Source organism: Bradyrhizobium sp. SZCCHNRI1029 (assembly GCF_032487555.1).
In the GTDB taxonomy this organism is placed as follows: domain Bacteria; phylum Pseudomonadota; class Alphaproteobacteria; order Rhizobiales; family Xanthobacteraceae; genus Bradyrhizobium.
On record NZ_JAUEUK010000003.1, the window covers coordinates 570,272 to 666,903 of the forward strand.

A 96,632-nucleotide genomic window follows, 5' to 3' on the forward strand; every position below is an offset into this window, starting at 1 on the left:
CAGGACGTCGAGGTCAAGCGGCTGCCATTCGCGGAGGCTGCGAGCGGCGCGGTCGGGCTCGAGACCATGCTGCCGGCGGCGTTGCGGCTCGTGCACAATGGCGAGCTGAGCTGGACGACCCTGATCCGCGCCATGTCGACGCGGCCCGCCGAGCTGCTCGGCCTGCCCGGCGGCAGCTTGCGGGCAGGCGCGCCGGCCGACATCATCGTGATCGATCCGGACGTGCCCTGGATCCTCGATCCGGCCGACCTCAAATCGCTGTGCAAGAACACGCCGTTCGACGAAGCCCGCTTCACCGGCCGCGTGGTCCGCACCATCGTCGGCGGCCGCACCGTGTTCGAACATGTCTGACGCAAGGCGAAGCTTGGAAGGAGTGGTGTGATGGGTTCCGAAGCCTTCCTGCCGGTCGCTCTCATCATCGGCTATCTCCTGGGGTCGATCCCGTTCGGCCTGATCCTGACCAAGCTGGCCGGCACGCAGGATCTGCGCAGCATCGGCTCCGGCAATATCGGCGCCACCAACGTGCTGCGCACCGGACGCAAGGGGCTCGCGGCAGCAACCCTGCTCGGCGACGCGCTGAAGGGTACGGCGGCGGTCATCATCTCGGGCTATCTCGGCGGCCCGAATGCCGCGATGATCGCGGGCCTCGGCGCCTTCCTCGGTCACTTGTTCCCGGTGTGGCTGAAGTTCCGCGGCGGCAAAGGTGTCGCCGTTTACATCGGTATTTTGATCGGTCTGTTCTGGCCGGGCGCGATCTTCTTCTGCCTGGTCTGGCTCGCCACCGCATTCGCGCTCCGCTACTCATCACTCGCGGCACTCGTCGCCAGCGTGCTGACACCCATCGTGTTGTGGGCATTCGGCCACACCGCGCTGGCGGCCCTGTTCGCCCTGCTCACACTGTTGCTCATTTACATGCATCGCGAAAACATCAAGCGATTGCAGTTGGGCACCGAGAGCAAGATCGGGGCGAAGAAGTAGTCGCTCCGGACAAATACGGAGCAAATACGGAAAACCTGTGTTGCGCCCTGATTTCACAGCGGCTGCGCAGCAACACCGGCGATTCATCAGCTCATAAGTTAACGCGGGACTCTGGCGTGAATCATGATTGCCTGTCATGATTCCTGCATGTGGTTACGCAAGACCAACTCCAGCGGTTCGTCGGCCACGCACGATGACCGTACTGATCAGGCTCCGGCGCAGCAGAAGGCGGCCCCGGCCCGGTCGAACGCCAGCCTGCTGCTATCGGCCGCTGAGATCTGGTCGACCGGCATCACGGCCGCTGCAGAACCGGCGCAGACGCCCGAGACGCCTGCCGGGCCGGTCATGTCGGACGTCGCGCTCCCCGCCGAAATATCCGAGCCCAGCCCTGCGCCGGAACGAGCCGATGGCGCGCCGGCCGTCGCCGAGATGATCATGGCGGCCACGAGCACGCCCGTGATCAGCGAGACAAAGACCGCAGAGGCGCCCGAGCGAACGCTCGCGGAGACGATCGCAACGGTTAAGCTGCCGCCGCCGCCCCGGACATGGCCGCCGCGCAAGCTGTCGCTGGCCCTGCAGGGCGGCGGAACGTTCTCGGCCTTCACCTGGGGCGTGCTCGATCGCCTGCTCGAGGAACCCGGTTGCGACTTCGACACCATCAGCGGCGCCAGCGCCGGTGCGGTCAACGCCGCGCTGCTCGCGAGCGGGCTCGCCAAGGGCGGCCGCGACGAGGCGCGCAACCGGCTCGCTTTGTTCTGGACCCGGCTGATGGAGGAGGCGTCGTTCCGATCGCTGCTGGTGATCGGCGCGTACTCGCCGGCGAGCAGCTCGGTGTCGTTCGGTGCGGGGCTGCGCGGCGGACGCGCCGACCCGCTCGATCTCGATCCGCTCCGCGACATCCTCCGCGAGACGATCGATTTCGACGCCGTGCAGGGCCCGGCCGCGCCCCGCCTGCTAGTTGCGGCGACCCGGGCCCGTGACGGCCTGCCGCAGATCTTCCGCAATGCCGGCATCACGCCAGATGCACTGCTCGCCTCCACCTGTCCCGCGCAACTGCACGCCGCTGTCGACATCGAGGGCGAAGCGTATTGGGACGGCGGCTACGTCACCAATCCGCCGCTGATCCAGATCGCGCATGAGTCCAGCGCCGCCGACCTGCTGGTCGTTCAGGTCACGCCCGCGCGCGACGGCCATGTCCCGATGACCTCGGCCGCGATCGATCGCCGCCTCGACCAGATCGCCGGCAATGCGGTCCTGAACGCCGAACTCGCGGCGCTCGAATGGGCGCGCAGCGACGGCCTGCATCCGCCGCGCGTCCATCGGCTTGCGGCCGAGGACGAGATCGAAGCCCTGGCTCAGCGCGATGCGACCGATCTCGGCAGCGACTTCGTCGAGCTGCTGTACCAGCGCGGACGCGACGCAGCCGAGCGCTGGCTGCGCGAAGCTCCGGTCGGCACCACGCCAGCCATCCAGGGCGATCAGCCGGTGCTATCGTCTCCGGTGTCCGAGTCCGAGGATGTGCGCGACGTCGCGCCGGCGTAGCGCGCCCTCTTCCCTGCGTCCTCGGGTTGCTCCATTCTAGTCCCCGGTAAAGGGGGCTTTGCGTGGATGCCATCAACACGACGATCGAGCTGAGCGACACCGAGCGGCGCGACCGGCTGCGCCTGATCCGGTCCGACAATGTCGGCCCGCGCACCTTCCGCTCGCTGCTCGACCATTTCGGCACCGCGCGCGTAGCGCTCGACCGGCTGCCCGATCTGGCACGCCGCGGCGGCGCGGCCGGAGCCGGCCGGATCTGCACGGTCGGCGAAGCCGAGGCCGAACTCGAAGCCTGCAAACGGCAAGGCGTCGAACTGCGGGCGCCAGACGAGGACGGCTATCCGCCCCGCCTCGCCACCTGCGAGGATGCGCCTCCGTTGCTCGCGGTGCGTGGCGCCCGCGAGACGTTGATGCGCCCGATGATCGCCATCGTCGGCTCGCGCAACGCCTCCGCCGCCGGGCTGAAATTTGCCGGCCAGATCGCCCACGAGCTCGGCCAGGCCGGCTTCGTCGTCATCTCCGGCCTCGCCCGCGGCATCGATCAGGCTGCGCATCGCGCGAGCCTCGGCAGCGGCACGGTCGCGGTGCTCGCCGGCGGCCATGACCGGATCTATCCTCCGGAGCACGTCGACCTGCTCGGCGCCATCATCAGTGGCAGCGGCGCCGCAATCTCCGAGATGCCGCTCGGACACGAGCCGCGCGCCCGCGACTTTCCCCGCCGCAACCGGCTGATATCAGGCGCCTCGCTCGGCGTCGTCGTCGTCGAGGCCGCGCATCGATCGGGCTCGCTGATCACGGCGCGCATGGCCGGCGAACAGGGCCGCGAGGTCTTCGCCGTCCCGGGCTCGCCGCTCGATCCCCGCTGCGCGGGCACCAACGATCTCATCAAGCAGGGCGCCGCGCTCGTCACCGAAGCCGCAGACATCATTCAGGCCGTCGGCCCGATCATGGAGCGGCCGCTGCCCTTTTCGCTGCGCGAGCCGGAGGAGGAGTTGTTCGCCCCCGATCCCGAAAGCCACGACCGCGCGCAGATCACAGCCCTGCTCGGCCCGACCCCGGTGTCGGTCGACGACCTGATCCGGATCAGCGGCCTGTCACCCGCCGTGCTGCGCATGGTGCTGCTCGAGCTCGAGCTGGCCGGCCGCCTGGAGCGCCACGGCGGCGGGATGGTGTCGCTGACCTGACTCTCAGTCAGCATCCCTGCGCGCGTCGAAGCGCGAGCGCGCCTGCTCGATCAGCTCCTGGTGCTGCATGGCCCACTGTCCGAGCGCCTGCACCGGCTGCGACAGCCCGCGGCCGAGATCGGTCAGCTCATAATCCACCCGCGGCGGGATGGTCGGAAACACCGTCCGCGTCACCAGCCCGTCGCGCTCGAGGCCGCGCAGGGTCAAGGTCAGCATTCGCTGGGAGATGCCGCCGACGAGCCGCTTCAGCTCATTGAAGCGCTTCGGCCCGTCCTGAAGCATCATGATGACGAACACGCTCCATTTGTCGCCGACACGCGCCAGGATCGAGGCCACACCCCGGCAATCATTATGATTTGGCTGCGTCGGGAGGTCGGGATCATCGCTGTCAGCAGGGGTCATGGCTGTGCCCGGGTTTCAAAAATGTGCGTTCTTGTGGGGTTACAGCATAGTCACTCATAGTGCGCCAGTTACAAACCAATACCGAGGTAACTGACCCATGACCCTCCTCCTCCACATCGACTCCAGCGTGCTCGGCCCCAACTCCGTCAGCCGTCAGGTGTCCGCCGCGATCGTCGCACGGTTGCGCCAGATCACGCCGGGGCTGGAGGTGACTTACCGAGATGTCGCAGCCGAGCCGCTGTCGCATCTGTCCGGAACGCATGTCGCCGTCGCATACGGTGCGCCCGTTGAGGATCCCGCAGTGAAAGCTGATGTCGCGGCCGGACAGGCCGTCCTGGAGGAGTTCCTGGCCGCCGATATCGTCGTGATCGGCGCCCCTATGTACAACTTCTCCATCCCGAGCCAGCTCAAGGCCTGGGTCGACCGCATCGCTGTCAAGGGCAAGACTTTCACCTATGGCCCGAACGGCCCGCAAGGCCTGGCCGGTGGCAAGCGTATTATCGTGGCGGTCTCGCGCGGCGGCCATTACGGCGCGGACACGCCGATGGCGGCATTCGAACACCTGGAGACCTATTTGCGCAGTGTCTTCAGCTTCATCGGCGTCACGGATCTCGAATTCGTTGCGGCCGACGGTGTCCAGATCGGCCCGGAGCATCGCGAGCAGGCGCTGGCGAAGGCGATTCAGACGGCCGGCGGTCTCGCCGCTTGAGTCCCTCGGTGGCTGCCGCCGGCAGCCACCGCTTTCAATCCCGGGGGCAGGTCTCAAACCGCCACCGACCCGGCCGGTTAGCCCCGAAAGATCGGCGCTCCGGCCGGCGAGCTCGTGGCACCGCCATCGCCGAAGGGCCGCGGCCTGTTTCCGATCCTGGTCGCACTGCGGCAGTGGAGCGAGGAATTCGACGAGCACCCCGACGAGATCGCCACCGCGCTCGTCGACCGCGCGAACGGCAGGCCGGTTCGCGAGCTGCTGCTGACTGCGGAGGACGGCCGGATGCTGGCGCCGGAGGAAACCGCCCTCCCCCCGCGGTGAGCGCGGGCGGCCGTCAGCAGAGCCTGCGGCGGCTGCGCAGCCTCAGATGCTCCTCGGCCTCAAGGTTCGCCATGCGCAGGAGGTAATCGAGCATGTCGAGACGATGGCGCTGCGCCAGATGCGACAGGCTGGCCGTCACCTCGGCGATCAGCGCCGCCGCGGCGTCGGGATCCTCCACCATCGCCTCGACGTCCGGGTCGCTTTTGTCCGCTGCCTTGGCCAACAACCGTCACCCAGCATAAGGAATTTGACGAAAAACAACCTCAAGAGAGCGCGGTTCTCATCGTGCTCCGTACAACCTGATAGGTACTTCGCCGGTCCAACGCAATCGCCTTTCAACATCCCTCGATTTGACAGGAACCCCCTCACCACCCATGTTCGGGTCAACGCAGCCGGCGCGAATCCCGCGAAGCCAGCTTCAATCCTTCCACTAAGCCATTGGAAATACATGAATATCGTCATCGTGGAGTCGCCTGCCAAGGCCAAGACGATCAACAAGTATCTGGGCTCCTCCTACGAGGTTCTGGCCTCTTTCGGTCATGTCCGCGACCTTCCGGCCAAGAACGGTTCCGTCGATCCGGACGAGAATTTCCGCATGATCTGGGAGGTCGATCCCAAGGCGGCGGGCCGACTCAACGACATCGCCAAATCGCTGAAGGGCGCTGACCGGCTGATTCTCGCCACCGACCCTGATCGCGAGGGCGAAGCGATTTCCTGGCATGTGCTGGAGGTGTTGAAGGAGAAGCGCGCGCTCAAGGATCAGAAGATCGAGCGCGTCGTCTTCAACGCCATCACCAAGCAGGCCGTCTCGGAGGCGATGAAGCATCCGCGGCAGATCGACGGTGCGCTGGTCGACGCCTACATGGCGCGCCGCGCACTCGATTACCTCGTGGGCTTCACTCTCTCTCCCGTGCTGTGGCGCAAGCTGCCGGGCGCCCGCTCGGCCGGACGCGTGCAGTCGGTCGCGCTGCGCCTCGTCTGCGATCGCGAGCTGGAGATCGAGAAGTTCGTGCCGCGCGAATACTGGTCGCTGATCGCAACCTTGGCGACGCCGCGCGGCGACACCTTCGAGGCGCGTCTCGTCGGCGCCGATGGCAAGAAGATCCAGCGGCTCGACATCGGCACCGGCGCGGAGGCCGAGGATTTCAAGACCGCGCTCAACGCGGCGAGCTACACGGTCGCGACCGTCGACGCCAAGCCGGCGCGCCGCAACCCGCAGGCGCCCTTCACGACGTCGACCCTGCAGCAGGAAGCGAGCCGCAAGCTCGGCTTCGCGCCGGCGCACACGATGCGCATCGCGCAGCGTCTCTATGAAGGCATCGACATCGGCGGCGAGACCACCGGTCTCATCACCTATATGCGAACCGACGGCGTGCAGATCGACGGCTCGGCGATCACCCAGGCCCGCAAGGTGATCGGCGAGATCTACGGCAACAAATATGTGCCGGAGAGCCCGCGCCAGTACCAGGCCAAGGCCAAGAACGCCCAGGAAGCGCACGAAGCGATCCGCCCGACCGACCTGTCGCGCAAGCCGGCCGAGCTACGCAAGCGGCTCGATGACGACCAGGCCAAGCTCTACGAGCTGATCTGGACCCGCACCATCGCGAGCCAGATGGAATCCGCCGAGCTGGAGCGCACCACCGTCGACATCATCGCCAAGGCCGGCGCCCGCACCCTGGAGCTGCGCGCCACCGGCCAGGTCATCAAGTTCGACGGCTTCCTCGCGCTGTATCAGGAAGGCCGCGACGACGAGGAGGACGAGGACGGCCGCCGCCTGCCGCAGATGAGCCCGAACGAGCCGCTGAAGCGGCAGAATCTCGCCGTCACCCAGCATTTCACCGAGCCGCCGCCGCGCTTCTCGGAGGCCTCGCTGGTCAAGCGCATGGAGGAGCTCGGCATCGGCCGGCCCTCGACCTATGCCTCGATCCTGCAGGTGCTGAAGGACCGCGGCTATGTGAAGCTCGAAAAGAAGCGGCTGCACGGCGAGGACAAGGGCCGCGTCGTCATCGCCTTCCTGGAGAACTTCTTCCGCCGCTACGTCGAGTACGATTTCACGGCGGATCTCGAGGAGCAGCTCGACCGCATCTCCAACAACGAGATCGCCTGGCAGCAGGTGCTGAAGGATTTCTGGACCGGCTTCATCGGCGCCGTCGACGACATCAAGGATCTGCGCGTGGCGCAGGTGCTCGACGCGCTCGACGAGATGCTGGGGCCGCACATCTACCCGCCGCGCGACGATGGCGGCGATGTCCGGCAGTGCCCGACCTGCGGCACCGGACGGCTCAACCTCAAGGCCGGCAAGTTCGGCGCCTTCGTCGGCTGCTCGAACTATCCGGAATGCCGCTACACCCGCCCGCTCGCCGCCGACAGCGAGGCCGCGGCCGACCGCGTGCTCGGCCAGGATCCGGACACCGGCCTCGACGTCGTCGTCAAGGCCGGCCGCTTCGGCCCCTACATCCAGCTCGGCGAGCAGAAGGATTACGCCGAGGGCGAGAAGCCGAAGCGCGCCGGCATCCCGAAAGGGACGTCGCCCGCGAGCCTCGAGCTCGACTACGCGCTGAAGCTGCTGTCGCTGCCGCGTGAGGTGGGCATCCATCCGGAGACGGGTCTGCCGATCATCGCCAATCTCGGCCGCTTCGGGCCGTTCGTGAAGCACGACAAGACGTATGCGAGCCTGGAGGCCGGCGACGAGGTGTTCGACATCGGCCTCAACCGCGCCGTCACCCTGATCGCCGAGAAGATCGCCAAGGGCCCGAGCAAGCGGTTCGGCGCCGATCCCGGCAAGGCGCTCGGCGACCATCCCTCGCTCGGCCCTGTCGCCGTCAAGGCCGGCCGCTACGGCGCCTATGTCACCGCCGGCGGCGTCAACGCCACCATTCCCGGCGACAAGGAAAAGGATACGATCACGCTCGCCGAGGCGATCGCCCTGCTCGACGAGCGCGCCGCCAAGGGCGGCGGCAAGAAGGCCAAGGGCAAGGCTGCGGCGAAGCCGGCCAAGGCTGCCAGCAAAGCGGCTGCCAGCAAGGCCAAGCCGAAGACCGGCGGCGACGACGACACGCCGAAGCCGGCGAAAAAGGCCGTGGCGAAGAAGGCGGCCGCCAAACCGAAATCAGACTCCACCAGCAAGGCGCGTGCGCCGGTTGCCAAGGCCGCCAAGACCTCGGCCAAGCCTGCGACCAAGGCGACGCCCAAGAAAAGCGCCGGCAAGGCCCGCGGATGAGAAAATGACCCAAAAGCGCGACATCGGCTTCCCTTCGCGGGAGGCCATCGTCGCCTTCATCCGCGCCAATCCGGGCAAGGTTGGCACCAAGGACATCGCCCGCGCGTTCGGCCTGAAGAACGCCGATCGCGTCGCGCTCAAGCAGTTGCTGCGCGAACTTGTCGCCGACGGCACGGTGAAGAAGAGCGGCCGCAAGAAGGTCGTCGAGACCGCGTCCCTGCCGGCCACGCTGGTCGCCGACATCACCGGGCGCGACAGTGACGGCGAATTGATCGCCAAGCCGGCCGAGTGGGACGAGGCCGAGCAGTCCGAGCCGCCGCGCATCCGCATCCACACGCCGCGTCATGCCGGGCCGGGCTCGGTGGCCGGCGTCGGCGACCGCGCGCTGCTGCGGGTCGAGCCGATCAAGGATGATGGCGGCGTGTCCTATCGCGGCCGCGTCCTCAAGGTGCTGGATCAGGCGCGGCCGCGCGTGCTCGGCATTTTCCGCAGCAATCCAGGCGGCGGCGGCCGCCTGATTCCGGTCGACAAGAAGCAGGCCGGACGGGAGCTCTCCATCGCCCCCGCCGACACCAAGGACGCCAAGGACGGCGATCTCATCAGCGTCGACCTGCTGCGCGGCCGCGGCTACGGCCTGCCCTCGGGCCGGGTGAAGGAGCGCTACGGCTCGGTCGCGACCGAGAAGGCGATCAGCCTGATCGCCATCCATGCCCACGAGATCCCGATGGACTTCTCGGCCGCAGCCGTCGCTGAGGCCGAAGCCGCGCAGCCCGCGACCTTGAAGGGCCGCGAGGACTGGCGCGAGCTGCCGCTGGTCACGATCGATCCGCCCGATGCCAAGGACCACGACGACGCGGTTCATGCCGAGCCGGATCCCGATCCGAACAATGTCGGCGGCTTCATTGTCCATGTCGCCATCGCCGACGTCGCCTACTATGTGCGGCCGGGATCGGCGCTCGACCGCGACGCGCTGATCCGCGGCAACTCGGTGTATTTCCCCGACCGCGTCGTGCCGATGCTGCCGGAGCGCATCTCCAACAATCTGTGCTCGCTGGTGCCGGGCGAAGCGCGCGGCGCGCTCGCCGTGCGCATGGTGCTCGGGGCCGACGGCCGCAAGCGCTCGCACTCGTTCCACCGCGTGCTGATGCGCTCGGCCGCCAAACTGTCCTACGCACAGGCGCAGGCCGCCATCGATGGCAAGCCGGACGACGTCACCGGTCCCCTGCTCGAGCCGATCCTGAAGCCGCTCTATGCGGCCTATGAGGTCGCCAAGCGCGGCCGGGACGCGCGCGATCCGCTCGACCTCGACATTCCCGAGCGCAAGATCCTGCTCAAGAAAGACGGCACGGTCGACCGCGTCGTCGTGCCGGAGCGCCTCGACGCCCATAGACTGATCGAGGAGTTCATGATCTCGGCCAACGTCGCCGCGGCCGAACTGCTGGAGAAGAAGGCGCTGCCGCTGATCTACCGCGTGCATGACGAGCCGACGGTGGAGAAGATCCATGCGCTGCAGGAATTCCTGAAGACGCTCGACGTGCCCTTTGCCAAGAGCGGCGCGCTCAGGCCATCGCTGTTCAACCGCGTGCTGACGCTGGTGGCCGGCCAGGACTACGAGCATCTCGTCAACGAGGTCGTGCTGCGCTCGCAGGCGCAGGCGGAATATTCGACCGACAATTACGGACATTTCGGCCTGAACCTCCGCCGCTACGCGCATTTCACCTCGCCGATCCGCCGCTACGCCGACCTCGTCGTGCATCGCGGCCTGCTGCGCGCGCTGGGCCTCGGTGACGGCGCCCTGCCCGACAGCGAGACGCCGGATCATCTCACCGAGGTCGCGGCGCAGATCTCGGTCACCGAGCGGCGGGCGATGAAGGCCGAGCGCGAGACAGCCGACCGCCTGATCGCCCACCACCTCGCCGACCGCATCGGCGCGACGTTCCAGGGCCGCATTTCCGGCGTCACCCGCGCCGGCCTCTTCATCAAGCTCGACGATACCGGCGCCGACGGCCTGGTTCCGATCCGGACCCTCGGCACGGAATATTTCGACTATGATGAGACGCGGCATGCGCTGATCGGCCAGCGCAGCGGTGCCATGCACCGGCTGGGTGACGTCGTCGACGTGCGTCTGGTAGAAGCTCAGCCGGTGGCCGGCGCGCTGCGCTTCGAACTCTTGACGCAGGCCGACGTGCTTGTCTCGCGCCACGGCCGCCGCGAGCGGCCGAAGGGCAAGGCCGGGATCAAGGCAAGGGCCAAGAGCAAGGCAACGAAGCGCGCCAAGGCCGAGGCGCGGCCGAAGCACAAAGAAAAGAACCGCAAGGAAAGTCAAACGGCAGGGGCAAAACGCAAGCCCGGCACATCGAAGAAAGGCAGATCGTGGACGCCATGACCTCAACGCCCAGCACATTGCCCCCGCAGACGTGGACGCGCGACACCGGCCTCGCCGAGAAGCGCGACGTCTGGACAGCGATGAAGCGCGGCCTGCGCGGCCGCTGCCCGCGCTGCGGCGAGGGCAAGCTGTTCCGCGCCTTCCTGAAGGTCGCGGACAACTGCGACCGCTGCGGCCAGGATTTCTCCGGGCATCGCGCCGACGATCTTCCAGCCTATCTCGTGATCGTCATCGTCGGCCACATCATCGTGCCGCTGGTGCTCTCGATCGAGACCAACTACGCGCCGCCGGTGGCGCTGCAGCTCGCGATCTATCTGCCGGTGACCTTGGTCGCCGCGCTCGCCTTGATTCAGCCGGTCAAGGGCGCCGTCGTCGGGCTGCAATGGGCGTTCCGCATGCACGGCTTCGACGACAATCCGGTGGAAGGCATTCCGCCGGTCTGAGCGACCAGACAATCAACGAATAAGAAAAAGCGGGGAGGACATGAGCGAGACGGCACAGGCCACGGGCGCAGCGGCGGGCAAGCCGGCCGAGAAGGAAGCCGACCATCATCCCTACACCAAGCCGAAGGATGCTGCGACGTTGATCCTGGTGGATCGCAGCGGCACGGTGCCGAAGGTGCTGGTCGGCAAGCGCCACGACAAGGTCGTGTTCATGCCCGGCAAGTTCGTCTTCCCGGGCGGCCGCGTCGACAAGTCAGATCATCGCATCCCCGTCGCAGCGCCGATGCCGGCCGAGCTCGAAGCCAATCTGTTCAAGGGCAAGCCGCAGACGACGGCCTCGCGCGCGAAGTCGCTCGCCGTCGCCGCGATCCGCGAGGCCTGTGAGGAAACCGGTCTCTGTCTCGGACGCAAGGTCGGCGGCTCCGCGCCGAAACTGGACGGGCCATGGGCGCCGTTCGCTGACGCCGGCCTGCTGCCCGATCCCTCCGGCCTGTTCCTGATCGCCCGCGCCATCACCCCGCCCGGCCGCATCAAGCGCTTCGACACGCGCTTCTTCACCGCCGATGCCTCCGCCATCACCCATCGCGTCGACGGCGTGATCCACGCCGATGCGGAGCTGGTCGAGCTGGTCTGGGTCGAGCTCGGCTCCAAGCCGCTCGCCGATCTGCACCCGATGACCAAGAACGTGCTCCACGAGCTCGACCGCCGCCTCGCCACCGGCCCGCTGCGCCACGACGCCCCGGTGCCGTTCTTCCACTTCTACGGCGGCAAGATGCAGAAGGACGTGCTGGGCGGGTGATCGCCGCGTATTCGATCATCCATCGTCGATGATAGCGGTCGCCTCGATTTCGAGCAGCGAGCGGACAATGGTGTCGTCCCGGCGAACGCGGGGATGACACAATTGTTTGGATCGCTTGCTCGGCACTTCATGGAATGAGCGTGCTACGTCCGCCAGCAAAAACGAAATCGTGTTCTGCGGCGGGTTGCTGACACGCATGGGCCGCGTTCCTATCTGCTCAAGATAGCAATCATCGCGGACACCCCATGGCCCCACGTCAACTCAAGCTCGGCGCCTTCATGCGTCCGGTCTCCATCCACACCGGCGCGTGGCGCTATCCCGGCGCCTGGCCGGACGCCAATTTCAACTTCGCGCATCTCAAGCGGCTCATCCGGAAATTGGAGGCCGGCAAGTTCGACGCCTTCTTCATGGCCGATCATCTGGCCGTGCTGAACATGCCGATCAATGCGCTCAAGCGCAGCCACACCGTGACGTCGTTCGAACCGTTCACGCTGCTCTCGGCGCTGTCGGCGGTGACCGAGAATATCGGCCTGATCGCGACCGGATCGACCACCTTCGACGAGCCCTATCACCTCGCCCGCCGCTTCGCTTCCCTCGACCACATCTCCGGCGGCCGCGCCGGCTGGAACATCGTCACCACGTCGAATCCAGATGCCGCGCTGAATTTCGGGCTCGACGACCACATGGAGCATGCCGAGCGCTACAAGCGCGCCCGCGAGTTCTACGACGTCGTCACCGGCCTGTGGGATTCGTTTGCCGACGATGCCTTCGTGCGCGACGTCGAGAGCGGGCTGTTCTTCGATCCCGACAAGATGCACGTGCTCGACCACAAGGGCAAATATCTGAAAGTCCGCGGCCCGCTCAACATCGCCCGCCCCGTGCAGGGCTGGCCGGTGATCGTACAGGCCGGCGCCTCGGAGGATGGCAAGCAGCTCGCGGCGGAGACCGCGGAGGCCGTGTTCACAGGCGGCGGCAGCCTCGCCGATGGGCAGAAGCTCTATGCCGACATCAAGGGCCGCATGGACAAGATCGGCCGTGATCCTGAGCATCTGAAGATCCTGCCCGGCGCCTTCGTGGTGGTCGGCGACAGCGTCGACGAGGCGAAGGAGAAGCGCGCGCTGCTCGACAGCATGGTGCATTACGACAGCGCCATCGCCTCGCTCTCGGTCATCCTCGGCACCGACGCTTCCGGCTTCGATCCCGACGGTCCGCTGCCTGATATCCCCGAGACCAACGCCTCCAAGAGCGGCCGCCAGCGCCTGGTCGATGTCGCCGCGCGCGACCAGCTCACGGTGCGGCAACTGGCGCAGCGGGTCGGCGGCTACGGCGGTCTGTCCTTCGTCGGCACAGCCAAGACGATCGCCGACCAGATGCAGGAGTGGCTGGAAAGCCGTGGGTCGGACGGTTTCAACATCATGTTCCCGTTCCTCCCCGCAGGGCTCGACGACGTCGTCGACAAGGTGATTCCCGAGCTGCAGCGCCGCGGGATCTTCCGGACGGAGTATGAGGGGCCGACCCTGCGGGACAATCTCGGCCTGCCCCGACCGAAAAACCGCTTCTTCGCGGCCTAGGGACCCCAGAATCTGGCCCTCAAACCTTGACTTTGGGGGCTGGCTGGGTAGGTTGCCCGCCAACGGCGCCCCCTCTTTGGCCGGTGCCCACCCCCGATCCCGATTCCAGAGGTTCAAGACATGGCCAAAGCGGTCACCATCAAGGTCAAGCTCGTGTCGACCGCCGACACCGGCTTCTATTACGTTGCCAAGAAGAACTCGCGCACCATGACCGACAAGATGGTCAAGAAGAAGTATGACCCGGTCGCGCGCAAGCACGTCGAATTCCGCGAAGCCAAGATCAAGTAAGATCGCGGTCTGCTGCGACTTCAACGGGGCCGTTTCGGCCCCGTTTTTTATTGCGCGCGATGCTCCCACTGCTGCGGCACGGGCCGTCCGCTTCTGATCGGTCCATTGGCTGCGGCTGAATCTGGTTCCCGACTTAAGGAGCCATCAACCAAACCCGTGCGATTTGGGGTAGCGGCGCACCCCCGTAGCGTCTCCCTCCTTATCTTACCGGCAGACCAGCGATGACCGATCCTCAGACTTTGCAGTCCCGTCTCGATTTCATCGGCATCGACAATGCGACCCGAGAGGCGCTGCGGGAGCTCCGGCCGCTGATCGGCAAGGTGCTGCCCGGCCTGCTGGAGCAGTTCTACGCCCATGTCGGCAAGGTCCCGCATCTCGCCAAGATGTTCTCCAGCCAGGCCGCGATGCGGCACGCCTCGAAGGCCCAGCTCGACCATTGGATGTCGCTGGCGACCGCGAAGTTCGACGATGCCTATGTGAAGTCCGTGACGAGGATCGGCCAGGCGCACAACCGGATGGGGCTGGAGCCGCGCTGGTACATCGCCGGCTATTCGCTGATCGTGACCGGGCTGCAGAAGGCGATCGAGACGGAGATCGCGGACGGCTGGTTCGGCGGCCAGGCGGCCCGCGAGAAGAAGGCCGCGCTGCAGGCTGCGATCACCAAGGCGGCAATGATCGACATGGATCTCGCCATCTCGGTCTATCTCGATGCGGCCAAGACCGAGCAGCACGTCGCCATGCAACGCATGGCCGACGAGTTCGAAGCCACCGTCGGCCAGATCATCAACAAGGTCCATGCGGACGCGCGCACGCTCGAGGTCTCGGCCAACACGCTGAGCAAGACCGCCGAGCAGACCCAGCAGCTGTCGGCCAGCGCGGCCTCGGCCTCGGGCCAGGTCTCGACCAACGTGCAGTCGGTCGCCTCGGCCGCCGAGGAGATGACCTCCTCGGTCCATGAGATCGGGCGGCAGGTCAGGGAATCGACCACCATTGCCAAGGAGGCCGTTCGCCAGATCGAGCAGACCGATGTCGGCATCAGCGAGCTGTCGCGCACCGCCGAGCGCATCGGCGACGTGCTCAAGCTGATCACCTCGATCGCCGCCCAGACCAACCTGCTTGCGCTGAACGCGACCATCGAGGCGGCGCGCGCCGGCGATGCCGGCCGCGGTTTCGCGGTGGTGGCCTCCGAGGTCAAGGCGCTGGCGTCGCAGACCGCCAAGGCCACCGAGGAAATCGGCCAGCAGATCGAAGGCATTCAGAGCGCGACGCAAACCTCGGTCGCCTCGATCAAGCAGATCGGCGGCACCATCCAGCAGATCTCGGAGATCGCCGCCGGCATCGCCGCCGCCGTCGAGCAGCAAGGCGCCGCGACGGGGCAGATCTCGCGCAACGTGCAGGAGGTCGCCGGCGGCACCGCGCGCGTCGTCGGCAACATCGGCGACGTCAGCAAGGGCGCCAGCGCCACCGGCACCGCCTTCGCGCAGGTGCTGTCATCCGCGCACTCGCTGTCGCGCGAGAGCGATCACCTCAAGGATGAGCTGGAGAAATTCTTGCGCAGGGTCCGTGCGGCCTGACTACAAAGAAGGGCGGATCGGCGTTGGCCGTCCGCCCTGCGACGTCGCGACGCTGCGCGCCGGCTTACATCCCGTGGCTCAGGAACACCGCCGAGCAGCGCTTGCTCAGCTTGGCCCGGTTCTGCGTCAGACAGTTCTGGACGCCGAAGTCATCGCCGAGCTGAGCGCGGCAGAAGCGCTTGGCGTCGGGCGCGCAAGCCTTCTGCTCCTGCGGCGTCCCCATATGGCCCTGAGCCATGGCAAATGGCGGCAGAACGGACAGCGACACGGCAACCGCAAATATCAGCTTCTTCATTGGGCGCTCCTCCTTGGGCTGAAACAAACGTTTCCCGCCCAAGGGGGTTCCGACGGAACTGTGCGTCCGAAGGCCGGATGGCGAGCGTCGCAGCCAGTGCTGCCTGCACGTCCCACTCTGAACGGCCAGCGCCTTGCCGCAATTCTCAGCCGGCGCAGGACGTGGCCCGCGCCAGCGCAGCACGCGCGAGCAGACGCGTCGAATCCAACGTCGGCAGAGGCGAGTTGGCATCGTCGATGATCAGCGGAATCTCGGTGCAGCCGAGCGCGACGGCATCGCAACCTTCCTCCTTCAGTCGCGCGATGATCGCCTGAAACGCGGCGACGGAGGGCGGCTGAAACCGCCCGTAGACCAGCTCATCCATGATGATGCGGTTGGCTTCGACGCGATCGGCTTCTTCCGGACGCGCGAACGCCAGCCCGCGTGCGGTCAAGCTATCCGGATAGACATTGCTGTCGACCAGCCATTTGGTGCCGGTGATGCCGATACGCCTGTAGCCTCTCCTGACCGCTTCCGTCGCGACCACGTCGGCGATGTGCAACCACGGCAGCGGAGAGCGCGGCAGCACCAGCGGCAGGGCCTGGTGGATGGTGTTGTCCGGGCAGATCAGGAAATCCGCGCCGGCCGCGGCGAGCTTGCGCGCCGAGGTCAGCATCAGCTCGGCGACGCCATCGAGATTGCCGCGATCGAGGCAGGCCACGTAGTCGGCGAGCGACGGCGTGTGCATCGACACCTCGGGATGGGCATGCGGCCCGAGCAGGTCGGCGCCCTCCTTGCAGATCGTGCGATAGCAGAGCGCCGCGCCCTCGGCGGAGCAGCCGACGATGCCGATATGTTTTGCCATTCGTCGTTCCATTTCCATCAACGTTGACGACGATGATAGCGCGAAAAGCGGCCGAGGGTGAACATCAACCCACCACGCACCATCCTCTGCCATTGCGCGCACAGCGAAGCAATCCAGAGTCCTTGCTGAGCCCTGGCTTGCTTCGCTGTGCTCGCAATGACGCGGTTGCAACAGATCGCGCGCACGACATCGCCAGGGCCGATCACACGCTGATCCGCCCTGCCGAGACATTTGTTCGCACTGGCCTGTTCGCAGCTACATCACACCGCGGGACATCATGGCGTTCGCTATGTCGAATCTCAGGCGCTCGAGCGCGCGGTGGGCTGCGATATGGTCGAGATCGCCTTGCGTCAGGCCGATATCCACCAGTTGCGCCTCGCTCAGGTCGCATAGATCGACTCTCATCCGCCTGAGCCGACGGCCTTCCTGAAACACCAGCCAATAGCGCGCGAGCAGGCCGAACAGCCCCGGAGCCGAGATGCCCGGCGGCCCGGCCGCATTCTTTTCCGACAACGCGTCACGCAGCACCGTGACGGATGCGCTGGGTCGCGGCGCGGCTGGCGCCTGGTGCGCCGCGTTCTTCACCAATGAGAGGGGGCGATCGCGCGTGGCGGAATTGCGGGCGATCTCGTCTGTGAGATGGGTCTGAGGTGGCATCGGTCGCTCCTGCTGCGTGATGCCGGCAGGGAGCGTGGCCAAACAAAAGGCCCCGTCCGATGCCGGCGGGGCCTGGTGGAATGATCGTGTCGTCGAAATCCTAGCGCACGACTCCTCCCACGGCCCAGCTGCGGCGGGCCGCATGTTTGCGGTTGGAGTTGCGCACGACGTTGATCATGGTTTGTCGGTACCACGATGATTGCGCCAGATCAAGGCATGTAGTTCCTGCGCTCGCACATGAGCACCTATGCGAGGCTTGTGTTCTGCCGAACTCCGCGCACGCGGCGTCTCCGGCAGGATAGTGTCCATAGATAAGCGCGATCTCACCTCCGTCGTTGCGAGCGCAGCGAAGCAATCCAGAGTCGTGTGCGGGACCCTGGATTGCTTCGCTGACGCTCGCAATGACGTCGCGGCGACCATCTCGCGCTGTTGGTCGGTTATCCCTGCGTCGCCACTTTCAACGACCAACTACATTCCCCGACGCGAGACGCCGCCCGGATATGGATCATCCCTCAATCTGTCGAGCGTCCGCAGCGCGGCGATGTGCTCGATCTCGGCGCGCGTGATGCCGATATCTGTGAGCTCGCGTTCGCTCAGGTCATGCAGGCAGTCCCGCACGCTCTCGCGGCGTTGCCATTCTTGGATCGCGCGCCAGCACCAGCCGATCAAGCGGATGATCGGCCAGGTCGGCGTGGCCGGCGGACCGGCCGCGTCCTTTTCTGGCGACACGTCTCGCAACGCTGCGATCGACGCTTCGGACTGCATCGATGGCTGCACGCTGTCGATCGCGTCGGTGATTGACGCGATCGAGAGATCGACGTTGAGCGCCGACACGTGCGCAGCGTCGATCGTCGCGTTGGTCTGATGGGGTGGCATCCTCTGCTCCTGCTGTTATGCCGGCAGGGAGCGTGGCCAAACAAAAGGCCCCGTCCGATGCCGGCGGGGCCTGGTGAAACGATCGCAACGTCCAATTCCTAGCGCGCGACTCCTTCCACGGCCCAGCCGAAGCGGGTCATGTGATAGAAGTTGACGATGCGGACCGATTTGCTCATGTCACGTAAGGTATCATGGCACGCACGCAACATCAAGGGATATTTGGGCGCCCCACATCCTGGCGGCGAGTTGTTGTAGATCGACCGCGCGAGCACGGCGGGCGGATTGGCGTCAGCTCAATCTGCCGATTTGCGGCGAACGTGAAGCGGCGCGCTGATCCGCCCTACGGAGTGCGGACTACCAGCTGAAATGTCCACATCGGGCACACTCCACAAACATCAGACGCTCTCTCGTCCGAGATACATCGGAATGAGTCGACAACCATCCGGCCTTGCGCGCTGACCAGCGCTACGTACCGCGCCCCGCCATGAACCGATCCAAGATGTCAGCCAGCGAGCCCGAAACGCCTCCCAAGACCATGAAAACCAAAAGGTTGGTCTGCACACCGAGCGCTTCGAGGACCAAGACTCCACACAACATCAGCACGCCGGCCAAAACACCCATGCGAAGCGGCTTCATGCCTTTTCCCTAACCAGAGAGCAACGCCGCAACTAAGCTAACATGAGACGCCTGAAGTTCGTAGGGCCGATCAGCGTCGGCCTGATCATCAGGGGTCCATCCTGAAGCATTGAGATGAGGAAGCGATCTTCCCATCGAGCGCCCCCGAGACGGTCCTGCGCCGAAGACTAACTTTTCGAACGCTTTCAACGAGATCGCTCTCGCCGGCTATCCAGATCGCAATTTTTTTCTTTCGCTTTTCCAGAATTCATGCTATCCCCCTGCACATCCCACCTCGCCAAGAGGGGCGCATCGCGATCGTCACGAGCGTGAGGTGGGCTGCGGTGGGCGTGTCGGGTTGCAGCGTGGCTTGTCCGCGCCGACGAACGATCCGGTGCGCACGGTCAAGCCGTGTGGTCCTGGCCTCCCGATGCTGAGGCCAAGCGGGCGCTGCGACGAAGCGCGCTCGCGACGGGGGCAAGAACGCCGGTCCCCGGGGAGAGCGCGGAGTAAGCCGTAAAGCCATCGCGCAGGGAGGGCCGGATGTCCGGCTCGTACCTGTGGTTCTGCCGCGTGCTTTCTTTCTGCACGCGGACCATGGGTGCGACCTGCACCCGGCCTTCCCTGCGCCCTCTGTTCTCGAAGAGGGTTTTCAATGGCACAGCTCGGGCGCGGAGGCGCGGCGAGGATGGGATCTCATGTGTGCTGAAGCAGGCTGCCCAGAGCTCACCGTCATTCCGGGGCGCCCGGAGGGCGAGCCCGGAATCCATAACCACGATCGGGAGTATGGATTCCGGGCTCGCGCTATGCGCGCCCCGGAATGACGTGGGGAGACGGTTGCGGCTACTCACGACCATCGTAGGCGCAGCAACGATCCGACGGCTCCACCGCCCTGCCCCTCTAGCGGCCGCGGCCGGCGGCTTGCGGCAGGAACGGCGCCGGCTGATGCACGGGGGCGATCGCCACCGCGCGGTTGCGGCCCTCGTTCTTGGCGCGGTAGAGCGCATTGTCGGCGCGCTTCATGACGTCGGCGATCGGCTCACCCTTCTGCTCCAGGGTCGACAGCCCGATCGACGTCGTGACCTCGATGCGCTTCTCGCCCTTGTGCACCGAGAACGGCTCGTTGGCGACCGAGCGCCGCAAGCGCTCGGCGACCATGCCGGCGACGTGCAGGTCGGTTTCGGGCATCACGATGACGAACTCCTCGCCGCCATAGCGGCAGGCGAGATCGATGCCGCGGATCGACTTGCGCACGCGCATGGCGAACTCGCGCAGCACGTCGTCGCCGGCATCATGGCCGTAATTGTCGTTGATCGACTTGAAGTAGTCGATGTCGAGCATCATCAGCGCCAGCGGCTTGCCACGGCTCGCGGCCTGGTCGGCGAGCGTCGAAAGATGCGTCTCCATGTAGCGGCGATTGTGCAGGCCCGTCAGCGCGTCGGTGATCGCCATCTCGATCGAGTTCTGGACGTTGTCGCGCAGATGGTCGGTGTAGCGGCGCTTGCGGATCTGGGTGCGGGCGCGCGCCAGCAGCTCGTTCTTGTCGACGGGACGCAGCAGATAATCGTTGACGCCGATCTCCAGGCCGCGCAGCAGCCGCGAATTGTTCTCGGCTTCCGCAATCGCGAGGATCGGCACCTGCCGGGTGCGTTCCAGCGAGCGCAGCTGGCTGCACAGCCGCAGGCCGTCGTAATCGTTCAGGTCGAGCGAAACGATGACGAGGTCGTAATTGCCTTCGGCGGCGTTGAACACGGCCTCGGCGGGATTGGTCTCGACGTCGATGGCATGCTCGGTCGCCAGCATCGGCCCGAGCCGCTCGTAGGACGACGGCCGGTCGTCGACCAGCAGCACCCGCCCGCCCTTGCCGGCGTCGGCAACCGCGTTGCGCTCGGGCGCCTGCACGCCAATCTCGAGGGAGGTCAGCGCGCGCATGCGCAGCTCGTCCGTCATCATCTTCAGCCGCGTCAGCGAGCGCACGCGCGCGATCAGCACGACGTCGGAGACGGGCTTGGTCAGGAAGTCGTCGGCACCGGCCTCCAGGCCGCGCACGCGGTCGGACGGGCTGTCGAGCGCCGTCACCATGACAACCGGAATGAAATGCGTGGCCGGATTCGACTTCAGCCGGCGGCAGACCTCGAAGCCGTCCATGTCCGGCATCATGACGTCGAGCAGGATGATGTCGCATTCGGCGCGCTGGCAGATCTGCAGCGCCTCGGCGCCGTTCGCGGCGGTCAGCACGTCGAAATATTCGGCCGACAGCCGCGCCTCCAACAGCTTGACGTTGGCCGGGACGTCGTCGACGACGAGGATACGCGCGGACACTGCAGAAACTCCTTAGCCGATAAAGCGGCGTACCGTTTCAATGAATTTTCCGACCGAGATCGGCTTGGAAAGATAGGCTTCGCAGCCACCCTCGCGGATGCGCTCCTCGTCGCCCTTCATGGCAAAGGCCGTCACTGCCACCACCGGGATGGCACGCAAATCCGGATCGTCCTTGATCCATTTCGTCACTTCCAGGCCCGAGACCTGCGGCAGCTGGATGTCCATCAGGATCAGATCGGGGCGGGTCCGGCGCACGATGTCGAGCGCCTCCACGCCGCTGGACGTACCGGACGTCTGGTACCCGTGAGCTTCCAACAGATCGCGGAAGAGCTTCATGTTGAGCTCATTGTCTTCCACGATCAGGACGGTCTTGCCCATCCGCCCCTCCGAATCACTGACACCGGCATGTCCTCTGGCGGACGCCTGTCCACCGCTACTCATCTAATTCAAACTAGCCCCAGATTCGTTCTAAGCCGTTAAGTCGGTATTCGATCTTTCCCCGAGATGGTTTCCACTTGCTTGAACCCATTCCGAAGACTCGGGCATGATGGGCGCAAAGTAGAGCCGACAAGTTAACGGAAAGGCAAATCCGCCGTTGAAAAAGCCCGTTCGAAATCCGCGCGAAGTCGCTGAAATCGTTGCAGTTCAGGCCCTCGGCTTCCTGGCCGGCGAACCGGAGCGGCTGGGCCGCTTCCTGGCCGAGACCGGGATTGGGCCGGAGACGCTGCGATCCTCGGCCGCCGACCCCAATTTCCTGGTCAGCGTGCTCGATTTCGTGCTGCGCGACGACGAGACGGTAAAGGCTTTTGCCGCCCACTCCAAGTTACATCCGACCAATATCATGGCAGCACGGCAGGTATTGGGCGACCGGCAGTGGGAGCGCGACGTGCCGTGACCGAGTCAGCGCCAGCGAGCGGGTCGCGCACGGTCGCCGGGCCGGCCTGCTTCTGCCGCGACTGCCTGACGGACCTCGATGATGGCGCGCGCCGCTGTTCGGTCTGCGGCTCGCCGCGCCTCGTCCGCCATCGCGCCCTGCCCGCGCTGACGCTGGCCCATATCGACTGCGACGCGTTCTATGCGACCGTCGAGAAGCGCGACAATCCCGAGGTCGCCGACCGGCCCGTCATCATCGGCGGCGGCAAGCGCGGCGTGGTGTCGGCCGCCTGCTACATCGCCCGCACCTATGGCGTGCGCTCGGCGATGCCGATGTTCAAGGCACTGGAGCTGTGTCCCGCGGCGGTCGTGATTCCCCCGGACATGGCGAAATATGTCCGCGTCGGCCGCGAGGTCCGGCAGGCCATGCAGGCGCTGACGCCGCTGGTCGAGCCGCTCTCGATCGACGAGGCGTTCCTGGACCTGTCCGGGACCGAGCGCGTCCACGGCATGATCCCGGCAAAGGTGCTGGCGCGCTTCGCCCGCGAGATCGAGCAGCGCATCGGGATCACCGTCTCGGTCGGGCTGTCCTGCAACAAGTTCCTCGCCAAGATCGCCTCCGATCTCGACAAGCCCCGCGGCTTCGCCGCGCTCGGCCAGGACGAGGCGCCGGCGATGCTGGCCGACAAGCCCGTCGGCTTCATCTTCGGCGTCGGCCCCGCCACGCAGCAGCGGCTGGCGAACCAGGGCTTCCGCACCATCGCCGACCTGCAGCGTGCCGACGAGATCGAGCTGATGAAGCAGTTCGGCGGTGACGGCCGCAGGCTGTGGCGGCTGGCGCGCGGCATCGACGACCGCAAGGTCGTGGCCGATCGCGGCGCCAAGACGATCTCCAGCGAGACCACCTTCGACACCGACATCCGCGACTACGCGACCCTGGAAAAGACCCTGTGGCGGCTGTCGGAGAAGGTGTCGGCACGGCTGAAGGCGAGCCAGCTCGCCGGGTCGACCATAACGCTGAAGCTTAAAACCGCGGACTTCCGCCAACGAACGCGCTCGCAATCGATCGCGGCGCCGACGCAGCTCGCCGGCAAGATCTTCGCAATCTGCAAGGAGATGCTGGCGCGCGAGACCGACGGCACGGCGTTCCGGCTGATGGGCGCAGGCGTCAGCGCGCTGCGCCCGGGCTCGGAGGCCTCCGACACCGACATGCTCGACCGCCGCTCGGCCTCGGCCGAGCGCGCGATCGATGCGCTACGCAAGAAGTTCGGTCAGGCCGCGGTCATCCGCGGCATCGCCTATGACGGCCCGGAGCAGACGGAATGATGCCCCGGTCAATTGCTGCAAGGCTTGCCGTCCTTCACGTCCTTGACGTCGAACTTGCCGAGCGCGCCGGCGATGACGAAATCATTGTAGTCGAGCACGAGCGCGCGCGAGACGCCGTTCTCGTAGAGCTCGAACGACATCGCGTAGACTGGCGTCTGCTCGCCCTCGGCCCGCTTGGCGTCGCGGTCATAATAGCTGACCGTCACCGGCCAGCGCGTCATCTTCTTCATCTCGTCATTGTCGGTCGAGGCGTCGGGCTTGGCGGCCGCCTTGTCGGCCGGCACGGGCGCACCGATCACGGTCAGCGTGTTGTAGACCTTCTCGCCATTGTCCGAGCCGTCATAGACCGTCAGCTCGAGCAGCGACTTGCCCTCGCGCGCGGCGGCGATGATGCGATGAATCTGCTCGGTCGGAAACACGGTCGAGCCGTCGAGCGTGAAGGTCTTCGCCTCGGGCTGCTTGAGCTTGACGGTGATGTGATCGCCGGTGCGCTCGGCGATACCGTCGACCGGGCTGGAGGCCTGCTCGTTCATGCGCGAGTCGATCTTGAAGCGGTAGCTCTTGCCGGCGCCGTCCTCCCACGCGGTGGAGCGCAGGTCGCTCAGGGTCACCTTGCCCTCACCGAGATCGAGCTCCGAGACCTGGCGGAATTCCGAAGTGTAGCCGTTGCAGGCGTTGCCAGAGAAATTGTAGAGGATGCGACCGCGCGCGCTGTTGACGGGGCTCGAGCCGCGCGACTTGACCAGGCTCAGGTCATAGAGCGCCTGATGCGGCAGGAACGGCACAGCCGCCCCGGCCTGCGCCGGACCGAACGTGATCGCCGCGACGGCGAGCGCTCCCATCGACAGTCGGAACGAATGAGCCATGAGTTTTCCTCGGAGGACGTATCGCTGAACCGTCACATTAGAGATCGCTGCATTGCGTCGCAACTGCGGCTGTCTCACGGAAACGTGCGCTTAAAGCGCCGGAATCGCGTCGGTGCTGGCTGCTTGCATGTCACTGGCAACTGCGCCAAACAGGGCCTCGGTCCGGCACGGGACCGGCTTTCAGGCGACAGAACGGGGATTCGAGATGGCGGGTACGGTTGAACAGAATCTGGCGGCACAGGGCATCACACTGCCGGCACCAAAGGCGCCGGTGGCCAATTACGTCCCGTTCGTGCGCACCGGCAACCTGCTGTTCGTGTCGGGCCAGGTCTGCCTCGGCGCCGACGGCAAGATGATCGCCTCCGGCAAGCTCGGCGGCGGCGTGTCGATCGAGGACGGCTATGCGGCCGCGAAGGGCTGCGGGATCAACCTGCTCGCCCAGGTCAAGGCGGCGGTCGGCGATCTCGACAAGGTCGTGCGCGTGGTCCGGCTCGGCGGCTTCGTCAATTCGGCGCCCGATTTCCTCGACGGGCCCAAGGTGCTCAACGGCGCCTCCGACCTGATGGTCGCAGCGTTCGGCGACAAGGGCCGGCACGCCCGCACCACCGTCGGCGTGTCGGCGCTGCCGTCGGACGCGGCGGTGGAAGTCGAAGGTGTGTTCGAGGTTGAGTGAGAGAGAGCGCATGATCCGGAATAGTGCGCGGCGGTTTTCCGACGAGATCATGCGCCAGCAAAACGGACGGGGCGAATGCGCGCACCTGACTGGCTGACGGCCCGCCCCGTCGCCCATCGCGGCCTGCACCATGCTGATCGCGGCATCATCGAGAACATGCCGGCCGCCGCACGCGGCGCCGTGGCCGGCAACTTCGCCATCGAATGCGACATCCAGCTGTCGGCCGATGGCGAGGCCATGGTGCATCACGACTATGATCTCGGCCGCCTCACCGAGGGCACCGGCCCGCTGATCGAGAAGACCGCGGCAGAGCTGAAAGCGATCAAGTTCAAGCAGACCGACGAGCAGATGATGACGCTCGGCGACCTCTGCAACCTGATCGCCGGGCGCGTGCCGCTGGTCATCGAGGTCAAGAGCACGTTCCAGGGCGATCGCCGGCTGGTCCGGCGCATGGCCGAGGTGCTGGCGTCCTACTCCGGCCCGGTGGTCGGGATGTCGTTCGATCCGGACCAGGTCCGCGCCTTGCGCGAGACCATGCCGACGCTGACGCGCGGCATCGTCGCGCAGCGCAGCTACGAGGACGGCTACTGGGCCAAGCTGACCCAGGCGCAGCGCGACAGCATGCTGCATCTCAAGCATGGCTTCAGCAGCCAGCCGCATTTCGTCGCCTATTGGGTCGAGCAGCTGCCTGCGCCTGCCCCCTGGATCGCGCGCAACGTGTTCGGCTGCCCGCTGCTGACTTGGACCGTCCGCACCCCCGAGCAGCGCGCCGCCGCAGCCCGCTATGCGGATCAGATGATCTTCGAGGGGTTTACGCCGGAGACGTGACGCCGGCCTTGAACTCGCTGCTGCGATGCACGATCTTCAGGGCGTGGCATCTGGGGCGTCCCGGCCGGGGCGTGCCGTGCCGGCCCGTTTGACAAGGATTCGATGGCATCGCCTGAGATCACGCTCGAAGCCGTTCCCGGGATCAACGAGGTCCCGGCCGCAGCATGGGACGCCTGTGCCAATCCCGAGGGCCGCGTCAGTCCCGGCTCATCTTCCGCCTGCGGGCGCGGCTACAATCCGTTCATCTCACACGCGTTTTTCTCGGCGCTCGAAGCCTCCGGCTCGGCCACCCTGCGCACCGGCTGGGCGCCGCGCCATCTGGTGGCGAAGATGGGTGACGAGGTCCTCGGCGTCGTGCCGTGCTACCTCAAGTCCCACTCGCAGGGCGAATATGTCTTCGACCGCGGCTGGGCCGATGCCTATGAGCGGGCCGGCGGGCGCTACTATCCGAAGCTGCAGGTCTCGGTGCCGTTCACGCCGGCCACAGGGCCGCGGCTGCTGATCCGCGCCGACCAGGACCGGGACATGATCGGCAATGCCCTCGCCCAGGGACTGAAGGCGCTGTGCGGGATCAGCGAGGCGTCCTCGGTCCACGTCACCTTCGCCCGGCAGGCCGAATGGCAGCTGCTCGCCGCGCAGGGCTTCCTGCAACGCACCGACCAGCAGTTCCACTGGCACAATCAGGGTTTTTCCACCTTCGACGATTTCCTGGCGACGATGAATTCGCGCCACCGCAAGGCGATCAAGCGCGAGCGGCGCGACGCATTGGCCGCCGGCATCACCATCCATTGGCTGACCGGCAAGGACATCACCGAGGACGCCTGGGACGCATTCTTCGAATTCTACATGGAGACCGGCTCACGCAAGTGGGGCCGGCCGTATCTCAACCGCAAGTTCTTCTCGCTGATCGGCGAGAGCATGGCCGACGACGTGCTGCTGGTCATGGCCAAGCGCGAGGGCCGCTGGATCGCCGGCGCGATCAACTTCATCGGCTCGGACACACTGTTCGGGCGCAACTGGGGCGCCATCGAGCACCACCCGTTCCTGCATTTCGAGGTCTGCTACTACCAGGCGATCGACTTTGCGATCCAGCACAAGCTCCAAGTCGTCGAAGCTGGCGCTCAGGGCGAGCACAAGATCGCGCGCGGCTACCTGCCGCAGACCACCTACTCCGCGCACTACATCGCCGACCGCGGCCTGCGCCGGGCCATTGACGACTATCTCAAGCGCGAGCGCGCCTATGTCGAGGAAGCCGGCCGCGAACTCGCCGAATCCGCCCCGTTCCGGAAAGGCATGGACGAGCCGTCTTGACCGGCGACACGTGCCGGTGAGAGTAAGGCGCACCAAGAGGAACCGCTTAAGGGACTGCCCATGACCGCCTACGATCCCAACAATCCGTTCGCGAAGATCCTGCGCGGCGAATTCCCCTGCACCAAGGTCTATGAGAACGACCACGTGCTGGCGTTCCTCGACATCATGCCGCGCGTGCCCGGCCACACCCTGGTGATCCCGAAGGCCGCTGCACGCAACATCCTCGACATCACCGAGGAGGACTATCTCCACGTCGGCCGTGCCGTGCGCACCATCGCCCGTGCCGCCAAGACCGCGTTCGCCGCCGACGGCATCACGGTGCAGCAGTTCAACGAGCATGCCGGCGGCCAGATGGTGTTCCACCTGCACGTCCACATCATGCCTCGCCGCAACGGCGATTCCCTGCTGCCGCCGGCGAGCCGCAAGGAAGATCCGAAGGTGCTGGAGGAGAACGCCGCCAAGCTGATTGCGGCGCTGAAGGGCTGATCAGGCCTCGTCGAGCCCGATGTCGAGCGCGGCCGACGAATGCGTGATCCAGCCGACCGAGATCAGGTCGACGCCGGCCGCGGCGATCGCGGGCGCGGTCTCCACGGTGATCCGGCCCGAGGCTTCGGAGATGGCCTTGCCGCTGATCATGCCGACCGCGGTTTCGAGCTCCGCCGGCGTCATGTTGTCGAGCAGCACCGCATCGACGCCCAGCGTCAGCGCCTGCTCGAGCTGAGCCAGAGTGTCGACCTCGACCTCGATCTTGACGAGATGGCCGGCATGGGCCTTTGCGCGCGTGATGGCAGCCTGGATGCCGCCGGCGATGGCGATGTGGTTGTCCTTGATCAGGACGGCGTCATCGAGCCCGAACCGGTGATTGCCGCCGCCTCCCGCGCGCACCGCATATTTCTCCAGCGCGCGCAGGCCCGGCGTGGTCTTGCGGGTGCAGACGATCTGCGCCTTCGTCCCCTTCACCGCCGATACCAGGGACGCCGTCGCGCTGGCGACCCCGCTCAAGCGGCAGAGGAAGTTGAGCGCCACGCGCTCGCCGGTCAGGAGCGCCCGTGCCGGGCCGCTGATGGTCGCGATCGCGTCTCCCGGCGTCACGACGCTGCCGTCCGGTCGCACGATCTCCATGCGCACGTCCGGCGAGACGGTCTGGAAGGCGCAGCGCGCCACATCGAGGCCCGCGATCACCCCGTGCTGGCGCGCCCGCAGCTTCAGCGATGCGCGCTGCTCGGCGGGGACGATGGCATCGGTGGTGATGTCGCCGGCGCGGCCGAGATCCTCGAGCAGAGCCATGCGCACCAGCGGCTCGTAGAGCAAAGGCGAGAGAGGATTGAGAGTCATGGCACTGCGCTCCTGGACGGCGTCTGCTCCGCCTCGACAATGTCGCGGGCAACCGCGATCGCCTCGGGCAGAGTGAGGCTGGATGGCTGCGCGACGGGCAGCGTGCCCGGACGATCGCTGCGGAAATGCGCGCCGCGGCTCTCCTCCCGCGCATGGGCCGCGACCGCGAGCATCAAGCCGACCAGCGCCGGGTCAGCCATGGGCCCGGCCTGCTCTGCCAGCGGAAGCAGGCCGCTGACGGCAGCCGCGATCGTGCGATGCTCGCGCATCACGCCGAGCGCATGCGACAGCAGCGGCCGTGCGGCCGACGGATCGGACGCCGGCGGAATGGCAGCCACCGCGCACGGCTTGCCTGCACGCTGCGGCGCGCCGGCCACGCTTTCGGCCACCCATTGCGCGCAGACGATCGCTTCCATCAGCGAGTTGCTGGCGAGCCTGTTGGCGCCGTGCAGGCCGGTGCGGCTGGCCTCGCCACAGGCCCACAAGCCCTCGACCGTGCTGCGTCCCATCGTGTCAACAGCGATGCCGCCCATATGATAGTGCACGGCCGGCCGCACCGGGATCGGATCGCGCGCGGGGTCGATGCCCGCCATGCGGCAGAACGCGCTGATCACGGGATAGCGCGCGGCGAAATCCTTGCCCGGCTTGTTGCGCGCATCGAGGAACACGCGGCGGCCTTGCGCACGGCGGCGCCATACCGCCCGCGCCACTACGTCGCGCGGCGCCAGCTCAGCGCCGGGCTCGTCGGCCATGAAGCGCGTGCCGGTGTCGTCGATCAGGACGGCGCCGTCGCCGCGGATCGCCTCGGTGAGCAGCGGCAGCGGCCGCGACGGTCCGTCGAACGCGGTGGGGTGAAACTGCACGAATTCGAGATCGGACAGCACGGCCCCGGCCCGCGCCGCCAGCGCGAGGCCCTGGCCGAAACAGCCGGCCGGATTGGTGCTGTCGAGGAACAGGCCGCCGATGCCGCCGGTTGCGATCACGACGCGCGTCGTGGCGAGGATCAGAGCCTCATCGCCGCGCGCCGCAGCCACGCCCTGGATCGCGTTGTCATTGACGATCAGCCGGCGCGCCTCGACGCCTTCGAGCAAGGTCACCGAAGCACAACGCCTGACAGCCGCGATCAGCGCGCGCATGATCTCGCGTCCCGTGCCGTCGCCCGTCGCATGCACGATCCGGTTGCGGCTGTGTGCGGCCTCCAGGCCCAGACGCCAACGTCCATCCGCACCTCGGTCGAACGCAACGCCAAGCTGGGCGAGGCGCTCGACCGCGGCCGGCGCCGCATCGATGATGCGGCGCGCGGCGGCCTCGCCGCACAATCCGGCTCCGGCGGCGAGCGTGTCCTTCAGATGCAGCGACGGATCATCGTCATCGCCAACCGCGGCGGCGAGGCCACCCTGCGCCCACATGCTCGACGCCTCCGCGCCGAGCGGCGACTTCGACAACAGCACGACCGGCTCGGGCGCAAGCGCAAGCGCCGTCATCAGACCTGCGGCACCGCCGCCGATGATCACGGGACGGCCGATCAACTTCGAAACATCGATGCTCATGATGCCAGCATCCTTTCCACTGCGCGCCGCGCGCGCTCGGCCATCGCGGGATCGATCGTGACCTCGTGCGTGTTGGTCTCGAGCGCATGGCGGATGTTCTTCAGGGTGATCCGCTTCATGTGCGGGCACAGATTGCAGGGGCGGATGAACTCGATGTCGGGATGGAGCACGGCGACATTGTCGCTCATCGAACATTCTGTCAGCAGCACCACCCGGGCCGGCCTTCTTGCTCCGACGAAGTCCGACATCGCCGCGGTGGAGCCGGCGAAGTCCGCCTCCGCCACGACCTCTGGAGGACATTCCGGATGGGCGAGCACGGTGACACCAGGATGGTTGTCGCGCAGCGTGCAGACGTCCTCGGCGCTGAAGCGCTCATGTACCTCGCAATGCCCTTTCCAGGCCGTGATCCTCACGTTCGTCTGTGCGGCGACGTTCCGCGCGAGATATTCATCCGGCAGCATGATGACGTGATCGACACCGAGCGACTCGACCACCGCGCGCGCGTTGCCGGAGGTGCAGCAGACGTCGGACTCGGCCTTCACCGCCACCGACGTGTTGACATAGGCGACCACGGGCACACCCGGGTGGCGCGCGCGCATCAGCCGCACGTCGTCGGCGGTGATCGACTCCGCCAATGAGCAGCCCGCCTCTACGTCGGGAATCAACACCGTCTTGTCGGGATTGAGCAGCTTGGCGGTCTCGGCCATGAAGTGGACGCCGGCGAGCACGATCACCTCGGCATCGACCTTGGTCGCTTCGCGCGCCAGCAGCAGGCTGTCGCCGACGATGTCGGCGACGCCGTGATAGATTTCGGGCGTCTGATAGTTGTGCGCCAGCACCACGGCATTGCGCCGGCGCTTCAGCGCCAGAATGGCTTCGACATCGTCCTCGAAGACAGCCCATTCCGGCGGCGGGATCACCCGGCTCAGACGCTCAGCAAGCGATGCATTCGGCGCGACGGCGGGCAGGACAAGATCGACCATTTATACTCTCCGTGAGCATAAGATGGCTTATACTTATCCTGAGCATAAGCTGTGTCAAGAGCCGGAGATCAAGATCGCGAGAGCGGCAGCTTGGTTCCGACCACCGCCCGCTCGGCCAGCACCCCCTGCCGGAAGCGAAACAGCTTGGCCGGCCGGCCAATCGTGTCGGCAGCAATTGCGCCTGTCTCTTCAACCAGTTCCTGCTGCTCGATGAGGCGGCGGAAGTTCTGCTTGTGCACGAGCCGGCCGGCGAGAGCCTCGACGCTGCGCTGCAATTGCAGCAGTGTAAATTCTTCCGGCATCAACTCGAACACGACCGGCCGGTATTTGATCTTGGCGCGCAGGCGGGCAATGCCGGTGGCGAGAATCCGACGGTGATCACCGATCATGGCGCGCCCGGGCAGCATCGGCTGGCTGGCCCCCTTCTCGCGCACGCTCTCGGGGATCAGCGCCGCCTCATACAGCAACTCATACCGCTGCAGCGTTAGCTCCTCGTTCCACTCGCGGCCGTCGAGACCGAAGGTGATGGCGGCGCGCTGCCACCTCGTCTTTTGCAGCGCCGGCTCGTGGGCGGCTCGCGCCCAGGCCTTCAGCTTCGGCGCGATGATCTTGGCCAGGATCGTCGGCGGTCCGTCGCGATGATCCTCCCACGGGAAGTAGTCGTACCACGACGACCATTGCGCATCCGCGCCCTCACGCCCCTCCTCCTCGCGGGTCAGACCGAGATAGCTGATGGAGATGCGGTGCGGCGCGTCGGGATCGCCGCCGCGACCGCGGTCGGCGAAGGTGTAGAGCTGCTCGACATAGCCGAGCGGATGGCCGGTCTGCGCCTCGACCCAGGCGCGCAGCCCCATCTGCAGTGAGCGGTGCGCGAACTGAAACGGTCCGCTCGGCAGCGCCGCAGCATGCTCGATCGTCATGATCTTCGGGTGCCCGTCGGTCACCGCCACCAGCACGGCGACGAGGTCCGCCGTGATCGCATCCTGAGCCGTCACCGTTTTCTGCGGCCGCTTGTTCACCTTCGACATCCGGATCCGTCGGTCCTATTTGTCATCCTCACCCTTCGCCGCCGGCGTGAACGCGCAATGATCCGGCTTCAGGTCGATCAGCGGCGTCTCGTCGAGGCAGTCGAGACCGCGCACCAGCACGGTGTTGCCTTCCAACGCGACGAAGCGGACCGTCGACACGCCGATCGGATTGGGACGCACCGGCGAGCGCAGCGCGAAGGTGCCCCGGGTCTCGCCGTCATGATGGCGCGGGCTCTGCTTGACGAGATCCCGGCGCGCCCGGTTGAGCCAGTACAGCACCTGGAGATGGCTGAAGGCGTCGATGCCCTGCAGCGCCGGCACCCAGGGCGCGAAGATCTCGAGCCGGCACACCGGCCCCTCGAAGCTGCCCTGCCGCGGCGTCTCGAGCCGCGAGGTCCAGGGCGTGCGGATGCGGCCGATGAAATACAACGTGGCGTCGCGCGGCTGTGGCGCGTCGACGGCGACTTCTCCCGGACGGAGATCGGAATCAGTGGTCATTGCGGAGTCCTTGGATCCTCCCGGCAATCTATCCGAACCTCGGCTCACCGCAATTGCGGTCGCGCAAGATCGCGCAACTCAGCCGAGCCACCATTTGCCGGCCAGCATCGCGGCTTCGCCGCAGACAACACCGGCAAAGATCGAGCGGCGGCTCGCCATGAAGGCCGCAAGGCCGGCAACGACGGCTCCATAGCGCAGCCCCCAAGGCACGCTGGCGAGCGCGCCCGGCGGCTGCACCAGGATCTGGGCGATGACCCCCGCCAAGATGGCGGTCGCGACCGCCTTGACCCACATCAGCAGGTCCGAGCCCTCGTCGAGCCCGCTGCCGAACCAAAGTCCGAGCAGGCGCCAGATCTGGTTGGGGATCACGCCCGCCACCAGCAGCACCACGAGCGCATGCCAATCGCCGATGAAGTCGCTCATGCCAGCCCCCGCCGCTCGCGCCATTTGTGCGCGCCGAACGCGAGCGTTCCGGCGACGACGCCGCTGACCAGGATGTCGACGCCGCTGTCGAGCTGGGCGGCCAGAGGATACAGCACGAGGCCGAGACCCAGCGCGAGCACGTCTGCAAGCTCCCTGGCGTTGCGCAGGGTCGAGAACAGGAAGGCCAGCGGCGTCAGCAAGAGCACCGCGGCGCCGAAGGTCTGCGACAGATTGGCGGCGAGAAGATACCCGATGATGGTCGCGATCAGCGCGATCCCCATCAGGCCGCTGCCGAGCCCATGCACGAAGGCGATGCGGCGCTCGCGCGGCACATGCGGCAGGAAGCGATAGCATTCGACCCACAGGGTCACGGCGGTGAAATGCGCGATCAGCACCAGGTGCCGCCGCTTGGTCTGCGGCGAGCGGATCAGGGGCAGCACCGCCACCACCATCGGAAACAGCCGGATCGCGCTCATCGTGACCGCGATCGCCGATTGCAGAATGGTCTGGCCGGAGCCGAGCGTGGAGACCAGGATGATCTGCGCTGGACCGGCCCAAACCAGCACCGTGCTCAGGATCGCCCAGAGCATGCTGAAACGGGTATCGTGGGCGAGCGCGCCGATGCCGATGAAGGTGACGAACAGCACCAGTGACAGGATGGTCGCTGACGTCGCGCGCAGCCCCCAGCCGAAGGCGCGCAGTGAACCATGCCATTGCGGCGAATCGAGCGGAGGAAGTGTCACGGGCGGCCCAGCGGAACGAACCGCGATAAGGCTGGCGAAAGCCGCTCGCGTCAACCGCCATCAGGCGCGCGCGGGTCTGCGTCCGGCGCAGCCATCCCCCACACGCCGCGCTGAGGCAGCTCTATCCGGAGCGATTGCGCAGCACGAAGCAGGCACCGCCGGCCTCGCGGATCCGACTGCAGAGCGCGTCGGCCTCGGCCCGTGTCTCGGCGCCGATCCGCACCTGGTAGAAGGCGCGGTTGCCGCGCGAGCGCATCACCGACGACAGCAGGCTCGGGTCGCGGTCGCCGATGACCGGGCCAAGCCCCTTGATCGCCCGCGAATACATCGCGAGCGCCTTGTTGCGGTCGAAGCCTGCAGCCAGTTGGACGCCCCACGGTTTCGCGGCCGACAGCGCCACATGCTGCTCGAGCTCCGTGACGAACGGATTCGGCGCGCGCTTCAACATCGCCATGAGCTGACGACACGAGGTCGGCGGCGGGCTCGGCGGCGTCTTGCCGCCGTTACCGGCGGCCGCCCACTCATCGATCGTGGCTCCCGTGATGGCGGAGACGTAGTTGCGGGTCTCCCAGGGCATCTGCCCCTTGCCGGCAAGCCAGTCCTGCACCCGGCGCGGCCCCGCATTGTAGGCCGCCGCCGCGAGCCCGAGATTGCCGAACTGGTCGCGCAGCTCGGCCAGGAACTGCGCCGACTTCGGCAGCGCCTGAACCGGATCGAACGGATCGAGCAACTGGCGCTCGTTCGCCGTGCCCGGCATGAACTGCGCGATTCCCTGCGCGCGCTGGCCGTTGCGCGTGACCGGCCCGACTGCATCGCTCTGGAAGCGGCTCTCCTGCCAGATCACGCGAGCGAAGAATTCGAGCGGCAGATCATTCGCCTTGGCTGCGGATTCGATCATCAGGCAGATCGCCTCGCGCGTACCGCTCTCCTTGGCCTCCTCGGACTTGTTCTCCGAGCCCTCTGCCGCAGCGTCTGCCGGCTTGGCAGCCTCCTGCGGCGAATCCTGCCGGGCGCCGTCCTTCGGATCAGCCGGGGCGGCAGCGTCACGGTCGGAGGCCTGCTCCGCCGCCACGCCGGACAAGGGCATGGTCAGCATCAAGGCAAGGCCGAGACAGGCAATGCGAGCAACCGAAACCATGGAAAGCATCGTGAGCGCGGTGCAATGGTTGAATTCTGCCGACAGACAAAGCCGAAGACCATGCGGGGTTCCACCGCGCGGCGCCTTGACACAGCGAACGAGCCGGCTAGCAATCCCCGAGTGCCGCAGGGAGCGCGACGGATGACCGCACCGACCGACGACAGACTCGGCTTCGCGCCCGAAAGCGATGCGCCATTGTCCTACATGGCGCGCACGCGCGACTACTATCTCGCGATCGGCTATGACACGCCCTATCGCTGGGCTCACTACACGTCGGCGCCGTTCCATCCCTTGCGCAAGCCGCTCGCGCAGTCGCGCGTCACCGTTGTCACCACGGCCGCGCCTTTCGATCCCGCCAAAGGCGATCAAGGCCCCGGCGCGCCCTATAATGGCGGCGCCAAGTTCTACTCCGTCTATGACGGCGACACGTCGGCGCAGCACGACCTGCGCATTTCCCACATCGCCTATGATCGCGCGCACACCTCGGCCGAGGATTCCGGCACCTGGTTTCCGCTGCCACAGCTCCTAAGGCTGGCAGGTGAAGGCCGCATCGGCGCGGTCGGACCGCGCTTCTTCGGCGCGCCGACCAATCGCAGCCACCGCGTCACGATCGAGACCGATGCGCCGGAGATTCTCGCGCGCTGCCGCGCCGACGAGATCGATGCCGTCGTGCTGGTGCCGAACTGTCCGGTGTGCCACCAGACCGTGAGCCTGGTGGCACGGCATCTCGAAGCGAACGGCGTCGCGACCGTCGTCATGGGCTGCGCCAAGGACATCGTCGAGCACGCCGCCGCGCCGCGCTTCCTGTTCTCGGATTTTCCGCTGGGCAATTCCGCCGGCAAGCCGCACGACGCGGCCTCACAGGCCTTCACGCTCGAGTTGGCTTTGCGTGTCCTCGAGAGTTCACCAGCCGCACGCACGACCGTGCAATCGCCTTTGCAGTGGAGCGACGATCACGGCTGGAAGCGCGACTACAGCAATCCCGCCATGCTCGCGCCGGACGAGCTGGCACGGCGGCGCGCCGAGTTCGATGCGCAGAAAGCGATCGCGCGGCAGGTTCGTGGAAAGCAGGTGTGAAAGCCACACTCGCGCGAAACTCGCCCGGGAATTTCTTCGGATAATGCTGATTGCGCTTGCCGTCCCGCTCCAGTTGCGCTTGAGTTCCCCCGGGTTTGAAGGGGGCAGTACCAAATGAGAGTTGTAGCGTTGGTGGCGCTGTGCGCCGCGCTGGGAGGCTGCGCGTCCGTAACGCGGGGTACAACCGAGACGATCAGTGTCGCGTCGACGCCGTCCGGGGCCGAAGCCACGATCGCCGGTCTCGAAGCGCCGATGACCTGCACGACGCCCTGCTCGTTCGTCGCCAAACGCAATGCCGACATCTCCGTCACCATCGAAAAACCGGGCTACGAGACCCAGATCATCCCGTTGACCAAGGACATCCCGGCGACCGGCGCGGCCGGCTTCGCCGGCAACATCCTGGCGGGCGGCCTGATCGGCATGGGTGTGGACGCAGCGACGGGCGCGGCGACCGACCACAAGCCGAACCCGGTGATCGTCACCTTGCAGCCGCGCATGGCGGCGCCGGCAGGCCGTCCGCAGCGGCCGCCGCGGCGGTCGGCCCCGCCGCCGGCACAACCGGAGGCCGGGACCTAGCGCCCGCCAAGCCTGTCAGCCAGCCGCCGATGGCGCCTCGCCGGGAGTGACCGTGTCGACCGGCAACGCGAACTGCTCGACCCGGTTGAGCGGCTTCTTGTTGAGCAGCAGCCGGGTGACGTCGGGGCGCGAATAGTGTCCCGCCGGATCGGCGGCATTCTTGGCGATGCCGATCATGCCCAAATCGATCTCGGCGATCAGCAGGCCTTCCTGCTCCGGCGGCAGCTTCTCGGCGAGCGAAGAGCCATCCGGACCAAAGATCGCGGCGTGGCCGCCGCCGACATGCAGCAGCGCGTGCTTGTCGGGCCGGTCACACAGTTCGTCGATCATCGCTTGCGAGACGGTGGCGCACGGCGCCAGCACGAAGCACGAGCCCTCGACCGCATAGACGCGCGAGGCGGCGTTGTTGACCTCGGCGCCGAGCGCCGGCGCGAACGGATCGTACAGCGAGAAGCTCGGCCACGCGGCGACATGCACCTGCTCGTTCTGCGCGTACATCGCGTATTTCGACAGCGGCTGCAGATGCTCCCAGCAGCACAGCGCACCGATCCGGCCGATGTCAGGCCGGTCGTGCACGGCGAGATCGCTGCCGTCGCCCTCGCCATAGACGGTGCGCTCAGCATGGGTCGGCCGCAGCTTGCGGCGCCTGGCGATGGTCTCGCCGTCCGGGCCGATCAGCCATTGCGCGATGTACAGGCTGCCGCCGTCGCGCTCGGACAGTCCCAGCACGGCCGTGAGCCTGGCCTTGCGCACGGCGGCGCGCAGCGCCTCGGCCTGCGGGCTGTCGTAGGCCAGCGAATTGTCGAAATAGCGCTGCACGAAGCCACGGCCGATGCACCAGGCCGGCGAGTCCATCCAGATGTGCCAGGGATAGCCGGGGATGAAGACCTCCGGAAACGCGATCAGCTTGGCGCCCTTGTTGGCCGCGTCCTCGATCAGGGCGATGGTCTTCTTGATCGAGGCGTCCAGGTCGAGCCAGGCCGGCGCCGCCTGCACCACCGCCACCTTGTATTTCGGATGTGCCAGTCCCATCGCTGCTGCTCCCTGATGCCCGTGCGCGGCGGTGGCGCCGCGACCGGGCCAACTATTGACGCCAGCCGGCTTTCGCGCTCGTCTCCCACGGAACGAAAATTCGACTACGGCCGAGGCGAAGACCCCGGCCGGGCCCGGAATTTGCTGCATTGCCACAGATCAAGCCGGCACAGGTGCAGGGGGAGACGGAGCGATGCCGATCCTGTTCACCACCGACGGAAGCCCGGACCACCGCCGGCTGGCGCGGTGGCAGGACATCGTCTGCGACGTCTATGTCGGGCTCGACTGTACGTCCGATCTCGGCAGCGCGTTTCGCGGCTCGGTGACCCACACCGCGTTGGGACGGGCTGTCTGCTCCGAGGTTGCCTCGGACCGGCAGCGCGTGCACCGGACCTCGCAGCGGATCTCCCGGGCGGATGCCGACTTCGTTCTCGTCGCATTCGGACGTGAGGGAATCGGCGGCGTCGTCCAGGATGGCCGCGACACCGTGATCCGGCCCGGCGAGTTCGCGATCTACGACACGACCCGCCCCTATGAGCTGCAGTTCGACGCCGCGTTCAAGCAGATCGTGTTCAAGCTCCCGCGCGAGATGCTGCAGCGCCGGATCGGCCCGACGGAGACCGTGACGGCGATCAGCTTCGGCCCCGACAGCCCGCTCCAGCCCCTTGCCCATGAGTTCATCGTCAGGCTCTGCGAACGCGCCGAGCACATCGGCCCCGAGCATGCCGAACCTCTGGCCAACCAGGCCGCCGACCTGCTCGCCATGACCTTGGCCGAGCGGCTGCGCGCACAACCCCTGCCCGCCTCGAGCCATCGCGCAACGCTGCTCTATCGGATCAAGGCGCACATCCGCACCCGACTATCCGACGCCGGCCTCTCACTGCCGGAGATCGCACGCGAGGTCGGGCTATCGACGCGCTACGTCAATGATCTGTTCTCGGACGAGGAGACGTCGTTCCAACGCTTCGTGCTGGCCGAGCGGCTCAAGCAGTGCCGGCGCGATCTCGGCTCGCCGATGCTGGCGCATCGTCAGATCAGCGAGATCGCGTTTTGCTGGGGCTTCAATGACCTCTCGCATTTCGGCCGCGTGTTCCGCGAGCAGTTCGGCCTGTCGCCACGCGAGTGGCGGCGCAGCACCTCGAAGCGCTAAACTCCCTTGCAACGCGCCGGCCGCATGCGCTGGCCGGCCGGACCGGATCTGCGATGCGCCGTTTTGCCTTGAAGGCTCTGTTTACCCTGCTGACGCTGAACCGGGATGATGACGATCCTCCCCGTTGGGATCTGATCATCCTGATCGGCTCGACGATCGTGAGCATTGGCCTGATCGGGCTTTACGCCTATGGAAAGGCCACTGGCCGCTGGTAAGGCCGGATAAGGTCGGGTGGACGTGACATGATCATGCGAGCGGGGCTCGGGTTGGCTTTGACGTGCCTGCTCACAGGCTCAAGCCATGCGCTGGACAGCGAGCAGAAGCGTGGAAAAGCGCTCTTGCAAAGCCTTTGCAGCCGATGCCATGCGGTAGGTCTCACGGGCGCCAGCCGGCACCCCGACGCGCCCCCGTTCAGGACCTTCGGTGACAGCAAGCTCTACGACGAGGATTTCGCCCAACGGCTGCAGGCCGGCCTGTCGACCATTCACAAGGACATGCCGAGCTTCCAGTTCGATCGCGCCGAGGCAGAGGCCGCGGTCAATTACCTCAAGGCGATCCAGGTCCGCCCCAAACGGCGGTGACACACCGGCGCGCTCCTCTGGCATGGAACGGGACTTGTACGGCCCGGTTGCCCGTTCCCGTTCATGGTCCGCGGCCCGACTGCGGCCGGAGCCCGCATGATGACGCCGACGACCACGGGTCTGCACGCCGACGGACTGCCGCTGCCGCAGCGCACCTGGGCGATCGTGACGATCGCCCTCGGCATCGTGCTGGCCGTGATCGACGGCGCCATCGCCAATGTGGCGCTGCCGACGATCGCCCGCGACCTCCATGCGAGTCCTGCTTTTTCGATCTGGATCGTCAACGGCTATCAGCTCGCGGTGACGATCTCGCTGCTGCCACTGGCCTCGCTCGGCGAGATCATCGGCTATCGGCGGGTCTATCTCGCCGGCCTCATGCTGTTCACGGCTGCCTCCGCCTTCTGTGCGCTGGCCGACAGCCTGCTACTGCTGACGCTCGCGCGCATCCTGCAGGGCTTCGGCGCCGCCGGCATCCTCAGCGTCAACTCGGCGCTGGTGCGTTTCACCTATCCGCACGCTCTGCTCGGCCGCGGCATCGGCATCAATGCGATGGTGGTCGCGGTCTCCGCCGCACTCGGTCCGACCATCGCCGCCGGCATCCTCGCCGTCGGTAGCTGGCCGTGGCTGTTCGCGATCAACGTGCCGCTCGGCATCGTCACCTTCGTCTTCGGCTTCCGCTTCCTGCCGCATACGCCGCGCGCGCCGCACATGTTCGATTGGCAGAGCGCGGCGCTGAGCGCGGTCGCCTTCGGCTTCCTGATCGCCGCCGTGGACAGCCTCGGCCATGGCGAGGCGCTGGTGACCTGCGCGATCGAGTTCGTCGTCGCCGTCACGGCCGGCGTGTGGCTGGTCTGGCGCCAGACCCACATGGCCTCGCCGCTGCTGCCGGTCGACCTGCTGCGCATTCCGGTGTTCGCCCTGTCGATCGCGACCTCGATCTCGTCGTTCTGCGGCCAGATGCTCGCCTTCGTCGCGATCCCCTTCTATCTCGAAAGCCATTTCGGCTATTCGCCGGTGCAGATGGGCCTGCTGATCACGCCGTGGCCGATCGCGGTCGGCCTGACGGCGCCGATTGCGGGGCGGCTGGTCGAGCGCGTGCCGGCCGGGCTGCTCGGTGGCATCGGTCTCGTGATCTTCGCATGCGGGCTCGGTGCGCTCGGCCTGCTGCCGCGCGAGCCGTCGGCATGGGATGTCGTCTGGCGCATGGCGCTGGCCGGCTGCGGCTTCGGCCTGTTCCAGACGCCGAACAACCGCACCATGATCGCCGCTGCGCCACGCGAGCGCGCCGGCGGCGCCAGCGGCATGCTCGGCACGGCGCGCCTGCTCGGCCAGACCACGGGCGCGGCCCTGGTCGCGATGTTTCTCGCGATCGACGCGACCGACGGCACGCGGCTGTCGCTCTTGACCGGGGTCGGTTTCGCGCTGGTCGGCGCGTTCCTGAGCATGCTCAGGCTGTCGCCGGCCGGCGCGCGCGGCGCCGAGCGCGTCCGCGTCCAGGACGGCCAGCGGCTGAAGGGCGAGTCGTGACAGCGATGACGGACTGGACGATGCTGGCCCTGCTCGCCCTCGCCGCCTTCGGCTCGGGCATCGTCAATGCGCTGGCCGGCGGCGGCGCGTTCCTGACCTTCCCGACGCTGCTCGCCGCCGGCATTCCCGCGATTGACGCCAACGCTTCCAGCACCGTCGCGCTCTGCCCCGGCCAGTTCGTCAGCGCTTGGGCCTCCCGTGAGATCTTGAACGACGCAAAGGCGCCCTGGCGCCACGACCTCGTGCGGCTGTCGATCATCAGCCTGCTCGGTGGCACGCTCGGCGCCGTGCTGCTCTTGGTCACACCGTCAGCCGCCTTCAGCCGGCTGGTGCCCTGGCTGTTGCTGTTCGCCACGATCGTGTTTGCATTCGGCATGCGTTTTACGCCCAAGGATGGCGCGCGCTGGTTCGGGCCGCGGACCATCCAGGCGGTGCAGTTCGTGATCGCGATCTATGGCGGCTACTTCGGCGGCGGCATCGGCATCCTGATGCTGGCGGCCCTGGTGTTCTACGGCATGCGCGACATTCGCGCCATGAACGGCATGAAGGTGCTGCTCGCTGCGCTCATGAATATGACGGCCTCCGCCATCTTTGCGTTCTCAGGCCGCGTGCATTGGCTGGAGACGCTGACGATGATGGGCGCTGCCATGGTCGGCGGCTTCGTCGGCGCGCGGCTTGGCCAGATCATCCCGCCGGCCCATGTGCGCCGCTTCATCATTGCCGTCGGCTGCGGCCTGACGGTGTATTTCTTCGTCAAGCCGGCCTGAGCCGGACGTCGCATCAAAGAACCTCGCGTCAAACGAAAAAGGCCGGCGCGATGGCCGGCCTTTCGTAGTCATCTCGTAGCGTCAGGCCTACGCCTTGACCAGCGGTCCCTTCGGCGCCGGCCCCTTCGAGCCGCCGCCGGACTTCGGCTTGCGCTTGCGCGCGGCCGGAACTTCGGACTTCGGCGTGACCGGGCCCTCGACGAACTCGAAGCCGATCTTCTCCTCGACGCCGGATTCGTCCTTGACGAGAACGACACGGACGTGACCGCCGCCCTTCAGCTTGCCGAACAGCACCTCGTCGGCCAGCGGCTTCTTGATGTGCTCCTGAATCACACGACCCATCGGCCGCGCGCCCATCTGCTCGTCATAGCCGTGCTGGATCAGCCAGGCCTTGGCCGGTTCCGACAGCTCGATCGTGACGTCGCGGTCGGCGAGCTGGGCCTCGAGCTGCAGCACGAACTTCTCGACGACCATTCCGATCACCTCGACGTTGAGGTGCGCGAACGAGACGATGGAGTCGAGCCGATTGCGGAATTCCGGCGCGAACTGCCTGTTGATCGCCTCGTGGTCGTCACCTTCCCGCTTCGAGCGATGGAAGCCGAACGCCTGCTTGGCCATGTCGGCCGCGCCCGCATTCGTGGTCATGATCAGGATCACGTTGCGGAAGTTGACCTGCTTGCCGTTGTGGTCGGTGAGCCGGCCGTGATCCATGATCTGCAACAGCACATTGTACAGGTCCGGATGCGCCTTCTCGATCTCGTCCAGCAGCACCACGCAGTGCGGATGCTGGTCGACGCCATCGGTCAGGAGGCCGCCCTGGTCGAAGCCGACATAGCCAGGAGGCGCGCCGATCAGGCGCGACACCGTGTGCCGCTCCATGTACTCCGACATGTCGAAGCGCAGCAGCTCGACGCCCAGGGTCGAGGCGAGCTGCTTGGCGACCTCGGTCTTGCCGACGCCGGTCGGACCCGAGAACAGGTAGCAGCCGATCGGCTTCTCCGGCTCGCGCAGGCCGGCACGGGCCAGCTTGATCGAGGCCGACAGCGAATCGATCGCCTTGTCCTGGCCGAACACCACGCGCTTGAGGGTCTGCTCGAGATGCTTGAGCACCTCGGCATCGTCCTTCGACACGCTCTTCGGCGGGATCCGCGCCATCGTGGCGATCGTGGTCTCGATCTCCTTGATGCCGATCGTCTTCTTGCGCTTGTTCTCGGCCAGCAGCATCTGCGCCGCACCGGATTCGTCGATCACGTCGATCGCCTTGTCCGGCAGCTTGCGGTCATGGATGTAGCGCGACGACAACTGCACCGCGGCCTCGATGGCCTCGTTGGTGTATTTCAGCCGGTGATAGTCCTCGAAGTACGGCTTCAGCCCCTTCAGGATCGCGATCGCATCCTCGACCGACGGCTCGTTGACGTCGATCTTCTGGAACCGGCGCACCAGCGCGCGGTCCTTCTCGAAATGCTGGCGATACTCCTTGTAGGTCGTCGAGCCCATGCAGCGGATCGAGCCCGAGGCCAGCGCCGGCTTGAGCAGGTTGGACGCATCCATCGCGCCGCCCGACGTCGCACCGGCACCGATCACGGTGTGGATCTCGTCGATGAACAGGATCGCGTTAGGATGCGCCTCGAGTTCCTTGAGCACCTGCTTCAGGCGCTCCTCGAAGTCGCCGCGATAGCGCGTGCCCGCGAGCAAGGTGCCCATGTCGAGCGAGAACACGGTCGCGGCCGACAGCACCTCCGGAACCTCGCTGTCGACGATGCGCTTGGCGAGGCCCTCGGCGATCGCCGTCTTGCCGACGCCGGCTTCGCCGACGAACAGCGGGTTGTTCTTCTGGCGCCGGCACAGCACCTGGATGGCGCGGTTGATCTCGGAGTTTCGGCCGATCACCGGATCGATCTTGCCGTCACGCGCCTTCTTGTTGAGATTGACGCAATAGGTTTCCAGCGCCTCGCCCTTTTTCTTGGAGTCCTCGTTGCCCTTGGCTTCGGTCTCCTCGTCGACGCCGCGAACCGGGCGCGCTTCGGAGACACCAGGGCGCTTGGCGATGCCGTGGCTGATGTAGTTCACGGCATCGTAACGCGTCATGTCCTGCTCCTGCAGGAAGTACGCGGCGTGGCTCTCACGCTCGGCGAAGATTGCGATCAGCACGTTGGCGCCGGTGACCTCTTCGCGGCCCGACGACTGAACGTGGATCACGGCGCGCTGGATCACGCGCTGGAAACCTGCGGTCGGCTTGGCGTCGTCGCTGCCGTCCGTGACCAGATTTTCGAATTCGGTTTCGAGGTAGTTCACGAGACTGCCGCGCAGCTTGTCGAGGTCGACGCTGCATGCGCGCATCACGGCCGCTGCATCGGAGTCATCGATCAAGGACAGAAGGAGGTGTTCCAGTGTCGCGTATTGATGATGACGCTCGTTGGCGATCGCCAGCGCACGATGCAGGGATTGTTCAAGGCTTTGAGAAAAAGTCGGCATGCGCGTCCTCTGTGGCCCCTTGCCATCATGATCGCCGCCGCCCGGTCAGGCAACAACAACCTTCGTCAAATATAGTTATAACCGAGTGCGACAAAAGACCGGCCGAGCCGCTCGATTACGGGTTCACCGGATCGTCAATGCAAAACCCGTTCCGATTGCGGCAAATCCGGCTGCGACAACCGAACGGCGCACGCCGCCGAGCGGGGAGAGATAAGGACCAGAGCGGCCGTAATTCTTCGGACGAGAAGTGAAACCTGCCCGGATTGCGCTGACCTCGTCTGCGGCAATTTGCGGCTTTCGATGCCCTTCGTCCGATGCCGATTCGCGGTGATCAATCGCGCAGCGCCCCAGCCCCCGCCCCTGGCTTGCAGATGCGCGCGTCGGCGGCCCCCTTCGCGGAGGGAGCCGGCTATTTCTTCTCCATCACACACTGCAACGGGTGCTGGTGCTTGCGGGCGAAGTCCATCACCTGCGTCACCTTGGTCTCGGCGATCTCGTAGGTGAAGACGCCGCACTCCCCGATGCCGTGATGATGCACGTGGAGCATGATCTTGGTCGCGGCCTCGACGTCCTTGTTGAAGAACTTCTCCAGGACGTGAACGACGAATTCCATCGGTGTGTAATCGTCGTTCAGGATCAGGACGCGGTAGAGGTTGGGGCGCTTGGTCTTCGGCTTGACCTTGGTGATCACGGACGTGACCGGGCCACCGGTGCCACCGGACTTGTTGTCGTTATTGCTCATCCTGGGCGCGGATCGGTTCAATCTGGAAGTTGGCTGCGACATCTTGCACGCGTTAGATATGGCTGCGAGGCTCCCAATAAAGAGTTTCCCTCGGAGGGTTGCTCTCAATAAGGGGTGCCCCCCGACCTGTCCCCTGCCGGGCCGCTTTCCGCCACCCGGTCCTGCTTTCCAGATCGCCTGTCCCAGCCGACCGGTCCGGTCGGACCGACACCGGGAATATGGGTCAGCGCCCGGTTTGCCGCAAGCGCAGGCCCAGGACGGACCGACGCTCCGGCAGGACCGATTCCCTGCCCCGGCGATGAGGCGCAAGGTTAATCAAACCGGTCGCATTTTACAAAGCCCATTCAGCGGGCATTGACAGGGAACCAGCCCGGTTGCGGGCGCGGCGCCACGCTGCGGGCATTGGCCCGGTGTTTCGCGGTTTCGATTTACCCGTCCTTGACGAAGCCGAACCGAAAACACCTGCAGAAAACCATAATTGGTGAGCGACATGACCGATGTCTCCTTCATTCGACTCTGCCGCCGCTTCGTCCGACGGTTCGCCTGCGACCGCGGTGGCAATATCTCCATGCTGTTCGCCATCGCGCTCGTCCCCATCCTGGCCTTCGTCGGGGCAGGCGTCGACTACAGCCGGCTGAACGCCGCGCGGTCGTCGATGCAGGCGGCGCTCGACTCCACCTCGCTGATGCTGTCGCGCGACCTGGCGCAGGGCACGATCAGCGCAGCCGACATCGGAACCAAGGCAAGCGCCTATTTCAAGGCGCTCTACACCAGCACGGACGCACAGAACGTCACCGTCACGGCCAGCTATACCGCCTCGACCAGCTCGTCGGCCTCCAACATCCAATTGTCGGCCAACGGTCAGATCGTCACCCAGTTCATGAGGATTGCCGGCTTTCCGACCATGGACTTCGGCGCCAAAACGACATCGACCTGGGGCGACGTGAAGATGCGGGTGGCGCTCGCGCTCGACAATACCGGCTCGATGGCATCCAGCGGCAAGATGTCCGCGCTGCAGAACGCCGTGGCCGGCAGCGGCGGGCTGATCGACCAGCTCAGCGCGCTGGCCAAGACCCCGGGCGACGTCTACATCTCGGTCGTTCCATTCGCCAAGGTCGTGAACGTCGGCGCCAGCAATTACGCCAAGGACTGGATCGACTGGACCGACTGGCAGAATCCGCCCACGATCCAGCCTGCCAATGGCTCCTATCAGGCCGCAATCCCGAACGGCAGCTACACGCAATCGCAATGGGACATGGTGGGACCGGGATCCTCCTGTCCGTTCAAGTCCGGCAACGGCTTTCCCTACTTCTCCTGCACCAGCGACCCGGCGACCGGGAGTTCGAGCGCCTCGCGGATTCCGACGAGTGGGAGCTACACGGGCTACATCTGCCCGGGCTACGATTCCGCCTCGCACAGCTATTACAACGGCTGCTGGAACAGCGTTCAGACCAGCACGCGGGTGAACTGGTGCACCGGCAGCTATTGCAGTTGCCCGACCAGCGGCAGCAATCTTCCGAACAACACGTGTAGTTGCACGGGAAGCGGATCCAGCACGGTGTGCAAGGTCAACACCTTCACCCACACCTGGGTCGCCAACACCAAGAGCACCTGGACCGGATGCGTCGCCGACCGCACCCAGCCGAACGACGCAAATGCCGTGTCACCGGCGACCTCCGACGTGACGACGCTGTTCCCGGCCAACCAGCACATGGAGAACAACATCCAGTACTGCAGCAGCACGGCCTCCACGAAACTCGCGGAAATCGTGCCGCTCAGCTACAGCTGGAGCTCGCTGAAGAGCGCGGTCAACGCCATGCAGCCGACCGGCGGCACCAACCAGGCGATCGGACTTGCCTGGGCCGTGCAGTCGCTGATTCCAAACGGCGTGCTGGGCGCGCCGGCGGAGGACGTCAACACCACCTATAACCGTGTCATCATCCTGCTATCGGACGGCCTGAACACCGAGGACCGCTGGCCCGAATACGGCAACGGCTCGTCGCAAGCCTCGGGCAACCCGATCGACGCGCGCCAGGCGCTGCTCTGCTCGAACCTGAAGAACACCAAGGATTCGAAGGGCAACGCGATGTACACGATCTACACGATCCAGGTGAACACGAGCTCGCCCGCCGATCCGACCTCGGCCGTGCTGCAGAACTGCGCCAGCAGTCCCGACAAGTTCTACATGCTGACGAGCTCGAGCCAGATCGTGACCACGTTCAACTCGATCGGCACCGCATTGTCGAAGCTGCGGGTCGCCAAATAACAGAAGCGCCGGGCACCGACAGCGCTCCACCTTCAGCCAACAAAAAAGCCCGGCGCAAGCCGGGCTTTGTGCTCCCTGCAGGCGCGAACGGTCAGTGCGCGGCCGGCGGGGTGAACTTGGCGGCGATGCCTTCCAGCGGCTTGAGCGCCTGCTTGGCGAGATCCGAATACAGCCCGGCGATCTTCTGCGAATCGGCGACGAAGGTCTCGTAGGCCGACTTGGCGAACTCGGTCTGCACCTCGAGCACCTTGTCGAGCGACTTCACGCCCTGGAGCTTCTCGACGAACGACTTGGTGTCCTCGAACGACTTCTTGGTGTAGTCGCCATACGCGGTGGCGATGGCCTGAAGGCCGTTCTGCACGGTGGTCGCGGAGTTCACGACGGTCTCGAACTGCTCTTTGCCGTAGTTCTGAAAGTCTTCAACCTTAAACATGTGGCATTCCTTTCCCTGATTTTGAGCGCCCTCAGGGAAGCCCCGGCTCCCTGACGCATTCATAATATAGTGCAGCGCACAAAAAAATCAAGATTCTTGTGCAATGCACCATCCCGGGCATTGCGGTCTCGACGCACCGTCGGACGCCCCAAGCCGGGGCAGTTCGGCAGAAATACCAGCCATCGCCGCAAGGTTTCTTTAATCCTTTGGCAACTCGACCGTCCTAACCTCTCCGGTGGTCCCGGCCAGCGTCGGCCGAACCGTAAAGCTGTTCTAAAACAGCGTCTTAACAAAACCTCAGTTCGAGGCCTTCGATGCTTGGCAGCGTCACGGCGCGATCGGGAGGTCCGACAGGCACGGTTACGGGGGCGTTCGGCACAATTTCGCCTTACGAGCCGGTGATCACGTCAGAAATTGGACGGGGATTTCATGCTTCGCAAAAAAATGGCTTCCTCGCGCCTGTTGCGAGTTGGCGTCTACGGACTGATCACCCTCGCGACGGCAGCAGTGGTCACGGTCGACAGCGCGGAGGCGCGTCGGCGCCATCGGCAGCATCACGCGCGTCACTCCCCCCATAATGACGAGGGCAGCTACAGCCCGGCGTTCGCGTCGATCGTCGTCGACGGCAATTCCGGCGCGACGCTGACGGCGACCAATCCCGACGCCTTGCGGCACCCCGCCTCGCTCACCAAGATCATGACGCTCTATTTGCTGTTCGAGCGGCTCGATTCCGGCAAGATGAAGCTCGACACCGAGATGCCGGTGTCCGAGCACGCCTCCGAGCAGTCGCCGACCAAGCTCGGCCTGCGCCCCGGCCAGAGCATCCGCGTCGAGGACGCGATCAAGGGCCTGGTGACGCGCTCCGCCAACGACGCCGCCGTGGTCATCGCAGAAGCGATCGGCGGCGACGAGGACGAGTTCGCCAAGATGATGACGCGCAAGGCGCGCTCGCTCGGCATGAGCCGCACCACCTATGTGAACGCCTCCGGCCTCCCGGCCGACGCGCAGATCACGACCGCGCGTGACCAGTCGATCCTCGGCCGCGCGATCCAGGACCGCTTCCCGCGGTACTACCGCTACTTCTCGACGGTGGTGTTCAATTATCGCGGCCAGTCGATCCGCAACCACAATCATCTGCTCGGCAATGTCGAGGGCATCGACGGCATCAAGACCGGCTACACCCGCGCCTCCGGCTTCAACATCGTGACCTCGCTGCGCCGCGGCAACCGCCATCTGATCGGCGTCGTACTCGGCGGCCGCAGCGGCGGCTCGCGTGACGCCATCATGCGCAACCTGCTCGCCGAAAATCTCGACAAGGGCGCGACCCGGCGCACCGTGGCGGCGATCGGCGAGCGCGGCGGCTCCGACAGCGGCGATGCCGATCAGGGCACGATGCAGCTCGCCTCGGCGGCGCCGGAGACGCCGGCCCCGAGCCGCGCCTCCAAGATCATCTCAACCCTCTCGGAAGCCACCGCAGCCCTGCCGCCGGCGGCACCGAGAGAGGCCAAGGTCGAGCCGGCGCCGATGACCTCCGGCGTGATCCAGAGCCAGCCGATGTCGATCGTTCCCGGCTCGACCGAGCCGATGAAGCCGGTCAAGGTCAGGACGGTCCAGGTTAAGGCCGGCGCGGTCAAGCTCGCGACCGCCGCGCCGCAGCCGGCCGCCCCTGCTCCCGCACCCTTCGCTCAGCGTGTCGAGGCCATCGAGCCGGCGCCGCCGATCGCCCGTACCGAGGCCGCCCGTCCCGACATGCCGCCGCAGCCGCCGGGCCATGGCACCGGCAACGGCATTCTCGGCGTGCTGCCCGCCTCCAGCCTGCCGGCAGGCTCGTCGCAGGCCATGGCCTATGCGGCGCCTCCGGCCCAGCCGGCGCCGACGCAGATCGCCTCCGCGAGCGCTGCGCCGGAGCTTCCGAGCAAGCCTTCCGTCACGCGCAGCGGCTGGATCATCCAGGTCGGAGCGCTGGACAACGAGGCCGAGGCCCAGAAGCGGATCGAGGCGGCCCGCAGCTCGGCGCAAGGTCTCCTCAGCAAGGCCGATCCCTTCACCGAGACGGTTGCGAAGGGCGACAAGAAGCTGATCCGCGCCCGCTTCGCCGGGCTCGATCGTGATCAGGCCGAGGCCGTCTGCAAGAAGCTGAAGCGCGCCGACATCTCCTGCATGACCGTGCACAACTAACGCCGGCACTGATCCTGTTCCGATGAGGCCCGCGCGACACAGCGCGGGCCTTTTCGTTTGCGGACCACGCGATCGACGGCGGGACGCACGGGTGCAAACCACTCGTCAAGGATTTCCCGCTAGAACTTTTTCACCATGACGAACGATCGTGCCTGGCAAGGGCGAGAGCCGCCGGCGTCGACAAAGTTGCGTTGAAAGCGGGTTCGGTGTTGTGGCGTTGGTGGCGTTGCCGGAGTTAGCCGTGATGCGTACGAAGCAGAGTATCCTTGGCCTCGTTCACCCGGGCGGCGAGGTACGTCGACCCCCCTTGGTCGGGATGCAGTTTCTTCATGAGCGCGCGGTGGGCACGCCCGATCTCGTCTCGCCCCGCGCCCGGCTGCAGGCCAAGGATCTGATAGGCCTCCTCTTCCGTCATTTTGGAGCTCGACGCCGCGCGGCCCTGCCGCCCTGCCGCATCGCCCTGCGCGTGCTGACGCCAAGCGGGAAACCGGCGGTCCAGATAAGTTTCAAGTAGAGCGACGCTGTCGGCATCGAGGCTCGGCGTCATCGCGGCGAGCTGCGCCAGATCGAACTCGTCCAGCGACCGGCCGGCATGGGCGCCGGCGACAAAGCGGCCCTGCATCTGCCCGCTGTCATGATCGAGCACCATCTCGATGAATTGCGAGCGCACTCGCGAGCTCTGACCGGACGAGCGCTGCCCACCCAGCCCGAACATGCTGCCGACATTGCCGAGACCACCGGGTGACCAGCCGAGCAGCCCCGCCCCGAACAACCCGATCGGGATCGCCACCACAAGCTCGCCGCGGAGGCCGGTGAAGGCTGCCACCGCAAGGCAGCCGATACCGCCGGCAACCTTGATCGCGCGCGCCAGCGCCACCGGATTCGCGTTCCGGAACATCTGCAGCAACAGATAAAGGGTGATGACGGCGACGGCGCCAGCGATCAGTGTCATGACCCGAATATAGGGCGTGCCGGGACAAAAAGCATGATCGGCTGCGTCCGCGACCGGCAGGCTCGAGCCGCTGCGCCGGGCTTGACGTTGGCGGCCGCCGAAATCGATCTCTACTTCATCTGCCCGATCAGGCGCGCCGCGCCCGCTTCAGAGCCGGCCAGCCGGAGCAGCGCCGCGCGGCCACCCGCCGCGTAGGCCGCGGCGGCGCGCAGAAGGTCGCGCAACTGCGCGGATGCGCCGGGATCGAAACGGCACCATGCTCCCCCCGACAGCCGCGCCATCTCGCGAAACGCCTGCTCGGCCGCGGGCTCATTGCCCTCCTGGAACATGAACAGCGGAACCTTCAGCAGCCCGAGCTCGCCGGCCTTTGCGCAGAGCACGTCGACATTCTCCTCCATCGCGTCGCCAACGAACACGACGGCGCGGATTCCGGATGCTGTCGCATGGCGCCGCGCCTCGGCAAGAACCTTGCCGATCTGGGTCTGGCCGCCGCGGCAATCGATCTTGCCCATCAGCCGGGCGAGCTCAGCGCTGTCGGATATCCAGCCAGTGGCGCGGCATTCATCGAAGCCACGATAGTACACCAACCGGATATCGAGGCTGCCGAGTGCGGCGGCCTCGCGAAACATGTCGGCCTGCAGGGCACAGGCCATGTCCCAGGTTGGCTGGCGGCTCAGGGTCGCATCAAGCGCAAAGACGAGACGGCCTCTGGTTCCCTGAGCGGCAGGAGCCATGGCCTTGGCCTGCGCAACGAACGCCGCAACGGCGTCTGCCGTGGAACGCTCATTGTCGGGCAACCGCTGCTGGCGCGATCCCTCTTCGGCCGAGGTCAACGGGGCAGAACCGGGCTTCGAACGATCATCGACCATGCACGCACCTTGCTCGGACGCGCATCATGTGGGCAGGCGGACGGACGGCTTCAACGACGACAACGCATCTGCCCGCCGACGTGGCAGGCAAGGATCAGGCGAGGCTGGCGCGCGCCCCGGCGGCTTGCGCGCTCAATGCGTCAGCGGCTTGGCCGGCGTCGCGGTCTTGCCAACCGGCGCATAAGGCGCGACGGGACCCGGATCGAGCAACGGGGTCTTGGTCTCGACCGGCCCGATGTCGCTGGTGCTGTCGCTATCGGCGAGGAACTTGTCCAGCATGGCCTGGATCGACGACTTGGCGTCGTCAGGTCCGGTGTCGCGCATGTCGTTGTGCTGGAAGTCCGTCTTGACGACGGTGATGCCTTCCTTCTCGCAGATGTCGTCGCTCGGGATCACGCCGGGATCGGTCTTGAATTGCGGGTCCTTCGAGCGGAACGACAGGATCTTGAACTTGCCGTCGGTGACGAACGGGACGCGGAGGTTGTCGAGCGTGACGACCTTCCGGACGTCTTCGGGATACTGCTTGGCGAAATACATCGAGATGTCGCCGCCCATCGAATGACCAACCATCGTCAGATGATCATAGTCGGCATTCGGCTGCACCTGGTGCATCTGCTCGACGGCGAACCGGATGTTGGCGACACCGCGCTGGATCTGCGGCAGCCGGCCGACATAGGGCTCGCCGACCTTCGTCACCATCGGCGCATCGGTCGGCAGGTCGTGCTGGATGCTGACCGCCATGTAGCCGCGCGCAGCAAATACGTTGGCCAGGAACGAGTACTCGGTGAACTTGACGGTGTTGCCGTGATTGAGGATCGCGACCGGCAGCTTGATCATGCCGGCTTCGGCCTGCATCTCCTTGTCGCGCCGGACGGCCACGGCGACCTCGACCAGCCGGTTGTCGCGCGAGGCGTCATAGAACCTGATGGTCTCGTGCCGGATAGCCCACTTGCTCGCGGTGAAGTAGCCGACCGCCGCCAGCACGCTGACAGACACAAGAACGGTTATTCCACGCTTCATGTTCGTCCCTCGGGAGCACAATCAAAGGTAGTTTTGAACCTGTAAGACTCTCGCGACCCGTTCTGTTTAATATATGTAACGGCGCTGTGACAGGAAGACCAAATGTTGTGTATCCGTCGCCCGTTCGTTGTGCGCCGCACCTAGTTGCTGTGCAGCATAGCTGGGTTCCGCCGCCCGTCTCTTGCGACTTGAGCCCTGAACGTCAGGTTCAAATCAGTCATGAATTTGACGGCAATCTAGCGAAATTGGCGGCTGCGGCGTTGACCTGAGACAAATCTTCCTCCGTCCGCCCCCAAAACAGGCCGGACGCGCCGTTACCCGCCACCGCTGTCCGCAGATTGTTTAACCAAGCCGGGCGCACGTTCAACGCGCACAATGTCTCAGGCGAGGTCTCGCCCGAGTGCGGACGGTATTCAGGCGCTGATGATGTCGTGCAGGTCGAGTGGCTTGTCGACCTGGGCGAACCATTCGGCGCGGTTCGCGGCGCGGCGGCGGCCGCGCTCGTCCAGCGGCAGCTTGAGCTGGCGCAGCAGGCTGGTGACCTCCTCCCGGGCCGTGACGTGGCCGAGATTGGGGCGGGTGCCCAGGGTCGCCTCGTCGATGTCGTCGAGCGCGGTCAGTCCGCGCGGGAAGAACTCACGGTAGACGACGCGTTCGGCAAAGCCGTCGATGGCGCGAAAGCCGAGCCGCAGCGACAGGTCCTTGAGGCCGTCGGCGACCAGTTGCTTGTTGCGGGAGCCGAGCATCGACAGCCGGTTGCGGACCACGATCCAGTCGGTCATCGCACCGTCCACCTGGCGGCGCTTGCGCCGGACGTCACGCACCATCTCCGCATAGTGGCTCTCGCCGGTCACGGCATAGGTCGCGGGATCGACCGTTCCCAGCACGTCGAAGTCGAGGAAGCTGTCGTTGATCGGCGTGACCAGCGTATCCGCCATCGAATGCGCCAGGCGCATCAGGTAGCTGTCGTTGCCGGGCGTATCGATGACGATGAAATCGAACGAGCGTTCGACGGCGCTCACGGCCTCCATGAACTGCTGGAACTCGGTGTTCTCGTTCTCGTCGATCTGCAACGTCCGGCCGAGCTGGATGCAGTAGTGCGTCGGCAGTTCGAGGCGCAGGCCGGTGCGGCGCGCCCAGGCGCTCCGGTTGTTGATGTAATGGGTGAAGCTCTGCTGGCGGCAATCGAGATCGATCGTGGCGACACGCTGGCCGGCCTTCAGGAGTGCCACGACAATGTGCAGGGCGGTGGTCGACTTGCCCGACCCGCCCTTCTCGTTTCCAAGCACAACCACGTGGGCCGAGCCCGATTGTCCTTGGCTAGTTTGCACCAGCATGTTGTCGACCTCTTACGATCATCTTCGAGTCACGGTCGTCTGCGGTCAAGTGAAATGCATCGTCATCGTGAATCCCACGGGGGACGCATCCTCCGCTACTACTTGACGCGCGCGTTTACCAACTCCGCATCGGACGCGGAGACGTGCTAACAGGCGTATTCAAGTATGCTGAGCGGCGTGTCGCGTTCTTGTTAAGGGCAGTCGCCCGAGCGTCAAGGCCGAACAGTGCAACCGCAATTTTTCGCTGTGAGATCGAGCAAAAATGTCACGAAGCCCGCGCGTCGCCCGCACCGTTTCCGCCCTCCGCCGCGAGCTCGACAGCTTGCGCGCGAGAAAAGCCAGCATCGCGCTCGTGCCGACCATGGGCGCCCTGCATGAAGGGCACATCTCGCTGGTCCGGCTGGCGAAGCGCCGCGCCGACAAGGTGGTCGTCTCGATCTTCGTCAACCCGACTCAGTTCGCGCCGACGGAGGATTTCGGGTCCTACCCCCGGACCTGGAAGGAGGATGTTGCGAAACTCGCGGCCGAGCGCGTCGATCTGATCTGGCATCCCGACGCGAAGGCGATGTATCCGGACGGCTTCGCGACGCGGATCGTGCCGGAGGGCGCGGCATTGGCCGGGCTGGAGGATCGCTTCCGTCCGCATTTCTTCGGCGGGGTCGCGACCGTGGTCGCCAAGCTGTTCACGCAATGCCGGCCGGACGTCGCGATCTTCGGCGAGAAGGACTATCAGCAGCTCCGCGTCGTCGCCCAGATGGCGCGCGACCTCGATCTCGGCGTCCGTGTCGTCGGATCCCGTACGGTGCGCGAACGCGACGGTCTCGCGATGTCGTCGCGCAATGTCTACCTCACGGCAGACGAGCGGCGGGCGGCGCCGACGCTGCACCGTGTCCTGAAGGAGCTGGCGGCCCGGCTGCGCGCCGGCGACGACATGCAGGCGGCCATTGGGGATGGCGCCGCCGCGATCACCGAAGCCGGCTTTGCCTTGGACTATCTCGAGGTCCGCCACGCCGAGACGCTGGCGCCCATCGCCCCGAACGAGTCAGGACCGAAACGCATCCTGGTCGCGGCCAAGATCGGAACCACGCGACTGATCGACAATATCGCCGCGTGAGCCGCCGGGAGACCAGCCGTCCGCCAACACCGTGAGCGCGCCCTCGCCCGCAAGGCAGAGGCCGCCGCGCGTGAGATGCTCACGCGCAACACCACCGGCTCATCGAAGTCCTACAGCAGGCCGAGATCGCGCAGCTCGCGGCGCAGCGGCTCGGGCATGGCTTCGACGCCCGCCGCACCGGACTTTCCGAGATCGGCCGGCGCATCCTCGGCGGTCAGATAGCGCCAGCCCTGGAACGGACGCATCGGCCGCGGCGACACCGCGATCACCTTCGGCTGCATGATGATGCGGCACCGCCCGATGCCGTCGCCGTCGCGGAACGGCTCGATGCCGACGATCTTCTCGCGCGCGGCGACCTCACCGCGAATCACCCAATACAGCGAGCCGCCGGCGAGGATGTCCTCGACCCGTTTCGGCGTCATCCGCGTGACATGGACGTGCTGCTGCGGCAGGCCCTTCTTCTTGGCCGCGAGCATGCGCTCGGCGATCCACTCCTTCAGCTCTTTCACGGACTCGCAGCCGACGGCGAGCTTGATCAGGTGCAGAGGCATGATGGCGGTTCGACCAGCGGGATCTATTCGTTGTTGGCGGCCGGCTCGGCGGCCTCAGGCGCCGCTTGAGGCGCCGCAGCGGCCGGCTTCGGCTTCGGCGCGGCCTTCTTGGCCGCCGGCGGCGCCTGGGCGTGGCTGGCAGCCACGGTCGGTGGGGCTGCGGGCGGCGCAAGCTGCGTCGGCGGTTTCGGCGCGGCGGCTGCCGGGGCGACCGAGCGCGTCGAGGCCGTCGGCTCGGGATTCATGATGCTGACCGGCGGGGTGTTCGCCGAGCTGGGAAATTCGGCGGTCGTCGGCTTGCCGTTCGGCGCCGACGGCGCCAGCCCTGGAGGCGCCAATCCCGCAAAGGTTCCAGCGGCCGGTTGGCCCGGCGCCGCATTCCACTGCGAGGCGTAGCGCGTCACCAGCCCCTCATAGGTCCGCCCTTCCATGTTGTTCATCAGTTGCTGGCGATCACCCACGGCACGGAACATCACGCAATCGCTAGGCGTACAGCGGTCGCGTGTCAGCAGCACATAGGCCATCAGGCCATAACGATCGCGCTCGACGGCGCGGCGCAGCGCCAGCAGCTCCGCGGTCATCACCTTGTTCGCGCTGGCGACGTCGCCCACCTGGGACAGCCGGCTCAGCATGCCCGCCGCATAACTGACGGCCGCGGCGGTCATCTCGGCCGATCCGAACAGGCTCTTCTCGCAATTCGCGAGCACCAGATCGCCGGCGAGATCATCCACGCAGGCCAGGGCGGGTGCCGAGAGGCCGACGGAGGCGGTCACCGCAGGATCGCCATTGGCGCCACGCGGGGTCGCATCCTGGCTCCGCATCATCGACGCCACCGCAATCCCGACCGCCAGCAGCGTGATCACCGTCAGCGCGCCGTTGGCGACCGATTTCTCGGCCCTGAGCAGCGTCATCAGCACGACCAGTGCAAAGAAACCCGCCGCGGCAACGGTGAGCCACATCGGGAACGCCGGTGAGTTCAAGAGCTGATCCAACGAGGAAGGCCAGGTCGAGTTCATGCGCGCTTGTTCCTGACGCGGGCCAGCGAAAACGGCCCCGATGGCGTCCCTACATGGGACGGCCGTGAAACGATCATCAAATTCAAATGATCACCCGATCGATTGCGGCCCCACCAAGACAATAAGACGATTCCATACGCCTGCGGGCGCCGGATGGTGTGGAGCTACCCGCTATCCCCAAAGGGATCGCGCAGCAATCGTCATCGCCTCGCGCCACGGCTCCCGAACGCGTGGCAACTCCCCCTCTCGCTTCGGCCATGTCTCCGGCGGCCGCGTCCGCCGACGCGGCACGTCGTCTTCAAGACAAGGCCAATTGGCTCTCTCTGGCAACCCGCTCGAAGGCTTCCGTCGAGCTTTTGATCCGATACTGGCAGTCGTCGTCTTCCGTCGGAAGCTGGCGGATGATCTCGTAGGTGCCTGTGGCGGCCGGACGCGAGACGTTGCTCGCGGTGAAATAGACGGTCGCCCCAATGGGGAACTTGTGTTTCAACGCCCTCTCCTGCTCGCATGCCGGCAAGAGCCCCTGGTCCCGCTGCCCGGGCCGGCGTGTCTTTATAAATATCGCGCTTATATCACGCCGCCGCCCGCCCTGACCAGCGACCTCACGACATGGCAAACGCGGAGATTGCGAGAGTCTTCAACGGGATGGGCCCGCAAACGGTATTCTTGGACGAGCGGGTCGGGGTTCGCTCGTCCACCACGGACCAAATCGCGAACGGACGAGACCGCTCAGATGTTCTCGACCCGCTCGATGACCCAGTCCTCCGCCAGGCCGTCCTTCACCCAGGCCGCGAAGGCCGGCATCGCCATCATCATGTCCATGTAGGCGCGGGTTTCGGCGGCGACCGGAATGGCGAAACTGTGGAAGCGCGTGACCACCGGCGCGAACATGGCGTCGGCGGCGCCGAAGCGGCCGAACAGGAACGGCCCGCCATGGCTGTAGCGGGCACGGCAGTCGCGCCAGATGTCCTCGATCCGGGCGATGTTGGCCCTGGCATCGGCAGACAGCTCCACCGGCCGCACCGGCCGGTGCAGGTTCATCGGGCATTCGTTGCGCAAGGCCGGAAAGCCGGAGTGCATCTCCGCGCAGACGGATCGGGCATGGGCGCGCGCAGCGGCATCGGCGGGCCACAGCCCCGCCTGCGGGAAGCGCTCGGCGAGATATTCGATGATCGCGAGCGAATCCCACACGCTGATCGCGCCATCGATCAGGATCGGCACCTTGCCGGCCGGGGAATGCTCAAGGATGCGCGCCTTGTCGGCGGGATCGGCGGTGTAGAGCGGGATCACGATCTCATCGAAGGCGATGTCGCAGCCGCGCAGCGCCAGCCACGGCCGCATCGACCATGAGGAATAGTTCTTGTTGCCGATCACCAGCTTCAGCGTCATGTCGCACCGTCTCCGTGTTGGGCGTGGACGGCCCGCGCAGCCGCGCCGTCGACGCTCATGCTATGGGCGACGCATACAGGATGATCGGCCGTTGCGTCGACACACAAGCGCTACGCCCCAGACCACGCGCCCGCCCCCGTGCCGTCGCCGGCCGCAGGGCAGATCAGCGGGCGAAATCCTGCGGCGTGAACGACATCTCGATCACCTTCCACTCGTTGTAGCGATCGGGAGGCAACATCGCGTAGGGCTGGCAGGCATTCAACGCCTGGACCGCGCTCTCCTTGAGCTGGATCGCCTTGGAGGCTGCGACGACCTCTATCACCTCCGGCTCCGTCGCCAGCCGTCCATCCGGTGTCATGCCAAAGCGCAGCCTGATGAGCACGTTGTCCGACAGCGACAGCGACGCCGGCAGCCGCGCGCAGCTCCTGACCTTCTGCCTCAGGGCCGCTTCCAGATTGGCGGCGAGGTTCGTCGTCGCGGTCGGCCCGGCGTCCTTGCCGTCCTCCGGGCCGCCGGGACGGGGCAACGGTGACAGCGGCTCGGGGAGACCGAGCATGACCCCATACTTCACCGTGAGATCCGGTTCGGGAGGCACATAGGTCGGCGCGGGTGCCGGCACGGGTGGCGGCGCCGGCTTGACGGCGGATTTGCTCTCCGCCTTTGCGGCCGTCTTCACCGCCTTGGGCGATGCAGCCTGCGCCGGCTGTTTTGCCGCCGGCGCAGGCTGCATCGGAGGATTGGGAGTCTCCCTGGCGTCCTGCGGGGGACTGGGCGGTGGCGGTGCGGCGGCCGCGGGCAAGGCGCTCGGGTCCGGCTGCGGCAGCACCAGATCCGGCGTCGGGGATGGCGATGGCGTGGCGATGGGCTCGGGCGTCTTCTGCGGCTCGTCAGCGTCGACGATGTTGACCTCGATCTCGTCGCTCTTGGGCAGCTCGTAAGGCCGGACCGAGGTCGAGACCACGACCCCACCGGCGATTAGGAGATGCGCGAGCACGGACGCGGCGATGCCCCAACGGATGAACTGCCAACGTTCCATGCTGCTTCACTACGCCCGCGCATGAGCGAAGGCGCGGGCGCGCCATCGCTCTGATCATCGGCAGGGAATGCGGCAGCCGCCGTCGTGCGGCCCGCCGGCCGCTCCCTGTCATGTCAGGCTGTAGCACAAATGCGCGGGCGCCGCCCTCAATCCCATTTCGGCGCAAAGGCGAAGTTGGTCATCCGTCCTTCGGGGCTGCCCATCGCGAAGATGTCGGCCATGTCCTGCTCCGAGAGCTCGAAATCGAACACGTCGAGGTTCTCGGACAGCCGTTCGACCTTGGAGGTCCGCGGGATCGCCACGACGTTCTGCTGCACCAGCCAGCGCAGGCAGATCTGCGCCGGGCTCTTGCCATGGGCGCGGCCGATCCGCGTCAAGGTCGGATCGTTCTTGATCCTGCCCTTGGCGATCGGGCTGTAGGCGACGAGCGCGATGCCATGGCGCGCGCAGGCCTCGCGGACCTTGGTCTGATCGAGATAGGGATGATACTCGACCTGATTGCACACCAGCGGCTCCGGCGATGCCGCCACTGCCTCGTCGAGCAGACCGACCGTGAAATTGGACACGCCGATATGGCGTGCGAGCCCGAGCGTCTTGGCATGGGCCAGCGCGCCGAGCGTCTCGCTCAGCGGCACGTGCGGATTGGGCCAGTGCAGCAGCAACAGGTCGACCTCGGAGACGCGCAGCCGGACCAGGCTCTCTTTGGCCGAGCGCTCGAGATCGTGCGGCGCAAAATGCGTGGTCCACACCTTGGTCGTCAGGAACACCTCGTTGCGCCGGACGCGGGACGCACGCAGGCCCTCTCCGACCTCGTGCTCGTTCTCATAGACCTGCGCGGTGTCGATGTGCCGGTAGCCGAGAGTGAGCGCCTGCTCGACGATGCGGCTGCAGGTGCGGCCACGCAGCTCCCAGGTTCCGAGACCCAAGGCGGGAATCCTGGCACCATTGGCCTCGATCATCAGCATGGCCGTGCACTCCAGAGCGCGTGCAACATTATGTAGGCACACGCTGGGCGTTGCCAACGCACGACCCGTGGTGGGCTTAAGTCTTGGCTAAAGCCGCGAACACCGTCTCGGGCGCGTGCGCGATGACGGTGAGCAGCGCGCGCGCCGGGCCGCGCGGCATGCGCTTGCCCTGCTCCCAATTGCGGATGGTCTCGACGGGCACACCGAGCTTGGCGGCGAATTCCTGTTGGGTCAGATGCACCCGCCGCCTGAGATCGCGCACTTCGAGCGGAGCCGCGGGCGCCAGCGGAATCTCCTCCCCGTCGCGCAGCTCCACGATCCGTCCATCTGCCTTCAGCCGCAAGCGTTGCATCGTCCGACTCCGTGTCGAGCAACAGTCTCGCCGAACCACGTTAAGGCCGGATTAACGATATAAGTCGTTCAGGCGCCGGGGTTATTTCAGGCCGAACCAGAGCGTGGCGATGCCGAGAAACGAGAAGAAACCGACCACATCGGTCACCGTCGTGACGAAGGTTCCGGAGGCGACGGCGGGGTCGGCGCGGACCCGTTCGAGCACCATCGGGATCAGAATGCCGCCCAGCGCACCCGCGACGAGATTCGAGATCATTGCAAGCCCGATGACGATGCCGAGCCCGGGCATCTTGAACCACGCCACGGCGGCGATGCCAGTGACGAGCGCAAAGGCCAGGCCATTGACGAGCCCGACCAGCCCCTCGCGCATCACCACCCGCATCGCATTGTTCGCCCCGAGCTCCCGCGTCGCCAGCGCGCGCACCGCCACCGTCATGGTCTGGGTCGCGGCATTGCCGCCCTGACTGGCGACGATCGGCGCGAGCACGGCGAGCGCCACCATCTGCTGCAACTGGTCCTCGAACAGGCCGAGCACCGATGACGCCAGGAACGCGGTGGCGAGATTGATCAGCAGCCAGTTGAAGCGGCCCTTGGCGATGGTCCAGACGCTGTCGGACAGTTCCTCGTCGCCCGACACGCCGCCGAGCGCCTTGAAATCCTCGTCGGCCTCCTCCTCGATGACATCGACCACGTCGTCGATGGTGATGACGCCGGCCAGCCGGTTCTCGGCATCGACCACGGGGGCCGCGACCAGATTGTACTTGCCGAACAGCCGCGCCACCTCGGCCAGATCGTCGGTGACGGTGACGCGACGGCGGTCCTCGTCGATCAGATCGGCCAGCGGAACCGGACGGCGGGCGCGCAGCAGCGTATCGAGCGATACCGCACCCTGCCAATGCCGAGCGTCGTCGACCGCATAGATCTCGTAGAACCGCTCGGGCAGATCCCGCGTCTCGCGCATGTAGTCGATGGCCTCGCCGACCGTCCAACCCAGCGGAACCGCGATGAACTCCCTCTGCATGCGGCGGCCGGCCGAGCCCTCGGGATAGTCGAGGCTGCGCGCGAGCGCGTCGCGCTCGGACGGCGGCAGGCGTTCGAGGATCTCCTCCTTGTCCTCCTCGTCGAGGCTTTCCAACAGCTCGACGGCGTCATCGGATTCGAGCTCGCGCACGCCCTCGGCGACGGTCGCGGGCTCGAGCTCCTCGAGGATCTCCTCGCGGACCGCGTCGTCGACCTCGTTCAGCGCGGAGAAGTCGAAATCGGTGCCGGTCAGCTCGACCAGCCGGACACGGTCGTCCGGTGCGAGCGCCGCGATCAGGTCGCCGAGGTCGGCCTCGTGCAGCTCGGCGACCTCGGCGCGCAGGAACGCCTCGTCCTCGGCGGCGATGGCCGCCGTGATGGCCGCGATGAATTCGGCGCGAATCTCGCCGGATTCCGTGCGCATCGGCGCGCGATCGCGTAGAGTTGCATCAGCATGGGCAACGTCCGATGTCTCGTTCATGACGTGCCTCACGCGCTTGATTTCAGAGCAAATGGTCTGATTTGTGCTTTCACGCATTACATAATCGGCAACAGCGAGCGCAACGGGAAAAGATGCGGCCTTGGCGATCGATGACAGGATGGGTAAACGCGGCCGGCGTCGTGGCGGCGCTGCTCGCGGCTGACGTCACCGCGGCCGCGCCTGCCGCATGCCCGCGCGAAGGTACGCTCGGCACGTCGCGCATTCTCACCGTCGACGCCGCGACACATCCGCGCGTCGGACTGAAGAGCTTCCCGGACACGCTGCCGCTGCATGACGGCGAAGTGGTTCTGACCTTCGACGACGGCCCGTCGCCGCCGATGACCGACAAGGTGCTGGCCGCGCTCGCCAGGGAATGCGTGCGCGCGACCTTCTTCCTGGTCGGCGAGCCTGCGTCGCGCCGCGCCGCGTGGGTGCGGAAGATCGCGGCCGAAGGCCACACCATAGGCCATCACAGCTTCACGCATGCGAATCTCGCGCACATCACGCCGGAACAGGCCGTCGATGAGATCGATCGCGGCATCGCCGCCGACGAGAAGGCGCTCAACGGCGCGGAGACGACCACGCCGTCGACGCCATTCTTCCGCTTCCCCTATTTCGAATCGACACCGGCGACGCTCGACCTGCTGCAGTCGCGCGGCATCGTCGTGTTCGGGGCCGATCTCTGGGCCAGCGACTGGAACCCGATGTCACCGCAGCAGACGCTGAAGCTGCTGACCGCCCGGCTGAGCCAGGCGCGCAAGGGCATCATCCTGCTGCACGATCCTCAGCCGCGCACGGTCGCCATGTTGCCCGCGTTCCTGCGCTACCTGAAGAACCACGGCTATCGCGTGGTCCATGTGGTTCCGAAGCAGCCGGCGGATGTGCATCACGAGCAGCATAGCGAGCGCCCTTCACCTGCGCCGACGCCGCCGCACGAAGGTGGTTAATCCGTCGTTCAGGGCCGCTGTCTACGCTCGACGGCCGTGATCGCGGCGATTTCTGCCGCTTGCAATCCGGCAACAGCCGCGCGCAAACCGGAACCCGGAACGATGTCATCTCGCGACAGCCGAACATCCCTGCTATGTCTTGGCGGTCGCTTGCGCCTTCCGCGCGGCTGCGACACATCATCGAGCGTCGAAGACCCTGGCCGAAGGCGTCGGGACGGTGAAGGGAATGTGAGCAGCGTGATGCGTGATCGTCGGTGGGCTTGCGTCGGACGGCCAACATGGCTCGCAGTGCTGTTGGGCACCGTCGCCTGCTTCGCCTCCAGTGTCGGATCATCGGCGGCATCGGCAGCCGATTGCCCCGGACATCCCAACGCGCTCGGCACGTCGCGCGTCCTGGTGGTCGATCCGCGCGAGCATCCGCGCATCGGCGCGATGCAGTACAAGGAGACGCTGCCGCTGAAAGATCACGAGGTCGTCATCACCTTCGACGACGGCCCGCTGCCGAAATACAGCAATCAGGTGCTGCAGATCCTTGCCGATCAATGCGTCAAGGCGACGTTCTTCACCATCGGCCGCCAGGCCAAGGCCGATCCCGAGGGCGTGAGGAAGCTTGCGGCCGCCGGCCACACCATCGGCACCCACAGCCAGAACCATCCGCTGAGCTTCAACAAGATGACGCTCGACCAGGTCAAGCCCGAGGTCGACCAGGGGATCGCCTGGACGACCGCGGCGCTCACCGATCCGTCGGCGCTGTCGCCATTCTTCCGCGTGCCCGGCCTGCTGCGCGGCGACGCCGTGGAGAGCTACGCCGCCTCGCTCGGCCTGCAGGTCTGGAGCGCCGATTTCCTCGCCGACGACTGGCGCAACATCTCCGGCGCCAAGGTCTACGAGCTCGCGATGAAGCGGCTGGAGGCGCGCGGCAAGGGCATCCTGCTGCTGCACGACATCCATGCGCGCACCGCCACGGCGCTGCCGAAGATCCTCGCCGAGCTCAAGGCCAAGAACTACCGCATCGTCCACGTCGTGGCGGCGACACCGGACCGGCCGGCGACGCCGACCGAGCCCGAGGACTGGCTGGTGCACCGCCCGTCGGACGAGACCCCGGTGGCGCATTGGCCCAAGATCGCGCCCGTCGATCTCGCTGGCGCCGATACCGGGGCCCGGGCCAGGCTGGACGATTTCGGGATTCTCAACGTGCCGGCGGCCGTCGCGCGTGTCGCGCAGAAGCCTGCATGGCCGCGTCCGCCGCTCGCGCCGCGGCTTGCGGCGCCGGCCTTGGCAGCGCCGGCGTCCGATCTGTTCGCATGGCCGCCTGTCGCGCCGCTGTCGGCGCAGCGGCGCCAGCTGGCCCGGCTCGAGAGCCCGGCCCCGAAGGCTGTGGCCGCCAAGCCGGCGCCGCGCCCGGTGCGCCTCGCCAGCCTCAGGCGGCGCTGAACATTCGCAGATGTTGCAGGTGAGGACGCGGGACAATTCGCCCGCGCCGCGCGCGATCAGCTCGAGACCAGCTTGCTGACGCAGAGGATGACGGTGGCCGCCAGGAAGAACAGGTCCATGTAGGACTTCTTCTCGCCGTCCTTGCGCAGCGATCCGACGTCGGACACCACCTGCCTAGAGACCACCTGCCCCACCGGCCCGTCGCCCAGCATGCCGGCCAGACGGCGAACGTCCGACTCCATCTTCTCGATCCGTCCGAAGAAGTGGAAGGTGCGCACCACCGTGACGGCGCGCATGCCGGCATAGATCAGCACCACCAGCGCCAGGACGGCGCGGTTCTGGTACTTCTCGACGTAGTTCAGGCTGAGATAGACGGCCGCGAGAAATACGAAATTCGAGATGAAGCGGTACATGAGGCCCGTGAAGTTCATCTGCTCCCCCACATGATGTTCGGATCACTGGCCGACGACAGAACTCACGAAACGCGTTTCGCCCCCGCGTCCTGGTCCAACCGGCGTCACCCTAGGAGAGCGGGCTTGCGAATTCGTGAAGTGGAAATTTTGCAGCGCCAGAACGGCCCAGAACAGGCCCGCTTGGTAAACAAGGGACTGCCCGGAGAGCGTCTCTGCAGCCTGCAATTGCAGGGCGGCAGCAGCTCTCGCAGCTATGCGCCGAATCGCGCCGGTGCGCAGGCGGCGACGTCGACGCTCGGCGCTTCGCCGCTCATCAGCTCGGCGAGGATGCGTCCCGTCGCAGGCCCCAGCGTGAAGCCCTGGTGGCCGTGGCCGAAATGCAGCCACATGCCCTTGTGACGCGCCGCCTGGCCGACGACCGGCAGCATGTCGGGCATGCACGGCCGCGTGCCGATCCACGGCTCGGGCTCCACCGGCCTGCCGAGATCGATGAGCTGGCGCGCGGCAGCCTCGGCCTTGCCGAGCTGAACCGGGGTCGATTTCGCATTCGGCGATGACAGCTCGGCACCGGTCGTGATGCGCACGCCGAGCGCCATCGGGTTCATCAGATAGCCGCGCGCCGCATCGCGCAGCGGCAAATCGAGCGGCGCGCCGCCGGTGTAGTGACGGTGATAGCCGCGCTTGCGCACCATCGGGATGTCGTAGCCGAACCGCGTCAGGAACTCCGGCGACCACGGCCCGAGCGCGACCACCACGGCCTCGGCCTCGATGCGTCCCTCCGCGGTGGTGACGGCCCAGCCGCTGCCCGCCTGCGCCAGCGTGGTCGCATCGCCGCGCAGCAGCTTGCCGCCGCGGCGCGTGAACAGCTCGGCATAGGAGGCGACCAGGCTGCCGGGATCCGACACGGTCCACGGCTCCTGCCAGTGCAGGCCGCCGATGCCGCTGTCGATCAGCGCGGGCTCGGCCTGCTTGAGCTGCTGGGCGCTGAGCAGCTTGAACTTGACGCCGAACGCCTTGCCGACGGCTTCGGCCTCCCTCGCCTCCTTGTCGAACTGCGCCTGCGTCCGGTGCAGCACGCGAAAGCCGTCGCGGCGCACGAGGTTGCCGGCCCCGGCCGCGAGGATCAGCGGCTCGTGCTCGGGCGCGGCGCGCGCGATCAGTTGCGCATAGGTGCGCGTCAGCACCTCGTGGCGCGCCGGGAACGAATTCCACCAGTATTGCAGCAGCGGCCGCACGTGATAGGGCAGCGCCGCGAGGCTGTAGTGCACGTCGTTGGTGCGCGCGAGCGCGATGTCGAGCACGCCGGCGATATCATAGGGCATCGCGTAGGGCCTGACGGCCTCGCTCTGGATGATGCCGGCATTGCCGTAGCTGGTCTCGCGTCCGGGCTCCCTGCGGTCGACCAGCGCCACTGACCAGCCACGGCTCTGCAGGTGCAGCGCCGTGCCGACGCCGACCATGCCGCCACCGAGAACGATCGCGCTTTGCATCGTCATCACTCCTGCTCAGGTCCGCGCCGCCGCGACGACGGTGACCTCGATCTTCACATCCGCGATCATCTGCGCCTGCACCGTGGTGCGGACCGGCAGCGGATCCTTGAATTGCCTGCGATAGGCCTCGTTGTAGGCGGCGAAATCCGCCTTGTCGGCGAGGTGCACCATGCAGGACACGATGTCGTCGAGCGTCAGCCCCTCGCCGGCCAGCGTTTCCGCGATGTGCTTGAAGACGAGGTCGGTCTGCGCCGCGATGCCCTCGGGGATGCTGCCGTCATCGGCGACCGGAATCTCGCCGGACAGGAACACCAGGCCGCCGGCGCGGCGCACCAGCGAGAACGGCCATGAGGGGGCGTCGGACATCGTTAGTCGCTCCAAGATGTAGTGATCATGAGGGCCGCCTCAATCCCACGCCAAGAAGCCGGGCGTCTGCGCCAGCGGCGGCAGCGACGCGAGCCTTTCGAGATCGGGCCGGGGACGGCGCAGCTCGGCATCGTCGGCGAACGCGGCCTCCAGCGCCGCGGCAACGCCGAGCACCAGCGCGTCGCCGCCGCGGGGACCGACGATCTGCAGGCCGAACGGCAGGCCGTTGTCGTCGAGGCCGAGCGGCAGGCTCAGCGCGGGATGTCCGGCCAGGGTCACCGCGTAGGCGAGCGCCAGCCAGTGGAAGTACGACCGCGTCGGCACGCCGTCGATCTCCGCCGGATACAGCTCCGCCCACGGCCGCGGGCTCAAGGTGATGGTCGGGCTGATCAGCACGTCGTGGCTGGCGAAGAAGCCCTGATAGGCGCGGTAGATGCGGGTCTGGTTGGCGCTCGCGCGCGAAAAATCCTCGAGGCTGTAGGACAGGCCCTCCTCGACATTGGCGCGCACGTTCGGCCCGAGCATGTCGGGCCGCTCGCGATAATTCTTGCCATGCTGGGTAAGGAACAGCGAGGCACGCAGCACCGCAAAGGTCTCGTCGGCGCCGCTGCAATCCGGCGCGCCCTCATGCGCGCCGGCAAACAGCGGCGCGATGCGCGACACCCGCGCGCGGAAGGCGCGGCGGATCAGTTGTTCGGTCGGCGCAAAGCCGAAATCCTCGGTGAAGGCGAGCCTGAGCTTGTTGAGTTCGACCGCCGGCGGCACGGCCCAGCGCGCAGGCGCGCCGCGCACGGCCTCGCCCGGCAGGGTGTAGGCGAGCGGATCGCGCGCATCGTCGCTCGCCATCACCGACAGCATCAGCGCGGTGTCGGCGACATCGCGCGCCATCGGCCCGTCGGTCGACAGGCACGACCAGCCATGGGCGCGCTTCTCGCTGGCGACGAGGCCGTAGGAGGGGCGCATGCCGACGATGCCGGAGAAGCCGGCCGGATTGCGCAAGCTGCCGCCGGTGTCTGACCCCGAGGCGAGCGGGGCCATGCCACAGGCGAGCGCGACCGCCGAGCCGCCGGAGGAGCCGGCGGCCGAGCGCGCGGGATCGAACGGGTTGCCGGTGGCGCCGAACACGGGATTGCGGGTGTTGCCGCCCGCCGCCCATTCCGGCGTGTTGGTCTTGCCGAAGATGATTGCGCCGGCGGCGCGCAGCCGGCCCACCGAGGCCTGGTCGACGGCCGGCACGTTGTCGGCCAGGATCGGGCTGCCATAGGTGGAGCGCATCCCGGCGGTGTCCTGGGTATCCTTGATCAGCACCGGCAGGCCGTGCAGCGCCCCCCGGTCCTCGCCCCTCACGATCTCGGCCTCGGCGGCCTCGGCCGCCGCGCGGGCGGCCGGCTCGTCCAGGGTCACCACCGCGTTGACGGCCGGGTTCACCGCCGCAATCCGCTCCAGGCACGAGTCGAGCAGCGCGACCGGCGAGACCGCCTTTGTTTTCAGCAGCTTGACCAGCTCGACGGCCGTCTTGTCGCAAATCGATTCCACGGGGCTTCTCTTTTCCGTTTCGGAAAACTATTTAGCATATAGGAAATCGAATGCACGACCCGAAAACGCATTGTTCCACCGCTGTCCACGCATGACCTTCGGACATTGGAGCACCCGATTGAATTTCCTGCTCTATGGGCCGAGATTGTCCGGGCTGCTCGGCTCTCGACACGCCTGATCCGCTAATGGATTTTCCGGAGATCGCTTTGACAGACACCGCCATCAGCGCGTCGACCGAAGGCCCCCACTCCCAGCTCGGCCAGTGCCTGAAGGCGGCCCGGCAGGCGCGCGGCCTGACCCTGAAGCAGGTCGCCGAAAAGACCGGCATGGCGCTGTCGACCTTGTCCAAGGTCGAGAACGGCCTGATGTCGCTGACCTATGACAAGCTGCTGCAGCTCACCTCGGGCCTGCAGATGGACATCGCCGAACTGTTCAGCCCGACGACGCCGCGCCCCGAGGCGGGTCGCCCGGTGACCGCCCGCCGCAGCGTCAGCCGCGCCGGCCAGGGCCAGATCGTCAACACCAGGTTCTACACCTACACCTATCAATGCACCGACCTGATCGGAAAGCGCATGGTGCCGATGATCGCCGAGGTGCGCGCCCGCACGCTCGAGGAGTTCGGCCCCCTGCTCCGCCACAGCGGCGAGGAATACTTCCTGGTGACCCGCGGTACCATCGCCGTGCACACCGAGTTCTACGCGCCGGAGATCCTGCACGAGGGCGACGGCATGTATCTCGACAGCACCATGGGCCACGCCTACCTCAACGCCGGCGAGGCGGAGTCGGCGCAGGGCGTGTGTCTCTGCACGAGTGAGCAGGCCGATCTGTTCGAGCAGCTGCACCGGATTGCGAGGAAGGATGCGGTGGAGTGAGGTGAAGCCTCCGGCGTAACCCAGCGCACTCGCTGGGGCCCACAACTGAAAGTGCCCTCAGCAGCAGAGCGACTTCCGCAAGCTCACGACAGACGGCTGATGCTTCTCCACTCCCACCGAGCAGCGGAGGTGCGAAAGACCACAGCTACTAAGCCGGTCGGCACCGGCTCGTTCGCGGGACCTGTCATTGGGTCCAAACGATCGCTAGTGGCTCACGAGTCTGCCAGAAACCGTTCGGACCACAACCGGCGCGCCGATCTCTTTCAACAAGCGACTGATGCGCGCCTTGTCAGCGCCCGGCTCGACATCGACCCGCACGTAGAACGCGCTCGTCTCGTCTCGATATACCGATCTCGATATACCGATCTCGATATACTGACGGACCCGACCTCCGAAGCGCTGCAATCATCCGATGGACGACTGTCTCAAGCCCAAGTCCCGACCCGACGGGCGACTCGGCCCTTGCCTCCCCACGGCCTGGGCCCCCAATCATGGGCCAAGGTCGATGCGCGGAGATTCTCATTTCACGAGACGCCTCAAGCACATCACGCCTGTCCAGTCCGTCCGGCGAAAATATCCTGCTTTCTCATTTTCAGAAATCGTGATTGAGTGCAGCCGTCCCGCCTCGGCACGAGGGGCGTATCGCGATCGTCACGGCACGCGGGGTGGGATGCGGTGGGCGCAGCGGTTCGCAGCATGACGAAGGTCATGCGGACGAACGAAGCCGTTGCGCCGGCGAAATCGTAGGGTCCTGGCCTCCCGATGCTGAGGCCAAGCTCGCGACAACGCGTTCGCGTTGCGCGGGTGACGGGGGCAAGACAGCCGGTCCCCGGGGAGAGGACGTATAAGCCGGAAAACCATCGCGCGGGGAATGCCGGGATGTCTCGGCTGAACCTGTGGTTCCTGCCGCCTGCATTCTTGTTCGCAGGCGGGCCATGGGTGCGGCCAGCACCCGGCATTCCCCGCGCCCTCGTCGTCGAGAGGGCGAAACGACCGGCACAGCTCGGACGCCCTGCGCGCCGCGAGGCGGAAACGACTTGTCCGGACGGTGCTGTCGATCGGGGCGAACACGGGATCGCTCACCGCATGATCGCTGAGGGCTCACGTCGCCTTCCTGCCGGCCAGGGCCGAGACGATCGCCTCCGACAATTGGCCGAGCCGGAACGGCTTGGCGAGCAGCCTGCTCGTCGCGCGGAAATCTTCCGGCACCAGCGAGGGGTCGGCGAAGCCGGACATGAAGACGATCGGCAGCTCCGGCCATCGGCGGCGCACCTCGCGCGCCAGGTCGATGCCGGTCATGGCATCCGGCAGCAGAATGTCGGTCAGCAGCAGCGCGAACGGGTCCGGCCGCTCCAGCGCGGCGATCGCGGCTGCCGCATGGGTGACGACGACCGGGCTGTAGCCCATCGACGTCAGCATGGTCGATGCCATCGCGCCGACCAGCGGATTGTCCTCGACCACCAGGATCCGCTCGCCGGTCTGCGGCCGCGCCAGCCGCGCTGCGCCAGCGCGCGCGCGGCCCGTGGCGCCCGGCCCCGCGCTCGGCAGATACAGCGTGACGCATGTGCCTTCCGCCACCCGGCTGTCGATCAGCACCGTGCCGCCCGATTGCCGCGCAAAGCCATAGACCATGCTGAGGCCGAGGCCGCTGCCCTTGCCGAATTCCTTGGTGGTGAAAAACGGCTCGAAGGCGCGGCGCGCGACCTCGGGCGGCATGCCGGCCCCCAGGTCCGACACCGCGATCGTCACGTAGTCGCCGGGCATGATGCGCTCGTCGCCGTCGTCGAGCGGCTGGTCGAGCACGGCATTCGTCGTCGCGATCGTCAGGCGCCCGCCGCCGTCCATTGCGTCCCGCGCATTGAGCGCCAAATTGAGCAGCGCGTTCTGCAATTGCGTCGGATCGATCAGGCAGTGCCACAGCATCGGGTCCTGCGCCAATTCGATCTCGATGTTCTCGCCGAGCGTCCGCTGCAGGATGGTCGTCATGCCGTTGACGAGCTGGTTCACGTCGGTGACCTGCGGCTGCAGCGCCTGCTTGCGGGCGAAGGCGAGCAGCCGGCGGTTGAGATCGGCGACCCGCTCCGCCGCCTCGATCGCCCGCTCGACCATGCTGCGGCGGGAGCTTTCGCCGGGCGTGAGCGCGTCGAGCAGCAGATCGAGATTGCCGAGCGTCGCCGCCAGCATGTTGTTGGAGTCGTGCGCGATGCCTCCTGCCAACTGGCCGATGGCCTCCATCTTCTGCGCCTGACGCAGTTCGTCCTCGATGCGCTTGCGCTCGGTGATGTCGACCGACAGCACGAAATAGCCGCGCACCGTGCCATCCTGGCTGCGATCCGGCACGCGAATGGTCTCGCACCAGCGTTCACGGCCGTCGGGAAACGCGATCTTCTCCTCACCGCCCGCGGTTCGGCCGGCCAGCGCGGCCTCGATCTTCGGCCTCACCTCGTCTCGCCGCGCGGGGTCGATGTAGTCGTCGATCCGCCGGCTGCGACCGACCCCGCTGGACGGCTGCGCATACCATTCGCGCGCGACACGGTTGGCATAGCGGATGTCACCATCGGCGCCGACCTGGACGATCAGCGCGGGCACGTTCTCCGTGACCAGCAGGTGCTGCTCGAAACTGTCGCGCAGCGCCTGCTCGGAGGCCGCGCGCAGCCGCCATTGCCGCGCCAGGACGAGGCCGAATCCGGCGATCAGCAGATTGAGGCCGGCGGCGATGGCGCTGTAGTACAGCGCATTGTTCTTCCAGCCGGCCAGATACTCGACCGGGTCGCGCGCCACGGTCACCACCAGCGGCAGGCCGGCGACACGCCGATAGCTGATGCTCCGCGACGTCCCGTCCGTCATGCCGCTGCCCTCGAAGCTGCCGTGAGGCGCCTGCGGGAGATAGAGGCTGAACAGGCGATTGGACCCGACGTTGCGGCCGGCGAAATCGTCGGCATGCGGCGAGCGCAGCAGGATCGTGCCGTCGTCACGATAGAGCGTCACCGTTCCGCGCTGCCCCACGTTCAGCGACAGGAAGAACTGCCGCAGATTCTCGTAGTCCACCGCCACGACGATCACGCCGGCAAATCGTCCGTCCGGCATCATCAAGGCGCGGCTGACCGCGATGAACCGACCCCTGTTCACGCGCGAGGCCACCGGCACGTCGATGAAGAGACCGCGGCCGGGGTCATCGCGCTGGACCTTGTAATAGGCCCGATCGGCGAAATTGTTCTCACGGCCGGGAACTCCGTTGCCGGCGCTGTCGCCGAGCAGATTGCCGTCCGCGTCCAGCACGACGATGCCGCCCGCGGCGGGGTACGGCACCACCCTGCGCTTCAACTCGCCGATCAGGGCCGGATTGCCGGCGGTGAGCAGCGATGGGTCCTGCTTGAGACTGTCGATCGTCGTGTTCAAGAGCACGTCGACGCCCTGGATGTTGCGCAACATGTATTCTTCGAGCGCGCGGGCGAGATCTCCGTTGGCGGCCTCGGTGGTCCGATAGGTCTCCCGATAGTTGACGGAAAGCATGTGGGCCACGAAGGCATCACACAGCAGCGCCAGCACGAGGCCACTCAGCACGATGATCCACGGGGTCCAGCGCCGGTCCATCCAGGAGCCGGACGCGAACCTCGTCCAGGCGTCGACGATGCCTTCCTGCCGCGGACCGCGCCGATGGTCGGCTCTCGCTTTGATCTGGTCCGGCATGGCGTCGAATTCAGGAGGTCGTCGGGCGGTTTGATTGTGAATCGATCGGCGCAGGGGGCATCGGCGAAGGTCCGGATTGTGCCGAATTCCGCGTCTCCTGGCGCGTCGCGATCCATATCGCGGGCGCTCGATAGCACGGTTTGCCGGGGCGTGTCATCGGCACCCGCCAAGTGCTGCGGCGGTCGCGGAGGGGCTCGAGGCGTCAAGACGCGATCAAAGCTGGTGCTCGAACGCCTCGCGCTCGGCGCGGCTCAGATGCAGGCCATGCTTGGTGCGCCGGTCGAGGACGTCGGCGGCCGTGACGGCCCACTCCTGCTCGCGCAGGAAAACGAGCTCGCGCTCATAGAACGAGGCACCGAAATGGCGGCCGAGATCGCCGACGTTGCGGGACGCTCCGAGCAGATCGCGCGCACGGGTGCCGTAGCGCCGCGCATAGTGCGCCACTACATCGCGCGGCAATCCCGGATAGGCGCCTGCGAGATCGGCGAGGAACTGATCGAACGGCACGCCGAAATCGCCGCCCGGAAGACGCGCGCCCGCCGTCCATGCCGGCGCCATCTGCGGAAACCACGGCGCGAGACGTTCCATTGCCTGCTCGGCGAGCCGGCGAAACGTCGTGATCTTGCCGCCGAAGATCGACAGCAACGGCGGCTGTCCGGGCGCACCATGCACCTCGAACACGTAGTCGCGCGTCACCGCCGACGGATTGTCGGCGTTGTCATCGTAGAGCGGCCGCACCCCGGAGAAGGCGTGAATGATATCCCCCTTGCCCGGCGCGGCCCGGAAATAGCGCTTGAGCACCGTGAGCAGATAGTCGATCTCGGCACCATCGACAGCGACGTCGTCTGCGCGGCCGTCATGCACGATGTCGGTGGTCCCGATCAGCGCCAGGTCGGTCTCATAGGGATTGACGAAGATCACGCGGCGGTCGGTGTTCTGCAGCAGATAGGCCTGCGATCCGCTCCAGAATTTTGGCACCACGAGATGACTGCCTTTGACGAGCCGCACATTGTGCGCGGAGTTGAGCCCGGCGACACCCTGCACCACGTCCTGCACCCAGGGACCTGCGGCATTCACCAGCGCCTTCGTTCGGACGATCTGAACCTCGCCGTCTTCGGAGCGCATCTCCAGCCGCCAGGCATCACCCTCACGCCGTGCGCTCACGGCGCGGGTGCGCGGCAGGATGATGGCTCCCTTGTGCGCGGCATCGACGAGATTGAGGATCACCAGCCGGGCATCGTCGACCCAGCAGTCCGAATATTCGAAGCCGCGCCGGAACTCGGGGCGCAGCGGCGCGCCCTCCGGCTCGTGCGCGAGATCGACGTTGCGGCTCGCCGGCAGCTGCTTGCGGCCGCCGAGATGGTCGTAGAGGAACAGCCCTGTGCGCACCAGCCAGGCGGGACGCTGCTCCGGCGAGTGCGGCAGCACGAAGCGCATCGGCCAGATGATGTGCGGCGCCGAGGCCAACAGCACCTCGCGCTCGATCAGCGCTTCGCGCACCAGGCGGAATTCGTAGTACTCCAGATAGCGCAAGCCGCCATGGATCAGCTTGCCCGATCGCGACGAGGTGCCTTGCGCAAAATCGTCCTTCTCGCACAGCAGCACCTTCAGGCCGCGGCCGGCGGCATCTCGGGCGATACCAGCGCCATTGATGCCGCCGCCGATCACGGCGAGGTCCAACAGACCGTGATCGGTTCCGCTGCGTGAGACCGTCGCATTCATCGCTTGCTGCTGCGCTTCTTCTCTGGCTTGCTGCGCGCAGCGGCACGCGCCTTCGTCGCAGCCTTGGCCGGCTTTGCCGCTTTCGCCTTCGGCTCCTGCAGACCATAGGTCGAAAAGCCCTGCGCCGTCTCGGCGATCTCGGCGTCACCCAGAATGTGCGGCTGGCCGAGGGCGAGCGACAGGTAGTACTGCTTCGCGATGGTCTCGAGCTCGACCGCAAGCCACATCGCCTTGTCGAGATTGGCGCCGACCGCGATCATGCCGTGATTGGCCAGCAGGCAGCCGTTGCGGCCTTCCAGCGCCTCCAGCGCAAGCTCGGACAATTCGGCCGTGCCGAACCGCGCATAGCCGGCGCAGCGGATGTCGGTGCCGCCGAACGCCGCCATCATGTAGTGGCAGGCCGGGATCGGCTTGCGCGCGATGGCGAGCACGGTGGCATAGGTGGAATGCGTGTGAACGACGCCGCCGACATCCGGACGGCCGCGCATGATGTCGAGATGAAAGCGCCATTCCGTCGAGGGCTTCAACGGCCCCTCCCAGGAACCGTATTCACCCTCGAGCGGCATCGAGGCGATCATCTCCGGCTTCATCGAGTCATAGGGCGTCGCCGAGGGCGTGATCAGCATGCGGTCCTTGTAGCGGGCGGAAATGTTGCCCGAAGTGCCCTGGTTCAGCCCCGACGCATTCATCCATCGGCATTTGGCGATGATGTTCTCGCGGATCAGCCGTTCCTCGCGATTCATGTCGAAAACCTTTCGTCGTCAGCAGGGATTGAGCGGCGGCTCGCCGGCCAGATAGCGGCGAACCTCTTCGGCCGCCTGGTCGGCGGCAAAGGTGACGGTGCGCACGGATGCGCCGGCGATGTGCGGCGTCAGCGTGACATTCGGGAGCTGCAACAGCGGCCAGTCCGGCGGCACCGGCTCGACCGCAAAGGTGTCGAGCATCGCGCCGGCCAACCGTCCCGAGCTGAGCACCTCGAACAGCGCCTTGTAGTCGACCAGCGGACCGCGCGCGGTGTTGATCAGGATCGCCCCCGGCTTGATCTTCGCCAGCGCCTCGCGATCGATGAAGCCGGTGGTCTCCGGCGTCACGCGGGCATGCAGGCTGATGACGTCGGCGCGCGCCAGAAGATCGGCAAGCGCGACGTGCTCGACACCGTCGTTGCGGTCCTGTGCGCTGAGCTGGACGTAAGGGTCGGTCACAAGGATCCTGCAGCCGAACGCCTTGAGCAGCTTCACGACGCGCGTGCCGATCGCGCCATAGCCGACGATGCCGACGGTCATCTCCCCGAGTTCGCGTCCGGTCCGGTCGGCGCGATAAAGATCGCCGCGCCACTCCCCGCCCCGCATCGACTCGTGACCGCTCCTGATCAGACGGGTCTCCGCGAGCATCGCGCCGATGGTGAACTCCGCCACCGCGCTGGCATTTCGTCCGGGCGTGTTGACGACCAGCACGCCATGATCGCGCGCCGCCTGCATGTCGACATTGACCGGACCGCCGCGCGACACCGCGATGAACTTGAGCCTTGGCAGCCGCTGCAGCATCGCGCGCGAGATCGGCGCGAGATGCGTCACCAGCAGCGGCGCTTCGCCGATGAATTCGGCGAGCTCATCCGGATCGCCCATGAACTCCTTGAGACCATCGAGCTTGGAGCCGGCATAGCCATGCTCCATCGGCTCGTCCGGCCAGGGCTGTTCGAGCATGCGGATGTCGACGCCGTCGCCGCAGATGGCGGTGATGCGTTCGGCGAACACCGAGGGCAGCATGAAGCGGTCGCCGATGATGGCGATGGAGCTAGACATGATTGGCTCCTGCACGCTGGGCCGCAAGCTGCTTCCACACCGGCCGCGCCGCGAGGCGAGCCTCGACATAGGCCGGGAACAGCTGCGCATAGCGCTCCGCCAGCGCCGCATCCGGCGCCTGCGGCTCATCCAGATACGGTCTCACCCATTCCTCCGCGCAGATCATCATGTCCGGGTAGAGTCCGGTCGCGACCGTGGCGATCATCGCCGCCCCCGACGCGCCGGCTTCCTCGCGACGGCAGACTCGAATCGTGCTGCCGAGTGCCGCGCCAAGAATTGCGCCGAGCGCGCGGCTGCGTGCCGCGCCTCCGGTCAGGCGAATTTCCGTCGGCAGCGGTCCCATCGCCGCGTAGCAGTCGCGTGCGGCGAAGGCCAGTCCCTCCATCACGGCGCGCATCAGATCCCAGTAGCCGTGACGGGTGCGCAGGCCGACCAGTTGCGCAGACGCCTCGTGGGACACGAATGGTCCGCGCTCGCCAGCATCGGAGATGAAGGGATGATAGAGCAGGTCGCCCGCCTTCGCCGCGAGCACGCGCTCGTCCAGCCGCCGGATCAGATCATTGCGCGACCGGGCGATGCCTTCCATAGCGAGCACGCCGCGCGCGACATCGAGCAACCAGTCGATGTTCAAGGTCGCAGCCATGGTCGACTGCATCTGGGCATAGTGGTTCGGCACCGGGAACGGCATCGTATAGCCGGTCGCCTCGGCATTCAGCTTGACCGCGTCGGCGCTGTTCGCCAGCCGCATGTGCATGCCGGTCGAGCCGATGATCGTGCAGCCGACGTCGGGTGTGGGATCATATAGCCCACCACCGAGCGCATTGCAGATCACGTCGACATAGCCGAGCGACACCGGCACGCCCTCGGGCAAGCCCGTCTCCGCCGCGGCCGCCGCGGTCAAGCCATGCGTCGTCGTGACACCATCGACGACATCTGGAAACAGGCGCGCGGAACCAGCGATGCCGATGAGACGCGCCGCCTCGCCGTCGAAGCCGCGCTTGCGAAAGTCGCCGCAGGAGAACGTCGCCTCGGACGGGTCCGTGGCCCGCTCACCGGTCAGCTTGAAGTAGAGCCAGTCCTTGCAGTGGAACGCCGTACCCGCGCGTCCCAGCATCTCTGCGTCATGCGCCTGCAGCCAGGCCAGTTGCGCCCCCTGCTGGCAAGCGTTGAGCCCCGATCCGGTGCGCTGATAGTGCGCGGCATTGCGCTCGCCGCCGCGGAAGGCTTCGACGAACCCTGCCGCGCGCGAGTCGAGCCACAGCAGCGCGGGCGCGACGGGATGGCCGTCCGCATCGATCAGCCAGGTGCCGTCGCCCTGCCCGGTCACGGCGATCGCGGCGACGCGACGGGACAGATCCGGCAGCGTGCCGCCCAGGCCGCGCAAGGCCGCGACGGTGTCGGTCCAGGTCCGCGCCATGTCCTGCTCGACGCGGCCGCCCGGCAACGTCGCGTAGCTGTTGGGAATCGCGAAATCCCCGAGCTGGCGTCCATCCCGCGCAAACGCCACCGCCTTGATCACCGAGGTCCCGGCGTCGATACCGATGATCACGTTGCGGATCGCAGCCGAGGTCATGTTCAGCGCGCCTCCGCGTGGCGGACGCAAACGCCGTCGGCGCCGAAAATATGGAGATGGCGTGACTCCAGCGCGCAGGGCACGACGTCGCCCGGTCGCGCCGCGACCTTGCTGGATGTCACGCCGACCAGCAGATGACCGGCGCACTCGCCCGCAATATGCGACTGATCGCCGAGCCACTGGTTGGAGACCACGCGCAGCCGCGCCTCGCCGCTGCCGATCGCGATCCGCTGCGGCCGGATGCCGACCTTGATCCGATCGGCCCGCACCAGCGTCTGCTGTCCCGCCGCGTCCAACGTCTGCCCGGGGATGTGAAAGGCAACATCGGAGCCCACAGACAGGCGGAACCCGCCTTCCTCCTGCGTCACCACAGTCTCCATCAGGTTCATCGGCGGCTCGCCAATGAAGCTCGCGACGAACAGATTGGCCGGGCGGTTCTTCAGCTCCCGCTCGCTGGCGAACTGCTGAAGCACGCCGTCTTCCATGACGGCGATGCGATCGGCAAGTGCGCTCGCCTCGGTCTGGTCATGGGTGACGAAGATCGCCGTCATGCCGCGCTCGGCGAGCAGACCCTTGATGCGGCCGCGCAGCACGGCACGCAGCTGCGGCTCCAGTTGGCCCATCGGCTCGTCGAGCAGATAGAGGTCGGCATCACGCACCAGCGCTCGGGCCAGCGACACCCGCTGCTGCTGTCCGCCGGAAAGCGCGTGGGGATGATGATCGAGAATGTCCTCGATCTCCACCAGGCGGGCAATGCTGACAACGCGTTGCGCGATCTCGGCGCGCGACAATTGCCGCGCCTTCAGCGCGAACGCAATGTTCTCACGCACCGTGAGCGGCGGGTACAACGAATAGCCTTCGAACGCCATCGCCACCTTGCGCTTCGCCGGCGCCAGATCATGGATCGTCCGCTGCGCCAGCGCGATCGACCCTGAACTGACGCTCTCGAAGCCGGCGATCATGCGCAGCGTCGAGGTCTTGCCGCAGCCGGAAGAGCCGAGCAGCGCGACGATCTCGCCGGCCTTCACCTCCATATCGAGCGCGCGCACGGCATGAACCGGCGGCTTGCCCCGGCTGTGATAGACCTTGTCGACGTTGCGGATTTCGAGCATGCCCATCCCCGATCCTCACGCCGCCTGCCGCCGCGGCGCCAGGCCGATGCGCTCGCCCGTGGCGTGGTCGAACAGCAACGCCGCTTCCGGCGCGAACCGCACGAACACGTCCTCGTCGGCATGCGCCTCCAGCGCCTCGGGCGCCTGCGCCGCCAGCCACTCGGATCCGTCGGCGAAGCGCAGCAGCACCACGGCGCGCTCGTGGATCGGCGTGACCGCGACGATCCGCGCCGGGATCACACCCTCGCCGCCATCACGCGTCACCACGACATCGTCGGGCCGGACGCCAAGCCAGCAACGCTCACGCATATTGGACGGCACGCCGTCCGCATCCAGCCGGATCAGCGTCCCGGCAACAGATGCGGTCAGCCGCCCCTGCTCCGCCACCGGCGTGACCTCGGCAAGATTGATGCTGGGATCGCCGAACAGCCGGGCCACGGCGACCGACGCCGGCCGCGCATAGATCTCCTCCGGACGCGCCACCTGCACCAGGCGGCCATTGATCAGCACGGCAATGCGATCGGCGATTGCCATCGCCTCACGATAGTCCTGCGTCACGTAAAGCACCGCCGCAGAGCTCCTGCGCAGCAGGCTCGGCAGCTCCAACCGCATCTCATAGCGCAGCTTGGCATCGACGTTGCGCAAGGGATCGTCGAGCAACAGCACCCCGGGATTGCCGATCAGCGCGCGCGCCAGCGCGGTGCGCTGCTTCTGGCCGTTGGACAGTTCACGAGGCTTGTGGCCGAGCACATGCTCGATCTTCAACAGCCGGCTCATTGCCGCAACCTTGACCGCAATGTCGGCCGCGCCCGTCGCGCGCAGCCCGCTGGCGATGTTGTCGCGCGCGCTCATGTGCGGAAACAGGGCAAAATTCTGGAACGCCATGCCGATGCCGCGCTGCTCCGGCGGCGCGTCGACGATCGAGCGGCCGCCGACCAGGATGTCGCCGCCGTCAGGCTCGAACATGCCGGCAATCATCCGCAGCAGCACGGTCTTGCCGCTGCCGGACGGGCCGAACACCGCGACGATCTCGCCGGGCTCGACCGTCAGCGACACGCCCTTGGCGCAGCTTGCGGCGCCGAAGCTCTTGTCGACCGATTGGAGTTCGAGACGCGCCATGTATCCTCAACCCTTCACTGCACCGAGCGAGAGACCTTCGACCAGATAGCGCTGCGCATAGAGCGCGAGCAGCAATGTCGGGGTGACCGACAGCACGATCGCGGCGGCGATCTGGCCGTATTGGATACCGGACGCCGTCACGAAGGCCAATGCGCCGACCGTTACCGGCTGCTTGTCGGCCGAGGCCAGGATCAGCGCAAAGACGAAGTTGTTCCAGCAGAAGATGAAGGACAGCAGGCCCGCCGCGGCGATGCCGGGCCCGGCCAGCGGCACGGCAATGCGGGTGAACGCCTCGCGCCAGGAATGCCCCGCGAGCCGGTAGGCGTGCTCGATGTCCGGACTGATGTCCTCGAAATAGCCGCGCACGATCCACAGGATCAGCGGCAGCGCGATCAGCTGGTAGACCCAGACGATGCCAAAATAGGTGTCGTTGAGGCCAAGCTGCTGGTAGTACAGCGACAGCGGAAGCAGCACCAGGAGCGGCGGCGCGAAGCGGAACGACAGCAGCGTGAAGGCGATGGTCTCGCCGAGCCGGAACTTGAAACGCGCGAACGCATAGGCCGCGGGGACGCCGAGCAGCAGCGCCAGGATCACCGACGCGCTCGACAGCACGAAGCTGTTCATCAGATTGCGCATGAAGGTGAGCTGCAGATTGCCGGCGGCGGTCTTGAGCTGGCCCGAGATCAGCGCCTCATAATTGGCGAACGTCGGCTCGAACAGGATGCGCGGCGGGATGCGCAGGATCTGCTCATTGGTCTGGAACGACATCAGGAGGATCCAGACGATCGGAAACATGAAGAACAGAAGCACCAACGCAAGCGCGATGCCACGGAAGATGCGCCCTGCCAGACTGGAGTGATCCATGATGTCTCTCCCTCAGGCGTGACCGTGGGCGCGCGCGCGCAGCCGCAACCAGTTCTTGATGAAGATGTTCGACAGGATGTTGGTGATCAGCCACAGGATCATCAGCAGCGCCGCCGAGCGTCCGACATTGGTGTACTGGAAGAACTCGAGATACGCCTGCACCTGGAACACCATCAGCCGGTCCCCTGGCCCGCCTTGCGTCATCGCATAGACGATGTCGAACTGCTGGATCGAATCGAGCAGCCGGAACAGCGAGGCGGTGATGATGTAGGGCGCGAGCATCGGCAGGGTGATGCGGAAGAACACGAAGCTCGCCGGCACGCCGTCGAGCGCCGCCGCCTCGAACGGCTGCCGCGGCAGCGAGCGCAGACCAGCCAGGAGCAGGATCATGATGAACGGCGTGTAGACCCAGACGTCGACCAGGACGACGGTGAACAGCGCGGTCGACGGATCGGATGCCCATTTGAAGTCGTGCACGCCGAGCAGCCCGACCAGATAGGACAGGATGCCGAAGCTCGGATTGGTCATCAGCTTCCACATCAGCGCGGCGATCGCCGGCGCCGTCATCAGCGGCAGCAGCAGCATGATCGAGACGGCGTTGTGGAAGCGCGTGGGACGTCGCAGCAGCAGCGCGATGCCGAGGCCGAGCAGCAGCTCGGCGATGACGGTCACCGCGGTATAGACCAGCGAGATGCGCAGCGTGTTCCAGAACGCCGGATCGGACAGGAAGTCGATATAGTTGTCGATGCCGATGAAGCCGCGCAGATACGGCAGATTGAGCCGGTAGCGCTGCAATGAATAGACCGCAGCGGTCACGAACGGCACCAGGATGGCGATGCAGACCAGCAGCGCCGGCAGGCTCAGCAAATACGGCAGCAGCCGGCCGCGCCAGCGTTTCGTGCGGCGCGGCGTCGCCTTGGTCTCGACAAGTTGGGCCATGCTCATGACAGGCGTGATCACATCAGCGCGGGATGGGGCCGACCCGGACGCTTGTGGGGAGCATCCGGGCCGGCAGGCGGTCATGGGAGATGCGGCGCGGCCTCAGCCGAGGCCGGCCTGCTTCAGCTGACGGTTGATGCTCTCGGCAAGCTTGTCGAGGCCCTCATCGACGCTGATCTCCTTGGCCACCATCTTCTGCAGCGAGGCCGCCCACTCCGTCGTGAGGTCGAAGAACAGCGGCTGCGCCGTGAAGTAAATCTTCGCACCTGGTGCCGACAGGTCATGCTGCTCGAGATAGCCAGGATAGGACTTGGCGATGCGGTCGCGGAATTCGCCGTCCTTCCACACGGAGGCGCGGACCGGATTGACGAAATCCATCTTGCGGGCACCGAACAGACCGTGCTCGACGGAGGCCGCCCACTGCATGAAGGTCCAGGCCGCATCCTTCTGCTTGGAGAAGCTCGACATCGCCAGCGACCAGATCCAGACGTTCGGCGTCGGCGCCTTCGCGGCCGGATTGGCCGCGAACGGCGCATAGCCGAGATTGCCGCGCTCCTTGTTCTCGCCGCCGTTCATGAAGTAGCCGAGAATGTCGGCGTCGAAGATCATGCCGGAGGCGCCGGCGCCGAGGTCCGTGCCGACCTGATACCAGGTGTAGGTCGACCAGTTCTTCGGACCCGACCCCTGGATCATCCTGACCCATTTCTCGTGGAAGTCCTTGGAGGCCTTGGTGTTCATCGCGGCCTTCAGCTTGCCGCCTTCCATCACGAAATCCTTCTGGCCGAAATTGGCGTAGGCCGAGAGGAAGCCCGGATGGATGGTCGCCCACGAGCGCGAACCGCGCACGCCGACGCCATAGGGGCCGCCAGCGTCCTTGGTGATCTTGGCCGCGACCTCCAGCATGTCGTCGAGATTGGTGGGCGGCTTGACGCCGACCTTGTCGAATATCTTGCGGTTATAGGTGATGTTGTTGAGCTCGTAGCCCCACGGGATGCACCACTGCTTGGCCTTGCCGGAGCCGAGCTCGGAGCCAGCGACGCCGTCCCAGGCGGTGGAGGAGCGCAGGCCCGGCAGCACATCGTCCCAGGCGAACGCCGGATTGGTCTTGGCCGGATCCTTGATGTAGGCGTTGAGGTCCTCGATCCAGCCGGCCGGACCGTAGGTCCAGGTCATGTAGGCGCCGGTCATGAAGGCGTCGTACTGATCGGACTTCGACGACAGCGCCGCCGTCACCTTGTCGAAATAGACGTCCTCGGGGAAGATGTCGTAGGTGACGTTCATGCCGGTGAGGCTCTTGAACGCCTCGATGTCGCCGATCATCGCATCGACGTAAGGATGCTTGTTCAAGAGCAGCTTGACCGTCTTGCCGCTATGGGCCTTCCAGTTGAAGTCAGCGGCCATCGCCTTCGACATCGCCGAGGCAAAGGCGGCATTGGCGGCGACACCGGCGATGCCGAGCTTGGCAGCGCCGTCGAGCAGATCACGCCGGCTGATGCGCTTGCCGGCATAGGCCGCAAAGAGATTCTTCTCACGATCGTACATTCAACCCTCCCTTTGTTTTTTGTAGAAACGTGTTCGCGTTACCTGCCCTTCCGACTCTTGTTCTTGGAGTTGCCGGATGTTTTCTCCGGCTTGTCGGTCGCCAATGCCTGAGCGGTTACCTCATCGATGATGAGACCGTTCAGGAAGCCGCTGCGCAGCACCGCGCGCAGGGCCGTGATCTTTGCCTCGCCGCCGCCGATGGCGACGATGCGGTGTTTCTTCAGATCGGCAGCGGCCATCGAGGTGGCGCGCGCCGAAAGATCGAGATCGAGCAGCTCGCCCTGGGCGTTGAAGAAATGCCCGAGCAGATCGGCGCAGGCGCCGGCGCGCTTCAGCTCGACGACCTCATCCGGCTTGATCATGCCGCTCGACACCAGGAAGCCGTCGGCATGGATCTGGCCGATGCCGACGAACAGCAGCGACGCCCGCTGCGCCAGCGCGAACACGTCCGATATGCCGAACTGCTGCATCAGCACGCGGCGATCGGCGACGGAGTTGGCGAACACCGGCACCGGCAGCAGATAGGCTTCGGCGCCGGTGCGCTCGGCCAGGCGATGGATCACATCGAACGGGTTGGCGGCGAATTTGCGCGTCAGGCCGCCGAGCAGCGACACGAACTGCACGTCGCGCGCCGGCGTCTGCGGCAGTTGCGCCACCACCGCCGCAAGCGTGCGACCGTGGCCGACGCCGATGATCTTGTCGTCGCCGCGCTCCAGCACCTGGCGCAGGAAGCTCGCGCCCTCCAGCGCCAGCGCCTTCAGTGGCAGATCGCCCTCGCCGAGATCCGGCGCGACGCGGCAGAAGTCGAGCCCGTAGCGTTCGGCCAGCGCGTTCTCGAGTGCGACGCATTCGGCGACGGGACCCTCGACGAAGACACGGATCATGCCCTCGCGGCTGGCCCGCGCGATCAGGCGATGCGCTTTGGTGCTCTGGATGTTGAGGCGGTCGGCGACCTCCGACTGCGTCAGCCCGGCCGCGAAATACAGCCAGGCGGCGCGCGTCGCGAGCGAGGCCTCGCCGTCCACCATGGGCGCCCTGTCGGAAGCTGTCGTCACGCCTGAATGCCTGCTTGCAAAATTCTTCACACCTTGCAAAAAATTGCAGACGCCGGTCCGGCCGTCAATCCCCCAAACGTGCTGCAGCGCGTCAGGGATGACGCGCCGGGCGAGCACAGCCATGCTCGCCGGCGCACAACGGGATGAGGTCGCATGACGGAGTTGTTTGTCGGCATCGACGTGGGCACGAGCGGTGTGCGCGCCTGCGCCGTCGATATCAGCGGCGAGATCAAGGGCGCAGCCGCCGTTCCGCTGGTCGCGCCGCGTCAGGACGGCAACGCCATCGACCAGGATCCCGAGCTGTGGTGGCAGGCGACGGTCGCGGCGCTCGACAAGCTCGGCAGGATCGTCGATCTCGGCGCCGTCGCGCGCATCGCGGTCGACGGCACCTCCGGCACCTTGCTGCTGATCGACGCCGACGGGCGGCCCCGCTCGCTCGGCCTGATGTACAATGATGCCCGCGCCGTCGACGAGGCCAGGCGCATCGCCGCAATCGCGCCGCCCGAGAGCGGTGCGCATGGCACGAGCAGCCCGCTCGCCAAGCTGCTGCATCTGCTCGCCTCCACGAGCGGCGCGCGACAAGCCGTGCACCAGGCCGACTGGATCGCCGGACGCCTCGCCGGCCATCACGGCGTCAGCGATGAGAACAACGCCCTGAAGCTTGGCTATGACCCCGTCAGGCGCGAATGGCCGCGCTGGATGGATCAGCTCGGCGTTCCTCGCGACGTCCTGCCGAGCGTTCTCGTGCCGGGCACGCCATTCGCCGATATCGATCCGTCGACCGCGCGCGCGCTCGGTCTGTCGCCGTCGGCGCGCATCGTCGCCGGCACCACCGACGGCGTCGCCGCCTTCATCGCCACCGGCGCCGATGCGCCGGGCGATGCGGTGACCTCGCTCGGCACCACGCTGGTGGTGAAGCTGATCGCGACGCAGCCGATCTTCGCCGCCGATCAGGGCGTGTACTCGCATCGCCTCGGCGGCAAATGGCTCGCCGGCGGCGCATCGAACTCCGGTGGCGCCGCGCTGCTTGCGCATTTCACCGCCGCCGACATGGACCGCATGACGCCGTTGCTCCGCCCCGACGAGCCGACCGGGCTCGACTACTATCCGCTGCCCAAACCCGGCGAACGTTTTCCGATCGCAGATCCCGCGCTGGCGCCGCGGATCACGCCACGTCCGGCCGAGGATCATCGCTTCTTCCAGGCGCTGCTCGAAGGAATTGCCGGCGTGGAAGCGCTGGCCTATCAGCGTCTTCACGCGCTCGGCGCGCCGGCGCTACGGCGGGTGATCAGCATCGGCGGCGGCGCCCGAAATGATGCCTGGACCGATATCCGCCGGCGCATCGTCGGCGTGCCCGTCAGCGTCGCCGCGCAGACCGAAGCGAGCTACGGCACCGCGCTGCTGGCGCTGCAGGGACCGCCACGATGACGGCGGCGGCGTGCGAGATCAGCGGCCTGTCCGCCATCGCCGACAGGTTCGATCACGTCCTGCTCGACCAATGGGGCACGTTGCATGACGGCAGGACGGTGCTTCCCGCCGCACATGACTGCGTCCTGCGGCTGCGCGAGGCCGGCAAGCATATCCTGGTGCTGTCGAACTCCGGCAAGCGCGCGAGCGCCAATGCCGAGCGCCTCGCCCGGCTCGGCCTGCCGCGCTCGACCTATGACGGCATTCTCACCTCGGGCGAGGTGACATGGACCGGCCTGCGCGACCGCGCCCGCGAACCCTTCACCGATTGTGGCAATGCCTGCTTCCTGATCACCCGGGGCGGCGATTGCTCGCTGATCGACGGGCTCGACCTCGTCCTCGTGACGGATATGCGTGACGCCGACTTCATCCTGCTCGGCGGCCTCGATGACGACCTCGCCGAGCCCGACCTCTGGCGCGATCGATTCACCGGCGCGGCCGCGCGGGGCGTGCCGATGATCTGCGCCAATCCCGACCTGATGATGTTCGGTGCGGCCGGCCTCATGCCGGCGCCCGGCACGCTGGCGCGCGCCTATGAGTGGCTCGGCGGCCCGGTGAGCTTCGTCGGCAAGCCGCATGCGCCGATCTTCGCGGCGGCGCTGGAGCAGCTCGGCGATCCGGACCCGCACCGCGTGCTGATGATCGGCGACTCGCTCGACCATGACGTCGCCGGCGCCCGCGCCGCAGGCCTGCAAAGCCTGCTGCTCGGCGATGGCGTGCATCGCACGACGCTGGCCGGTGCGCCCGACCTCGCTGCGGCAACGCGCAAGCTCGCAGCTTCGCCCGGCCGCATGCCGAATTGGACGATGCAGCACCTGGTGTGGTGAGAAGGAGACGCGAAATGCGCGAGCCTGCCGAGCTTGATGATTTGCGCCGGATGTCGGCGCGGGTCGGCCGCAACATCGAGCTGGTGCAAGGCGCCGGCGGCAACTCCTCGCTCAAGCAGGATGATGTGCTGTGGGTGAAGGCGTCCGGCACCTGGCTGGCCGACGCCGATGCGAAGGACATCTTCGTGCCTGTTCTCCTGCCTGCGGCGCGCGATGCGCTCGCCGCTGATGACGAGCGCATTCCGCTGGCCGCTCCCGGCCCCCTGCGCGCCTCGATCGAGACCGCGCTGCATGCGCTGCTGCCGCACCGGGTCGTGCTGCACGTGCATGCCGTCAACACCATCGCCTGGGCGGCGCGGCGCGATGCGCGCGATGAATTTGCGGCGCGGCTGGACGGGCTCGCCTGGCGCCATCTCGACTACTTTCATCCCGGACTGCCGCTGGCGCGCGCAGTGAGCACCATCGTCGCGCGCGACTGCATCGACGTGCTGATCCTCGGCAATCACGGCCTCGTCGTTGGTGCCGAAAGCTGCGATCAGGCCGAGGCGCTGGTCCATGACGTCGAGCGCAGGCTGGCGCTGCCGGTGCGCCCGGCGCCCGCTGCCGACGCCGCGGCCTTGCGCCGTCTGTGCGCCGGCACCGCCTATCGCCTGCCGCACGATGCTGGTAGCCACGGCATCGCCACCGATCCTTTCAGCCGCGCCATCGCGACCGGCGGCTCGTTGTATCCGGACCACGTCGTGTTTCTCGGCCCGGGCCTGCCGACGATCGAGAGCGCCGGCGGCCTCGCCACGCTGCTCGCACGGGCGGACGCGAGCCGCCTGCCCGCGCCCGTCGCGGCCCTCGCGCCGGGTCTCGGCGCCATCATCCGCAGCGACGCCAGCCCGGGCGCCGAGGCCATGCTGAGCTGCCTCGCGCTCGTGACCAGCCGCCTGCCGTTATCGGCCGATATCGGCTATCTCTCGTCTCAGCACGAGCAGTTGCTGCTCAACTGGGACGCCGAACGCTACCGGCAGCAGCTGACGGCAAGCCGCCAGTCGTCGAATTGAAGCGGCGACGGATCACGCGATCTCATCGCTCGAGACCGGCGGGGACGGCGCCCTCGCCCCAACCAGTTCGTGAAGCGCATCTCCGACCTGATCGATGACTTCGCCCCAATCGCGCCTTTCGCGCTGACGGAACAGGCGCATGCGCGGATACCAGACGCTGTCGTCACGATCGAGCAGCCAGCGATAGTCCGGCGTGTACGACAGAAGCGTCCAGGTCGGACAGCCAAGCGCGCCGGCGAGATGAGCGACACTGGTATCGACCGTGATCACGAGATCCAGACATGAGATCAGCGCGGCGGTATCGGCGAAATCGGCAAGTTGACCCGTCAGGTCCACGATCCCGCTCGTCTCCTGGAGCACGGCCTTGTCTTCGGCCTTCGGCTCCTTCTGCAGGCTGACAAACGCCGCATCCGCGCCGAGCAGGCGGGACAACGTGCGCAACGGGATGGAGCGATTGTGGTCGTCGAGATGATTGGGGTTGCCTGACCAGACCAGGCCGACGCGCAATTTCTCGGGCGTGCCAAGGCGCTCCTGCCAGAGTTGGATCCGATCCGGATCAGGCGCCGGCAAATAGGACACCGGCGCTGGAATCGTGGCCAGTGTCGTCCGAAAGGCAAACGGCAGGCTCATGATCGGACAATGGACATCCACCCCCGCAAGGTCGGCGGCGTCCGAGACCGGAATACATTGCGAAATGCCTGGCATGTTCGACAACAGTGGAAGCAACGGCTTTTGAACGGCAAGGATGACGCGCGCGCCCAACGCTGCGACCATCGGCACGTAGCGGACAAACTGGATCGTATCGCCCAGTCCTTCATCGGCGGCGATGACGATGGTTTGTCCCGCGATGCCATCCTGGCCGAGCCACATGGGTCGCCGGAAGCGCGGATAAGAGCTCGGCAGGCTCCAACGGGCCTCCCGGCCAGACCAGCCCGCGTCGAGATTTCCCAACAACAGGTTCAAATGAGCCGTTCCAAGATCGGCCAGCGCGTCTCTCGGATCGGCCCCCTTCAACTGCCTGTAGATCTCGAACGCCTCGTCGAACCGACGGAGCTTCGTCAGCACGGAGGCCTTGTCGTGCAGCGCATCCCTTGAACCCGGCTGCAGAGCCAGGGCTCGCTCGAACCATTCCAACGCGTCCTCGTCTCGGCACATCGTCCGCAACACGATGCCGGTCTTGACGCAGATGTCGGAGTTTTCCGGTTCGATGGCGTGAGCTCGCTGGCAGATCGTCAGGGCCTCGTCGAAGCGCTTCAAGCCGTTCAGAAGCGCGCCACGCATCAAGAGTGTCGGGACATGGTTGGGCCGCAAGACGTCGCTCAGATCGAGATAGGTAAGCGCGTCGTCGATCCGCCCCAGCCGTTGAAGCGTGATGCCGCACTGGTTGGCGGCATCCCAATGCCTGGAATTCAACTCCAACACACGTTGGAAGCTCGACACGGCGTCGGCGAGCTGCTGCAGGTTGACGAGGGCATTCCCCCTCAGCATCCACAGATCGGCGCTTTCGAGACCGAGCGCCGTCGCCTTGTCGACGACCTTCAGCACCTCATCCGAGCGTCCCAAGACCTGCAGCACCGTGCCAAGACTCAGGAAGTACTGCGGCTGAACATCCTGCTGGAGCGCGCGGGATACCCACTGCAATGCAGCTTCATACTGCTGCCCCTGCAGGGCAAGGATGCCCAGCAAGTTGAGGGTCGGCGCATGCCCTCCGTCGATCGCAAGCGCCATATGGCAACACCGTTCGGCATCCGCATGTCGGCCATCGGTGACATCGCGCAGAGCAGCGTCATAGAAGAGCGCGGCACCATCGGGCTTGACAGGTTGGAGCTTCACTTTAGCGGGTGAAGCTCGGCGCTCGCGACGGTTCATTGCTGCATATGGTCCAGGTTGCGTCGTTAAAGTAGTTGATTCTCATTCAGGCTGACAGCCGCAATTCTATCTCCGGCTGTGGTGAGGGCCGCTCCGATTCTGGCTGCATTCCCTAGCATAAGAGCGCGGAAGACAACGATCCGATGACCACTTCGTGGAAGTCAAATTCAGCGCAACCATCGCGGGCACGATCAAATCGGCGTACAGGACAAGGGTGAGGACTTCTTCGGTGGTTACGCCTATATGAGGTCGGGCCATCCGCCCGACCCTCGAGATCATCATCAGCGAAACGCCGGCACATCTGCGCAAGTTTCACGATCCGGACTCGGGCCTGGCGCTGATCCGGCCGGATGCCTGACATGGGCCGTCGGACAGCTCGGGCTCGTCGCTGGACACGGCCATCCGCACACAGATCGGAAACGGACTGGAAAGGAGGGAGAGGTTGGATGGTGCGCTCGGAGCGGGAGAACACGTGCGTTCGTTCAGTGGCTGAAGCACGACCGCCTTTCCGCACACCGGCCGGACGCCGATTTCTGATCCAATCTTTCGCCGGCAGCGCTATGGCGCTTCATGCCCACGCGTGAGACCGCTCTCCCGGCGGTAACAGAGATGGAGTCTGTCCCACACCTTCATCATCGCATGGACCAGTTGGTCCATGAGCGCGTCGTCGTGATAGGGCGTCGGGGTAAGACGCAGGCGTTCCAGTCCTCGCCGGACAGTGGGGTAATTGATCGGCTGGATGTAGATGCCATGCTCCGACATCAGCAGGTCCGAAGCCGCCCTGCACTTCTCGGGATCGCCGACATGCACCGGCACGATATGGCTCTCGCTCGGCATCACCGGCAGGTCTGCTGCCGTCAGGACCGACTTTAACCGCGCTGCGCGATCCTGATGCCGGACGCGCTCCGCTGTCGAGGCTTTCAGATGCCGGATTGCAGCGGTCGCGGCTGCGCAGACCGGAGGCGGCAATGCCGTCGTGAAGATGAAACCGGGGGCGTAGGAGCGCACCGCATCGATCAGGTTCGCCCCAGCCGCAAGATAGCCGCCGAGACAGCCATAGGCCTTTGCCAGCGTGCCCTCAACAATGTCGATCCTTTCCATGACCCCGTCGCGCTCAGCTATGCCGCCGCCGCGCGGGCCATACATCCCGACCGCGTGCACCTCGTCGACATAGGTCAGAGCGCCGTAGCGCTCGGCCAAGTCACAAATTCGATGCAGAGGCGCGACATCCCCGTCCATCGAGTACAGGCTCTCGCACACGATGAGCTTGGGCCTTTCGGGATCTGCCGCCCGCAGCAGCCGTTCGAGATGCTCAGGATCATTGTGCTGCCAGATCTGCTTCTCAGCACCGGCCTTGCGAACCCCCTCGATCATGGAGTTGTGGTTCAGCTCGTCGGAAAGCAGCAAACACCCAGGCAGCAGCTTGGCGATCGTCGATATCCCCGCCTCGTTGGAGACGTAGCCGGAGGTAAACACCAGCGCGGCTTCCTTGCCGTGGAGATCAGCCAGCTCCTGCTCGAGGGCGACGAGCGGATGGTTCGTTCCCGCGATGTTACGGGTGCCGCCCGCGCCTGTGCCCATGCGCGCTGCGGCATCGATCATGGCTCCTATGACATTCGGGTGCTGGCTCATGCCCAGATAGTCGTTGGAGCACCAGATCACGACCTCACGCTTGCCTTCCTCCGAATGCCAGATCGCATACGGATAGCGCCCCGCCAGGCGTTCGAGGTCCGCAAAGACACGGTAGCGCCGTTCCTGATGCAGTCGATCCAATGCACCGCGGAACATCGCGTCATATTCAGGGAGAAGGCCGAACGGCCGCATCTGGTAGTTCATGATTGGACGACTCCAGCAGACTATCGTGCCCGATTGAACTGGTAGGAGCCCTGGAGAAACACGCCATAACGCTCCGTCGTATATCGCAGCACCTGATTGAACGAATCGACCGCATTGGTGCTGAGATGCCACCAGCGCCCACCGATGCCGATGCGGAAATTGTCGGTCAACTGGTAGTTCAGCACGGTCTCGGCCTGGAATCCGGATCCTTGTCCCGAGGCGGGATCGCGCCCGAAGGTGAAATAGTGCGTGTCGATCGCATTCTGCGAAGTCCAGACATAGGCGGCCTCTGCCTGCCAGCTCAGCCGGTCCGACAGCCGCGTGTCGAGTGAGACACCGGCCCGTCCGCTATGCCAGCGATCCTGCTCGGTCACAACCTTCACGCCTGCCCCAAGCGCCGGACTGCAGATCGTCGGATTGCCACCCACCTGGGTGCAGCCCCGCGCGTCGACCGTTTCTGTCCAATATTGATAGCCGACGAAGGCGCCGAGCCGGAAGCGGTCCGTCTCTAGCAGGTTGAAACCGACATCGAGATTTGCGTATTGCAGCCGCCCGCCCACGCTGCTGACGGTCTTGGACGACGGATTGACGAAGGGCGCAAAGTCCTCGTCGACGAGCGTGCCCGAGCTGATCTTTCCCGCTCCGAAATAGCCCTTCAGAAACATGTTGGTGAACGGGCCGTCGAGCGCATCGACCCTGAAGAACATCTCGCCGCTGTGCCCGGTCATGCCGCCATAGGCGAGCCGGGAGACCTGAAGCGTCGCAGCCTGATCGGCGAAATAGCGGTATCGATTCTGCCCGGAGCTGAACCAGTAGCGCACTCCGGTCTCCAGCATGTAGGACGGCAGGATCGACGCGCGCGACCGCAGCGGCATATCGCCCGAGCCCGCCCCCTGGCCGCCCTGCAGCGCCGCAGGCCTGGCCCAGGCGCAACTGACAATCGAGGCGTTGCACTTCGTGACACCGTCGGCGTTGAAATCGCGCCGCAACGTGACCGTCGCGAACAAGTCCTTGGTCGTCGTCTTGACGTTGGCCAGCGTGCTGTCGACAAACCGGTAGCCGATCTCCGTTTCCAGGCTGATCTCCTTCGACCAGAGATAGCTGACCAGCAGCGACGGCAGAATCGTGTACTCCTTCAAGTCGGTCTTCGTCCCGGACCTGTACCCCGCCCGCAGCCGCGGGCTGATGGCGAGATCCGGCGTGATCGGATAGCGCGTGGCGAGATCGAGCACGTAGAACTTCGAATCCGCCAGGCTCGCGTACCGCAGCGCGCCCATGAACAGATCGCCCGGCTTGATGATGCCGTTCCCGGTCAGTTGAGCCGACAGATAATATTCGAGGCCGCTCGCCGGCGTGCCGTCGACGCCTCCGGACGGCAGCGTGCCGGTCAGATTGGTCACCGTGGCATCGGCCGCGACCTGCCAGGTCTCGTTCAGGGGCCGCGAATAGCTCACCATCGCCGACTGGAACGTCGGCGTGCGGTCGATCGCGAGCTGCCTGATCTCGCCGGCCGTATTGAACTTCATCATGTCGTAGAGCGTGAGGAACGGCTGCCCCTGCAGCGCATTCCACGTCGAGAGAAATGGCACCCTTCGATAATCGAACGAGGCGTTGACGACCGACTTGTCCTCGAACGTATAAGTTCCCGAGAACACGGCGGCATTGAGCGCGCGGAAATGCGTGTCGTAGTCGATCAGGCCGAGCAGCGACTTGTTGGTGTCGAAATAGCGGAATTCGGCTCCGATGGCCTGGCGGTCGACGATGTTGCGGTCGTATTGCGTGATCAGATAGACCGTGGTCTCGAGGCCGCCCAGGATCTTGCCGAAGTCGATGCTCGCGCCATAGAGCGTCTTGCCATCCTTGAACGGTGCGTCGAAACGGCTCCAGTTCGGCGAGCCTGCGAGCACGTTCAGGCGCAGCCCGGGGCTCTTCTGCCAGCTCAGCACCGCGCCGTCGAAGCGGCCGATCACGCCGCCGGTGTTGCGGGACTGCCGTCCGACGCGCAGCGTCACGTCGGCCTCCTTCAGCGTGTAGTCAACCTGGGCGGTCGAGACGCCGTATTTGTCGTTTCCGGTATCGAACTGGCGCTCATGGGTGAACGCCAGCCTGAACTTGGTCCTGATGCGATCGTTGTCGGCGGTGCCGAGAAAGTCGAAATTGGTCAGCAGCGTGTTCTGATGCACCCGGTGCGCGTCGGGATCCGCATTCGGGTTCGGCGCAATCGCCCTGTCCTTGACGGCGCTGGTCGTGTCGTTGGTGATGAAGGTGGTCGAGAGGCTGCCCGACATCGACCAGCGGGTGTCGCCGTTCGGCCCTGCCGCCTTGGTCGGCATGCCTGTCCCCATGTCTCCGCCCTCGGGCGTGACAGAAGACATGTCGCGCGGCCGTGCCGGTGCGCTGCTGGTCGCGGTGAGAAGCGCAGCGAGCCGCTGCCTCACCCGCTCGGCGCCCTCGCCGCTCGGATAGCGGCGCAGATAGTCTTCATACTCCGCCTGCGCGGCAGCGGTCTGGCCAGCCTTCTGCCGCGCCACGCCGAGCAGCTCCTGCGCCTCGGCGCTCGAGCCGTTCTCGGGGAGTTTCAGCACCTTTCGCAGGAGATCGATCGCGGCGCTGAAATTGCCTTTCTTGATCGACGCGCGAGCCTCGTCCATCGAGGCCTCCGCAAACCGGATGTCCGCCGCGGACGCCTGCTGCATCGTGCGATTGTCGTTGCGGACCGACGCCGCCGTGCCGGGGATCGCAACCGGTTTCGGCGCATCCGGAGCGGCTACGCTCGGCACCAGGGCTTTCACCTTGCACGCCGACACCGGACCCTTTCGGGCCACCACGATCGCCACCTGCTCGAAGCTGCCGGATTGGACGATCTGATAGCTGAACTCGCCGGCAAACTGGACGACGAGGATCGGTCCCCTGTTCTGATCGAGCGTCAGATAGACGTCCTGGATGCCAGAGCCCTGGGCGTTGTCGACACGCACGCCTTCGCGCCTGACCAGGCGGCGCGCCATGATTGCGTCCCGATCGACCAATTGCAGCGAGACGCTGAGCTGGCTGCCTTGGTCGAGCGGGAAATGCCCGGTGTAGCGGACACGAACGTGAAAGTTGACCCGCAGAAGGCTGCAGTTTCCGATCGTCGTGGCATTTGCATTGGCGACGAACTGATCGATGACCGGCTGGGCCGGTGCGACGCCAAAGGCTCCGTCGAGCAGGATTGCGAGCAAGCCGGCCAGCAGACTGATCAGGCATCCCGCCGACCTCGCCGCCGCTGCTTGTCCGAAGCAGCCGCGCATCACCAGCCGCCTCCATTGACCCGGTGCTGCCGCTGGCGGCGGGTGATGATGGTGGTCTGCGATTTGTCAGCATAGATATGGCATGCGCCGGTGCAGTCCTTGAGCTCGGCGACGGTGTAGTCCATCGGCGCCGGCTTCACGAGCTTGGCGTGCTGCTGCGGGCGGAAATCACTGGCGTGGCAGGCGGCGCAGTCGGGCTTGTAGGCCGCGAACTTGAACACGACGGCTTGCGAATTGCCGCTGTGGCAGGCGGTGCAGCCAATGGCCGCGCTATGGTTCGGATAGCTTGCCGACATATGCCGGTAATTGACCGAGCTCCAGCTCACCGTCCGGTGGCAGCTCTCGCAGGGGACGTTGGTCACGAAGTGCTTCGGCGACTTGCCGGTGGCATTGGAGCCGTTGTGACAGCTGGCGCACGGCGCAGTCAGGCTGGTGTGATCCATCCGCGCGCCCGAGAACGACACGGTGTTCTTGTGGCAGCTCTCGCATGGCGCGCTGGTGACCACGTGCTTCTGCGGCTTGCCGGTCGCGGCCATGCCGTTGTGACAGCTCGCGCAGGCCGCCATCGTGCCGGTGTGGCTGAACCGGGCACCGCTGAACGTCGTCGTGCTCTTGTGGCAGGTCTCGCACGGCGCATTCGTCGTGACGTGCTTCTGCGGCTTGCCCGTCGCGGCCATGCCGTTGTGGCAGCTCGCGCAGGCCGCCGTCGTGCCGGTGTGGCTGAACCGGGCGCCGCTGAACGTCGTCGTGCTCTTGTGGCAGGTCTCGCACGGCGCATTCGTCGTGACGTGCTTCTGCGGCTTGCCCGTCGCGGCCATGCCGTTGTGGCAGCTCGCGCAGGCCGCCGTCGTGCCGGTGTGGCTGAACCGGGCGCCGCTGAACGTCGTCGTGCTCTTGTGGCAGGTCTCGCACGGCGCGGTGGTTGCGACGTGCTTCGGCGGCTTGCCGGTCGCGGCCATGCCGGTGTGACAGCTCGCGCAGGCCGCTGTCGTTCCAGTATGGCTGAACCGGGCGCCGCTGAACGTCGTCGTGCTCTTGTGACAGGTCTCACATGGCGCAGCGGTTGCGACGTGCTTCGGCGGCTTGCCAGGCGCGGTCATTCCGTTATGGCAGGATGCGCATGGCCCTTGCGCCGTCATGTGATTGAATCTGGAGCCGGCCTCCGTGGTGCTCGATCCGGCAAGCCCTGCCCTTGGATTGAACGTCGGCAGCAGCGACGGAAGCCGACCGGCATTCTTCGCTTCCGGCGAGTCGCTACCAGTATCGGTCGGGGGCAAGAGCCTGCCGCGGGGATCGTTCGGCGAGAGTGGTGATGTCGCGGATGTCATTCGGGACGGCGTGCTCAACGGTTGCGGCACGGACGTCGTCGCGCCGCCAGCTTTGACCGAACTGTCGGGCTTGGAGGAACCGGACGAACTGGCGGAGGCCCCTGCTTCGGACCCCGCTGTCGGAGCCGTCGACGTCGCAGCCGTGTTCGCCAGCGGCTTGCTGCTGAACAGGAGCGTCGAACTGGATGGCGCAGCGGGCTTGGCGGCAGCGCCGGCCGCAGCAGCGGCCTGAGATGCAGCCGGTGCGGCGCTGGTACCGGGTGCTGCATCGGGATTCGTTGCTGCCGTCATCGTGCGGTTGGCGGTCGAGGCCGGCGTCACCGCCTTGACGGCCGGGGCCTGAGCCGGAACCACCGACCGCGCCGTCGTGGAGCAGCCTGCTGCCGGCTTCTGCGGGTCGTCGTCCCAGGTGGAGAAGTTGGCGGCGGCGCGCACGTGGCAGCATCCGCAATCCTGCGTCTTGGCGCTGTGATCCGGCCCCTGCGCACCTCTGCGGCCCTGGCTGCGATACGAGCCGTTGTGACAGCTGTCGCAGCGCGTGGCATGCACGGCAGCATGGCTCATCGTGTAGGTCGCGAAGCTCGCCGCCGTGTTGCTGTGGCAGTTCGAGCACTGCACGCCCGTCACCGGAATATGCGGCGGGGTGGTCAGGCCTTTCGCGCTCGAACCATTGTGGCAGGCGGAGCAATTGGTGTTGGCCGCAGAGTGGGTGAACGCCGCGCCGCCCCAGCTCACATATCCGCCGCTGGCCGCCTTGCTGTGACAGCTGACGCAGTCGGCGCCACCGGTGGCGACGTGGTTCGGATACGACGCGGTGCCCATGGCGCCCTTGGTGCCCTGGCCGGTGAAGGAGCCGTTGTGACAGCTGTCGCAGCGCGCGGTCGCCACCGCGGCGTGGTTCATGGTGTAGGTCGCGAAGCTCGCCGCGGTGTTGCTGTGACAGTTCGAGCACTGCAGCGTCCCGGTCGGGATGTGCGGCGGCGTGGTCAT

Annotated in this window: 87 protein-coding genes and 2 pseudogenes (1 of these 89 cut by a window edge); 35 read left to right on the plus strand and 54 right to left on the minus strand. The window is 66.3% G+C overall.

The window, feature by feature from the left end:
- From QW861_RS11805 to dprA, 4 genes are all read left to right on the plus strand, one after another.
- A protein-coding gene (locus tag QW861_RS11805) for a dihydroorotase (protein ID WP_315752968.1) crosses the window boundary here: on the plus strand, nucleotides 1-351 show its final stretch. Its footprint begins 951 nt before the window's first position; 351 of the gene's 1,302 nt are visible here — the last part of the coding sequence; its start codon lies beyond the left edge, outside the window; the stop codon is at nucleotides 349-351.
- A 30-nt stretch (nucleotides 352-381) separates the two neighbouring features.
- Nucleotides 382-978, plus strand: coding sequence for a glycerol-3-phosphate 1-O-acyltransferase PlsY (gene plsY / locus QW861_RS11810; protein WP_315711352.1), 597 nt, complete (start codon nucleotides 382-384; stop codon nucleotides 976-978).
- A gap of 147 nt (nucleotides 979-1,125) precedes the next feature.
- Nucleotides 1,126-2,520, plus strand: coding sequence for a patatin-like phospholipase family protein (locus tag QW861_RS11815; protein ID WP_315752969.1), 1,395 nt, complete (start codon nucleotides 1,126-1,128; stop codon nucleotides 2,518-2,520).
- Nucleotides 2,521-2,582: 62 nt separating this feature from the next.
- Nucleotides 2,583-3,701, plus strand: coding sequence for a DNA-processing protein DprA (dprA, locus tag QW861_RS11820; RefSeq protein ID WP_315711350.1), 1,119 nt, complete (start codon nucleotides 2,583-2,585; stop codon nucleotides 3,699-3,701).
- Nucleotides 3,702-3,704: 3 nt separating this feature from the next.
- Here dprA and QW861_RS11825 read toward each other — a convergent pair whose 3' ends face one another.
- Nucleotides 3,705-4,103: a helix-turn-helix domain-containing protein gene (locus tag QW861_RS11825; protein WP_315711348.1), complete on the minus strand. Its 399-nt coding sequence runs from the start codon at nucleotides 4,101-4,103 to the stop codon at nucleotides 3,705-3,707.
- A 97-nt stretch (nucleotides 4,104-4,200) separates the two neighbouring features.
- Between QW861_RS11825 and QW861_RS11830 the strand changes: the two genes are divergently transcribed.
- Together QW861_RS11830 and QW861_RS11835 are read left to right on the plus strand one after the other, a co-directional pair.
- Nucleotides 4,201-4,812, plus strand: coding sequence for an FMN-dependent NADH-azoreductase (locus QW861_RS11830; protein ID WP_315711347.1), 612 nt, complete (start codon nucleotides 4,201-4,203; stop codon nucleotides 4,810-4,812).
- A 126-nt stretch (nucleotides 4,813-4,938) separates the two neighbouring features.
- A pseudogene (locus tag QW861_RS11835) lies at nucleotides 4,939-5,133 on the plus strand (transcriptional regulator); the annotation flags it as partial.
- 13 nt (nucleotides 5,134-5,146) lie between these two features.
- Here the strand turns inward: QW861_RS11835 and QW861_RS11840 are convergent.
- Nucleotides 5,147-5,356, minus strand: a complete 210-nt coding sequence (locus QW861_RS11840; protein ID WP_315712655.1) for a hypothetical protein — start codon at nucleotides 5,354-5,356, stop codon at nucleotides 5,147-5,149.
- Between the two features lie 225 nt (nucleotides 5,357-5,581).
- Between QW861_RS11840 and topA the strand changes: the two genes are divergently transcribed.
- From topA to QW861_RS11860, 4 genes are read left to right on the plus strand one after another with little or no spacing between them, the layout of a single operon-like run.
- Nucleotides 5,582-8,353: a type I DNA topoisomerase gene (gene topA, locus QW861_RS11845; protein WP_315752970.1), complete on the plus strand. Its 2,772-nt coding sequence runs from the start codon at nucleotides 5,582-5,584 to the stop codon at nucleotides 8,351-8,353.
- A 4-nt stretch (nucleotides 8,354-8,357) separates the two neighbouring features.
- Entirely contained in the window at nucleotides 8,358-10,739 is a 2,382-nt protein-coding gene (rnr, locus tag QW861_RS11850) for a ribonuclease R (RefSeq protein WP_315752971.1), read from the plus strand.
- A complete protein-coding gene (locus QW861_RS11855; RefSeq protein WP_315711344.1) occupies nucleotides 10,736-11,182 on the plus strand; it encodes a DUF983 domain-containing protein in 447 nt (148 codons plus the stop codon). Before rnr ends, QW861_RS11855 begins: the two co-directional genes overlap by 4 nt.
- Before the next feature lie 40 nt (nucleotides 11,183-11,222).
- Nucleotides 11,223-11,981: an NUDIX hydrolase gene (locus QW861_RS11860; RefSeq protein WP_315711343.1), complete on the plus strand. Its 759-nt coding sequence runs from the start codon at nucleotides 11,223-11,225 to the stop codon at nucleotides 11,979-11,981.
- Nucleotides 11,982-11,996: 15 nt separating this feature from the next.
- Here QW861_RS11860 and QW861_RS11865 read toward each other — a convergent pair whose 3' ends face one another.
- On the minus strand, nucleotides 11,997-12,179 hold the full coding sequence (locus tag QW861_RS11865) for a hypothetical protein (RefSeq protein ID WP_315752973.1): 183 nt from the start codon (nucleotides 12,177-12,179) through the stop codon (nucleotides 11,997-11,999).
- 47 nt (nucleotides 12,180-12,226) lie between these two features.
- On the opposite strand from QW861_RS11865, the gene QW861_RS11870 reads away from it, so the two are divergent.
- The 3 genes from QW861_RS11870 (at nucleotide 12,227) to QW861_RS11880 (ending at nucleotide 15,414) form a co-directional block, all read left to right on the plus strand.
- Nucleotides 12,227-13,552 carry an LLM class flavin-dependent oxidoreductase gene (locus QW861_RS11870; RefSeq protein ID WP_316187308.1) on the plus strand — a complete coding sequence of 442 codons (1,326 nt, stop codon included), beginning with the start codon at nucleotides 12,227-12,229 and terminating at the stop codon, nucleotides 13,550-13,552.
- A gap of 120 nt (nucleotides 13,553-13,672) precedes the next feature.
- Nucleotides 13,673-13,840 (plus strand): 50S ribosomal protein L33, encoded by a 168-nt coding sequence (gene rpmG / locus QW861_RS11875; RefSeq protein ID WP_015666342.1) that lies wholly within the window; start codon nucleotides 13,673-13,675, stop codon nucleotides 13,838-13,840.
- A 221-nt stretch (nucleotides 13,841-14,061) separates the two neighbouring features.
- On the plus strand, nucleotides 14,062-15,414 hold the full coding sequence (locus QW861_RS11880) for a globin-coupled sensor protein (RefSeq protein ID WP_316193081.1): 1,353 nt from the start codon (nucleotides 14,062-14,064) through the stop codon (nucleotides 15,412-15,414).
- Between the two features lie 64 nt (nucleotides 15,415-15,478).
- On the opposite strand, the gene QW861_RS11885 is transcribed toward QW861_RS11880, so the two are convergent.
- The 7 genes from QW861_RS11885 to QW861_RS11915 form a co-directional block, all read right to left on the minus strand.
- Nucleotides 15,479-15,709 carry a hypothetical protein gene (locus QW861_RS11885; protein WP_315711336.1) on the minus strand — a complete coding sequence of 77 codons (231 nt, stop codon included), beginning with the start codon at nucleotides 15,707-15,709 and terminating at the stop codon, nucleotides 15,479-15,481.
- A 145-nt stretch (nucleotides 15,710-15,854) separates the two neighbouring features.
- A complete protein-coding gene (locus tag QW861_RS11890) occupies nucleotides 15,855-16,553 on the minus strand; it encodes an aspartate/glutamate racemase family protein (RefSeq protein WP_315711335.1) in 699 nt (232 codons plus the stop codon).
- Between the two features lie 255 nt (nucleotides 16,554-16,808).
- Entirely contained in the window at nucleotides 16,809-17,138 is a 330-nt protein-coding gene (locus tag QW861_RS11895) for a hypothetical protein (protein ID WP_315729365.1), read from the minus strand.
- A 540-nt stretch (nucleotides 17,139-17,678) separates the two neighbouring features.
- Nucleotides 17,679-18,086 carry a DUF1127 domain-containing protein gene (locus QW861_RS11900; protein ID WP_315752977.1) on the minus strand — a complete coding sequence of 136 codons (408 nt, stop codon included), beginning with the start codon at nucleotides 18,084-18,086 and terminating at the stop codon, nucleotides 17,679-17,681.
- A 465-nt stretch (nucleotides 18,087-18,551) separates the two neighbouring features.
- Complete coding sequence (locus QW861_RS11905) at nucleotides 18,552-18,722, minus strand: hypothetical protein (protein ID WP_315740306.1); 171 nt, start codon at nucleotides 18,720-18,722, stop codon at nucleotides 18,552-18,554.
- Between the two features lie 879 nt (nucleotides 18,723-19,601).
- The gene (locus QW861_RS11910; protein WP_315718396.1) at nucleotides 19,602-21,023 is read right to left on the minus strand and encodes a PleD family two-component system response regulator; all 1,422 of its coding nucleotides are present in this window, start codon (nucleotides 21,021-21,023) and stop codon (nucleotides 19,602-19,604) included.
- A gap of 12 nt (nucleotides 21,024-21,035) precedes the next feature.
- The gene (locus QW861_RS11915; RefSeq protein WP_008964019.1) at nucleotides 21,036-21,401 is read right to left on the minus strand and encodes a response regulator; all 366 of its coding nucleotides are present in this window, start codon (nucleotides 21,399-21,401) and stop codon (nucleotides 21,036-21,038) included.
- Between the two features lie 217 nt (nucleotides 21,402-21,618).
- Between QW861_RS11915 and QW861_RS11920 the strand changes: the two genes are divergently transcribed.
- Together QW861_RS11920 and QW861_RS11925 are read left to right on the plus strand one after the other, a co-directional pair.
- Entirely contained in the window at nucleotides 21,619-21,918 is a 300-nt protein-coding gene (locus QW861_RS11920) for a DUF3572 domain-containing protein (protein ID WP_315718395.1), read from the plus strand.
- Complete coding sequence (locus tag QW861_RS11925; RefSeq protein ID WP_316193082.1) at nucleotides 21,915-23,222, plus strand: DNA polymerase IV; 1,308 nt, start codon at nucleotides 21,915-21,917, stop codon at nucleotides 23,220-23,222. The genes QW861_RS11920 and QW861_RS11925 overlap by 4 nt, the downstream gene beginning before the upstream one ends.
- Nucleotides 23,223-23,230: 8 nt before the next feature.
- On the opposite strand, the gene QW861_RS11930 is transcribed toward QW861_RS11925, so the two are convergent.
- The gene (locus tag QW861_RS11930; protein WP_315718393.1) at nucleotides 23,231-24,088 is read right to left on the minus strand and encodes a cell envelope integrity EipB family protein; all 858 of its coding nucleotides are present in this window, start codon (nucleotides 24,086-24,088) and stop codon (nucleotides 23,231-23,233) included.
- 205 nt (nucleotides 24,089-24,293) lie between these two features.
- Here QW861_RS11930 and QW861_RS11935 point away from each other — a divergent pair, with 205 nt between their 5' ends.
- The 4 genes from QW861_RS11935 (at nucleotide 24,294) to QW861_RS11950 (ending at nucleotide 27,386) form a co-directional block, all read left to right on the plus strand.
- Complete coding sequence (locus QW861_RS11935; protein ID WP_315752981.1) at nucleotides 24,294-24,761, plus strand: RidA family protein; 468 nt, start codon at nucleotides 24,294-24,296, stop codon at nucleotides 24,759-24,761.
- Nucleotides 24,762-24,836: 75 nt separating this feature from the next.
- Nucleotides 24,837-25,589, plus strand: a complete 753-nt coding sequence (locus QW861_RS11940; protein WP_315752982.1) for a glycerophosphodiester phosphodiesterase — start codon at nucleotides 24,837-24,839, stop codon at nucleotides 25,587-25,589.
- Between the two features lie 102 nt (nucleotides 25,590-25,691).
- Entirely contained in the window at nucleotides 25,692-26,900 is a 1,209-nt protein-coding gene (locus QW861_RS11945) for a GNAT family N-acetyltransferase (RefSeq protein WP_315752983.1), read from the plus strand.
- Nucleotides 26,901-26,960: 60 nt separating this feature from the next.
- Nucleotides 26,961-27,386: an HIT family protein gene (locus QW861_RS11950; RefSeq protein ID WP_315752984.1), complete on the plus strand. Its 426-nt coding sequence runs from the start codon at nucleotides 26,961-26,963 to the stop codon at nucleotides 27,384-27,386.
- Here the strand turns inward: QW861_RS11950 and nadC are convergent, their stop codons facing one another.
- From nadC to QW861_RS11990, 8 genes are all read right to left on the minus strand, one after another.
- The gene (gene nadC, locus QW861_RS11955; RefSeq protein ID WP_315752985.1) at nucleotides 27,387-28,235 is read right to left on the minus strand and encodes a carboxylating nicotinate-nucleotide diphosphorylase; all 849 of its coding nucleotides are present in this window, start codon (nucleotides 28,233-28,235) and stop codon (nucleotides 27,387-27,389) included.
- The gene (locus QW861_RS11960) at nucleotides 28,232-29,785 is read right to left on the minus strand and encodes an L-aspartate oxidase (protein WP_315752986.1); all 1,554 of its coding nucleotides are present in this window, start codon (nucleotides 29,783-29,785) and stop codon (nucleotides 28,232-28,234) included. The genes nadC and QW861_RS11960 overlap by 4 nt, the downstream gene beginning before the upstream one ends.
- Nucleotides 29,782-30,768, minus strand: coding sequence for a quinolinate synthase NadA (gene nadA, locus QW861_RS11965; RefSeq protein WP_315752987.1), 987 nt, complete (start codon nucleotides 30,766-30,768; stop codon nucleotides 29,782-29,784). The genes QW861_RS11960 and nadA overlap by 4 nt, the downstream gene beginning before the upstream one ends.
- Before the next feature lie 68 nt (nucleotides 30,769-30,836).
- Nucleotides 30,837-31,796, minus strand: coding sequence for an NrtR DNA-binding winged helix domain-containing protein (locus tag QW861_RS11970; protein WP_315752988.1), 960 nt, complete (start codon nucleotides 31,794-31,796; stop codon nucleotides 30,837-30,839).
- Nucleotides 31,797-31,811: 15 nt separating this feature from the next.
- Nucleotides 31,812-32,294 (minus strand): tRNA (N6-threonylcarbamoyladenosine(37)-N6)-methyltransferase TrmO, encoded by a 483-nt coding sequence (tsaA, locus tag QW861_RS11975; protein ID WP_315752989.1) that lies wholly within the window; start codon nucleotides 32,292-32,294, stop codon nucleotides 31,812-31,814.
- 78 nt (nucleotides 32,295-32,372) lie between these two features.
- A complete protein-coding gene (locus QW861_RS11980; RefSeq protein ID WP_315718383.1) occupies nucleotides 32,373-32,717 on the minus strand; it encodes an AzlD domain-containing protein in 345 nt (114 codons plus the stop codon).
- Entirely contained in the window at nucleotides 32,714-33,460 is a 747-nt protein-coding gene (locus QW861_RS11985) for an AzlC family ABC transporter permease (protein WP_315752990.1), read from the minus strand. The genes QW861_RS11980 and QW861_RS11985 overlap by 4 nt, the downstream gene beginning before the upstream one ends.
- A 121-nt stretch (nucleotides 33,461-33,581) precedes the next feature.
- Nucleotides 33,582-34,556 carry a transglycosylase SLT domain-containing protein gene (locus QW861_RS11990; protein WP_409998672.1) on the minus strand — a complete coding sequence of 325 codons (975 nt, stop codon included), beginning with the start codon at nucleotides 34,554-34,556 and terminating at the stop codon, nucleotides 33,582-33,584.
- A 183-nt stretch (nucleotides 34,557-34,739) separates the two neighbouring features.
- Here QW861_RS11990 and QW861_RS11995 point away from each other — a divergent pair, with 183 nt between their 5' ends.
- Nucleotides 34,740-35,675 (plus strand): glycine reductase, encoded by a 936-nt coding sequence (locus QW861_RS11995; RefSeq protein ID WP_316193083.1) that lies wholly within the window; start codon nucleotides 34,740-34,742, stop codon nucleotides 35,673-35,675.
- A gap of 114 nt (nucleotides 35,676-35,789) precedes the next feature.
- Nucleotides 35,790-36,251: a PEGA domain-containing protein gene (locus QW861_RS12000; protein ID WP_315718380.1), complete on the plus strand. Its 462-nt coding sequence runs from the start codon at nucleotides 35,790-35,792 to the stop codon at nucleotides 36,249-36,251.
- Nucleotides 36,252-36,266: 15 nt separating this feature from the next.
- Here the strand turns inward: QW861_RS12000 and QW861_RS12005 are convergent, their stop codons facing one another.
- Entirely contained in the window at nucleotides 36,267-37,283 is a 1,017-nt protein-coding gene (locus tag QW861_RS12005) for a carbon-nitrogen hydrolase family protein (RefSeq protein WP_315827272.1), read from the minus strand.
- Between the two features lie 193 nt (nucleotides 37,284-37,476).
- Between QW861_RS12005 and QW861_RS12010 the strand changes: the two genes are divergently transcribed.
- The 5 genes from QW861_RS12010 to QW861_RS12030 all read left to right on the plus strand — a co-directional run bounded on the left by QW861_RS12010 (nucleotide 37,477) and on the right by QW861_RS12030 (nucleotide 41,308).
- Complete coding sequence (locus QW861_RS12010) at nucleotides 37,477-38,433, plus strand: helix-turn-helix domain-containing protein (RefSeq protein ID WP_315827273.1); 957 nt, start codon at nucleotides 37,477-37,479, stop codon at nucleotides 38,431-38,433.
- Between the two features lie 53 nt (nucleotides 38,434-38,486).
- Nucleotides 38,487-38,648 (plus strand): hypothetical protein, encoded by a 162-nt coding sequence (locus QW861_RS12015; protein ID WP_315804132.1) that lies wholly within the window; start codon nucleotides 38,487-38,489, stop codon nucleotides 38,646-38,648.
- 27 nt (nucleotides 38,649-38,675) lie between these two features.
- Nucleotides 38,676-39,014 carry a cytochrome c gene (locus QW861_RS12020; protein WP_315827274.1) on the plus strand — a complete coding sequence of 113 codons (339 nt, stop codon included), beginning with the start codon at nucleotides 38,676-38,678 and terminating at the stop codon, nucleotides 39,012-39,014.
- 99 nt (nucleotides 39,015-39,113) lie between these two features.
- Complete coding sequence (locus tag QW861_RS12025; RefSeq protein ID WP_315827298.1) at nucleotides 39,114-40,541, plus strand: MFS transporter; 1,428 nt, start codon at nucleotides 39,114-39,116, stop codon at nucleotides 40,539-40,541.
- Between the two features lie 5 nt (nucleotides 40,542-40,546).
- Nucleotides 40,547-41,308, plus strand: coding sequence for a sulfite exporter TauE/SafE family protein (locus QW861_RS12030; protein WP_315827299.1), 762 nt, complete (start codon nucleotides 40,547-40,549; stop codon nucleotides 41,306-41,308).
- 87 nt (nucleotides 41,309-41,395) lie between these two features.
- Here the strand turns inward: QW861_RS12030 and clpA are convergent, their stop codons facing one another.
- Together clpA and clpS are read right to left on the minus strand one after the other, a co-directional pair.
- A complete protein-coding gene (gene clpA / locus QW861_RS12035; RefSeq protein WP_315718374.1) occupies nucleotides 41,396-43,783 on the minus strand; it encodes an ATP-dependent Clp protease ATP-binding subunit ClpA in 2,388 nt (795 codons plus the stop codon).
- 409 nt (nucleotides 43,784-44,192) lie between these two features.
- The gene (clpS, locus tag QW861_RS12040) at nucleotides 44,193-44,525 is read right to left on the minus strand and encodes an ATP-dependent Clp protease adapter ClpS (protein WP_008960690.1); all 333 of its coding nucleotides are present in this window, start codon (nucleotides 44,523-44,525) and stop codon (nucleotides 44,193-44,195) included.
- Nucleotides 44,526-45,015: 490 nt separating this feature from the next.
- Here clpS and QW861_RS12045 point away from each other — a divergent pair, with 490 nt between their 5' ends.
- Nucleotides 45,016-46,791 carry a pilus assembly protein gene (locus tag QW861_RS12045; protein ID WP_315827275.1) on the plus strand — a complete coding sequence of 592 codons (1,776 nt, stop codon included), beginning with the start codon at nucleotides 45,016-45,018 and terminating at the stop codon, nucleotides 46,789-46,791.
- Nucleotides 46,792-46,882: 91 nt separating this feature from the next.
- Here the strand turns inward: QW861_RS12045 and QW861_RS12050 are convergent, their stop codons facing one another.
- On the minus strand, nucleotides 46,883-47,224 hold the full coding sequence (locus tag QW861_RS12050) for a phasin family protein (protein ID WP_316193084.1): 342 nt from the start codon (nucleotides 47,222-47,224) through the stop codon (nucleotides 46,883-46,885).
- Nucleotides 47,225-47,653: 429 nt separating this feature from the next.
- Here QW861_RS12050 and QW861_RS12055 point away from each other — a divergent pair, with 429 nt between their 5' ends.
- The gene (locus QW861_RS12055; RefSeq protein ID WP_316165105.1) at nucleotides 47,654-49,402 is read left to right on the plus strand and encodes a D-alanyl-D-alanine carboxypeptidase; all 1,749 of its coding nucleotides are present in this window, start codon (nucleotides 47,654-47,656) and stop codon (nucleotides 49,400-49,402) included.
- 235 nt (nucleotides 49,403-49,637) lie between these two features.
- On the opposite strand, the gene QW861_RS12060 is transcribed toward QW861_RS12055, so the two are convergent.
- From QW861_RS12060 to QW861_RS12075, 4 genes are all read right to left on the minus strand, one after another.
- Nucleotides 49,638-50,354, minus strand: coding sequence for a DnaJ domain-containing protein (locus tag QW861_RS12060; protein ID WP_316193085.1), 717 nt, complete (start codon nucleotides 50,352-50,354; stop codon nucleotides 49,638-49,640).
- Nucleotides 50,355-50,464: 110 nt separating this feature from the next.
- Complete coding sequence (locus tag QW861_RS12065) at nucleotides 50,465-51,223, minus strand: VWA domain-containing protein (protein WP_315718370.1); 759 nt, start codon at nucleotides 51,221-51,223, stop codon at nucleotides 50,465-50,467.
- 132 nt (nucleotides 51,224-51,355) lie between these two features.
- Nucleotides 51,356-52,243: an alpha/beta fold hydrolase gene (locus QW861_RS12070; protein ID WP_315718369.1), complete on the minus strand. Its 888-nt coding sequence runs from the start codon at nucleotides 52,241-52,243 to the stop codon at nucleotides 51,356-51,358.
- 413 nt (nucleotides 52,244-52,656) lie between these two features.
- The gene (locus tag QW861_RS12075; protein WP_316193086.1) at nucleotides 52,657-53,580 is read right to left on the minus strand and encodes a division plane positioning ATPase MipZ; all 924 of its coding nucleotides are present in this window, start codon (nucleotides 53,578-53,580) and stop codon (nucleotides 52,657-52,659) included.
- A gap of 262 nt (nucleotides 53,581-53,842) precedes the next feature.
- On the opposite strand from QW861_RS12075, the gene panC reads away from it, so the two are divergent.
- Nucleotides 53,843-54,694 carry a pantoate--beta-alanine ligase gene (panC, locus tag QW861_RS12080; RefSeq protein ID WP_315753003.1) on the plus strand — a complete coding sequence of 284 codons (852 nt, stop codon included), beginning with the start codon at nucleotides 53,843-53,845 and terminating at the stop codon, nucleotides 54,692-54,694.
- Nucleotides 54,695-54,804: 110 nt separating this feature from the next.
- Here the strand turns inward: panC and QW861_RS12085 are convergent, their stop codons facing one another.
- From QW861_RS12085 to mgtE, 8 genes are all read right to left on the minus strand, one after another.
- Nucleotides 54,805-55,245 carry a DUF1489 domain-containing protein gene (locus QW861_RS12085; protein WP_315718366.1) on the minus strand — a complete coding sequence of 147 codons (441 nt, stop codon included), beginning with the start codon at nucleotides 55,243-55,245 and terminating at the stop codon, nucleotides 54,805-54,807.
- A 23-nt stretch (nucleotides 55,246-55,268) separates the two neighbouring features.
- On the minus strand, nucleotides 55,269-56,261 hold the full coding sequence (locus QW861_RS12090; RefSeq protein ID WP_315827277.1) for a hypothetical protein: 993 nt from the start codon (nucleotides 56,259-56,261) through the stop codon (nucleotides 55,269-55,271).
- A 298-nt stretch (nucleotides 56,262-56,559) separates the two neighbouring features.
- The gene (locus QW861_RS12095; protein ID WP_315718364.1) at nucleotides 56,560-56,751 is read right to left on the minus strand and encodes a hypothetical protein; all 192 of its coding nucleotides are present in this window, start codon (nucleotides 56,749-56,751) and stop codon (nucleotides 56,560-56,562) included.
- 239 nt (nucleotides 56,752-56,990) lie between these two features.
- Entirely contained in the window at nucleotides 56,991-57,650 is a 660-nt protein-coding gene (locus tag QW861_RS12100) for a glutathione S-transferase family protein (protein WP_315718363.1), read from the minus strand.
- Between the two features lie 163 nt (nucleotides 57,651-57,813).
- Nucleotides 57,814-58,686 (minus strand): hypothetical protein, encoded by an 873-nt coding sequence (locus QW861_RS12105; RefSeq protein WP_315718362.1) that lies wholly within the window; start codon nucleotides 58,684-58,686, stop codon nucleotides 57,814-57,816.
- A 146-nt stretch (nucleotides 58,687-58,832) separates the two neighbouring features.
- Nucleotides 58,833-59,651, minus strand: a complete 819-nt coding sequence (locus tag QW861_RS12110; protein WP_315718361.1) for an aldo/keto reductase — start codon at nucleotides 59,649-59,651, stop codon at nucleotides 58,833-58,835.
- Between the two features lie 76 nt (nucleotides 59,652-59,727).
- Complete coding sequence (locus QW861_RS12115) at nucleotides 59,728-60,003, minus strand: helix-turn-helix domain-containing protein (RefSeq protein WP_315718360.1); 276 nt, start codon at nucleotides 60,001-60,003, stop codon at nucleotides 59,728-59,730.
- Between the two features lie 81 nt (nucleotides 60,004-60,084).
- Nucleotides 60,085-61,503, minus strand: a complete 1,419-nt coding sequence (gene mgtE / locus QW861_RS12120; RefSeq protein WP_315718359.1) for a magnesium transporter — start codon at nucleotides 61,501-61,503, stop codon at nucleotides 60,085-60,087.
- A gap of 110 nt (nucleotides 61,504-61,613) precedes the next feature.
- Here mgtE and QW861_RS12125 point away from each other — a divergent pair, with 110 nt between their 5' ends.
- Together QW861_RS12125 and QW861_RS12130 are read left to right on the plus strand one after the other, a co-directional pair.
- On the plus strand, nucleotides 61,614-62,450 hold the full coding sequence (locus QW861_RS12125; protein ID WP_315753006.1) for a polysaccharide deacetylase family protein: 837 nt from the start codon (nucleotides 61,614-61,616) through the stop codon (nucleotides 62,448-62,450).
- A gap of 240 nt (nucleotides 62,451-62,690) precedes the next feature.
- Nucleotides 62,691-63,884 carry a polysaccharide deacetylase family protein gene (locus QW861_RS12130; RefSeq protein WP_316193087.1) on the plus strand — a complete coding sequence of 398 codons (1,194 nt, stop codon included), beginning with the start codon at nucleotides 62,691-62,693 and terminating at the stop codon, nucleotides 63,882-63,884.
- Nucleotides 63,885-63,940: 56 nt separating this feature from the next.
- Here the strand turns inward: QW861_RS12130 and QW861_RS12135 are convergent, their stop codons facing one another.
- The 4 genes from QW861_RS12135 to QW861_RS12150 all read right to left on the minus strand — a co-directional run bounded on the left by QW861_RS12135 (nucleotide 63,941) and on the right by QW861_RS12150 (nucleotide 67,689).
- On the minus strand, nucleotides 63,941-64,315 hold the full coding sequence (locus QW861_RS12135; RefSeq protein WP_315718356.1) for a hypothetical protein: 375 nt from the start codon (nucleotides 64,313-64,315) through the stop codon (nucleotides 63,941-63,943).
- 233 nt (nucleotides 64,316-64,548) lie between these two features.
- Nucleotides 64,549-65,787, minus strand: coding sequence for an FAD-binding oxidoreductase (locus QW861_RS12140; RefSeq protein WP_316171456.1), 1,239 nt, complete (start codon nucleotides 65,785-65,787; stop codon nucleotides 64,549-64,551).
- Between the two features lie 15 nt (nucleotides 65,788-65,802).
- On the minus strand, nucleotides 65,803-66,153 hold the full coding sequence (locus QW861_RS12145; protein ID WP_316193088.1) for a RidA family protein: 351 nt from the start codon (nucleotides 66,151-66,153) through the stop codon (nucleotides 65,803-65,805).
- A 39-nt stretch (nucleotides 66,154-66,192) separates the two neighbouring features.
- On the minus strand, nucleotides 66,193-67,689 hold the full coding sequence (locus QW861_RS12150; RefSeq protein ID WP_316193089.1) for an amidase: 1,497 nt from the start codon (nucleotides 67,687-67,689) through the stop codon (nucleotides 66,193-66,195).
- A 185-nt stretch (nucleotides 67,690-67,874) separates the two neighbouring features.
- On the opposite strand from QW861_RS12150, the gene QW861_RS12155 reads away from it, so the two are divergent.
- The gene (locus QW861_RS12155) at nucleotides 67,875-68,561 is read left to right on the plus strand and encodes a helix-turn-helix domain-containing protein (protein WP_410052326.1); all 687 of its coding nucleotides are present in this window, start codon (nucleotides 67,875-67,877) and stop codon (nucleotides 68,559-68,561) included.
- A 1,101-nt stretch (nucleotides 68,562-69,662) separates the two neighbouring features.
- Here QW861_RS12155 and QW861_RS12160 read toward each other — a convergent pair.
- The 11 genes from QW861_RS12160 to QW861_RS12210 form a co-directional block, all read right to left on the minus strand.
- Entirely contained in the window at nucleotides 69,663-72,251 is a 2,589-nt protein-coding gene (locus QW861_RS12160) for an ATP-binding protein (RefSeq protein ID WP_316193091.1), read from the minus strand.
- Between the two features lie 213 nt (nucleotides 72,252-72,464).
- The gene (locus tag QW861_RS12165) at nucleotides 72,465-73,973 is read right to left on the minus strand and encodes a glycerol-3-phosphate dehydrogenase (RefSeq protein WP_316193092.1); all 1,509 of its coding nucleotides are present in this window, start codon (nucleotides 73,971-73,973) and stop codon (nucleotides 72,465-72,467) included.
- Nucleotides 73,970-74,716, minus strand: coding sequence for a class II aldolase/adducin family protein (locus QW861_RS12170; RefSeq protein ID WP_315827284.1), 747 nt, complete (start codon nucleotides 74,714-74,716; stop codon nucleotides 73,970-73,972). Before QW861_RS12170 ends, QW861_RS12165 begins: the two co-directional genes overlap by 4 nt.
- An 18-nt stretch (nucleotides 74,717-74,734) precedes the next feature.
- Nucleotides 74,735-75,775: a 2-hydroxyacid dehydrogenase gene (locus QW861_RS12175; protein WP_315718348.1), complete on the minus strand. Its 1,041-nt coding sequence runs from the start codon at nucleotides 75,773-75,775 to the stop codon at nucleotides 74,735-74,737.
- Complete coding sequence (locus QW861_RS12180) at nucleotides 75,768-77,348, minus strand: FGGY-family carbohydrate kinase (RefSeq protein WP_315753012.1); 1,581 nt, start codon at nucleotides 77,346-77,348, stop codon at nucleotides 75,768-75,770. Before QW861_RS12180 ends, QW861_RS12175 begins: the two co-directional genes overlap by 8 nt.
- 2 nt (nucleotides 77,349-77,350) lie before the next feature.
- A complete protein-coding gene (locus tag QW861_RS12185) occupies nucleotides 77,351-78,460 on the minus strand; it encodes an ABC transporter ATP-binding protein (RefSeq protein ID WP_315753024.1) in 1,110 nt (369 codons plus the stop codon).
- A gap of 15 nt (nucleotides 78,461-78,475) precedes the next feature.
- Nucleotides 78,476-79,579 (minus strand): ABC transporter ATP-binding protein, encoded by a 1,104-nt coding sequence (locus QW861_RS12190; RefSeq protein ID WP_315827286.1) that lies wholly within the window; start codon nucleotides 79,577-79,579, stop codon nucleotides 78,476-78,478.
- 6 nt (nucleotides 79,580-79,585) lie between these two features.
- Nucleotides 79,586-80,443: a carbohydrate ABC transporter permease gene (locus QW861_RS12195; RefSeq protein ID WP_315718345.1), complete on the minus strand. Its 858-nt coding sequence runs from the start codon at nucleotides 80,441-80,443 to the stop codon at nucleotides 79,586-79,588.
- Between the two features lie 12 nt (nucleotides 80,444-80,455).
- Complete coding sequence (locus QW861_RS12200) at nucleotides 80,456-81,382, minus strand: sugar ABC transporter permease (RefSeq protein WP_315753025.1); 927 nt, start codon at nucleotides 81,380-81,382, stop codon at nucleotides 80,456-80,458.
- Nucleotides 81,383-81,484: 102 nt separating this feature from the next.
- A complete protein-coding gene (locus tag QW861_RS12205) occupies nucleotides 81,485-82,924 on the minus strand; it encodes an extracellular solute-binding protein (protein WP_316193093.1) in 1,440 nt (479 codons plus the stop codon).
- 38 nt (nucleotides 82,925-82,962) lie between these two features.
- Nucleotides 82,963-83,952 (minus strand): sugar-binding transcriptional regulator, encoded by a 990-nt coding sequence (locus tag QW861_RS12210; protein WP_315718398.1) that lies wholly within the window; start codon nucleotides 83,950-83,952, stop codon nucleotides 82,963-82,965.
- Between the two features lie 180 nt (nucleotides 83,953-84,132).
- Here QW861_RS12210 and QW861_RS12215 point away from each other — a divergent pair, with 180 nt between their 5' ends.
- From QW861_RS12215 to QW861_RS12225, 3 genes are read left to right on the plus strand one after another with little or no spacing between them, the layout of a single operon-like run.
- A complete protein-coding gene (locus tag QW861_RS12215) occupies nucleotides 84,133-85,407 on the plus strand; it encodes an FGGY-family carbohydrate kinase (protein ID WP_316193094.1) in 1,275 nt (424 codons plus the stop codon).
- Nucleotides 85,404-86,273 (plus strand): TIGR01459 family HAD-type hydrolase, encoded by an 870-nt coding sequence (locus tag QW861_RS12220; protein WP_316193095.1) that lies wholly within the window; start codon nucleotides 85,404-85,406, stop codon nucleotides 86,271-86,273. Before QW861_RS12215 ends, QW861_RS12220 begins: the two co-directional genes overlap by 4 nt.
- A gap of 14 nt (nucleotides 86,274-86,287) precedes the next feature.
- The gene (locus QW861_RS12225) at nucleotides 86,288-87,322 is read left to right on the plus strand and encodes a class II aldolase/adducin family protein (RefSeq protein WP_316193096.1); all 1,035 of its coding nucleotides are present in this window, start codon (nucleotides 86,288-86,290) and stop codon (nucleotides 87,320-87,322) included.
- Between the two features lie 12 nt (nucleotides 87,323-87,334).
- Here the strand turns inward: QW861_RS12225 and QW861_RS12230 are convergent, their stop codons facing one another.
- The 4 genes and pseudogenes from QW861_RS12230 to QW861_RS12245 all read right to left on the minus strand — a co-directional run.
- Nucleotides 87,335-89,191 (minus strand): tetratricopeptide repeat-containing glycosyltransferase family protein, encoded by a 1,857-nt coding sequence (locus QW861_RS12230; protein WP_316193097.1) that lies wholly within the window; start codon nucleotides 89,189-89,191, stop codon nucleotides 87,335-87,337.
- Nucleotides 89,192-89,749: 558 nt separating this feature from the next.
- Nucleotides 89,750-91,027 carry a 5-aminolevulinate synthase gene (gene hemA / locus QW861_RS12235; RefSeq protein WP_315827292.1) on the minus strand — a complete coding sequence of 426 codons (1,278 nt, stop codon included), beginning with the start codon at nucleotides 91,025-91,027 and terminating at the stop codon, nucleotides 89,750-89,752.
- Between the two features lie 20 nt (nucleotides 91,028-91,047).
- Nucleotides 91,048-94,314 carry a hypothetical protein gene (locus QW861_RS12240; RefSeq protein WP_315753026.1) on the minus strand — a complete coding sequence of 1,089 codons (3,267 nt, stop codon included), beginning with the start codon at nucleotides 94,312-94,314 and terminating at the stop codon, nucleotides 91,048-91,050.
- Nucleotides 94,314-96,632 (minus strand): annotated as a pseudogene (locus QW861_RS12245) (hypothetical protein); the annotation flags it as partial. The pseudogene QW861_RS12245 and the gene QW861_RS12240, both read right to left, overlap by 1 nt.

Bases quoted from the DNA above. Each gene is read 5' to 3' on its own strand.
- plsY (WP_315711352.1), top strand. From the start codon at position 382: ATGGGTTCCGAAGCCTTCCTGCCGGTCGCTCTCATCATCGGCTATCTC.
- QW861_RS11815 (WP_315752969.1), top strand. From the start codon at position 1,126: ATGTGGTTACGCAAGACCAACTCCAGCGGTTCGTCGGCCACGCACGAT.
- QW861_RS11825 (WP_315711348.1), bottom strand. From the start codon at position 4,103: ATGACCCCTGCTGACAGCGATGATCCCGACCTCCCGACGCAGCCAAAT.
- QW861_RS11830 (WP_315711347.1), top strand. From the start codon at position 4,201: ATGACCCTCCTCCTCCACATCGACTCCAGCGTGCTCGGCCCCAACTCC.
- topA (WP_315752970.1), top strand. From the start codon at position 5,582: ATGAATATCGTCATCGTGGAGTCGCCTGCCAAGGCCAAGACGATCAAC.
- rnr (WP_315752971.1), top strand. From the start codon at position 8,358: ATGACCCAAAAGCGCGACATCGGCTTCCCTTCGCGGGAGGCCATCGTC.
- QW861_RS11855 (WP_315711344.1), top strand. From the start codon at position 10,736: ATGACCTCAACGCCCAGCACATTGCCCCCGCAGACGTGGACGCGCGAC.
- QW861_RS11860 (WP_315711343.1), top strand. From the start codon at position 11,223: ATGAGCGAGACGGCACAGGCCACGGGCGCAGCGGCGGGCAAGCCGGCC.
- QW861_RS11865 (WP_315752973.1), bottom strand. From the start codon at position 12,179: ATGCGTGTCAGCAACCCGCCGCAGAACACGATTTCGTTTTTGCTGGCG.
- QW861_RS11870 (WP_316187308.1), top strand. From the start codon at position 12,227: ATGGCCCCACGTCAACTCAAGCTCGGCGCCTTCATGCGTCCGGTCTCC.
- rpmG (WP_015666342.1), top strand. From the start codon at position 13,673: ATGGCCAAAGCGGTCACCATCAAGGTCAAGCTCGTGTCGACCGCCGAC.
- QW861_RS11880 (WP_316193081.1), top strand. From the start codon at position 14,062: ATGACCGATCCTCAGACTTTGCAGTCCCGTCTCGATTTCATCGGCATC.
- QW861_RS11885 (WP_315711336.1), bottom strand. From the start codon at position 15,709: ATGAAGAAGCTGATATTTGCGGTTGCCGTGTCGCTGTCCGTTCTGCCG.
- QW861_RS11890 (WP_315711335.1), bottom strand. From the start codon at position 16,553: ATGGCAAAACATATCGGCATCGTCGGCTGCTCCGCCGAGGGCGCGGCG.
- QW861_RS11900 (WP_315752977.1), bottom strand. From the start codon at position 18,086: ATGCCACCCCATCAGACCAACGCGACGATCGACGCTGCGCACGTGTCG.
- QW861_RS11905 (WP_315740306.1), bottom strand. From the start codon at position 18,722: ATGAAGCCGCTTCGCATGGGTGTTTTGGCCGGCGTGCTGATGTTGTGT.
- QW861_RS11915 (WP_008964019.1), bottom strand. From the start codon at position 21,401: ATGGGCAAGACCGTCCTGATCGTGGAAGACAATGAGCTCAACATGAAG.
- QW861_RS11930 (WP_315718393.1), bottom strand. From the start codon at position 24,088: ATGGCTCATTCGTTCCGACTGTCGATGGGAGCGCTCGCCGTCGCGGCG.
- QW861_RS11935 (WP_315752981.1), top strand. From the start codon at position 24,294: ATGGCGGGTACGGTTGAACAGAATCTGGCGGCACAGGGCATCACACTG.
- QW861_RS11940 (WP_315752982.1), top strand. From the start codon at position 24,837: ATGCGCGCACCTGACTGGCTGACGGCCCGCCCCGTCGCCCATCGCGGC.
- QW861_RS11945 (WP_315752983.1), top strand. From the start codon at position 25,692: ATGGCATCGCCTGAGATCACGCTCGAAGCCGTTCCCGGGATCAACGAG.
- QW861_RS11950 (WP_315752984.1), top strand. From the start codon at position 26,961: ATGACCGCCTACGATCCCAACAATCCGTTCGCGAAGATCCTGCGCGGC.
- nadC (WP_315752985.1), bottom strand. From the start codon at position 28,235: ATGACTCTCAATCCTCTCTCGCCTTTGCTCTACGAGCCGCTGGTGCGC.
- QW861_RS11960 (WP_315752986.1), bottom strand. From the start codon at position 29,785: ATGAGCATCGATGTTTCGAAGTTGATCGGCCGTCCCGTGATCATCGGC.
- nadA (WP_315752987.1), bottom strand. From the start codon at position 30,768: ATGGTCGATCTTGTCCTGCCCGCCGTCGCGCCGAATGCATCGCTTGCT.
- QW861_RS11970 (WP_315752988.1), bottom strand. From the start codon at position 31,796: ATGTCGAAGGTGAACAAGCGGCCGCAGAAAACGGTGACGGCTCAGGAT.
- tsaA (WP_315752989.1), bottom strand. From the start codon at position 32,294: ATGACCACTGATTCCGATCTCCGTCCGGGAGAAGTCGCCGTCGACGCG.
- QW861_RS11980 (WP_315718383.1), bottom strand. From the start codon at position 32,717: ATGAGCGACTTCATCGGCGATTGGCATGCGCTCGTGGTGCTGCTGGTG.
- QW861_RS11990 (WP_409998672.1), bottom strand. From the start codon at position 34,556: ATGCTGACCATGCCCTTGTCCGGCGTGGCGGCGGAGCAGGCCTCCGAC.
- QW861_RS11995 (WP_316193083.1), top strand. From the start codon at position 34,740: ATGACCGCACCGACCGACGACAGACTCGGCTTCGCGCCCGAAAGCGAT.
- QW861_RS12000 (WP_315718380.1), top strand. From the start codon at position 35,790: ATGAGAGTTGTAGCGTTGGTGGCGCTGTGCGCCGCGCTGGGAGGCTGC.
- QW861_RS12005 (WP_315827272.1), bottom strand. From the start codon at position 37,283: ATGGGACTGGCACATCCGAAATACAAGGTGGCGGTGGTGCAGGCGGCG.
- QW861_RS12010 (WP_315827273.1), top strand. From the start codon at position 37,477: ATGCCGATCCTGTTCACCACCGACGGAAGCCCGGACCACCGCCGGCTG.
- QW861_RS12015 (WP_315804132.1), top strand. From the start codon at position 38,487: ATGCGCCGTTTTGCCTTGAAGGCTCTGTTTACCCTGCTGACGCTGAAC.
- QW861_RS12020 (WP_315827274.1), top strand. From the start codon at position 38,676: ATGATCATGCGAGCGGGGCTCGGGTTGGCTTTGACGTGCCTGCTCACA.
- QW861_RS12025 (WP_315827298.1), top strand. From the start codon at position 39,114: ATGACGCCGACGACCACGGGTCTGCACGCCGACGGACTGCCGCTGCCG.
- QW861_RS12030 (WP_315827299.1), top strand. From the start codon at position 40,547: ATGACGGACTGGACGATGCTGGCCCTGCTCGCCCTCGCCGCCTTCGGC.
- clpA (WP_315718374.1), bottom strand. From the start codon at position 43,783: ATGCCGACTTTTTCTCAAAGCCTTGAACAATCCCTGCATCGTGCGCTG.
- clpS (WP_008960690.1), bottom strand. From the start codon at position 44,525: ATGAGCAATAACGACAACAAGTCCGGTGGCACCGGTGGCCCGGTCACG.
- QW861_RS12045 (WP_315827275.1), top strand. From the start codon at position 45,016: ATGACCGATGTCTCCTTCATTCGACTCTGCCGCCGCTTCGTCCGACGG.
- QW861_RS12050 (WP_316193084.1), bottom strand. From the start codon at position 47,224: ATGTTTAAGGTTGAAGACTTTCAGAACTACGGCAAAGAGCAGTTCGAG.
- QW861_RS12055 (WP_316165105.1), top strand. From the start codon at position 47,654: ATGCTTCGCAAAAAAATGGCTTCCTCGCGCCTGTTGCGAGTTGGCGTC.
- QW861_RS12060 (WP_316193085.1), bottom strand. From the start codon at position 50,354: ATGACACTGATCGCTGGCGCCGTCGCCGTCATCACCCTTTATCTGTTG.
- QW861_RS12065 (WP_315718370.1), bottom strand. From the start codon at position 51,223: ATGGTCGATGATCGTTCGAAGCCCGGTTCTGCCCCGTTGACCTCGGCC.
- QW861_RS12070 (WP_315718369.1), bottom strand. From the start codon at position 52,243: ATGAAGCGTGGAATAACCGTTCTTGTGTCTGTCAGCGTGCTGGCGGCG.
- QW861_RS12075 (WP_316193086.1), bottom strand. From the start codon at position 53,580: ATGCTGGTGCAAACTAGCCAAGGACAATCGGGCTCGGCCCACGTGGTT.
- panC (WP_315753003.1), top strand. From the start codon at position 53,843: ATGTCACGAAGCCCGCGCGTCGCCCGCACCGTTTCCGCCCTCCGCCGC.
- QW861_RS12085 (WP_315718366.1), bottom strand. From the start codon at position 55,245: ATGCCTCTGCACCTGATCAAGCTCGCCGTCGGCTGCGAGTCCGTGAAA.
- QW861_RS12090 (WP_315827277.1), bottom strand. From the start codon at position 56,261: ATGAACTCGACCTGGCCTTCCTCGTTGGATCAGCTCTTGAACTCACCG.
- QW861_RS12100 (WP_315718363.1), bottom strand. From the start codon at position 57,650: ATGACGCTGAAGCTGGTGATCGGCAACAAGAACTATTCCTCATGGTCG.
- QW861_RS12105 (WP_315718362.1), bottom strand. From the start codon at position 58,686: ATGGAACGTTGGCAGTTCATCCGTTGGGGCATCGCCGCGTCCGTGCTC.
- QW861_RS12110 (WP_315718361.1), bottom strand. From the start codon at position 59,651: ATGCTGATGATCGAGGCCAATGGTGCCAGGATTCCCGCCTTGGGTCTC.
- QW861_RS12115 (WP_315718360.1), bottom strand. From the start codon at position 60,003: ATGCAACGCTTGCGGCTGAAGGCAGATGGACGGATCGTGGAGCTGCGC.
- mgtE (WP_315718359.1), bottom strand. From the start codon at position 61,503: ATGAACGAGACATCGGACGTTGCCCATGCTGATGCAACTCTACGCGAT.
- QW861_RS12125 (WP_315753006.1), top strand. From the start codon at position 61,614: ATGACAGGATGGGTAAACGCGGCCGGCGTCGTGGCGGCGCTGCTCGCG.
- QW861_RS12130 (WP_316193087.1), top strand. From the start codon at position 62,691: ATGCGTGATCGTCGGTGGGCTTGCGTCGGACGGCCAACATGGCTCGCA.
- QW861_RS12135 (WP_315718356.1), bottom strand. From the start codon at position 64,315: ATGAACTTCACGGGCCTCATGTACCGCTTCATCTCGAATTTCGTATTT.
- QW861_RS12140 (WP_316171456.1), bottom strand. From the start codon at position 65,787: ATGCAAAGCGCGATCGTTCTCGGTGGCGGCATGGTCGGCGTCGGCACG.
- QW861_RS12145 (WP_316193088.1), bottom strand. From the start codon at position 66,153: ATGTCCGACGCCCCCTCATGGCCGTTCTCGCTGGTGCGCCGCGCCGGC.
- QW861_RS12155 (WP_410052326.1), top strand. From the start codon at position 67,875: ATGGATTTTCCGGAGATCGCTTTGACAGACACCGCCATCAGCGCGTCG.
- QW861_RS12160 (WP_316193091.1), bottom strand. From the start codon at position 72,251: ATGCCGGACCAGATCAAAGCGAGAGCCGACCATCGGCGCGGTCCGCGG.
- QW861_RS12165 (WP_316193092.1), bottom strand. From the start codon at position 73,973: ATGAATGCGACGGTCTCACGCAGCGGAACCGATCACGGTCTGTTGGAC.
- QW861_RS12170 (WP_315827284.1), bottom strand. From the start codon at position 74,716: ATGAATCGCGAGGAACGGCTGATCCGCGAGAACATCATCGCCAAATGC.
- QW861_RS12175 (WP_315718348.1), bottom strand. From the start codon at position 75,775: ATGTCTAGCTCCATCGCCATCATCGGCGACCGCTTCATGCTGCCCTCG.
- QW861_RS12180 (WP_315753012.1), bottom strand. From the start codon at position 77,348: ATGACCTCGGCTGCGATCCGCAACGTGATCATCGGTATCGACGCCGGG.
- QW861_RS12185 (WP_315753024.1), bottom strand. From the start codon at position 78,460: ATGCTCGAAATCCGCAACGTCGACAAGGTCTATCACAGCCGGGGCAAG.
- QW861_RS12190 (WP_315827286.1), bottom strand. From the start codon at position 79,579: ATGGCGCGTCTCGAACTCCAATCGGTCGACAAGAGCTTCGGCGCCGCA.
- QW861_RS12195 (WP_315718345.1), bottom strand. From the start codon at position 80,443: ATGGATCACTCCAGTCTGGCAGGGCGCATCTTCCGTGGCATCGCGCTT.
- QW861_RS12200 (WP_315753025.1), bottom strand. From the start codon at position 81,382: ATGGCCCAACTTGTCGAGACCAAGGCGACGCCGCGCCGCACGAAACGC.
- QW861_RS12205 (WP_316193093.1), bottom strand. From the start codon at position 82,924: ATGTACGATCGTGAGAAGAATCTCTTTGCGGCCTATGCCGGCAAGCGC.
- QW861_RS12210 (WP_315718398.1), bottom strand. From the start codon at position 83,952: ATGGTGGACGGCGAGGCCTCGCTCGCGACGCGCGCCGCCTGGCTGTAT.
- QW861_RS12215 (WP_316193094.1), top strand. From the start codon at position 84,133: ATGACGGAGTTGTTTGTCGGCATCGACGTGGGCACGAGCGGTGTGCGC.
- QW861_RS12220 (WP_316193095.1), top strand. From the start codon at position 85,404: ATGACGGCGGCGGCGTGCGAGATCAGCGGCCTGTCCGCCATCGCCGAC.
- QW861_RS12225 (WP_316193096.1), top strand. From the start codon at position 86,288: ATGCGCGAGCCTGCCGAGCTTGATGATTTGCGCCGGATGTCGGCGCGG.
- QW861_RS12230 (WP_316193097.1), bottom strand. From the start codon at position 89,191: ATGAACCGTCGCGAGCGCCGAGCTTCACCCGCTAAAGTGAAGCTCCAA.
- hemA (WP_315827292.1), bottom strand. From the start codon at position 91,027: ATGAACTACCAGATGCGGCCGTTCGGCCTTCTCCCTGAATATGACGCG.
- QW861_RS12240 (WP_315753026.1), bottom strand. From the start codon at position 94,314: ATGCGCGGCTGCTTCGGACAAGCAGCGGCGGCGAGGTCGGCGGGATGC.